This window comes from Psychrobacter namhaensis (assembly GCF_016107545.1).
Lineage (GTDB): Bacteria > Pseudomonadota > Gammaproteobacteria > Pseudomonadales > Moraxellaceae > Psychrobacter > Psychrobacter namhaensis.
In genome coordinates, this window is the sequence record NZ_JABASS010000005.1 from 1 (window position 1) to 115,343 (window position 115,343).

General features: G+C 45.0%; 98 protein-coding genes, 3 tRNA genes, 1 other RNA gene and 1 pseudogene. 49 read left to right on the top strand and 54 right to left on the bottom strand.

Going from position 1 to position 115,343, the window contains the following annotated elements; all coding sequences use genetic code 11:
• The first annotated feature begins 373 nt into the window (after nucleotides 1-373).
• Complete coding sequence (gene lolA, locus JFC06_RS05530) at nucleotides 374-1,072, top strand: outer membrane lipoprotein chaperone LolA (RefSeq protein WP_198334278.1); 699 nt, start codon at nucleotides 374-376, stop codon at nucleotides 1,070-1,072.
• 141 nt (nucleotides 1,073-1,213) lie between these two features.
• Here the strand turns inward: lolA and scpB are convergent, their stop codons facing one another.
• From scpB to mrdA, 8 genes are all read right to left on the bottom strand, one after another.
• Nucleotides 1,214-1,828, bottom strand: coding sequence for an SMC-Scp complex subunit ScpB (gene scpB / locus JFC06_RS05535; protein WP_198334279.1), 615 nt, complete (start codon nucleotides 1,826-1,828; stop codon nucleotides 1,214-1,216).
• 21 nt (nucleotides 1,829-1,849) lie between these two features.
• The gene (locus tag JFC06_RS05540) at nucleotides 1,850-2,671 is read right to left on the bottom strand and encodes a segregation and condensation protein A (RefSeq protein ID WP_198334373.1); all 822 of its coding nucleotides are present in this window, start codon (nucleotides 2,669-2,671) and stop codon (nucleotides 1,850-1,852) included.
• Between the two features lie 179 nt (nucleotides 2,672-2,850).
• Entirely contained in the window at nucleotides 2,851-3,933 is a 1,083-nt protein-coding gene (locus tag JFC06_RS05545; protein WP_193004879.1) for a tryptophan--tRNA ligase, read from the bottom strand.
• Between the two features lie 126 nt (nucleotides 3,934-4,059).
• Entirely contained in the window at nucleotides 4,060-5,148 is a 1,089-nt protein-coding gene (locus tag JFC06_RS05550; RefSeq protein WP_198334280.1) for an LpxL/LpxP family acyltransferase, read from the bottom strand.
• A 337-nt stretch (nucleotides 5,149-5,485) separates the two neighbouring features.
• Nucleotides 5,486-5,872 carry a 30S ribosomal protein S9 gene (gene rpsI / locus JFC06_RS05555; protein ID WP_021813618.1) on the bottom strand — a complete coding sequence of 129 codons (387 nt, stop codon included), beginning with the start codon at nucleotides 5,870-5,872 and terminating at the stop codon, nucleotides 5,486-5,488.
• A gap of 10 nt (nucleotides 5,873-5,882) precedes the next feature.
• Entirely contained in the window at nucleotides 5,883-6,311 is a 429-nt protein-coding gene (gene rplM / locus JFC06_RS05560; protein ID WP_062845079.1) for a 50S ribosomal protein L13, read from the bottom strand.
• 272 nt (nucleotides 6,312-6,583) lie between these two features.
• Entirely contained in the window at nucleotides 6,584-7,270 is a 687-nt protein-coding gene (gene rsmD / locus JFC06_RS05565) for a 16S rRNA (guanine(966)-N(2))-methyltransferase RsmD (RefSeq protein ID WP_198334281.1), read from the bottom strand.
• Nucleotides 7,271-7,292: 22 nt separating this feature from the next.
• Nucleotides 7,293-9,266, bottom strand: a complete 1,974-nt coding sequence (mrdA, locus tag JFC06_RS05570; RefSeq protein ID WP_198334282.1) for a penicillin-binding protein 2 — start codon at nucleotides 9,264-9,266, stop codon at nucleotides 7,293-7,295.
• A 491-nt stretch (nucleotides 9,267-9,757) separates the two neighbouring features.
• Between mrdA and JFC06_RS05575 the strand changes: the two genes are divergently transcribed.
• The 6 genes from JFC06_RS05575 to adk all read left to right on the top strand — a co-directional run bounded on the left by JFC06_RS05575 (nucleotide 9,758) and on the right by adk (nucleotide 16,724).
• The gene (locus JFC06_RS05575; protein WP_198334283.1) at nucleotides 9,758-11,092 is read left to right on the top strand and encodes a hypothetical protein; all 1,335 of its coding nucleotides are present in this window, start codon (nucleotides 9,758-9,760) and stop codon (nucleotides 11,090-11,092) included.
• Nucleotides 11,093-11,318: 226 nt separating this feature from the next.
• Nucleotides 11,319-13,349: a heme lyase CcmF/NrfE family subunit gene (locus JFC06_RS05580; RefSeq protein ID WP_198334284.1), complete on the top strand. Its 2,031-nt coding sequence runs from the start codon at nucleotides 11,319-11,321 to the stop codon at nucleotides 13,347-13,349.
• A gap of 1 nt (nucleotide 13,350) precedes the next feature.
• The gene (locus JFC06_RS05585) at nucleotides 13,351-14,010 is read left to right on the top strand and encodes a DsbE family thiol:disulfide interchange protein (protein WP_198334285.1); all 660 of its coding nucleotides are present in this window, start codon (nucleotides 13,351-13,353) and stop codon (nucleotides 14,008-14,010) included.
• Nucleotides 14,007-14,573, top strand: coding sequence for a cytochrome c-type biogenesis protein (locus JFC06_RS05590; RefSeq protein ID WP_198334286.1), 567 nt, complete (start codon nucleotides 14,007-14,009; stop codon nucleotides 14,571-14,573). The genes JFC06_RS05585 and JFC06_RS05590 overlap by 4 nt, the downstream gene beginning before the upstream one ends.
• Complete coding sequence (gene ccmI / locus JFC06_RS05595) at nucleotides 14,570-15,850, top strand: c-type cytochrome biogenesis protein CcmI (RefSeq protein ID WP_198334287.1); 1,281 nt, start codon at nucleotides 14,570-14,572, stop codon at nucleotides 15,848-15,850. The genes JFC06_RS05590 and ccmI overlap by 4 nt, the downstream gene beginning before the upstream one ends.
• A 220-nt stretch (nucleotides 15,851-16,070) precedes the next feature.
• The gene (adk, locus tag JFC06_RS05600; RefSeq protein ID WP_198334374.1) at nucleotides 16,071-16,724 is read left to right on the top strand and encodes an adenylate kinase; all 654 of its coding nucleotides are present in this window, start codon (nucleotides 16,071-16,073) and stop codon (nucleotides 16,722-16,724) included.
• A 203-nt stretch (nucleotides 16,725-16,927) separates the two neighbouring features.
• On the opposite strand, the gene secB is transcribed toward adk, so the two are convergent.
• The 4 genes from secB to rsgA form a co-directional block, all read right to left on the bottom strand.
• Entirely contained in the window at nucleotides 16,928-17,380 is a 453-nt protein-coding gene (gene secB / locus JFC06_RS05605) for a protein-export chaperone SecB (RefSeq protein ID WP_193004870.1), read from the bottom strand.
• A gap of 168 nt (nucleotides 17,381-17,548) precedes the next feature.
• On the bottom strand, nucleotides 17,549-17,812 hold the full coding sequence (gene grxC, locus JFC06_RS05610) for a glutaredoxin 3 (protein WP_021813631.1): 264 nt from the start codon (nucleotides 17,810-17,812) through the stop codon (nucleotides 17,549-17,551).
• Between the two features lie 284 nt (nucleotides 17,813-18,096).
• Nucleotides 18,097-18,552, bottom strand: a complete 456-nt coding sequence (locus tag JFC06_RS05615; RefSeq protein ID WP_193004869.1) for a rhodanese-like domain-containing protein — start codon at nucleotides 18,550-18,552, stop codon at nucleotides 18,097-18,099.
• A 127-nt stretch (nucleotides 18,553-18,679) separates the two neighbouring features.
• A complete protein-coding gene (gene rsgA, locus JFC06_RS05620) occupies nucleotides 18,680-19,783 on the bottom strand; it encodes a ribosome small subunit-dependent GTPase A (RefSeq protein WP_193004868.1) in 1,104 nt (367 codons plus the stop codon).
• Between the two features lie 229 nt (nucleotides 19,784-20,012).
• Between rsgA and orn the strand changes: the two genes are divergently transcribed.
• The gene (orn, locus tag JFC06_RS05625) at nucleotides 20,013-20,600 is read left to right on the top strand and encodes an oligoribonuclease (RefSeq protein WP_193004867.1); all 588 of its coding nucleotides are present in this window, start codon (nucleotides 20,013-20,015) and stop codon (nucleotides 20,598-20,600) included.
• A gap of 92 nt (nucleotides 20,601-20,692) precedes the next feature.
• On the opposite strand, the gene JFC06_RS05630 is transcribed toward orn, so the two are convergent.
• Together JFC06_RS05630 and JFC06_RS05635 are read right to left on the bottom strand one after the other, a co-directional pair.
• Nucleotides 20,693-21,535, bottom strand: coding sequence for a UDP-2,3-diacylglucosamine diphosphatase (locus JFC06_RS05630; protein ID WP_198334288.1), 843 nt, complete (start codon nucleotides 21,533-21,535; stop codon nucleotides 20,693-20,695).
• 46 nt (nucleotides 21,536-21,581) lie between these two features.
• A complete protein-coding gene (locus JFC06_RS05635; RefSeq protein ID WP_058025915.1) occupies nucleotides 21,582-22,097 on the bottom strand; it encodes a peptidylprolyl isomerase in 516 nt (171 codons plus the stop codon).
• Nucleotides 22,098-22,401: 304 nt separating this feature from the next.
• On the opposite strand from JFC06_RS05635, the gene JFC06_RS05640 reads away from it, so the two are divergent.
• From JFC06_RS05640 to JFC06_RS05660, 5 genes are all read left to right on the top strand, one after another.
• On the top strand, nucleotides 22,402-24,141 hold the full coding sequence (locus JFC06_RS05640) for a glutamine--tRNA ligase/YqeY domain fusion protein (RefSeq protein ID WP_198334289.1): 1,740 nt from the start codon (nucleotides 22,402-22,404) through the stop codon (nucleotides 24,139-24,141).
• A gap of 148 nt (nucleotides 24,142-24,289) precedes the next feature.
• Nucleotides 24,290-25,048 carry a phospholipase D family protein gene (locus JFC06_RS05645; protein WP_198334290.1) on the top strand — a complete coding sequence of 253 codons (759 nt, stop codon included), beginning with the start codon at nucleotides 24,290-24,292 and terminating at the stop codon, nucleotides 25,046-25,048.
• A gap of 235 nt (nucleotides 25,049-25,283) precedes the next feature.
• On the top strand, nucleotides 25,284-25,922 hold the full coding sequence (locus JFC06_RS05650) for a peroxiredoxin (protein ID WP_198334291.1): 639 nt from the start codon (nucleotides 25,284-25,286) through the stop codon (nucleotides 25,920-25,922).
• 303 nt (nucleotides 25,923-26,225) lie between these two features.
• A complete protein-coding gene (locus JFC06_RS05655; RefSeq protein ID WP_198334292.1) occupies nucleotides 26,226-26,888 on the top strand; it encodes a glutathione S-transferase family protein in 663 nt (220 codons plus the stop codon).
• 284 nt (nucleotides 26,889-27,172) lie between these two features.
• Complete coding sequence (locus JFC06_RS05660) at nucleotides 27,173-28,123, top strand: META domain-containing protein (protein WP_198334293.1); 951 nt, start codon at nucleotides 27,173-27,175, stop codon at nucleotides 28,121-28,123.
• A 170-nt stretch (nucleotides 28,124-28,293) separates the two neighbouring features.
• On the opposite strand, the gene ruvC is transcribed toward JFC06_RS05660, so the two are convergent.
• Nucleotides 28,294-28,878, bottom strand: coding sequence for a crossover junction endodeoxyribonuclease RuvC (ruvC, locus tag JFC06_RS05665; RefSeq protein ID WP_193004858.1), 585 nt, complete (start codon nucleotides 28,876-28,878; stop codon nucleotides 28,294-28,296).
• A gap of 153 nt (nucleotides 28,879-29,031) precedes the next feature.
• Here ruvC and JFC06_RS05670 point away from each other — a divergent pair, with 153 nt between their 5' ends.
• Nucleotides 29,032-29,658, top strand: coding sequence for an FxsA family protein (locus tag JFC06_RS05670; RefSeq protein WP_198334294.1), 627 nt, complete (start codon nucleotides 29,032-29,034; stop codon nucleotides 29,656-29,658).
• 110 nt (nucleotides 29,659-29,768) lie between these two features.
• Here JFC06_RS05670 and ssrS read toward each other — a convergent pair.
• Nucleotides 29,769-29,964, bottom strand: a non-coding RNA gene (gene ssrS, locus JFC06_RS05675) — 6S RNA.
• A 231-nt stretch (nucleotides 29,965-30,195) separates the two neighbouring features.
• Here ssrS and gpmI point away from each other — a divergent pair.
• Together gpmI and JFC06_RS05685 are read left to right on the top strand one after the other, a co-directional pair.
• Nucleotides 30,196-31,854 (top strand): 2,3-bisphosphoglycerate-independent phosphoglycerate mutase, encoded by a 1,659-nt coding sequence (gene gpmI / locus JFC06_RS05680; RefSeq protein ID WP_198334295.1) that lies wholly within the window; start codon nucleotides 30,196-30,198, stop codon nucleotides 31,852-31,854.
• Nucleotides 31,855-32,220: 366 nt separating this feature from the next.
• The gene (locus tag JFC06_RS05685; RefSeq protein WP_227670149.1) at nucleotides 32,221-33,669 is read left to right on the top strand and encodes a S41 family peptidase; all 1,449 of its coding nucleotides are present in this window, start codon (nucleotides 32,221-32,223) and stop codon (nucleotides 33,667-33,669) included.
• A gap of 48 nt (nucleotides 33,670-33,717) precedes the next feature.
• Here JFC06_RS05685 and JFC06_RS05690 read toward each other — a convergent pair whose 3' ends face one another.
• The 3 genes from JFC06_RS05690 to JFC06_RS05700 form a co-directional block, all read right to left on the bottom strand.
• A complete protein-coding gene (locus tag JFC06_RS05690; protein WP_198334297.1) occupies nucleotides 33,718-35,436 on the bottom strand; it encodes a sigma-54-dependent transcriptional regulator in 1,719 nt (572 codons plus the stop codon).
• Between the two features lie 90 nt (nucleotides 35,437-35,526).
• Nucleotides 35,527-37,308 carry a sensor histidine kinase gene (locus tag JFC06_RS05695; RefSeq protein ID WP_198334298.1) on the bottom strand — a complete coding sequence of 594 codons (1,782 nt, stop codon included), beginning with the start codon at nucleotides 37,306-37,308 and terminating at the stop codon, nucleotides 35,527-35,529.
• 40 nt (nucleotides 37,309-37,348) lie between these two features.
• Entirely contained in the window at nucleotides 37,349-37,984 is a 636-nt protein-coding gene (locus JFC06_RS05700) for a response regulator (RefSeq protein ID WP_193006557.1), read from the bottom strand.
• 414 nt (nucleotides 37,985-38,398) lie between these two features.
• Between JFC06_RS05700 and JFC06_RS05705 the strand changes: the two genes are divergently transcribed.
• A complete protein-coding gene (locus JFC06_RS05705) occupies nucleotides 38,399-39,487 on the top strand; it encodes a serine hydrolase (RefSeq protein ID WP_198334299.1) in 1,089 nt (362 codons plus the stop codon).
• 131 nt (nucleotides 39,488-39,618) lie between these two features.
• The gene (locus tag JFC06_RS05710) at nucleotides 39,619-40,287 is read left to right on the top strand and encodes a thiamine phosphate synthase (RefSeq protein WP_198334300.1); all 669 of its coding nucleotides are present in this window, start codon (nucleotides 39,619-39,621) and stop codon (nucleotides 40,285-40,287) included.
• A 28-nt stretch (nucleotides 40,288-40,315) separates the two neighbouring features.
• On the opposite strand, the gene JFC06_RS05715 is transcribed toward JFC06_RS05710, so the two are convergent.
• Nucleotides 40,316-40,645: a TraR/DksA family transcriptional regulator gene (locus JFC06_RS05715; protein WP_198334301.1), complete on the bottom strand. Its 330-nt coding sequence runs from the start codon at nucleotides 40,643-40,645 to the stop codon at nucleotides 40,316-40,318.
• A 468-nt stretch (nucleotides 40,646-41,113) separates the two neighbouring features.
• Between JFC06_RS05715 and JFC06_RS05720 the strand changes: the two genes are divergently transcribed.
• The 5 genes from JFC06_RS05720 to ruvB all read left to right on the top strand — a co-directional run bounded on the left by JFC06_RS05720 (nucleotide 41,114) and on the right by ruvB (nucleotide 46,235).
• A complete protein-coding gene (locus tag JFC06_RS05720) occupies nucleotides 41,114-42,316 on the top strand; it encodes a phosphoglycerate kinase (RefSeq protein ID WP_198334302.1) in 1,203 nt (400 codons plus the stop codon).
• Nucleotides 42,317-42,568: 252 nt separating this feature from the next.
• A complete protein-coding gene (locus tag JFC06_RS05725; protein WP_193006552.1) occupies nucleotides 42,569-42,955 on the top strand; it encodes a hypothetical protein in 387 nt (128 codons plus the stop codon).
• A 379-nt stretch (nucleotides 42,956-43,334) separates the two neighbouring features.
• On the top strand, nucleotides 43,335-44,372 hold the full coding sequence (gene fba / locus JFC06_RS05730) for a class II fructose-bisphosphate aldolase (RefSeq protein ID WP_198334303.1): 1,038 nt from the start codon (nucleotides 43,335-43,337) through the stop codon (nucleotides 44,370-44,372).
• 84 nt (nucleotides 44,373-44,456) lie between these two features.
• Nucleotides 44,457-45,077: a Holliday junction branch migration protein RuvA gene (gene ruvA / locus JFC06_RS05735; RefSeq protein WP_198334304.1), complete on the top strand. Its 621-nt coding sequence runs from the start codon at nucleotides 44,457-44,459 to the stop codon at nucleotides 45,075-45,077.
• A gap of 177 nt (nucleotides 45,078-45,254) precedes the next feature.
• The gene (ruvB, locus tag JFC06_RS05740) at nucleotides 45,255-46,235 is read left to right on the top strand and encodes a Holliday junction branch migration DNA helicase RuvB (protein WP_193006563.1); all 981 of its coding nucleotides are present in this window, start codon (nucleotides 45,255-45,257) and stop codon (nucleotides 46,233-46,235) included.
• 114 nt (nucleotides 46,236-46,349) lie between these two features.
• Here the strand turns inward: ruvB and JFC06_RS05745 are convergent, their stop codons facing one another.
• The 5 genes from JFC06_RS05745 to JFC06_RS05765 all read right to left on the bottom strand — a co-directional run bounded on the left by JFC06_RS05745 (nucleotide 46,350) and on the right by JFC06_RS05765 (nucleotide 52,329).
• Nucleotides 46,350-47,780 (bottom strand): FAD-binding oxidoreductase, encoded by a 1,431-nt coding sequence (locus tag JFC06_RS05745; RefSeq protein ID WP_198334305.1) that lies wholly within the window; start codon nucleotides 47,778-47,780, stop codon nucleotides 46,350-46,352.
• Between the two features lie 68 nt (nucleotides 47,781-47,848).
• Nucleotides 47,849-49,507: an ABC1 kinase family protein gene (locus JFC06_RS05750; RefSeq protein ID WP_198334306.1), complete on the bottom strand. Its 1,659-nt coding sequence runs from the start codon at nucleotides 49,505-49,507 to the stop codon at nucleotides 47,849-47,851.
• Nucleotides 49,508-49,588: 81 nt separating this feature from the next.
• The gene (locus JFC06_RS05755) at nucleotides 49,589-50,284 is read right to left on the bottom strand and encodes a ubiquinone biosynthesis accessory factor UbiJ (protein ID WP_198334307.1); all 696 of its coding nucleotides are present in this window, start codon (nucleotides 50,282-50,284) and stop codon (nucleotides 49,589-49,591) included.
• Nucleotides 50,285-50,396: 112 nt separating this feature from the next.
• Nucleotides 50,397-51,527, bottom strand: a complete 1,131-nt coding sequence (ubiE, locus tag JFC06_RS05760) for a bifunctional demethylmenaquinone methyltransferase/2-methoxy-6-polyprenyl-1,4-benzoquinol methylase UbiE (protein ID WP_227670150.1) — start codon at nucleotides 51,525-51,527, stop codon at nucleotides 50,397-50,399.
• A gap of 88 nt (nucleotides 51,528-51,615) precedes the next feature.
• Nucleotides 51,616-52,329: an FFLEELY motif protein gene (locus JFC06_RS05765; RefSeq protein ID WP_193006546.1), complete on the bottom strand. Its 714-nt coding sequence runs from the start codon at nucleotides 52,327-52,329 to the stop codon at nucleotides 51,616-51,618.
• Between the two features lie 242 nt (nucleotides 52,330-52,571).
• Here JFC06_RS05765 and JFC06_RS05770 point away from each other — a divergent pair, with 242 nt between their 5' ends.
• Together JFC06_RS05770 and JFC06_RS05775 are read left to right on the top strand one after the other, a co-directional pair.
• Nucleotides 52,572-54,275, top strand: coding sequence for an ATPase (locus JFC06_RS05770; RefSeq protein WP_198334308.1), 1,704 nt, complete (start codon nucleotides 52,572-52,574; stop codon nucleotides 54,273-54,275).
• Nucleotides 54,276-54,937: 662 nt separating this feature from the next.
• Nucleotides 54,938-56,545: an inorganic phosphate transporter gene (locus tag JFC06_RS05775; RefSeq protein ID WP_193006544.1), complete on the top strand. Its 1,608-nt coding sequence runs from the start codon at nucleotides 54,938-54,940 to the stop codon at nucleotides 56,543-56,545.
• A gap of 97 nt (nucleotides 56,546-56,642) precedes the next feature.
• Here the strand turns inward: JFC06_RS05775 and JFC06_RS05780 are convergent, their stop codons facing one another.
• Nucleotides 56,643-58,211, bottom strand: coding sequence for an aminotransferase class I/II-fold pyridoxal phosphate-dependent enzyme (locus JFC06_RS05780; RefSeq protein ID WP_198334309.1), 1,569 nt, complete (start codon nucleotides 58,209-58,211; stop codon nucleotides 56,643-56,645).
• A 395-nt stretch (nucleotides 58,212-58,606) separates the two neighbouring features.
• On the opposite strand from JFC06_RS05780, the gene msrB reads away from it, so the two are divergent.
• The 6 genes from msrB to JFC06_RS05810 all read left to right on the top strand — a co-directional run bounded on the left by msrB (nucleotide 58,607) and on the right by JFC06_RS05810 (nucleotide 61,437).
• Nucleotides 58,607-59,032, top strand: coding sequence for a peptide-methionine (R)-S-oxide reductase MsrB (gene msrB, locus JFC06_RS05785; protein ID WP_198334310.1), 426 nt, complete (start codon nucleotides 58,607-58,609; stop codon nucleotides 59,030-59,032).
• Between the two features lie 145 nt (nucleotides 59,033-59,177).
• Nucleotides 59,178-59,663, top strand: a complete 486-nt coding sequence (locus JFC06_RS05790) for a glutathione peroxidase (protein ID WP_198334311.1) — start codon at nucleotides 59,178-59,180, stop codon at nucleotides 59,661-59,663.
• 224 nt (nucleotides 59,664-59,887) lie between these two features.
• A tRNA-Val gene (locus JFC06_RS05795) sits at nucleotides 59,888-59,963 on the top strand.
• 38 nt (nucleotides 59,964-60,001) lie between these two features.
• A tRNA-Asp gene (locus JFC06_RS05800) sits at nucleotides 60,002-60,078 on the top strand.
• A 208-nt stretch (nucleotides 60,079-60,286) separates the two neighbouring features.
• Nucleotides 60,287-60,898: a DUF411 domain-containing protein gene (locus JFC06_RS05805; protein WP_198334312.1), complete on the top strand. Its 612-nt coding sequence runs from the start codon at nucleotides 60,287-60,289 to the stop codon at nucleotides 60,896-60,898.
• Between the two features lie 71 nt (nucleotides 60,899-60,969).
• Nucleotides 60,970-61,437 (top strand): DUF305 domain-containing protein, encoded by a 468-nt coding sequence (locus JFC06_RS05810; protein ID WP_226949494.1) that lies wholly within the window; start codon nucleotides 60,970-60,972, stop codon nucleotides 61,435-61,437.
• 129 nt (nucleotides 61,438-61,566) lie between these two features.
• Here JFC06_RS05810 and JFC06_RS05815 read toward each other — a convergent pair.
• Together JFC06_RS05815 and JFC06_RS05820 are read right to left on the bottom strand one after the other, a co-directional pair.
• A tRNA-Asn gene (locus JFC06_RS05815) sits at nucleotides 61,567-61,642 on the bottom strand.
• Between the two features lie 260 nt (nucleotides 61,643-61,902).
• Nucleotides 61,903-63,105, bottom strand: a complete 1,203-nt coding sequence (locus JFC06_RS05820) for a pyridoxal phosphate-dependent aminotransferase (RefSeq protein WP_198334313.1) — start codon at nucleotides 63,103-63,105, stop codon at nucleotides 61,903-61,905.
• A 624-nt stretch (nucleotides 63,106-63,729) separates the two neighbouring features.
• Here JFC06_RS05820 and JFC06_RS05825 point away from each other — a divergent pair.
• The 8 genes and pseudogenes from JFC06_RS05825 to JFC06_RS05860 all read left to right on the top strand — a co-directional run bounded on the left by JFC06_RS05825 (nucleotide 63,730) and on the right by JFC06_RS05860 (nucleotide 72,059).
• The gene (locus JFC06_RS05825; protein ID WP_198334314.1) at nucleotides 63,730-64,467 is read left to right on the top strand and encodes an SDR family NAD(P)-dependent oxidoreductase; all 738 of its coding nucleotides are present in this window, start codon (nucleotides 63,730-63,732) and stop codon (nucleotides 64,465-64,467) included.
• 64 nt (nucleotides 64,468-64,531) lie between these two features.
• Nucleotides 64,532-66,256, top strand: a complete 1,725-nt coding sequence (locus tag JFC06_RS05830; RefSeq protein ID WP_198334315.1) for an NAD(P)/FAD-dependent oxidoreductase — start codon at nucleotides 64,532-64,534, stop codon at nucleotides 66,254-66,256.
• Nucleotides 66,257-66,297: 41 nt separating this feature from the next.
• The gene (locus tag JFC06_RS05835) at nucleotides 66,298-67,296 is read left to right on the top strand and encodes a DUF1365 domain-containing protein (RefSeq protein WP_198334316.1); all 999 of its coding nucleotides are present in this window, start codon (nucleotides 66,298-66,300) and stop codon (nucleotides 67,294-67,296) included.
• Nucleotides 67,297-67,656: 360 nt separating this feature from the next.
• Nucleotides 67,657-68,841 (top strand): annotated as a pseudogene (locus JFC06_RS05840) (class I SAM-dependent methyltransferase).
• A gap of 37 nt (nucleotides 68,842-68,878) precedes the next feature.
• Nucleotides 68,879-69,289 (top strand): DUF2177 family protein, encoded by a 411-nt coding sequence (locus JFC06_RS05845; RefSeq protein ID WP_198334317.1) that lies wholly within the window; start codon nucleotides 68,879-68,881, stop codon nucleotides 69,287-69,289.
• A 137-nt stretch (nucleotides 69,290-69,426) separates the two neighbouring features.
• Nucleotides 69,427-69,966, top strand: a complete 540-nt coding sequence (locus tag JFC06_RS05850) for an acyl-CoA thioesterase (RefSeq protein WP_193006244.1) — start codon at nucleotides 69,427-69,429, stop codon at nucleotides 69,964-69,966.
• A 220-nt stretch (nucleotides 69,967-70,186) separates the two neighbouring features.
• Nucleotides 70,187-71,293, top strand: a complete 1,107-nt coding sequence (locus JFC06_RS05855; RefSeq protein ID WP_198334318.1) for a cation diffusion facilitator family transporter — start codon at nucleotides 70,187-70,189, stop codon at nucleotides 71,291-71,293.
• Nucleotides 71,294-71,342: 49 nt separating this feature from the next.
• On the top strand, nucleotides 71,343-72,059 hold the full coding sequence (locus JFC06_RS05860) for a DUF2059 domain-containing protein (RefSeq protein WP_198334319.1): 717 nt from the start codon (nucleotides 71,343-71,345) through the stop codon (nucleotides 72,057-72,059).
• Nucleotides 72,060-72,239: 180 nt separating this feature from the next.
• On the opposite strand, the gene dps is transcribed toward JFC06_RS05860, so the two are convergent.
• On the bottom strand, nucleotides 72,240-72,722 hold the full coding sequence (gene dps, locus JFC06_RS05865) for a DNA starvation/stationary phase protection protein Dps (RefSeq protein ID WP_193006241.1): 483 nt from the start codon (nucleotides 72,720-72,722) through the stop codon (nucleotides 72,240-72,242).
• Between the two features lie 447 nt (nucleotides 72,723-73,169).
• Here dps and uvrB point away from each other — a divergent pair, with 447 nt between their 5' ends.
• Nucleotides 73,170-75,281 (top strand): excinuclease ABC subunit UvrB, encoded by a 2,112-nt coding sequence (gene uvrB / locus JFC06_RS05870; protein ID WP_193006240.1) that lies wholly within the window; start codon nucleotides 73,170-73,172, stop codon nucleotides 75,279-75,281.
• A gap of 326 nt (nucleotides 75,282-75,607) precedes the next feature.
• Nucleotides 75,608-75,979, top strand: coding sequence for a hypothetical protein (locus JFC06_RS05875; RefSeq protein ID WP_193006239.1), 372 nt, complete (start codon nucleotides 75,608-75,610; stop codon nucleotides 75,977-75,979).
• A 79-nt stretch (nucleotides 75,980-76,058) separates the two neighbouring features.
• On the opposite strand, the gene JFC06_RS05880 is transcribed toward JFC06_RS05875, so the two are convergent.
• Nucleotides 76,059-76,448: a hypothetical protein gene (locus JFC06_RS05880; protein WP_193006238.1), complete on the bottom strand. Its 390-nt coding sequence runs from the start codon at nucleotides 76,446-76,448 to the stop codon at nucleotides 76,059-76,061.
• A gap of 235 nt (nucleotides 76,449-76,683) precedes the next feature.
• Complete coding sequence (locus JFC06_RS05885; protein ID WP_193006237.1) at nucleotides 76,684-77,199, bottom strand: hypothetical protein; 516 nt, start codon at nucleotides 77,197-77,199, stop codon at nucleotides 76,684-76,686.
• Nucleotides 77,200-77,415: 216 nt separating this feature from the next.
• Between JFC06_RS05885 and recJ the strand changes: the two genes are divergently transcribed.
• Complete coding sequence (gene recJ, locus JFC06_RS05890) at nucleotides 77,416-79,227, top strand: single-stranded-DNA-specific exonuclease RecJ (RefSeq protein ID WP_198334320.1); 1,812 nt, start codon at nucleotides 77,416-77,418, stop codon at nucleotides 79,225-79,227.
• A gap of 30 nt (nucleotides 79,228-79,257) precedes the next feature.
• On the opposite strand, the gene JFC06_RS05895 is transcribed toward recJ, so the two are convergent.
• The 6 genes from JFC06_RS05895 to JFC06_RS05920 all read right to left on the bottom strand — a co-directional run bounded on the left by JFC06_RS05895 (nucleotide 79,258) and on the right by JFC06_RS05920 (nucleotide 84,845).
• On the bottom strand, nucleotides 79,258-79,923 hold the full coding sequence (locus tag JFC06_RS05895) for a trimeric intracellular cation channel family protein (protein WP_193006235.1): 666 nt from the start codon (nucleotides 79,921-79,923) through the stop codon (nucleotides 79,258-79,260).
• 86 nt (nucleotides 79,924-80,009) lie between these two features.
• Nucleotides 80,010-80,645 (bottom strand): trimeric intracellular cation channel family protein, encoded by a 636-nt coding sequence (locus JFC06_RS05900; protein WP_193006234.1) that lies wholly within the window; start codon nucleotides 80,643-80,645, stop codon nucleotides 80,010-80,012.
• Between the two features lie 117 nt (nucleotides 80,646-80,762).
• Complete coding sequence (locus JFC06_RS05905; protein ID WP_198334321.1) at nucleotides 80,763-81,917, bottom strand: multidrug resistance efflux transporter family protein; 1,155 nt, start codon at nucleotides 81,915-81,917, stop codon at nucleotides 80,763-80,765.
• Between the two features lie 60 nt (nucleotides 81,918-81,977).
• Nucleotides 81,978-82,709, bottom strand: a complete 732-nt coding sequence (queE, locus tag JFC06_RS05910) for a 7-carboxy-7-deazaguanine synthase QueE (RefSeq protein WP_198334322.1) — start codon at nucleotides 82,707-82,709, stop codon at nucleotides 81,978-81,980.
• 215 nt (nucleotides 82,710-82,924) lie between these two features.
• On the bottom strand, nucleotides 82,925-83,746 hold the full coding sequence (gene dapD, locus JFC06_RS05915; RefSeq protein WP_071001928.1) for a 2,3,4,5-tetrahydropyridine-2,6-dicarboxylate N-succinyltransferase: 822 nt from the start codon (nucleotides 83,744-83,746) through the stop codon (nucleotides 82,925-82,927).
• A gap of 148 nt (nucleotides 83,747-83,894) precedes the next feature.
• The gene (locus tag JFC06_RS05920) at nucleotides 83,895-84,845 is read right to left on the bottom strand and encodes an alpha/beta fold hydrolase (RefSeq protein ID WP_198334323.1); all 951 of its coding nucleotides are present in this window, start codon (nucleotides 84,843-84,845) and stop codon (nucleotides 83,895-83,897) included.
• 736 nt (nucleotides 84,846-85,581) lie between these two features.
• On the opposite strand from JFC06_RS05920, the gene JFC06_RS05925 reads away from it, so the two are divergent.
• From JFC06_RS05925 to JFC06_RS05935, 3 genes are read left to right on the top strand one after another with little or no spacing between them, the layout of a single operon-like run.
• Nucleotides 85,582-86,604 carry a TAXI family TRAP transporter solute-binding subunit gene (locus JFC06_RS05925; RefSeq protein ID WP_193006230.1) on the top strand — a complete coding sequence of 341 codons (1,023 nt, stop codon included), beginning with the start codon at nucleotides 85,582-85,584 and terminating at the stop codon, nucleotides 86,602-86,604.
• A complete protein-coding gene (locus JFC06_RS05930) occupies nucleotides 86,582-87,124 on the top strand; it encodes a DUF1850 domain-containing protein (protein ID WP_198334324.1) in 543 nt (180 codons plus the stop codon). The genes JFC06_RS05925 and JFC06_RS05930 overlap by 23 nt, the downstream gene beginning before the upstream one ends.
• On the top strand, nucleotides 87,099-89,156 hold the full coding sequence (locus tag JFC06_RS05935) for a TRAP transporter permease (protein ID WP_198334325.1): 2,058 nt from the start codon (nucleotides 87,099-87,101) through the stop codon (nucleotides 89,154-89,156). Before JFC06_RS05930 ends, JFC06_RS05935 begins: the two co-directional genes overlap by 26 nt.
• Before the next feature lie 100 nt (nucleotides 89,157-89,256).
• Here the strand turns inward: JFC06_RS05935 and lipA are convergent, their stop codons facing one another.
• Together lipA and JFC06_RS05945 are read right to left on the bottom strand one after the other, a co-directional pair.
• On the bottom strand, nucleotides 89,257-90,300 hold the full coding sequence (lipA, locus tag JFC06_RS05940) for a lipoyl synthase (RefSeq protein WP_198334326.1): 1,044 nt from the start codon (nucleotides 90,298-90,300) through the stop codon (nucleotides 89,257-89,259).
• Between the two features lie 148 nt (nucleotides 90,301-90,448).
• Nucleotides 90,449-90,844 carry a carboxymuconolactone decarboxylase family protein gene (locus JFC06_RS05945; protein WP_198334327.1) on the bottom strand — a complete coding sequence of 132 codons (396 nt, stop codon included), beginning with the start codon at nucleotides 90,842-90,844 and terminating at the stop codon, nucleotides 90,449-90,451.
• Nucleotides 90,845-91,233: 389 nt separating this feature from the next.
• On the opposite strand from JFC06_RS05945, the gene acnB reads away from it, so the two are divergent.
• On the top strand, nucleotides 91,234-93,837 hold the full coding sequence (gene acnB, locus JFC06_RS05950) for a bifunctional aconitate hydratase 2/2-methylisocitrate dehydratase (protein WP_198334328.1): 2,604 nt from the start codon (nucleotides 91,234-91,236) through the stop codon (nucleotides 93,835-93,837).
• A 121-nt stretch (nucleotides 93,838-93,958) separates the two neighbouring features.
• Here acnB and JFC06_RS05955 read toward each other — a convergent pair whose 3' ends face one another.
• A complete protein-coding gene (locus JFC06_RS05955) occupies nucleotides 93,959-94,756 on the bottom strand; it encodes an enoyl-CoA hydratase/isomerase family protein (protein WP_198334329.1) in 798 nt (265 codons plus the stop codon).
• 288 nt (nucleotides 94,757-95,044) lie between these two features.
• Here JFC06_RS05955 and JFC06_RS05960 point away from each other — a divergent pair, with 288 nt between their 5' ends.
• A complete protein-coding gene (locus JFC06_RS05960; RefSeq protein ID WP_198334330.1) occupies nucleotides 95,045-95,857 on the top strand; it encodes an alpha/beta fold hydrolase in 813 nt (270 codons plus the stop codon).
• Between the two features lie 121 nt (nucleotides 95,858-95,978).
• On the opposite strand, the gene JFC06_RS05965 is transcribed toward JFC06_RS05960, so the two are convergent.
• The 5 genes from JFC06_RS05965 to JFC06_RS05985 all read right to left on the bottom strand — a co-directional run bounded on the left by JFC06_RS05965 (nucleotide 95,979) and on the right by JFC06_RS05985 (nucleotide 101,916).
• Nucleotides 95,979-97,055 (bottom strand): HpcH/HpaI aldolase/citrate lyase family protein, encoded by a 1,077-nt coding sequence (locus tag JFC06_RS05965; protein WP_227670151.1) that lies wholly within the window; start codon nucleotides 97,053-97,055, stop codon nucleotides 95,979-95,981.
• A 100-nt stretch (nucleotides 97,056-97,155) separates the two neighbouring features.
• Nucleotides 97,156-98,355, bottom strand: a complete 1,200-nt coding sequence (locus tag JFC06_RS05970) for a cysteine protease StiP domain-containing protein (RefSeq protein ID WP_198334331.1) — start codon at nucleotides 98,353-98,355, stop codon at nucleotides 97,156-97,158.
• A gap of 58 nt (nucleotides 98,356-98,413) precedes the next feature.
• Complete coding sequence (locus JFC06_RS05975; protein ID WP_198334332.1) at nucleotides 98,414-99,256, bottom strand: HAD hydrolase family protein; 843 nt, start codon at nucleotides 99,254-99,256, stop codon at nucleotides 98,414-98,416.
• A gap of 42 nt (nucleotides 99,257-99,298) precedes the next feature.
• Entirely contained in the window at nucleotides 99,299-100,615 is a 1,317-nt protein-coding gene (locus JFC06_RS05980; protein ID WP_198334333.1) for a phosphoribosyltransferase domain-containing protein, read from the bottom strand.
• A 158-nt stretch (nucleotides 100,616-100,773) separates the two neighbouring features.
• Complete coding sequence (locus tag JFC06_RS05985) at nucleotides 100,774-101,916, bottom strand: ATP-grasp domain-containing protein (RefSeq protein WP_198334334.1); 1,143 nt, start codon at nucleotides 101,914-101,916, stop codon at nucleotides 100,774-100,776.
• A 336-nt stretch (nucleotides 101,917-102,252) separates the two neighbouring features.
• On the opposite strand from JFC06_RS05985, the gene JFC06_RS05990 reads away from it, so the two are divergent.
• Nucleotides 102,253-103,545, top strand: coding sequence for a TerD family protein (locus tag JFC06_RS05990; RefSeq protein ID WP_198334335.1), 1,293 nt, complete (start codon nucleotides 102,253-102,255; stop codon nucleotides 103,543-103,545).
• 110 nt (nucleotides 103,546-103,655) lie between these two features.
• Here the strand turns inward: JFC06_RS05990 and JFC06_RS05995 are convergent, their stop codons facing one another.
• The 3 genes from JFC06_RS05995 to JFC06_RS06005 all read right to left on the bottom strand — a co-directional run bounded on the left by JFC06_RS05995 (nucleotide 103,656) and on the right by JFC06_RS06005 (nucleotide 105,884).
• Nucleotides 103,656-104,264 carry a TerD family protein gene (locus JFC06_RS05995; protein ID WP_198334336.1) on the bottom strand — a complete coding sequence of 203 codons (609 nt, stop codon included), beginning with the start codon at nucleotides 104,262-104,264 and terminating at the stop codon, nucleotides 103,656-103,658.
• A 62-nt stretch (nucleotides 104,265-104,326) separates the two neighbouring features.
• The gene (locus JFC06_RS06000; protein ID WP_193005138.1) at nucleotides 104,327-105,079 is read right to left on the bottom strand and encodes a TIGR00266 family protein; all 753 of its coding nucleotides are present in this window, start codon (nucleotides 105,077-105,079) and stop codon (nucleotides 104,327-104,329) included.
• A gap of 229 nt (nucleotides 105,080-105,308) precedes the next feature.
• A complete protein-coding gene (locus JFC06_RS06005) occupies nucleotides 105,309-105,884 on the bottom strand; it encodes a TerD family protein (RefSeq protein WP_193005137.1) in 576 nt (191 codons plus the stop codon).
• A gap of 327 nt (nucleotides 105,885-106,211) precedes the next feature.
• Here JFC06_RS06005 and JFC06_RS06010 point away from each other — a divergent pair, with 327 nt between their 5' ends.
• Nucleotides 106,212-106,871: a 7-cyano-7-deazaguanine/7-aminomethyl-7-deazaguanine transporter gene (locus tag JFC06_RS06010; RefSeq protein ID WP_198334337.1), complete on the top strand. Its 660-nt coding sequence runs from the start codon at nucleotides 106,212-106,214 to the stop codon at nucleotides 106,869-106,871.
• A gap of 447 nt (nucleotides 106,872-107,318) precedes the next feature.
• Here JFC06_RS06010 and JFC06_RS06015 read toward each other — a convergent pair whose 3' ends face one another.
• The 6 genes from JFC06_RS06015 to JFC06_RS06040 form a co-directional block, all read right to left on the bottom strand.
• Nucleotides 107,319-108,383, bottom strand: coding sequence for a DUF475 domain-containing protein (locus JFC06_RS06015; RefSeq protein ID WP_193005135.1), 1,065 nt, complete (start codon nucleotides 108,381-108,383; stop codon nucleotides 107,319-107,321).
• A gap of 227 nt (nucleotides 108,384-108,610) precedes the next feature.
• Nucleotides 108,611-109,186, bottom strand: coding sequence for a TerD family protein (locus JFC06_RS06020; RefSeq protein WP_193005134.1), 576 nt, complete (start codon nucleotides 109,184-109,186; stop codon nucleotides 108,611-108,613).
• 231 nt (nucleotides 109,187-109,417) lie between these two features.
• Nucleotides 109,418-111,712 carry a bifunctional 23S rRNA (guanine(2069)-N(7))-methyltransferase RlmK/23S rRNA (guanine(2445)-N(2))-methyltransferase RlmL gene (rlmKL, locus tag JFC06_RS06025; protein WP_198334338.1) on the bottom strand — a complete coding sequence of 765 codons (2,295 nt, stop codon included), beginning with the start codon at nucleotides 111,710-111,712 and terminating at the stop codon, nucleotides 109,418-109,420.
• 114 nt (nucleotides 111,713-111,826) lie between these two features.
• On the bottom strand, nucleotides 111,827-113,023 hold the full coding sequence (locus JFC06_RS06030) for a mechanosensitive ion channel family protein (protein ID WP_198334339.1): 1,197 nt from the start codon (nucleotides 113,021-113,023) through the stop codon (nucleotides 111,827-111,829).
• Between the two features lie 80 nt (nucleotides 113,024-113,103).
• Entirely contained in the window at nucleotides 113,104-114,600 is a 1,497-nt protein-coding gene (locus JFC06_RS06035; RefSeq protein ID WP_198334340.1) for a dihydrolipoyl dehydrogenase, read from the bottom strand.
• Between the two features lie 96 nt (nucleotides 114,601-114,696).
• On the bottom strand, nucleotides 114,697-115,194 hold the full coding sequence (locus JFC06_RS06040) for a peroxiredoxin (RefSeq protein ID WP_198334341.1): 498 nt from the start codon (nucleotides 115,192-115,194) through the stop codon (nucleotides 114,697-114,699).
• Nucleotides 115,195-115,343 lie beyond the last annotated feature (149 nt).

Below are 115,343 nucleotides of genomic sequence, written 5' to 3' on the forward strand. Positions count from 1 at the left end.
ACAGAACTCAGTCCTTGGGTTAAACTAAACCGTCCAAGTTTTGGGGGTCAGTTCATTGCCTTATGGTAGTAGGGGCTTTTTTTATCTGTGGGTTAGTACGGCGGTTTATTTGGCTTCTGTAAAGACATAAAAACGTTAAAAAGCGTTTTGAGTCCCTCAGATAATTTTTGTAACTGTACGGGTTACAAGCGTGTATGGGCGGCGTAGCAATGATTGCAAATCATGACTAGGCGCGTAATGAAAAAACTGGCACACTGTTCTCCTTGCTTATGAACACCAATTTTATGTTGGTGAGCTAAGCCGTTATAGAAAACAAAAATTTTAATAAGATGTTTTCTTTTAAGCTATGATGCACTTTGAGAGAGGATTAATGATGACTTTATTTGCTAAACAATCGATTAAGCAGACCACCCTAAAACAGAAAGTCATGAGCGGCGCGTTGGCGGGGGTGCTAATGACATCCCTTGGCGTAGCGGCGCCTATGATAGCGTTGACACAGTCTGCGACGGCAGCACCTGCTGACAATCTAACAGCAGCCAAGCGCTTAAACAAGCTGTTAACCAATACCAAAAGTATGACTGCAAACTTCAGTCAAACAACCAAAGGCGCAAGCAGCGGTACGTTTACAGGAACCATGAGTGTAGAACGTCCAAACAATTTCCGCTGGGAAACCAAGTCACCCTCAGAGCAGCTGATCGTTGCTAATGGTAACTCTATGTGGGTTTACGACAAGGACTTAGAACAAGCGACTAAACAAAACGTCGACAGTCAAGTCGGTAACACTCCAGCGCTCTTGTTGTCAGGTGATCCGAGTAAAATTGATCAAAATTTCAAAATTACTCAGCCGTACAGTAACAAAAATTACTACGTGCTATATCCAAAATCGGACAGTGCCACCTTTAAAAGCTTATCTATGAGCTTTAGTGGCGGCAAACCTGTGATGATGGTACTAAATGATAGTCTGGGTCAGACCACGTCCATTAAATTTAGTAATATTAAACTGAATCCAAGTATTAATAGCAGTCAGTTTAAATTCAACCCACCAAAAGGTGTGGATGTTATCAATCAGTAAAAAAGTGTTGGTGCAAAGGCGTCAGTAAAAAAGGACAGCTCCTAAGAGGGGCTGTCCTTTTTTTTGAAAGTAAGATTGCTACATTCAAAGAGCTTTTCTGACATCGGTACTTATTTTAACTGACACAAAGTCTTGGATACGCTATGACATGGTTTGGATGGCGTCCATGTCTGGCATCGGCGGTAATTCGTTTAGATGTGTGAGCCCAAAGGCATCTAAAAACTGCGCTGTGGTGTGTAGTAACGCAGGGCGACCGAGAGTGTCTTTATGACCGTTTTCTATTATCCAGCCTTTATCAAACAATTGCCGTAATATGTTGCTTGAGAGCGTCACGCCGCGCACATGCTCTATATCGCTACGTGTTACTGGTTGTTTGTAAGCGATAACACTCAGTGTCTCAAGTAAGGCTTGGCTAAGACGTTCTTGACGCTGCGGAAAGACACGCTGGATAAACGCGCTATAACGGTCTGCGATTTGTAAGCGATAACCGCTGGCAGTTTCATGCAAACTTAGGACGCCAGTATCCAAGCGTACTTGCAGTAATTTTAAGGCTTGTTTGAGCTCTTTGGTAGACACAGATAAATGCTTTTTAAGGACGTTTGCAGTGAGCGGCGCTTCTGAGGCATGCAGCAGTACTTCAATCTGTTTGCTGATATCTTCAATGTATTGCTGCTGTTCATCAGTGGAGGCGGGTGCGACTGTGGATATTGGTATCTGTGTTTGACCATTTTGCTTTGAATCATCAATATCTACCATGGGATAGGTACTCTTTTCTTATTAAACTAACCACTGTAAGGTGAGCTGCTCAAGTTGACTGCCTGTAGCGAGTTGATTACCATCCGTGGTGGTTGCTGGGCTAACGTTGCTGTCTGTATCGGTCATTACCACGCCAATCAGCTGTCTTTTTATTAACTCAAGCACCGCAACGAAGCTGACCACCACCCCTATTTTACCTTGCGATTTGTCTAGTAGCTCATAAAAAGAGCGTGCGCCATCAGTACTTAGCTGCCGACTGATACTCGCGATGCGATCCGCAAGTGGGACGGCATCAACCTTTATGGTATGCATCTGATAGTCTGGTTGCAGCTGCATTTTAAATAAACTATCAATGAGTAGCGTCGGCGAATAGCTTGGTAACTCAGCCTGCATAACGTCTTGGCTTGGCATGCTGACCATGGCTAAAAACACATCGCGCTCTAGACGTACCAAGTTGTCTAAGCGCTGACTGGCCGCTTTGATTTGTGCATACTCTTCCAGACGTTCAATTAACTCAGCCTTTGGGTCACGCTCATCGGTAGGTTTTTCTGGTTTAGGCAGTAACAACTCCGTTTTGATGGCAATCAACGTCGATGCCATCAGCAGATAATCCCCTGCCAACTCAAAATGCTCGGTATTCAATTCACTGATATAAGCCAAATACTGCTCAGTGATTGGTAATATTGGCATTTGTGTCAAATCGACGTTGTTTTTTTTGACCAAATACAATAAAAAGTCTAACGGTCCAGCAAACTGCTCTAACCAAATAGCAAATGCTTGCGGCGGCACATAGAGGTCTTCTGGTAGGTGCTGTACCGGCGTCTGATAAATACGCAAAGACACATTATCAGTCTCTAAGCTATGGCGGTTGCTTTTAGCGCCACTATTATTGAACGTGTCAGACACTGGATAAGCCCCTATAGGCAAGGCAGCCTGTGATAAGGCCGCTTGTGCTTGTGCTTGTGCAGACAGTGGGGTTGTAGCCACGTTTAATACTCGTCTCGGTTGCAATAACCAAATGATTATTTCAGTTTGGCAAGTGGACGAATACCAATAGCACGGCGAGTCTTGTCTAACTGCTTACGACTATGGCGACGGGCTTTTTCTGCCCCCATTTGTAAGATTTCTTCCAGCTCTTTTGGATTGGCCATCAACTCTTCATAACGCGCACGGAAGGGGGCAATCTCCTCATTGATTTTATCGAACAAGGCTTGTTTGGCATCGCCCCAGCCAATGCCTGCAGCATATTGCGCACGCATCGCAGCAATTTCTTCAGGGGTCGCAAAGGCTTTATAAATCTCAAAGATAGCCGAGTCATCAGGATCTTTTGGCTCTTCAGGCAACTGTGAGTTGGTCACAATTTTCATAATGGCTTTATGCATCTGTTTTTCAGAGCTTATTTGCGGATTATGCTCACCAAATAGAGGAATGGTGTTGTTGTAACTCTTACTCATTTTGCGCCCATCAAGCCCTGTCAGTAGCGGTATGTCGTTATCCACCACAGCTGACGGTAGCGTAAAGAGTGTTTTATAGCGATGGTTAAACGTACCGGCAATATCACGCGCCATCTCGATATGTTGTACTTGATCGCGACCAACAGGGACATGAGTGGCGTTAAACATTAAGATATCAGCTGCCATCAGCACCGGATAACCGAAAAGACCCATGGTGACGCCTTGATCGGGATCGACATCGCTTTTTTCCATATTGATATCGACTGATGCTTTATAGGCGTGAGCACGATTCATCAGACCTTTGGCACATGAGCAATTCAAAATCCAAGCCAGCTCGGGAATTTCAGGGACGTCTGACTGACGGTAAAAAGTCACGCGCTCAGGATCTAAACCACACGCAATCCAAGTGGCGGCAATCGCCTTGGTCGATTCATGAATGATGGCTGGGTCATAACAACCAATAATGCCATGATAATCTGCCAAAAAGAAAAACGCTTCATGATCGCTATTTTGGATAGATTCAATCGCTGGGCGAATGGCGCCGACGTAATTACCCAGATGCGGGATACCAGTTGGTTTGATACCCGTTAGGATGCGCTTGTTTTGTGTTGAATCGTCAGAGGTGAGGCTATCAAAGGTGTTGTTACTCATGGGACATCCATTACTGTGTTTATCGAATTATTATAAATGCGTAGATATTTATGTGCTGTTAATGACGCAAAATATTGGCTACAAAGTATAGCAAATTTTCTAAGCCATTTTTTGGGGAATAAAGGTCTACTTATAGATATCGGTACGTCCGTTCGGCCCGTGTTTAAAACGGCGATGAAACCACATCCACTGAGTAGGATCAATACGAATCAGTCCTTCTAACACTTCATTGACGCGGGTAGCATCAGCGACTTCACTATTGCTTGGATAGTTATCCAGCTCAGGGGTAATCGTTAAGTGGTAGTGTGGGCGCTTACCACGCGGCAGATTGTCTGGAGTTTGCCGATAGGTATGTAGTGCCATAACAGCAGGCGGATGCGTTTTGCTACCTAGCTTTGCCATGCGCCGTGATGCCGTAATCGTGGCGGCAGGCACACCAAAGAATGGCGCCATGACGCCTTGCTTGAGACCATAGTCCTGATCAGGTGAGTACCAAATGACGTGTCCAGCTTTGATGGAGCTGACTAAGCTACGCATATCACGGCTAGAGATCTGCTTGCCAAAAATGTTGGTACGGCCATTATAAATAAACCAGTCGAGCAGTGGGTTGTTTTGCGTGCGATACATACAGTCTAGGGGGAAGAATTGGGCGCAAAACAAGCCACCCAAATCAAGCATCGTATAATGCGCGCCTAATAAAATGACCGGACGATTGTCATTTTGGGCGTTAATGAGATGCTGTAACCCTGATATCGAAACGGTACGAGTAAAGACATTGGGGCGAAACCAAGCGCATAAGGTTTCAAACACACCGATACCTTGATTGACAAAGACCTGTTTTGCCATCAATTCACGCTCGGCTTCTGGTTTTTCTGGAAAGGCCAGCTTGAGGTTAATCAATGTATCACGGCGCCGCGAGCCAGCAGCTTTATAAATGAATGTACCAAGCTGACGACCTAGCCAAAACTGCCAACGTAGCGGTAGATATATCATCGGCAAAAACATCACAAATAGTAGCCAAACTCCCCAGTATTTCGGTAATAAAAACGCCCAGTGAAAGGGTTTTTTGTCTGCTTGCGCTGTGCGCTTACGGGTTTGGGTAATCGTTGGCGTACCTGCAGGTATGGCGGGGGATTTAACGGTATTGCCACGCGGCGTCGGCACGCTACTCTTTGCGGAAGCTTTGCTGGGATCGTATTGTTCGGGCGCTTTCATAATATCCTTTTGCAGCACTATTTATGGCATCGGATTATAGCTATCTGATAGCACTGTCTTAGAGTGCTGAGGCTAATGATAAAAAGTTACTCTTATGATGGGGTAGCACGAGCCTGTTTGCAAGCCAGTTTTTGACAAAGCCAGCTTATTAAGACGCTGTGGATTTAATGTATTTATGCTACTCACTAACGGCTAACCACTTAACGAATGGCCATAAAAAAACCTTACAAGCTGTGACCAGCTTATAAGGTTTTGCAAATCTACACGCTTATCTAATGTGGTTACTGTCGCTCTGAGAAAAAGACAACCGCAACCAAAAAATAAGAGAGAGCTTTGATTAACGTTTTGAGAACTGTGGACGTTTACGTGCTTTACGTAGACCCAGTTTCTTACGTTCAACTTGACGTGAATCACGAGTAACGAAGCCAGCTGCTTTTAGAGCAGGTTTTAGCGTTTCGTCAGCTTCGATCAACGCACGTGTAATGCCGTGGCGAATTGCGCCCGCTTGACCACTGATACCACCGCCTGCAACAGTCACATACAAATCATATGCGTTAGCAGAGTCAAGTAGTTCTAGAGGCTGACGAACAACCATGCGTGAGGTTTCGCGGCTGAAGTACTCGTCAAGTGGCTTACCGTTAACAACGATACTACCAGTACCTTTTGATAAAAAGACACGAGCGGTAGACGTCTTGCGGCGACCAGTTCCGTAATTGCGTTCCATAAGTATATCCTTAGATGTCTAGTTCTTTAGGTTGCTGTGCAGTATGTGGATGTTCAGTACCCGCATATAGCTTTAGCTTCTTGATCATTGCATAGCCAAGAGGGCCCTTTGGAAGCATACCCTTAACTGCTTTGTGTAGAACATCTTCAGGCTTATGTGCAATCAGCTTAGTGAAGTTGGTTTCTTTAATGCCGCCTGGGTAACCAGTGTGACGATAGTACTTTTTATCTTGCGCTTTTTTACCCGTTACCGCGATTTTTTCTGCATTGATGACAACAATAAAATCACCAGTATCTACGTGTGGAGTATAAGAAGTCTTATGCTTGCCACGTAAGCGACTAGCGATTTGAGTGGCTAAGCGACCAAGGGTTTTGCCGTCAGCATCTACGACATACCAGTCATGGGTCACTTCAGCTGGTTTTGCACTAAGTGTTTTCATGATAAAACCTTAAAATTAGAATTCGTTGAGAGTTTAGCTGGGAACGGGGCTCTCAAAAAACAGACTGCACATTATAAGCAGTAGCGCCTACGCTTGCAAGCTGCATTGGGGTTTATTTTCGCCTTATATACATTAAACTGCAGCGTTGGGCCAGTTTTTAGCGGTTTTAGATGTTTTTTAGCAGGTATTCCATGATTTTACTAAATGCGGCGCGTTAAATGGTTATACTGACTAAACCATAGCGACGGTTGCTCTTAGCAATCACTACACAATTATGACGATGATAGCTGATAAAGTCCAGCAACAACTTGTCCGACTTTGGTTTGTTTTAGACAGTCAAAACCGATTGTCGCTTGATTGGATGGTTGTTGAGTGCTCAACTTCTCGTTCAGCGCGTTTGCCAGTTCTGTCAATTGGCCGTCAAGATCTTTATCCGCTTCCAAATAAATCAGTGTGTCTGTATTGATGAGTGACTGTGTAATCAGTGCTGTTAAAATGGGTTGCCACAAATCTTGGGCGTAAGGCGGATCAATAAATACCACACCAAAATGGCGCTGGGTCAGCTGGTTTTGCGTCAGTACTTGCTCGGCTGTGCCCTGAATAATTTGATAAGCCGTCGTATCAAGCTGTAATTGCTCAGCGCTTTGGCGTAGCATGTCACTTTGTGCCGGATTGACCTCGATAAAAGTCGCGTGGGCCGCGCCGCGAGATAACGCTTCAAATCCTAGTACGCCGCTGCCTGCGCAGCTATCTAGTACGCAAGCGCCATGAATATCAGCCAATAACCAATTAAATAAGGTCTCACGCAAGCGATCTGGTGTGGGGCGTAAACCGTCTGCATCGATAAAGCGCACAACACGGCGTTTGAATTGACCGCCAATGATACGTACGTCGCCTGCCGCAGCACTTTTGGTTTTACCGTTTCTTTTAGGCTGGCGGCCATTTGAGGATTTCTTCATAACATGTCTCGTTTGCAGTCGCTTACTCAGAGGTGGCGGTCGTCGTGGCTTCTTGTTCTTCTAGCGCTTTTGCTTCTTCTTCTCGCAAAGCGTCATTTCTCAATTTTTCCAAGGCTTTTTGACTTTTGATGATTTTTAGCTCATCGGCAGTGGGTGGCAAAATGGGGTCGTTTTTGCGCTGTAGTACCCAATAGTCAAATAAAGCGCGGCCGATAGGTGCGGCAACGGCACTACCACCACCACCGTTTTCAACCAAGACGGCAAGCGCGATTTGTGGGTCTTCCACGGGCGCAAAACCATTGAACCAAGCGTGATCCCAGTGCCGTTTGTCTATGGCAGACTTATCATAGCGTTTGCCTTGTGCAATAGACTTTACCTGCGCGGTCCCTGTTTTGCCAGCGATGCGATAGCGCGGGGTGTAGATACCGCGTCCAGTGCCGTTTTCTACCACACTTTCCATGGCATCGTGCATGCGTGTCCAGTCAGCAGGCTTTCCGTTATAGTCTATTTTACCATCAGGCTTGGTGATGACTTTCACGTCTGCTGCGCCATCACTGCTTTTTAGCAGGTGAGGGGTGATGTGATAGCCCTTATTGGCCGTCATGGCAGTGGCATTGGCAATTTGTAGCGGTGTGGCTAAGAAATAGCCTTGACCGATACTGACCGAGATGGTTTCACCTGGCAGCCAGTCTCTACCATAGGTGTCTTTTTTCCATTTTGGGGAGGGCATAATCCCTGATTTTTCGTTGGGTAAATCGATACCTGTGTCTTTACCAAAGCCAAAGCGTACCATCCAATCATGCAGCCGCTGGATACCCATCTCGTAGGCCAATTTATAATAATAAGTATCAACCGACATCACGATAGATTTCTTTAAGTCCACGGTACCATGACCGCCACGCTTCCAGTCACGAAAACGATGTGAGTCTCCAGGTAAGCTAAAATAGCCAGGATCATAAATGGTGGTTTCCCAATCACGCAAACCGTAATGGATAGCACCTAAGCCTTCAAATGGTTTGATCGTAGAGCCAGGTGGATACGTCCCTTGTAGCGCACGATTGTACAGGGGCTGATCAAGATCGTCTCGTAGCGCATCATAATCTTTAAAAGAGATCCCTGAAATAAACGGGTTGGGATCGTAGCTTGGGTTGCTAACAAACGCCAGTACATCACCATTTTTGGGGTCAATGGCGACAATTGCACCGCGGCGCCCATCAAGTTGCTGCTGCGCTATCTTTTGTAAGCCGTAGTCTAAGCTCAACGTGATGTCATTACCAGATACGGGAGGCTTAGTGTCTAGCTGCCGCAAAATATTGCCATGAGCATCTGTTTCTACCGATTGATAACCGGGTTGACCCAACAATATGTCTTCATAATAGTCTTCGATGCCGATCTTACCGATCAGGTCGGTACCAGCATAGCGATCTTTATCAATGCGTTTGGTCTCTTTGTCATTAATGCGGCCAACGTAGCCGATGACATGAGCAAATAATTCGTCATATGGGTAGGAGCGTGTCAACTTGCTTTGAATGGTCACGCCGCGAAAGAAGGGTTTACGCTCACTAAACTGCGCCAATTGCGCCTCAGTTAAGTCAATTTTGACGGTCACAGGGTCGTTTTTACTTTTACTGAGCCGCGCCAAAATGTCAGTGATATCTGTGTCCGTCAGCTCAAAAATAGGCGCAAGCAAACGCAAGGTACGTTCTGGATTTTCAACTTCGGCAGAACTTAACATCGCCGTAAAGACAGGCTGATTGTCTGCCAATATAATGCCATTGCGATCATAAATGTAGCCGCGGCTGGGCGGAGCAGATATCAGCTTAATACGGTTATTGTCTGCCTGTGTCGTATATTTATCATGGGCGTAGACTTGCAAATAACCATAACGCACGATGAGGCCACCTAAGCCCACAAATATTAAAATCCCAAGGATCACAATGCGATTGGTAAAAATTTTATTGACTTGTTCAGTATTGGGAGTTAGCGGTTTATTCATATAAAGTCAGAGCCCAAACGGTCAGTGAGTCAATAAAAGAGGGGGAGATGAGCAAGATGGTCAATCAAAGCGCGGTGAGCATAAAGGATAATGCAAAGGATTTCAATCACATAGGCAGATATTGGTTAAAATCACAACGCATCTCCCTATGTGCAAATATTTGCTGGAATTGAATGATAAATTATAACAGAACAAATGCGATATCGCAGTATTCAGCCGTTTATTTTATCGCTGTCATCAACTAAAGCGCTGGTAGGTTATGGTAATGCGTTTGCCAGAAAAGATAAGGGCTAAAACGTGTCATCTCTAGTCACAACTTGCCTAGGGTCTACCTGTGCTAATGCATAGCAAGTGTGCTAAAATCAGGCGATTTATTTTATAGTTATTGTTTTATAAAAACAGTTATGGGCCGAGCGTGTTTTTAAGCGTTCTCATTTGCTAAGCATCTTTGATTAGCAACGACAATCAACCTGTCAGGGATAAGGTAAGTTATGGATGCAACTTCATTGTGGCAGACGATAGCTGAGCACCCAGAATTTTTTGCCATGCTAACCATTCCACCAGTGACAGCGTTTGTCACGTGGATACATGTGTGGATGGCGCTTAAAATGCTGTTTTATCCGATTAAGTTTTGGGGTGTGCGTATTCCAAACTTCCCGTTTTTTGGGTTGCCGGGTATTGGCTGGCAAGGAATCGTTCCACGCAAAGCGGGTAAAATATCAGGCGTTATCGTTGATCAGACATTATCCAAACTCGGTTCGCTGGATGAGTTTTTTCAGGCCATGGAGCCTGAGCAGATGGCGATATTCATCACTGATACGGTTGATAAAAACCTTGAATTGTTGATTGATGAGATCATGTTGGACCATTCGCCAGCGCTGTGGGGTAATTTGCCTTATGCCGTAAAACGTCGTGTTTATGCCCAAGCGCATCAAGAGTTGCCCAATATTATGCAATCTTTGGTGACTGATCTGACCTATCATGTCGAAGATTTGGTTGATATGCGTAAGATGATTGTTAACACGATGGAAAATGATCGTCGTCTGATGGTCAATATGTTTTTAAAAGTCGGTCAAAAAGAGATCAATTTTATTTGGCACATTAGCGCCCTAATTGGTTTGGTCTTCGGTATCATCCAGATGTTTATATTTTTGCTGGTGCCGCAGCATTGGACAGTGCCGTTTTTTGCCGCGATTTGGGGATTTCTCACCAATTGGATCGCTATTTGGATGGTGTTTAACCCCGTAGAGCCACGCTTTATTCCTTATGTGAAGTTTTTTACCATACTGAGGTGTTTTCCCTTTATCAAACCGCAGATGCCTCATATCGCGCAGTACCGTCTACAAGGCGGCTTTATGAAACGTCAAGAGGAGGTTTCTGAGGTTTTCGCTGAGATTGTTGTGAAGGACTTGGTGACGCTTGAAAACATCATGAATGAGATGATGTATGGTGAGCGTGCAACGCAAACGCGTGAGTTGATGAAATCACATTTATATAAAGTACTAGAGTCACCGGTGATTAGTACGACGTTGCGCGTAGGATTGGGTCGCCGTGAGTACGGGCAGCTAAAAAACACCATTATTGACAAGTCTATCGTCGCAACGATGGTGCCCTTGCGTGATCCTGAGCTGAATGAAAGTCGTGCCAGCAAAATATTTGGTCTGTTTCGTGATCGGATACGGGCGCTGACGCCAACTGAGTTTCAAAACTTGTTACGTCCCGCTTTTCGAGAAGATGAAATGACCTTGATTGTTTTGGGCGGTTTGACGGGCTTTTTAGCAGGTTGGTTGCATCTGGTTTTGGTGTTTTTTCCAGCCATTCAATAATCGCTAGGCTTTTATGTTCTTTATACACATCGCATACAGAGTGGATACAAAAACGTGACAAGTTGACGCTAATGTACTGTGCTGTAAGCGCCCCACGCTGCAATGGCGGATAGTGGTATCTATACAACAAATATCAGTAGTAATAAATAGGACGCTTTTGAGTGTCCTAAAATTCCAATCTATATCATAAACAATGACCATATTAAGGTAAACAAGGTTAGAACGTATGTTAATCACAGAATTGGGTTATTTTGCCTTGCTAGCCGCCTTTATACTGGCGATTTTGCAGGTGGTGTTACCAACCGTTGGCGTCATGCGTGACCACGTTGCTTGGCAGCGTCTAGCGCCAAGTCTAGCGTGGGCGCAGTTTGCTGCGATGATCCTATCATTTGCCGCGCTGATGGCAGGCTTTTATTACAATGACTTTAGCCTGGTCTATGTCACTCAGCACTCCAATACGTTGTTGCCTTGGTACTATAAACTATCGGCGACTTGGGGTGGTCATGAGGGGTCATTGCTGCTTTGGATGACCATTATGGCCACTTGGTGTGCGCTGGTCTCTTATTTTAGCCGTGGTCTACCATTGTCTATGCGTGCACGCGTGTTGGTGATTTTGGCAGGCGTACAGATGATGATGTTAGCGATGCTTATTTTTACCTCATCGCCATTTGATCGTACATTGCCCAATTTACCAGTTGATGGCGCGGATCTTAACCCTGTGCTGCAAGATTTTGGTTTGATTATCCATCCGCCTATGCTGTACATGGGTTATGTAGGGATGGTTGTGCCATTTGCTTTTTGTATGGCCGCTTTGTGGGAAGGCCGCTTGGATGCGGTATGGACGCGCTGGTCGCGCCCGTGGGCGCTGGCGGCTTGGGGCTTTTTAACGGTTGGTATCGCGCTTGGCTCGTGGTGGGCCTATTATGAGCTTGGCTGGGGCGGTTGGTGGTTTTGGGATCCAGTAGAGAATGCTTCGTTGATGCCATGGCTGGCGGGTACAGCGTTGCTACATTCGCTTGCGGTCACTGAAAAGCGCGGTGTATTCAAAGCGTGGACGATCATGCTGGCGATTTTTGCTTTTGCACTCAGTCTGTTGGGTACGTTCCTTGTCCGTTCAGGTGTTATTACGTCGGTGCATTCGTTTGCCGCTGACCCAACGCGTGGCCTTGTTATTCTAATGATTCTTGGTGTGGTCATTGGTGGTGGTTTGTTGATGTTTGCTGTGCGCGGCTGGCGATTGACGGTTGAGAGTCAATATCAGCTGATCTCACGTGAGTCGTTTTTAGTCATCAATAATGTCATCATTCTGATTTCGACGTTAGTTGTGTTACTCGGTACGCTTTATCCTATTATCGCCGATTCTTTTAATTTAGGACAGGTGTCTGTTGGCCCTCCTTACTTTAATGCCCTTTTTGTGCCACTGACATGGCTGCTATTGGTAGCGATGGGGATGGGCTCTAATATTCGCTGGAAGAAAGACAGTCGACCGCTATTGGGCGCTGGTATGGTTATTGCGGTCAGTAGCCTCGTGTTAGCAGCGATTATCACGTATTTTGTCAGCCCATCTGCGATGCTCAATATTGGTGTGACGTTAGCGGTCAGCTTTTGGGTGCTATTGTGGATGGCTGTTGATTTTAAAGACAAAACCAAAAACGCACCTAGCCGACTCAAAGGCCTACGCCAATTGCGTCTTAGCTATTGGGGGCAGCAGACTGCTCATATCGGTGTGATCATTGCGGTTATCGGCGTGGCGTTTACCACGACTTTGAGCATTGAGCGTGATGTGGCGCTGGCACCGAATGATAGCGTTCATGTTCAGGGTTATGATTTTGTCGTTAAAGGCTTTCGTGAAGTCAAAGGCAGTAACTTTGATGCCACCCAAGCTGAAGTAGAAATTAGCAAAGAGGGACAAGTGGTGACGACTTTGTACCCTGAAAAACGTAACTATATTATTAGCATGATGCCGATGACAGAAGCGGCCATCGACGCCAGTCTGATGCGTGATGTGTACGTAGCGCTTGGCGAACCTATCGCCGAAAATAGCAATGAATGGGCGTTCCGTATTTATGTCAAACCGCTGATTCGTTGGGTATGGCTGGGCGCGCTTATTATGGCCTTCGGTGCACTGTTGAGTATGCTTGACAATCGTTACCGTATGAAAAAAACTAAAGCGCCTGTGCAGATTGCTCCGAAGGAGTCAGGTGTTGGTAACACTGCTGATTTGGGCACGCCAGCCACAAAGACAGGGGGCAATTAATATGAGCACAGCAAATAATTCCTCTGATAAAAAGGCTCAGCAAGCTAAAGTAAATCACCCTAAAACCGTCAACAAAAAACAGATGAGATTATGGTTCTTAATCCCGCTGATTGTGTTTACCGGTTTTATGATCATGCTATACATGCGTTTGGGTAAGCCGACGGACATCGTAACCAATACCGCGCTTGAGCGTCCTGTACCTGCGTTTGAGTTACCCCTGCTGTCAGATACCAGTCGTATCATGACCAATGAGAATTTACCCGATGAGCCGTTTTTGATGAACATTTGGGGCTCTTGGTGTCCCACTTGTATCATTGAGCATCCGTTTTTAATGCAGTTAGAGGAGCGCGGTGTCAATTTGGTGGGTGTCAATTACAAAGATGAGATTGGCGATGCGTTAGGGTATTTGAACCGAGGTGGAGATCCGTTCTCGATGTCGATTCAGGATCTCTCGGGACAATTTGCTTTAGACTTGGGTTTGACAGGCGCGCCTGAAACTTTCATCGTCGATGGTGAGGGCATCATTCGTCAGCACATTATCGGTGAGATTAATGAGAGCAATTGGCAAAGTCGTATTGCACCTTGCTTAATGGTACTCAATGAGGCCAATAACAATGGCGTCAGTCCAGATCCGAGTCAGGTTGCGGAGGCGTGTAAATGATAAGTAATCAAATAAAGGCCGTTATGATCAAGGTTGCGGGCCTATTGATCGCTTGTCTACTGAGTGTGGCAAGCTACGCTGCAATTGAGGTTTATGATTTTGACTCTGTGCAGCAAGAAGCCCAGTATCGCGGTCTCATTGAAGAGCTACGCTGCCCAAAATGCCAAAACCAAAATCTTGCAGGGTCTGACGCGCCGATCGCGCAAGATCTCAAGCAAAAAACCTATAACATGGTAAAAGACGGCCGTAGTGATGGCGAGATTCGCGCTTATATGCAGGAGCGTTATGGTGATTTTATCAGTTATAAGCCGCCCGTTCGCCCCTCTACGTGGATTTTATGGTTTTTTCCACCATTACTACTCATCATATTGCTGATTGGTTGGTTTTGGCAAAGTAAACGACGTCAGCTTGTTGCAAGTGGCGAGAGTGGAGTAAAGGTAGACAGTACCACAGCGGCGGCACTGTCTGTTGCTGAAAAAGCCGAACTTGATCGCCTATTATCACGTGCTGATAACCATGGAAAAAGCGATCATGACAACACAAGTTTTGAGGACAAAAAATGACCCTATTTTCTACTGTTGGCTTATTTATTGCCCTAAGCTTACTCATCGCCTTAGTACTTGCCGTCATTACCATCATGCCGTGGTTAAGAGCCTCGCGTACGCAACATAAACCTGTGGACAATCAGCTGTTAGATATTAACGTTGCTGTGTTCCGCGAGCGTCTGGCAGAACTGAAAACAGATAAAGACAGTGGGGTTATTGATGACAGCCACTATCAAAATCAAAAACTTGAGCTGGAGCGTCAGCTGTTAGATGCACAGCGCGACGTCACGCCCATGGTTACCCCTGGGATTAAGAGTCGACTGATTATCATGGTTTGGGTGCCTGTACTGGCTGCCATGGCTTATCTGATGGTGGGTGATCGTACCCCGGTGTTTGAGCTGTGGGCCGCCGAGGACAAAGTGGGTCAAGTGGCTGATGATCTACTGACTGGCAAAATCGATCAGCCACCAGCGTGGGCAATCGAAGATGGTCAACAGCTTATTAGTGCCATGCAGACCAATGTCTATCGTCATGCCGATGATCCTAATCGCTGGATGCGTTTATCGGAGCTGTTCTTATCGTTAGAAGCGACAGATTCGGCACTAGAAGCCTTGTCACGTGCGTATCGTTTGTCACCTGACAACGAAGAAATCGCAACCACCTACGCCCAGATTAGCTTCTTTGCTAATAAAGGTCAGTTAGATGCCAATAGCCGCCGCGTGCTGCAAGACGTATTGGCCAAAAATCCAGAGCATGAGGGCGCGCAAATGCTGATGGCAATGGGTGAGGCGCGTAGCAGTAACTTTGATCAAGCACAAGGCTGGATTAAGCGCTTACGTGACAGCATTGCAGCCAAGCCGGGTGACCATACTCAAGCGCTGGCAAGTTTAGATGAGTTAAGTGCCAATGTGGCAGCTCAGCAGCAACAAGCGTCTGAAGGCGTTGAGGTGACCGTAAAAATTAACGCCAGCCTCCTGCCTTTGGTCAAGGCTGATGATGTGTTATTTGTAGCGATACGTGATGTTAACGGTGGTCCACCATTTGCAGCCAAACGTTTGCCGATTAGCGTTATTAAGCAAGGCGAAGCGGTGGTTAGCCTCAGTGATCTTGATGCTATGATGCCATCGCGTACGCTGCAGTCTGCTCGTGCCGATAAAATTCAGTTGGCAGTTGTTGCTCGCATCAGTCACAGCGGCACTGCCAGTGCCGAGTCAGGCGATCTATCAGGCAATCCTGTGGTGATTAGCGCTGACCAAGATCAGGCTAATGTAGAAATCAATCAGCAAATACCATAGTATATTTGCTTGGCTTTATCCATCCTACCATGTAATGCCATTGCCCAAAAAAACAGCGCGCAATGGCGTTATATGAACAGATAAGTCATGGCAACTTATCACAGCAATAATGAAAATACTTGAGGTTTGCAAAGCCACAAGGTAAGGTAGCTTAGCAAACAACCAATCCCTAAGTTTTATTAGTCCCCAAATCCTATCTATTAAGGAGAGTCGTGTAATGATGCGTATTATTTTGCTAGGTCCACCAGGCGCCGGTAAAGGTACTCAAGCCCAGTTCATTTCTAAAGAATATGATATCCCGCAGATCTCAACTGGCGATATGCTGCGTGCAGCAATCAAAGAAGGCAGCGAGCTTGGCAAAAAAGCCAAAGACATCATGAATGCTGGTGGTTTGGTTTCTGACGACCTCATTATTAACCTAGTGAAAGAACGTATCGCTAAGCCTGATTGCGCTAATGGTTGTATTTTTGATGGTTTTCCACGTACTATTCCGCAAGCGCAAGCACTGGCAGATGCTGACGTTGCCATTGATCATGTGATTGAAATTAGCGTCCCAGATGATGAAATCGTTAAGCGTCTATCTGGTCGTCGCCAGCATCCAGGCTCAGGTCGCGTGTATCACATTGACCATAACCCATCTAAGGTCGATGGTATCGATGATGTGACTGGTGAACCGCTGATCCAGCGTGAAGATGACAAAGAATCTACGATCCGTGAGCGTTTGGCCACTTATCATGAGCAGACCTCAGCGTTGGTTGGTTTTTATCAAGATAAAGCCAAAGAAGACGATGATGCCCCTACTTATAATAAGTTTGATGGCACACAAGGAATAGAGGACGTTAAGCAGCAAATTCTGTCCGCGTTAAAAGGCTAATTGTCGATCATTCAAGTTGAATAATCGATAGAGCTGTTGAAGACCCTGCTAATTGGCAGGGTTTTTTAATGGCTAATAACAAGTAAGACTAGCTGTAAAGGAAGAGACAATAAACGCCGCGTATAAAAAAGCCGCCTACTGATGATCAGTAAGCGGCTTTCAAATACAGACGCGTTAGCGTTAACGCTTAATTAAGACAACCCTTATGCGTTACCTTGAGCATCAACTTGCGCTTGCTGTTGGCTTTGTGCGTAAGCTTGATCAAAGTTCACGGGCGCTAACAATAGCTGCGGGAAGCTACCACGCGTCACGATGTCGCTGATGACTTCACGAGCATAGGGGAATAATACGTTAGGGCAATATGCGCCTAAGATTTGACCAATTTGATCTTCAGGAATATCTTTTAGCAAAAAAATACCTGCCTGATGAACTTCGGCGATAAACGCGGCTTCATCAGCGTTTTTAGCACTCACGCTCACAGTCAAAATGATTTGATAATGATCATCGTCAAGTTTTTCAGCATTGCTAGACAGATTGATATCAAGCTCTGGATTCCACTCTTTGGTGAATACGCCAGCGCCTGGGACTTCAAGTGACATATCTTTTACATAAATGCGCTCTAACGCCAACTGTGGTTGTGCTTGTTCTTCAGCCATGATAATTCCTTTAAAATTAGATCAAATGATTGGACAAACTGTCATTATATAAAACAGCATTGTAATACAAATCGAGAGGGTATCTCGACGATTTTTATCGGTAACTCTTATCTTTGCCTCTGTCTTTTATGAAAAAAGTAAAGACAGACAGCGCAGAAAAACGGTTACTTAACCTGCTAACAGCTCGTCAAGTTTGCCTTGTTGGTTCATTTGATTGAGCTCATCAAAACCACCGACGAAGGTCTCGCCGACGAAGATTTGTGGCACAGTGCGATAGTTATTGGTTTTTTTCATCAACGCTTGGCGCTCTTCGCTGCTCATGTCATGCATACCAATTTCTTCATAATCAACGCCTTTGGTTTTTAGCAGTTGTTTGGCATTTGAGCAGTATGGGCAGATAGGGGTGGTATAGACTTTAACAGATACAGTCATGATAAATCCTTATTATAAGTGTAGGCGGTAACCGTTTTATTATAAAAAGTATTATAAATAATTATTCGATAAAAACTCTTATAATCCGTTACCAACCAATGAATTGAAAAGATATTTGGTGACGCTCATTATTAAAGTGGGGATGAGCGCTATAAATTCAAGCTGCCTCAAGATAAAAGGCTGGACAGTATCACAAATGCTACATAAAAAAAGACACCTGTGAAGAGGTGTCTTTTTGGGCGCTTATATGAATCGGATATCAATTAAGGCTGAGTATTTATTAACTATTTATGTAGGCTTGGCTTCGCTTTGCCTTTTTTCTTAGGCGCAGTATCTTTTAACCCAACCAATGGCATGCCAGCGCCTTGCCAGCCGCCAATACCGCCCTCTAATCGATAGACACTGTCTTTACCGATCATCTGAATGGCAGCGCCTGCTTGGACACCCATGTCGCAGATAATAATCACTGGCTGTTCAATCGCGCGGATTTCTTCGATGCGGTCTTTTAGCTCAGTGAAAGGTATGTTGCGGCTGCCTTGGATATACCCTGATTCAAACTTCTTTTTGGCGCGAATATCGATTAGCTGCGCATTTTGCGAGTTAACCATCATACCAAGGGTGTTGGGCGATATTTTTCTGCCACTACGTTTGTTTTCAATGGTAAAAAACAGCACGGCAAGTACGGCCAATATACCAAATAAAAACGGGTGGTTGCCCACAAATTCCAGCGCACGATCCAAACCATACCTCCAAAAAAATAAGTGTTCTACTAGGCTGAGAAGACAGCCTAAGGATATTGAACAAGGCGCTATTATACCGATTAGACTGCCTATAGTAAATGTGCGATGGTCAACCTATATTGAACGATTAATAAGGCTTGGTATCAGCCTCTTCTCTTAACGTGACAAGGTTTTCAACACGGCGTTGTAACACCTCGCCATCAGCCACCGCTTGCCATAACGCGCAGCCTTTGCTGTTGTGAGTGTGGCGACAGTCGCGGAACTGGCAATCGCCCGCCAGTGGCGCAAGCTCAACAAAGCCTGAGATGATGTCATCAGGGGACAAATGCCAAATGCCGTATTCCCGAATGCCGGGTGTATCGACAATGCCGCCTTGCGTTAAGTCAGCTGGATTGAATGGCAGCAATCGGCTGGTCGTCGTGGTGTGCTGCCCAAGCTGAGAGTTTTCTGAGATAACATTCACGCTTTGACCAGATTCTGGCAACAGCGCATTGATTAAGCTGCTTTTACCAACGCCCGATTGTCCAGCAAAGATCACCAGTTTCTTATCTATGTAACGTTTTAGCTCATCAAGCCCTTCTTGTTCATTGCTATTAGCGATGTTTTCAGGACAGTCAACTGAGGTTAGGACACTCTCATAACCAAGTGCCGCATATTGTGCCAATAACTCACTGGTATCGACGCCGTTTTCTTGTGCTAGTAAATCGGCTTTATTGAGTACCAACAGTGGCTTTACGCCCGCATGATGACACACGACTAAGTAGCGATCTATGAGCGTGGGAGCTGCTGCTGGCAATGGTGCAAACACAATGGCGAGAATATCGACATTGGCGGCGACAGGTTTGAGCTTGTGATAACGATCGGGACGTGAAACAAGAGAGGTGCGCGGTTTGACGGATTCAATACGTCCAAACCCCGTATTAGAGTCGGCGCTCCAGCGCACTTGATCGCCAGCGGCCAGCATCGGCAAATTGGTACGCACATGACAGCGCCAAATATCGCCAAGCTCGAGTGTCTGCCAAAATGGCTCAGGATCATCGGGCGCAACCTCCGGTTGTTTTGGTATTACGGCGGGCAAACTGGTGACTTGTACCTCTAATTGTTTGCCATAGTGCGCCATGACCACGCCATCCATCAAACTGTCATCGATGCTGTCTTGACTTGCCAGCTGTTGTTTATCAATGCGACGAATCTGTTGTTTAGTCAGTTTGCGTTGCCGAATTAATGCCATGGGTTTTTGACCTATTAGAAAAATATTGCTAAGTGTAGCGTGAAAATTTGCTAACATACAGCCTAAAGCGCCTGTGCCAGACAGTGGTTTTGTAATCATTTGGTTTTTTCACATAATGCCAACAGGCAGGCGCTCAGCAATGTTGACTGAATATTGCCTTCTATATCTAACTTATATAACGAAAACTATTTCAAAGTTGTTTTAAACTTTATTGCACATAGGATATTTTATGACTACCGGTGACCACCCCAACAAGATTAAAATTAAAAATCAAGGTAAAAAAGGGCTGGTCTGGATTGATCTAGAAATGACCGGCCTTGATACTTTACATGATGAGATTATCGAGATTGCGACCGTTGTCACTGACGAGGATTTAAACGTGCTTGCTGAAGGGCCAGTATTTGCGATAAAAGTATCGGATCAAGTCTTAAATAAAATGGATGATTGGAACACCAAGCAGCATGGACAGTCAGGGTTGGTGGATCGCGTGCGCCGTAGTACCGTGACATTGGCAGAAGCGGAAGCTGAGACGATTAAATTTTTAAACAAGTGGGTCGATAGTGGCAAGTCGCCTATGTGTGGTAACTCCATTTGTCAAGATCGTCGATTTATGGCGCGGCAAATGCCTGAACTGGAAAAATTCTTCCATTATCGCAACCTTGATGTCTCATCGATTAAGGAGCTTTGTTTCCGCTGGCGCCCTGATATCTTGAGAAATTTTGAAAAAGGGGGCAGTCATTTAGCCTTAGATGACATTCGTGATTCTATCCGTGAGCTCAAGCACTATCGTCAGCATTTCTTTCAATTAATGCCTTAAAGCAAGCCGATTCAAAAATATAAAATAATTAAAAAAGGGTCTGTTCACGTCAACAGACCCTTTTTGTTTTTAAGCTAGATTCAACGATAAAATCAAACAAGCATTGTAAATTCAAATAAGCCAAAATCAGTATGGTTCTGGCTTGAGCCTGCCTCTACTGTGACTGCACCAATCACTGCACTAACGTTCGGCTGACGTTTGTCTTCATCTAACAGTCGCCAATCGCCAAGCACGTAGCGTTTTTTATCACTCGTGGCTTGATGGACATTCGGACGATGGGTGTGCCCGTGTAATAAGGCATCGCTAGCAGTGAGTGCTTGATGCACGGCCTCATCATTCACATCCATGATGTAAGCGGCTTTATTGGCATTGTTCTGTTGGCTTTTTTGCCGCATGTTCTCCGCGATAGCCAAACGTTTTTCTAGCGGTTTGTTGAGTAGATACCACTGAGTCAGTCGATGACGCATGATTTTACGAAAAAACTGATACTTTTTATCATCAGTACATAATGCGTCACCGTGCTCTAGACGATAGCGCTGCTGACCGATAGTCAAGGCGTAAGGCTCTTCGATAAGTTCGCCGCCGAACAGATTACAAAATGGTTGTCCCAACAAAAAGTCACGGTTGCCATGCATCACTAAAATCTCGCAGCCATTGATACGTAGCTGTTTGAGTTTGGAGATTAAGGGCGTTAGCCAATGTAGCGCTTGCTCATTTTCTGATAACGATAGGTAAACATCATCACCCAGCCATACCTCAAACCAATCGCCTAAAATAAATAGGCACTTGAGAGCTGGCAGGGCAAGGCAGTCATCAAGCAGCGCCAAAAAAGCCTGCACTAAGGCAGGCTCCTGAGGCGATAAATGCAAATCGCTAATCAATACTTGCCGCACTTGATGAGGGCGGGTCGTGATTAAATGATTAAAACGTTGCATTTATCTGTATCCTTGTCGATTAGGCCGCACGATTACTTAGCCGCCATTATTGAGTGATAATGGTTGCTGAGTTGATGACGACAGGCTCTTTTGGCACATCAGCATGCATACCAAAACGACCCGTTGGGACGCCTTTCATTTTTTCGATCACATCCATACCGCTTGTGACTTTACCAAATACCGTATAACCCCAACCTTGCATATTTTTTCCAGAGTGGTTTAGGAAATCGTTGTCTTTGACGTTAATGAAAAACTGGCTAGTCGCTGAATGCGGATCTTGCGTACGCGCCATTGCGATGGTGCCTTTATCATTTTTTAGACCATTGTCCGCTTCGTTCTCAATTGGCGCATTGGTTGGTTTTTCATTCATCTCAGCATCCATTCCGCCGCCTTGAATCATGAAGCCATCAATGATGCGATGGAAAATTGTACCGTCATACTGACCAGATTTTACGTAGTTCAAAAAGTTTTCTACGGTTTTTGGTGCTTTTTCTTCGTTGAGTTCGATAACGATCGCACCCATATTGGTGTCAAGTTCTACTACTGGTGGCATGTCTACCATGTCATATTCCTTTTTGGTTGCAGCGCCTCAAATGACGCTGTCAAGTGGTGGTTAAAAGTTGGGGGTTAAAAAGTTACGAGTAGTCTAACGGCTTTTTTATCCCGTGTCATGTATCAGGCTGTTAATGCGTTTGCGAAACCTGATAGAATAACGCAACTTTACCCATTTTTGACAAATTTTGATAATGCGGTCGCACTATCTGAGTTTTTATATCCCAATTTATTTTAATACTTTAGTTTGAATGTTTTATGATGCGTGATGGTACGCACCATGGACTGACAATTTGCGTTAGGAGCAATGCCCGATGAGTGAGCACTCAAGCAACAATGCACAAAAAGACGAACAAAAAAACGATTTTATTCGTAATATCATTCGTGACGATGTCAATGCGCAAAAGTATCAGCAAATTGTGACACGCTTTCCACCTGAACCAAATGGCTACTTGCACTTAGGTCACGTAAAGTCTATCTGCCTAAACTTTGGTGTGGCAGAAGAGTTTGGCGGTGTGTGCAACCTGCGTTTTGATGACACCAACCCAACCGCAGAAAAGCAAGATTACATCGATAACATCAAAAATGATGTAGAGTGGCTGGGTTTTGAGTGGGCCGGAGAAGCGCAGCATGCCTCAGGCTATTTTGATCAGTTGTACGCATGGTCAGTACAACTCATTGAGCAAGGCGACGCTTATGTTGATCTGCAAACGCCTGAGCAGATCCGCGATAATCGTGGTTCTTTCAATGAAGTAGGTACGCCTTCACCATATCGTGATGCCAGTATCGCAGAAAACCTGCAGCGTTATAATGACATGAAAGCGGGTCAATACGCAGAAGGCACGGCGGTTTTACGTGCCAAGATCGATATGGCAAGCCCTAATATGAACTTGCGTGATCCTGTGATCTACCGCGTCATGCATCAAGCGCATCATCAAACGGGTGATAAATGGTGTATCTACCCAATGTATGACTTTGCTCATCCGCTCTCTGATGCAATCGAAGGGATTACCCATTCATTGTGTACGCTAGAGTTTGCAGACCATCGTCCGTTTTATGATTGGATTGTTGAAAAAATCGGCTTTGACGTAGCGCCGCATCAGTACGAGTTTAGCCGCTTAAACGTCGATCATACGTTGACCAGTAAGCGTAAGCTTAAGCAATTGGTCGATGAAGGTATCGTCAGCGGTTGGGATGATCCACGTATGCCGACCATCGCTGGCATGCGCCGCCGTGGTTATACGGCCGAAGGACTGCGCGACTTTTGTGATCGCGTTGGTGTAACCAAAGCGGATAGTGTGGTTGACTTTCGCTTATTAGAATTTAGCGTTCGTCAGTCGTTAGAGACCACTACGGCGCGTGGCATGGCGGTGTTAAAACCACTTAAAGTAACGATTACTAACTTTAGCGATGCAGTAAGTAGTTGGGAGTCGCAAAAAGCCGACAGCGTCAATGCGCGCTTTGATGAGGCGACGCAAACCTTATGGTTAACCCAGCCCAATCATCCGAATGTCGATATGGGCGAGCGTGAAATTCCGTTCACCGAAACGCTATATATCGATCAAGGCGATTATGAGATAGAGCCACCCGCTGGTTATAAGCGTCTGTCACCAGAAAAACCAGAAATTCGTCTGCGCAATACTTATGTATTGGCAGTGACCGAGCATGTTATTGATGAGAGCGGCAATGTTGTTGAGTTGAAGGCAACGATTGATTTGGCTACTTTGGGTAATAATCCTGAGGGACGTAAGGTCAAAGGCGTGATCCATTGGGTATCAGCCAGTCAAGGTATACCAGCAACCGTACGCATGTATGAACAGCTATTTAGTGTCGAAGACCCAAGTAGCGTGAGCGACGTACATCAAGCATTAAATTCCAATTCGTTAACCGAGCTAAACGCGGTGGTTGAGCCATCCTTAGCCAATGCGGATGCTGGCACGCGTTTTCAGTTTGAGCGTGAAGGTTACTTCATCTCTGATAGCGAAGATCACACAAGCGAAAAGCCCGTGTTCAATCAAATCGTCAGCTTACGCGACAGCTATAAACCTGCTTAGTAGATCAGTAACCACGCGGCTTACGTTTATTTTTACGTCAATACTGAACAATAGTAGTTTGCAATCTGGCCCATTTCTAGTACGCTAGGGATGGGCTTTTTTATGAAAGATTGTAAAGTTGTTGAGAGTAAGACGTGAGGAAATGACAATGGCAAAATTTTTAAACAGCAGTGGGACGACTTATCATTTAGAGGAGTTGATTAAAAATGCTTCTGACAGGTTGATTATTATTAGCCCATATTTAAAGCTCAATGAGCGTATTAAAGAGTTACTAGAAGACCGTAATCGTCTAAAAATTGATATTCGAATCGTCTATGGTAAGAATGATCTACACCCTGAAGAAATAAACTGGCTGAAAAATTTAACCTTTATTCGCACCAGCTTTTGCAAAAACTTGCATGCTAAATGCTATCTAAATGAAAATGAATGCATCATTACCAGTTTGAACCTTTATGAATTTAGTCAGGTTAATAATAACGAGATGGGCGTACTGATTTACCGTAACGAAGACGCCAAACTTTATGCCGATACCTATGAGGAAGCGCAACGCATTATTCGTATCAGTGATGAAGTGCGAATGTCTCTTGAAAAAGTGACCGAGTCCGATAGCACGACTGAGCACCAAACGGACTCTAGTCGTAAAACAGTGAATACTAACTCCAGTGCGACCATCACGCCCAGTACAGAAGCGGTAACTCCCAATTATTCTAAACTGACGACTGCTAAACTTGCTAAAGAGCGAGGCTTTAAGACGCAAGAGTTAAACGATAAGCTGCTTGCGGCGGGTTACTTAGAAACACAAGAAGGTGAATTGGTGTTAACCGATGCTGGACGTGCGGCTGGTGGTACAAGTAAGCGCGGTAAGTTCGGTGAGTTTTGCTTGTGGGATTCTGGTATGGTGATTTAGCACGACTACTGAAGATACTACTGAGTTTTTCACGCACAATTTACTTAGTGGTTTATGGAATAATCGCATTACAATCCGTCACAAGACATTCATAATCAGTTTGTTAATATAAAATCAGTTTTTGATGATGTGTCTTGAGTTATCTTGGATAACTGAGCACGTCAATGATACTAATAGAGCGCATGTATACCTTTGGATATCAGTGCTCATCACTAACCTAGCTAAGGAGTTAAGCATGGCACATTTACGTTTAGGTGATACCGCACCAAATTTTGACGCTGCAACCACTGAGGGTGATATTAACTTCCACGATTGGGCAGGTGATCATTGGGTGGTTTTTTTCTCCCATCCAGCAGATTTTACCCCAGTCTGTACCACTGAGCTTGGCCGTGCTGCGGCGCTCAATGGCGAGTTCCAAAAGCGTAATGTTAAGCCAATCTGTATTTCTGTCGATAGCTTAGAAGACCACAAAGCGTGGGCGAGCGATATCGGTGAGACGCAAGGGACAGCCATGAACTTCCCAATCATTGCAGATCCCAATAAAGAAGTCGCTGAGCTGTATGATATGATGCATCCGAACGCAGACAGCACTCATACAGTGCGCAGTGTCTTTATTATTGATCCAAACAAGAAAATTCGTCTAACGCTGACGTATCCTGCTAGCTGTGGTCGTAACTTTGATGAAATCATCCGCGTTATTGATGCGCTACAGCTGTCTGACGAATATAATGTCGCCACGCCAGTGGACTGGAAAGATGGCGATGACGTTATCATTCCACCAAGTGTCAAAAACGAAGAAATCGCTGCCAAATACCCTAAGGGTCACAAAGAAGTCAAGCCTTACCTGCGTACGACACCTGCCCCTAATAAGTAAACTGGCTACGCTTGATTATCAATCAGAATGTAAAGCCCTATAACGGAAGGTTATGGGGCTTTTTACTATTCATATAACAAGTATCGTTAAGGTTTTGCTATGATGAGGAAAGCAGAGGATTTCATCTAAAGAGATGTCTACAGAAATGTTGTTCACTGGCTTTAAGTTTAAGAATATTGCAGGACCAGGTTTAGAGTAGACACTGCTTTTTGGTCAAAAATTACAAACAACATTTACCCATTAAAAGACTTCAATTTCAACAGCGCTGAGTCGCTTTTTAACCCATCTTACAAGGAGTTTGCCATGAAAAAACTATATGTAACTCGTACGGCACCCAATCCCCGCAAAGCACTTATTTTATTGGCCTCAAAAGGCATTGATGTTGATAATATGGACGATGTTGATGTGGTGGATATTGATTTTGCTGCGAATGAGCAAATGTCTGATGAATTTACTAACATGAATCCTATGCAGACTGTGCCAGTACTGAAGTTAGATGATGGCACCATACTCAATGATTCGCAGGCAGTGTGCGAATATCTAGATCGCGTTTATGGTGAGCGCTCAGTGATGGGTAACGATGTGGTACAACGTGCCCAAGTTTGTTCAATGCGCCGTATTGCAGAGTTTGAAGTTTTGTACAATTTTATGCTGGCGTTTCAGCACAGTCACCCATCTAAAGCGCAACGGGTTGAGCAAGTCCCAGAGTTTGTCGCGCCGTCTATCGCGCGCTCTGCTAAAGCGCTGGCTTATTTTGAGACCATCTTAGAAGGCCGGGATTACTTGGTAGGAGAGCAACTAAGTTTTGCTGACATTGTGCTCTATTTAGGCTTAGATTTTGGCAAAATACTTCAGGTAAATCCTAATGAACAAGGCGAGAACCTAGCCTGTTTTTATCAAATGATGCATGAGCGCTTTAGTATTCAAAATATGGCGAAGGCTAAATCGGCTAGTGAAGATAAATAAGTGTTAGGCAAGCCAATCTTTGGAAAATGCTATAACCTATAGTCTTTGGTGGTTGAGTTATCGTTCGACTGCCTAAGATGGTGGATAGTAAATTGCAGATGTCATAAAATGGCACAAGGGGACGTTACTACGAAACCATGAAATTAAACACTTTGTTACAATAGTAACAAACATCAACGCTATAGTGGTCAAATTATTATGTCCTATAAAGGCAAATATAAACACTTTTTGGACGATGAAAAAAGCGGTACTGTAAAAAGAAGCAACCACAAGGCGTGACTGTTATGACATTATCTTTTAGAGCGTGGTCTTTTAAACTGGGCGTACTACCATTTATGCTGACAGCGAGTGTGGCGTTAGGCGCTTGCCAAGACTCTTCTTTGTCAAATGAGCAGAAGGCACAAGAGGGTGCGAATGCCGTTAATAGTGACGTAAGTAACAGTGATCCAGTGGCCAAAAGTGAGGTCAGTGTGGCTCAGGCGACAGCAGAGGAGGTAAGTGCGGAAGAATCGATGATCAACAACCTGTCGCGCTATCGTTGGACATTGTTATCTGCAACGGATAATAACGCTCAACCATTAAGTACGCTAATGGACGTTAAAGATCAGGTGAGGTTGTCATTTGCTCAGTACCAAGGCCAAAATACCTTAAACTATAGTGTGGGCTGTAATACGATGAGCGCTGTCTATCAGTTGCAAGATCTGACTTTGACTATTGAAGACAGCATGAGTACGAAAATGTCATGTGGAAATCTTGATGCCGCTGAAAACAGTTTGAGCAAATTGATGCAAGGGGAGAGCCAGTTAGTCTTATCGAGAAATGTTGCCTCTGAAGAGGATCAGCCAGTATTGACGCAAATCACTAGTGCGGCTACTTTAGTTTGGGGTGGTAAGCTCACCCCGCAAGCTAAATACAATAGCAAAGGTGAGACGGTGTTTTGGGCGGTCAACGATAAAATGATCCCTTGCAGCGACAATAACTCAAAGATGTGCCTACAAGTGAAGCCCGTTACTTATGATGACCAAGGCATTAAAACCAGCGAAGGTGAATGGACATCATTCAATGGTGTTATCGACGGCTATGAACATGATGGCAAGCATGACGAAGTATTACGTTTACAGCGTTACCAGTTAGATACTAGTGAGACGGAAGAGGCCAGTAGTGACTCAAATGTGTCCGAGGACGCGTATGCCTACGTGTTAGATGCGGTGATCGAAAGCTCGGTGGTAGAATAAAAAGCTCGGTAGTAGAAGAAGCAGATACTAAGTGATCTCCTTCCTAAAAATTAGAGTTGTAAGAAAAATTGATACCAGCCGTGCATAATGTATCGATGTTAGTTTTCATTGACTACATATCATTCAAGATAAGCGCGCCATTAGGCGCGTTTTTTTGTGGTGTGCTTATGTCAACGCAAGTTACCCAGATCTTCTTCGGTCAAACGCCAACGGCCTTTTTTCTTAGAGGCGCCGCGACCACGCATGGCGCTATTAAGTAGCAATTTATTCATAGAATGGCTTGAATGCGCATGGCAAATTGCGCAAGCAAGTCCATCTGCGGCGTCTGCCTGTGGTACGACATCTAAAGACAGTATCCGACAAACCATTTCTTGAACTTGCTCTTTGGCGGCGGCTCCGTATCCACACACGGCTTGTTTGATTTGGCGGGCAGTGTATTCTGACACTTCTAGATCCAATGCTACCATGGCGGCAATAGCGGCGCCTCGCGCTTGCCCAAGCTTCAGCGCAGAGTCAGGGTTTTCTGCCATAAACACCTGCTCAATAGCCGTATAGATAGGCTCATCCGCGTATTTGAGGTGATGTTGAGTGATCCGCGTCAAGCCATTAAAAATACGCTTTAATCGTTCAGGCATCTCTTTGGTGTCCGTGCGTATGGTGCCTGCATCAATGTAGGTCAGTTTATCGCCCGTTTGTTGGACGATACCATAACCCGTCATGCGCGAACCTGGGTCAATCCCGATAATAATTGCCATAGTTTTCCGTCTTACTTACATTGTGTTTTATGGCTTAAAAATGCGCCGTAAGTTTGATAGTATAGCAATCAATCCCCATATACATCATATGTTAGCCATTTTAATTTGCATGGCACTCAATTTATTAGTTTTTATTTTATAGGACGACACTTTATGGGTCAGATAGTTGGTATTGCCATTGTTTGGTTTATTATCGAGATGCTACTGTGGTATTTACTTGCTCAGTTTATGAGTGGCTGGTGGGTCTTTATGTGGTTTATTGTTGCTGCTGTTATTGGGATTGCTCTTATACGTAAAGGTATGGCGGCGCTCAATCCAATGGCACAGCAGATGAAAGCGGGTGGCATGATGAACCCTGCGATGCGTCCACAAGAGTCAACCATGATTAAAAGTGTTGCGATGGCGGCAGCAGGTATTTTACTGCTTATCCCTGGGGTGCTTAGTGACTTAATCGCGCTATTGGTCGTACTACCACCCGTGCAAAAGAAACTGAAAGACATTGCCAATAACTACGTCATGAATAATCAGCAAAAGATGATGGAGATGATGGCTAAGCAGATGGGTGGACAAATGGGTGCTGGTCAAAATCCGTTTGGCGGTGGCATGGGCGGTCAAAACCCATTTGGTGGAGCCGGGGGTATGAATGGCCAAAATCCATTTGGTCAACAACAACAAAACCCGTTTGGTGACGTGTTTAAACAACATACGACCGTTGATGGCACAGCCAAAAACGTCCCTAAGGATGTGAAGAAGATCACCAAGTCTGCTAACGATGAATAACTGTTTAGTTAACCGTTAGTGATAGAAAAAGCCCCTTTTGCCATTAGCAAAAGGGGCTTTTTAGTGGTAATAAATACACTGATAATAGAGAGTATATTTACAAACCGAATATAACAACCGAAGTGCCGCCGTAAGATGGTGACCCATGAACCGTGAAGTTCAGGGCGGATGCGTCACTACCTCGGCAGGTTTCCTGATACACCGCAAGCGGTGCAGGCATACACAATGAGGTAATAGGTACCACATCCTAGTAAAGCATTATCGGCTCAGGGAATAAACATCTACTAGCCAACACTTCAGAATATAAATATCTTAACCAATGAAGTTGGTGATTGCAAGTACGATTTACAGAATGATACGCGGCTTTAACCGTGAGTAGGATGAACTGTCAGTGAATAAATATGTTTATAAGAAACAAATGTTTAATGGCTTAATAGGTCAATTTTTCAGCTATTTCAAGATGTGTGTTAATATAGAGAGCTTTCAACATCCTAACACAGCATTATAGGCGTTCATTCACTTGAGGAGCGGGAATCCATGTCCAACAACCAACAACAGTCAGAGTTTATCGATGATAGTCAGGCCCATCTCAATAATAAGCAAGATAGTGAGAAAAATAAAAAAGTGCCGCATGTCTTAATGATATTAGATGGTTTTGGACATCGTGAAGACGATAAGGATAATGCCATTGCAGCGGCTAATATGCCAAATCTGGATAAAATTTACCAACAGTATGCGCATGGGTTGATATCTGCTTCAGGAGAAGACGTTGGATTGCCTGATGGACAGTTTGGTAATTCAGAAGTGGGCCATATGAACTTGGGTGCGGGCCGTGTGCTTTACCAAGACTCAACTCGTATATCTAATGAGCTGGCTAATCGTGATTTTTATAAAAACGACGCATTGGTTAATGCTGTAAAAGCGGCAAACGAGCTTGGCGGCAACGTACATATTATGGGGCTGCTATCAGACGGTGGCGTGCATTCACATCAAGATCATATCGAAGCCATGTGCCATTCAGCATTGGTACACGGCGCCAAAAACGTCTTTGTACATTGCTTTTTAGATGGTCGCGACACCCCGCCAAAATCCGCTGATAAGTATATCAATCGCCTACGTACGCATATTAACAAGTTGAATGCGCATTATGAAAATGGTCACGTGCAGATTGCCAGTATTATTGGACGCTATTATGCAATGGATCGTGACAATCGTTGGGATCGGGTACAAAAAGCGTATGAGCTCATCACTGAAGGAAAGGCTGATCGTCTATCAACCCGAGCTGATGGGGCGGTACAAGCAGCATACAAAGCGCGCGAAACTGATGAGTTTATCAATCCTACGACCGTGATTGGTCGTGATGAGGTGCCATATACCGTTGATGATAATGACGCTCTAATTTTTATGAACTTTCGTGCAGATCGCGCCCGTGAGCTGGCTCAAGCTTTCGTATTACCAGATCATGAATTTTCTGGGTTTGCCCGCCATAAGCAGCCCAAACTTGCTGCTTTTGTGATGCTAACGAAATATTCTGATGTTTTGGCTAATAATCCTAAAACCAGCATCGCTTATTATCCAACGTCGTTATCCAATACGCTTGGCGAGTACTTGCAAGATCAGGGTAAAACCCAGCTGCGTATCGCTGAAACAGAAAAGTACGCCCACGTGACGTTTTTCTTTAGTGGCGGCCGTGAAGAAGAGTACAAAGGTGAAACACGCATCCTAGTGCCCTCGCCAGACGTCGCTACTTATGATTTGCAGCCTGAAATGAGCGCACCTGAAGTGACCGATAAGCTAGTTGCGGCTATTGAGTCGGGCAAGTATGATGTGCTGGTCGTGAACTACGCCAATGGTGACATGGTCGGGCATACCGGTGTATTTGACGCTGCTGTGCAAGCGGTAGAGGCGTTAGACGTTTGTATTGGTCGCGTAGAGGCAGCAGTACGTGCAGCGGGAGGTGATATGCTTATTACAGCAGATCATGGTAACTGTGAGCAGATGCAAGACTATGAAAGTGGACAGGTTCATACTCAGCACACTACTGAACACGTCCCACTGATTTATATTGGTGAAAAAGCGTTACAAGTGCGGAGTGGTGGTAAGCTGAGCGATGTCGCACCGACTATTTTGTCGTTGATGGATGTCGAAATCCCATCTGAAATGACAGGTGAGAGTCTGTTGTTACCGGCATCGTAGGTCAAGCACGCTCGTGTTTTTGCGGTGGCTACGCGATGATTGTGTGATTATTATGCGATAACTATCTGTGAACGCTTAGCTGTGAACGCTACTAGAAATTATAAAAAAGGGAAGGGTACTGGTTACCCTTCCTTTTTTTGCGACGTTTTTTACTTGATGTTTTTTGCTTCATTTATAGCAAACCCAACATCTTAAGTAGCAAAAAAACAAAGGGAGAGCCATATCTAGTCGCCTAAACCAGTTTGACAAAGTCGAACAGACTTTGGCGACTCATATTGATACCCTTGATGCTATCTTATAAGGTAATATTCATAAACGTATCGATAATAACAATTTTACGTATTCTACTATTAAATGAGTTCTCTTATGCATCCTCACTATTTTATTCGCTCATCAAGATCTAAGCGAGCATTAATGATAGGGTTGTTCGGGTTGGCTGCTGCTAACATGCACGCCCAAGCAGCAGAATCACCTGCCAACACGACCAGTCCCACGGCAAGCCTACAACTGATTAGCCTAAACGCTGATGAGACAGCCGTTAAAGACGACATGGATAACTTGTCGGATATCGCTGATATGTTAGATGCGGCAGATGAGTCTGACGATTCGATAGACAGTGTGGCAGATGAGAGCGCTTTAACGGATGAAACGGGTGATATCGATACAGCCATTCCCCCTGATGTTGGCCAAGTATCATTAAATGCTATTTCACCAGAGACGCTCAAGACATTTGTCGCAGTGGTGGATTTGGTCCGCCGTGAATACGTGGATGCGGTCAATGATGAAGAGTTGTTCAACAACGCAATGAGTGGCATGCTCACAAAGCTCGACAGTCATGCGGAGTTTTTGGATGCTGAGGCGTATGACAACCTGCGGGCTTTTACAGAAGGGGATGTGGGCGACATTGGTATCAAGGTCGCTTATCAGCCAGCAGCTGGCTATTGGGTCATTACAGAGGTTATCAATGACTCACCTGCGGATAAAAAAGGCATCGCGGTTGGCGACTATCTGCATCAAGTGGCTGAGTTTAAACTGGATGAAGATAAAGAAAGCAATGATATTGAACAACTTTTAACAGGGATTGCTGGCACGCAGGTGGACATCGTGACTTCTAAGGCTGGTCGCCGTAAACATACCACCACTTTACAGCGAAACAACAGCCATCCTCAAATCGTTGAGGCAACGCTGGTGGATGGCATTGCCGTGATCAAGTTACCTGCGTTTCAAAACAACAGCCGTGAAAAACTACTGGAAAGCTTAATTAATCTAGAAGCCCCTGTCTCAGGTATCTTGTTGGACATGCGTGATAATCCAGGCGGTGTACTGACATCAGCGGTGAACGTTGCCAGTTTGTTTATGAGCGATACCGATGTGGTACAAGTAAAAAGTCGGCAAAGTAAATCACGCACGCTATCGACTCAAGGCAAGGCGCTACTCGAGTCATTGCCAGTAGTTGTCTTACAAAATCGTTATTCGGCATCAGCAGCAGAGGTTTTGGCCAGCAGCTTACAAGCACAAAAGCGCGCCACTATCGTGGGTGAGGTCAGCTATGGCAAAGGGTCTGTACAGTCAGTCATACCGTTGAATGACGAGCAAGCCGTCAAGCTAACCGTCGCCAACTACATGACCGCCTCAGGTGGCAGAATAGATGGAATCGGGGTAGCGCCTGATATGATGTTACAAGGCAGTGAGAGTACATGGGAGCAGCAAGCGCTCGACTTACTAAAAGAGCGAGCACTTGAGTCGGGCGTACGTTTTGTCCGAAAGCCTGTTGAAAAAAGTCAGGCGATAGCAGACAACGTGACTAAACTGTGACTAAGTAGCCGTCATTTAACCGTACGTCATGAAGTGACATGTTTTAACTTACTCTTCAGACTGATCTTCAGCGATTTCCAACTTTTTCATGCGATAGCGTAAAGAGCGAAAAGTCGTTCCCAGTAGTTTGGCCGCTTGGGTTTTGTTCCAGTCAGTTTTTTTAAGCGCGGTAATAATCAGCTGTTTTTCCTGTTCTTGTAGGTGATGCTCGAGTCCGCGCAGGGGTAATTGATCGTCAACCTTTTTGCTTGGGACTACTTTTTCTTCCCCTTCTGTCTGAGTAAGGTGAGGCGTGGTGGCCGCTTGAACACTGTGCCCGGTTGCGTTATTTGGCGCTTCTACTTGGCTACTGGTTGGCCGCTGTATCATGGAAGGATAGTGCTGAGTATTCGTGCGATAAGGGTGTAAGTTAGTCGTTACTGGCTTAGGGTTTATCCCTGTTACACGCTCTGTAGACTGAACGGTTGTTTCTTGGTTTTCTGTCGATTGAGTAGCAATCAGGTCGGCGGCTTTAGGATCAGAGCATTGCATCTTATTAAGGCTGTTCTCTTCACTTTGGCCTTGGGACTCGGCAAGTTGATGGCTTATGTCTGTTTCAAGATCGGGAAGGCCCAAATGGCTCACCTCAATGAGTGACGTTTCTGCTAAGGTCACTGCACGCTCCAGCACATTACGCAGCTCACGGACATTGCCCGCAAAGTTATGGTGTTGCAAGCGCTCGCGGGCGGAGACCGTCAATGCTGGCGGGGTGTCTAACTGCCATTCGTGAGTGATCATTGACAAAAAATGCTCGGCCAAAACAGGAATGTCGTCTCGACGTGCATTAAGCGTGGGCAGCTTCAGTTCGATTACATTGATACGATAGTACAAATCCTGCCTAAACGTACCATCCTGCACCAACTGGTTCAGATTTTTATGGGTTGCAGATAAGATACGCACATCGACTGGTGTCTCTTTGGTATCTCCAATGGCTCTCACTGTCTTTTCTTGGATAGCGCGTAAGAGCTTGACTTGCATTGCCAAAGGTAAGTCGGCCACCTCGTCCAAAAATAGCGTCCCACCATTGGCCTGCTGAAACAGTCCTTGCTTGTCAGCGACAGCACCAGTAAAGCTACCTTTTTTGTGACCAAAAAATTCTGACTCCATCAGCTCCGAGGGGATGGCCCCGCAGTTCACCGGAACAAAGCTTCCATCTCTGCGCGGGCTTAAATCGTGAATCAGACTGGCAACGACTTCCTTGCCTGTACCTGAAGCCCCAGATAAAAACACAGGTGCCTGAGAGCGGGCGAGTTTGAGAATGGTATTTTTGATAGGAAGCATCACGGCTGAATCGCCGATCAGCCGACTGTCTAATATTTTTTGCTCAGGTGAGCATTCTGGCGTGGATTTCGCGACGTTGTCTTGCTGTATGACTTTTAGGGCATTTTCTACCAACTGACGTAGGCGTGGTAGCTCAAGTGGCTTATTAACGAAGTCAAAAGCCCCAAGTTTTAGCGCTTCAATGGCCAGATCCATACTGCCATAGGCAGTGATAACGGCTATAGGCGTACTAGAGCTATTGCTGATTTCTTTGACCAACTCCAGTCCTGATCCATCAGGTAGCTTTAAATCGGTTAGGCAAAAATCGTAACTGTTTTCGTGCCAGTACGACCTTGCCTGCGCCAATGTATAAGCCACATCACTTTTGATGCCCATTTTGGTCAAGGTGATTTGCATTAATCGGCACAAATCCACTTCGTCATCAACGACTAGCGCGGTTGTTGTCATACATTATCTCATCGTATTCATTAGCTATAAAATAGTAAAAGACCACTGTGCCCTAACGACAAAGTACTCGATATAGAGCGGATTTAATACTTAAAAAACACCTTTACTAGCATTATTTTCAACATTATTTGTATGCTTATCAGAGTGAACAACAGGAGCTATCAAGCGAAAGCAGGTTTTTTCATGTTCTGGAATGTAGAGCAAACGCGCTTGATTGGCTTCACAAAATGCTTGTGATAAGTAGAGTCCTAACCCTGTACCTGCTTGATCTGTAGTAAAAAACGGATTAAATAAATGGGGTAAATCCTCGAGGCGCACGCCAGTACCACTGTCCAATATGTCAATTATAACATCGTTATCAGCACAATAAATTTCGATTTCCACATAAGCATGAGGGTGGGCGTAGCTACTATAACGTAAGCCATTATTGATTAAATTGATTAAAACTTGTTCCAATTGGTGCGTATCGAATGAGATGGTTGGGTTTGTTTTTAGTCGTAAAAAAACATCATGTCCTTGAAAGTAGTTTTCTAAAAATATTGGCATCCATTCAGTCAGTACAATCGACTGCTGGTTTGCTGTTTGCTGGCGGGACAGTTTTAAAACATCTTCAATGATACGGTTTACGCGCTTTGTTTGCGAAAAGATCATTTGATAAAGCTCATGATTACCTGTCGCATCACTATTTGCGGTGTGCGTCATAACATGACTGTCTGCTTCACTTTCTGTAACCTCCTCCATCAACAGCTGGCTGGCTTGCGATATAGCAGCCAAAGGGTTTCTAATTTCATGGGCGATACTGGCCGTTAGTTGTCCCAAAGAAGCCAGTTTTAACTGCTGGGCACTGGCTTGTTCGCGGCGTAAATCTTCTAGTATTAGTAATTTACTGTCATCTTTTAACGGAATGATTTGTACCCGTAGTTTATCGAGCACAGAGGCGTTTGTCCCTGCGGGCAAGTCATAAGTAAAGGTGCGGGACTGACCAGCTGCTACTGATAAGCAGGCTTTGAACAGCTGCGCATGTTGTTTGTTGAGTTGTTGTTGAAAGTTAAATAGACGCGCATTGCGGTGGTTGTTCTGCGCATTTTTTGTGTCAAAAGGGGAGACGTGAGGCAACGATACTGATGGATTATGTGAGATGCTGAGTAATTGATGAGCCGCAAGGTTTGCTAAGACGATCTGCTGTTTGTCGATGACAATGACGCCATTGACCATTTGTGTGATGACTTCTTGATTGATGACATGTAGGCGCTCGACTTCTTTCGCGCTCTTCGCTGCTACTTTTTCAAGTTGGACTAAACGCTGAGAAAGAGACCAGCTCAAACCGCCTACTGCTAAAAAACTGGCTGACATGAGCAAAGCATCACCCAAATTGGCCAAGTTCATACTATTGGCAATGGCATAAAAAAATTGCTGATAAATGACAAAAATAATAGCGAGTAGCGTGATAACCAAAGCTTGAGAGCCATGGAGCAACATAAAGCTCGCTGCGACCACCACCATATAAAGCATGGTCAGTTGTAAATCAGGCGCTCCCGCCGTATACAGCAATAGGCTTAGAATGATGACATCTAAAGCCAATCCAAAAGCCAATTGCCGCCGCATCTGTTGATTAACGACATAAAACAACCCCAGTAAAATGAGGCTAAGCAGGACATAAAAGCTAAGGGCAGTTTGTTGCAAGAAACTTGGTAGAGAAAGGCTGTCATCAGCGTGAGCCGTGATATACACCATCAGCAGAGAGAACAGGCTAACGATGAAGCGGTAACTGCTGTAAATAAGCCCTAATCTGCGTAGTTGTGACAAAGATAGCGTATCATCGCGATGCAAATAATGAGTAATGGCAGAGACGAGGCGAGTGGCAGACTTCATAAAGTGACCGTAAGAAAAGAAGGGTGGCTAACTAAATAGTTTACGGTTGAATCAGACCATGACGGATCGCCAGATGCGTCAACTTAACATCACTATCCACCCCGACTTTCTCGTAAATACGATAGCGATAGGTATTGATGGTTTTGACACTGACAAACAGCTGATCTGCTATTTGCTGCGGACTTTGACAGTTGACGACCATCATTGCCACCTGCTTTTCGCGATCACTTAATAAGTCAAAAGGTGAGCTGGCATTATCTGACAGTAAAACATCAGCCAACTGTTCAGCGACATCTTGACTAAAATAACGACTCCCTTGATAGACTTTTTTGACCGCTCTTATCATCTCATCAAGTGGCGTGCCCTTGGTGATATAACCATTGACCCCCGCTTTTATGAGCATGGAAGGATAAGGCTGCGCTGACATACTGCTGACGGCCAATATTTTGATACCCAGATCAAGCTGGATTAAACGTTTGGTTGCTTCAAGCCCACCAATATTAGGCATGTTGACGTCAAGTAAAATCACATCAGGACGCAGTTGTTTGGCCATCTTAATAGCCATATCACCGCTGTCTGCTTCGCCGACCACTTCTATGTCAGCGCTATCTGACAACATACGACTGATACCCATTCGAACCAAATCATGATCATCTACTACTAGTACTTTAATCATAACGATACTCTTTACTATTTGTCAGAATGAAGGTTTTTTATTCACGTTAAACGACAACCAAACCTAAAGCATCTGCTGATTTTTTTATTGTTTGAAAACGTAAAATACGGCTAAGATCTTATATAGACATTTCTATCTAATATAGCAAAAGACGGATGATTAGCCATCTAAAGTTAATTTATATTGCTGAAATGTGAATAGATGTTTCTATAATATAAAGTGGTTGTAGCAAAATTTGAATTAGGCCAAAATAAAACCTTAAATCTGCTGGATAAATTAAACTTAAATTCAAACCATGATACACTAAAAATACAAAAACTCTATACGAGTACTTACAAACACATCCATAGACGCTATGTACGTTTTTGGCGCCAAACAACCCTAAATGGCGTGATAACGGAAGCAGGAGGCATAATGAAGCACCTACCATTAACCAAACAGCAATTAGTCGTTGCTATGATTTCATTGAGTTTGGGCAGTGTTGCACAAGCCGCACTTACTATTAATGGTAGCACTGATAGTGGCTCTAGTGCTCGTGTGAGTTGGGGCGGGGCAGATAGCTTGTCTGAAGCGCGCAACATCATGTACAAGTCGACTGGCTCTACTATTAAGCAAGTCGATAGCGGCTATGGTACGACCAGTATCACCAATACCAATAGCTTCGGTAGTAGCAATAATAGTTACAATAGTAGCAATCGCTATAATACGACTTATCGCGGTGCATTTGGTAGTAGCGATATGATTCCGATCAGCACGGACTCGCGTAGTGTGGCGGTAATCGATGCGGAAACGGGCGAATCTATTTATGAAAAAGACGCTGATATTGCGCGTCCGATGGCCAGTATTAGTAAATTAATGACCGCCATGGTGGTATTAGATGCAGGTCTTGATATGCGCGAAGAGATTACGCTTGATCCAGAAGATTTTGTCGGTCCAAAGCGCGCAAGCTCACGGTTAAAAGCAGGCGATCGTTTAAATCGAGCTGAAATGCTATTGATGGCGTTAATGAAGTCGGAGAACCCAGCAGCCAAGAGCTTAGCGCGTAACTATCCAGGTGGTTATAGCGCCTTTATACGGGCGATGAATCGCAAAGCTCAAGACTTAGGCATGACCACGGCTTTCTTTGGTGATCCCACGGGTCTTGATAAGCGCAATGTTGCTTCATCAAATGACCTTGTAAAAATGGTACGTGCGGCTGGTAATTATGACGTGATTCGTCGTTTTTCTACGACGAAGAGCTATGACTTTTTTGTATCAAATTACTCCAGTGGCAACCGGACGTATAAAGCCAATAACACGAGTAGCTTAGTGCGTGCTGGCGACTATCCAATTGGCATCTCAAAAACAGGTTTTATTAATGAAGCGGGCCGTTGCGTCGTCATGGAAACGCGCGTCAATAATCGTCCAGCCATCATTGTCATCTTAGGGGCAAACAGCTCAGCCACGCGTTGGGGCGATGCTAAAAACATTCTGAACAGTTTAGCGACTCGCCGCACAGTGTAAACTTGCTGGCTAAGTATTTATAAAACCCAAGCACTTATAAACAAAGACTTATAAAAAAGTAAGCATTAATAAAAAAGGCTGTTATATCCTATAACGGCCTTTTTATTGTCTTGAGACTAGGGGTACATGACATGATTCAAGCATCGAATTTTTCTATGCCGCAGCTATACTTACTGACCAATGACGATGAGTTTGGACTTTTATATCAAAAGTTAGAGGCGGCACTGGCTACAGGGTTGATTGCGCTATTACAAATTCGTCGTAAGCAGACATTGGCGTGCCCTGACGGTGAGTTAAAACTTTACGAAGAAGCCTCCAAGATCGTGGCTTTGGCCAAAGCTCATCACGTGGCAGTTGTTATCAATGATGATATTGGTTTGGCGGCAAAGCTTGGCGTTGGGGTACATCTTGGTCAAGGTGATGGCACGATTAGTGAGGCCAAGCAGCGGTTAGCGCCAAATCAGATTATTGGTCGTACGTGTCATGGTCAGGTAAGTTTGGTCAAAGAAGCGCAAGACGCCGGCGCAAGTTACGCCGCAATGGGGGCAATCTTTGCTTCTACGACCAAACTAACTGCTGACATTATTGCTCGTCAGCAGCTGATCGATGGCTGTGAGCAAAACATAGATATCTGTGTGATAGGCGGTTTAACTGCAGAGAATGTCTCAGAGCTGGCAGGTTTGCCCATTCGTTATGTGGCAGTAGTTGGCGATATTATGGACTTGCCAGTCGCACAAGTTGCAGAGCGTTGTCAGCAATGGCAGCAGGCATTTTCTCGCTGGAAAACACCTGATTTATAATTGGCGCTCTTAAAACAATAATAAGCAATTACGCAGCGTGTTCCATACATAAGGTAGCATAAGGCAAGGCTTCTAGGCGTTGCTCTTCGATCTGCTCACCGCACACCTCACATTCACCATACGTACCATTTTCAATACGGCTTAAGGCGTTTTCGACGTAGATTAAGCTTTGACGCGCTTCGGCCATGAGGTTTTTGCGCATGTCGTTTTGACGATAAGAGATGGCTTGGTCTTCCCAGTGTTCATTGAGATCATCTTGGGGGTTTTGAATGTGTTCTTCGATTTTGTCGATGCGCGTTTCGTACTCTTCTTTTAATTTTAATAGATTCTGTTTAGCGCTCTCTAGATCAATACTCATTATATTCTCCTAAGGGTTATTTTTATTGTTTACTCCGCTATCATAAATCGCCTAACTAGTGAGTACCACCACGAAATGTTACTGATGTTTATGTGGACTTTGCGCCAATCATGAACGTTTTGGTTTGCAGCCTGGTCCTAAGTTGTGAGGGTCACAATCCATTCTCGTCAAATTTATGGCAGGTTCGTTATGAGCGGCGGCCAGAAAACTGGTAGAATACACCGCCGCTAAATCTTGCTTGTTAAAGCCAATGGTTAAAAGACCTCAATCAGCAAAAAGCAAGTTGGCCAAACGTAAAAACCAGTAAGAGCATTCGACACGGCTCATGTGACAGCAAGTCATTGGTCACACTCTTTTATAGATACCTTTGTATAAAAATGCTTCAGTAATGATAGCAATTTTAATGATAGCAACTTTAGTTTTTTAATAGACAGATTAACCAACAGATTGATGTATAGGAGCAGGTAAATGAATTTTTTGCGTATGAGTGAGCTGAATTTAACGGATAAAGTAGTACTGATTCGTGAGGATCTCAACGTACCTATCAAAAACGGTAAAGTCACAAGTGATGCGCGCTTACAAGCCAGTCTGCCAACCATCAAATTGGCACTAGAAAAAGGGGCTGCCGTTATCGTTTGCTCACACTTAGGGCGTCCTACCGAAGGTAACCCTGAAGCAGTATACTCGTTGGCACCAGTGGCTGATTATTTGACGGATAAGCTATCTACCCCCGTCAGTCTTAATCGTGACTATTTGACTCAAGGTGTGTCTATCAAAGCAGGTGAGGTTGTCCTGTTAGAAAATGTGCGCTTCAATGAAGGTGAAAAGAAAAACGATGCCACTTTGGCAAAAAAATATGCAGATTTATGCGATGTGTTCGTCATGGACGCTTTTGGTACCGCCCATCGTGCCCAAGCATCCACTGAAGGCGTCACGCAAGCGATGCGTCAAGTAGATAAGACCGTATGTGCAGGCCCTTTGTTGGCCGCTGAATTGGACGCGCTAAGTCTCGCGCTTGAAACCCCAGCCCAGCCCATGTTAGCCATTGTTGGTGGATCGAAAGTATCTACGAAGTTAGAAGTGCTACACAGCTTGGCAGAAGTGTGTTCACAGATTATCGTTGGGGGCGGCATTGCCAATACTTTCTTAGCGGCGCAAGGTCATAGTGTTGGCGCCTCGCTATATGAAGCAGATTTGGTTGATACGGCCCGTGAGATTATGGATAAAACTGAGATTTTATTGCCTGAGCAGGTCGTCGTTGCAGACAAAAATGACATCAATTTTGATGACTTTATTGGCTCACTACAGCAAGCCACTGCCACCGTTAAGTCTGTGGATGCGATTGGCGATAATGACATGATATTAGACATCGCCCCAAAAAGCGCAAAGCAGCTTGCAGATGCCATTAGCAAAGCCAAAACCATCTTGTGGAATGGGCCAGTAGGCGTTTTCGAAGTAGAAGCTTTTGGCAGTGGTACGCAAATACTGGCTGACGCTGTAAAAAATAGCGAAGGTTTTTCGATCGCTGGTGGCGGTGATACCTTAGCTGCCATTGATAAATATCAAGTTGCAGGCGGTGTGAGTTACATGTCAACAGGTGGCGGCGCGTTTTTGGAGTTTGTAGAAGGTAAGGCGCTACCAGCGGTCGCAGCGCTACAAACTGACGTTTAAGCATTTAACGAGTTTAGTAACATTAGCGGTACAACCAAATAGACGTATTTGGGTTAGGCTATAAAAATAAGGTAATGACCCGTTTGTGCTCAGACACCCACAGACGGTGATTTGAGAGGGATTGGTCATTGATTATTATTAACTGGTAATTATTTGTTTCTATACTGAACATTGTTATTGCATGTCTTATTTGCACTCTATAAAATAGCGCAACCATGTATTTTGACATGTTTTATTTACGAGAGGTTTATTATGTTAAAACGTCATTTGTTACTTGCTAGCTTACTTGCTGGTACTTTTGCAGTTACTGCGTGTAGCCAACAAACAGAAGAGCAAACTGAAGCTGCTGTTGAATCTGCAGGCGATGATGCCGCTGCTAACACAGAAGCTGCTGCTGCCGAAACTGAAGAAGCGGCTGCTGAAGCTGAAGTGGCGGCACAAAATGCTGGCACTGAAGTTGCAGAAGGCGCTGAAACCGCGGGCGAGGCTGCAACAAATGCTCTAGAAAACACTGGTGATGCTATCGCCGAAGGTACCAATGAAGCGGTCGAAGGTACAGCTTCAGCTGTTGCTGATGGTGCTAACGCTGTCGCTGATGGTGCAAATGACCTCGCTGTTGATGCAGAACAACAGTACTAAGCCGTTTCATTACTGATTTATGGAGTCGTGGTTGTTTGATAGATGACTCATAAGTTCGGTCGCTAAAATGATTCGTTGTTTTATAAGCCCTCAAAATACTAGAAAAGCCTTGGTGACCACCAAGGCTTTTTGCGTTGTCTGTCTTTCTTTAGTTAGAGTAATAAATAGTCAGGCAACTGCTACGAAGACAGCGCATTTTTTGCTATAATCACGGCGTATTAATTATCTCCAAAACGCTGAATCCTGTGAATGACTGGTGGTGCTTTAACTACTAAGGCTTTAACCGTTATTAAGCAAAAGTTTTGGGCTAATTACTCTAAAGTTCTACTGCAAGAGCTGTTTTTAAAATACTATTCAAAATTTAATCAGAGAGCGTTTTATGGCCTTAATATCGTTACGTCAACTTCTAGATCACGCCGCTGAGCATAGCTACGGTGTTCCTGCCTTTAACGTCAATAATTTAGAGCAGATGCGTGCAATCATGATGGCGGCGGATGCTTGTGACTCACCTGTCATCGTCCAAGCCAGTGCTGGCGCACGTAATTATGCAGGGTCGGCGTTTTTACGTCATCTGATCATCGCTGCTATCGAAGAGTGGCCGCATATTCCAGTGGTTATGCATCAAGATCATGGCATGTCACCCGCTATCTGCCAGCGCTCAATCCAGCTTGGTTTTTCGTCAGTCATGATGGATGGCTCGCTGGGTGAAGACGGCAAAACGCCAATGGATTATGATTACAATGCTAGCGTTACTCGCGAAGTGGTTAAGATGGCACACGCTTGCGGCGTTTCTGTAGAAGGCGAGATTGGTTGCTTGGGCAGCCTTGAAACCGGCATGGCAGGCGAAGAAGATGGCTCTGGTGCAGAAGGTGTACTGGGTCATGAGCAGCTCTTGACCAGTGCTGATGAAGCCGAGCAATTCGTAAAAGACACGAATGTCGATGCGTTAGCGATTGCTATTGGTACGAGCCACGGCGCTTATAAGTTCACGCGTCCACCGACAGGCGATATCTTGTCGATTGAGCGAGTAAAAGAGATTCATGCGCGCATTCCTAACACCCACCTTGTCATGCATGGCTCGTCATCCGTACCGCAAGAATGGTTAAAAGTCATCAATGAAAATGGCGGTGACATTGGTGAAACTTATGGTGTGCCGGTTGAGCAGATCGTTGAAGCGATCAAGCATGGGGTACGTAAAGTAAATATCGATACTGATTTGCGTCTAGCCTCAACAGGCGCTATCCGTGAATTCCTTGCTAACAACCCAAGTGAGTTTGATCCACGTAAATACTTCAAAGCCTCTATGGTCGCGATGTCAGATATCTGTACCAATCGTTTTGAGGCGTTTGGTTCTGCTGGTCAAGCGCATAAGATTCGCCCAATCAGTCTTGAAGGTATGGTGGATTTTTATCAGTAAATTACACTGGTAAAAGGTGGTCATGGCCCATGTGACGACAGTGTATTTCATTTTTATAATAGCCCTTATAAGAGGTAGTACGTGATGATAGGATTGATTACCGGACAGGTGCAGTATTTAATGGCACCCACGGCCTGTATCATGACAACCTCGGGTGTGGGTTATGATATCGAGCTGCCACTGCCGTCATTTTGCCAATTGCATCTCAATGAGCAAGCCAGTATTTGGACGCATTTTCATGTTCGTGAAGATGCGCAGCTGCTATATGGTTTTATCGACCGCAAAGAGCGCGATGTTTTTCGCCAGTTAATCAAAATCAACGGCGTGGGCGCAAAAATGGCGCTAGCGATGCTGTCGGCGATGTCAGGTGCTGAGCTGAAGATGCATGTTGAACAAGAGTCAGAAACTGCGTTGACTCGTATCCCAGGTATTGGTAAAAAAACAGCTCAGCGTTTGCTTATTGAGCTAAAAGACAAGCTTAAAAACATCGAGGTTGATAGCAGCGCTTTGGAGTTGACCCCGCAGAGGGCAACGGTTTCTCACGAAGGCAGTATCATCGCTGAAGTCGAGGGCGCCTTGATGAGTTTGGGTTATAAAGAAAAAGAGGCGCAGCAAGCGATTAAAGCCGCTAAGAGTAAAGGGGATACGTTTGCTGATACTCAAGGCTTATTAAAAGCCACGTTACAGCAGCTGTCTGGTTTTTAAATCGTTTTTCTTAGCTGTCTACGATGGTAATCACATAATATATTGAACAGATAAGCGACATTCAGTGTCGCTTATTTTCGTTTTGGTATCCACTGAGTGATGTTTTGCATGACTTATGCGCAGCGTTTGGTTATGCTATTTGTTACCTAATTTTTTAATATAATGATAAGTTCTATGATGCAAGATCGATTGATTAATCCGCTAGAAGGAGCAAGCGATGCGCCTGATGCCAATATTCGTCCGGCATTACTGGCTGAATATATTGGGCAGCCGGTGGTACGTGAGCAGATGGAAGTTTTCATTGGTGCCGCAAGAGGACGAGATGAGGCGCTGGATCACACCCTAATATTTGGTCCACCAGGCTTAGGTAAGACGACGCTCGCCAATATCATCGCTCGTGAAATGGGTGGTAACCTGCGGTCAACGTCAGGCCCTGTGCTTGAGCGTCCAGGCGATTTGGCCGCCATGCTGACCAACTTAGAAGCAGGTGACGTCCTATTTATTGATGAAATACATCGTTTGAGTTCGGTTATTGAAGAGATACTTTATCCGGCAATGGAGGATTTTCAGCTGGATATTATGATCGGTGAAGGGCCTGCTGCGCGTTCTATTAAGCTTGATTTGCCGCCCTTTACATTGGTGGCGGCAACCACCAGAGCAGGGCTGCTGACCTCACCATTACGCGATCGTTTTGGTATCGTACAGCGGCTTGAATTTTACAATATTGCTGATCTGACCACGATTGTGAGCCGTGCTGCCCGCTTGATGCGCGTGCCAATGAGTGAGGACGGCGCGGTTGAGATTGCCCGCCGTGCTCGTGGTACCCCAAGGATTGCCAATCGCTTATTACGCCGTGTGCGTGATTATGCCGAAGTCAAAGGTGACGGTAGTATCAATGGCGCGATTGCTGGCAGTGCTTTAGATATGCTGGCAGTCGATAGACGCGGTCTGGATCATTTAGACAGACGCTACATCGAGATATTGCACGAGCGGTTTGATGGTGGTCCTGCTGGAGTCGAAGCGGTGGCCGCCGCCATGGCGGAAGACCGTGGCACGCTTGAAGATGTGATAGAGCCTTATCTTATTCAACAAGGCTACGTACTGCGTACCGCACGTGGACGCGTGCTGACCCAAATGGCAATTGATCAGATGTTATAGAACCAACTTTTATAGTATCAAACTTAAAAAATGCGCCCAATTTTAATCATGAACATGAAAATTGGGCGCATTTTTTTGTTTCAGTGTTGGCTTTCGTATTTGATTGTTGTGGAGTTATTGGAGCGTAGTCAAAGCATCAGGCCATATTTTACCTGGGTTAAGAATATTATTAGGGTCAAGGGCAGTTTTAATGGCTTGCATGAGTGCCAAGGCATTGCCGTGTTCCTGTTGCATATATTTTTGTTTGCCTTGCCCTATACCGTGCTCACCCGTACAGGTACCATCCATCTCTATAGCGCGCTTGGCTAGGCGGCCGATAATACCGTCAGCGGTTGCTATTTCTTCAGGGTTATTGGTATCGACCAACAAGAGAACATGAAAATTGCCGTCACCAACGTGGCCGACGATAGGCCCAATCATGCCAGATACTTCGATATCTTTGGCTGTCTCACTGACGCATTCTGCTAAGCGTGAGATAGGCACGCAGGCATCGGTTGATAAAGCACTGGCTTCAGGTCGCAGAGCAGAGCTGGCATGATAAGCGTTATGCCGTGCTTGCCAAAGACGTTTGCGCTCAGCTTCACTGGTGTCCCAAGCGAAGTCGTGACCACCAAACTCTTCGATGATACCGGTAAAGATTTGTACCTGTTCACGAACGCTCACTTCTGTACCGTGAAATTCGACAAATAACGTTGGCGTTTCGGCTAATTCAAGATTGGCATACTGATTACAAGCTTTTATTTGCATGGCATCGAGTAGCTCAATACGGGCGATGGGCAGACACATCTGAATGGTTAACATCACTGCCTGACAAGCGTCTTCAATGGTTGGAAAATGACAAATCCCGCTACCAATACATTCACTGATACCAAACAGTTTAAGCGTTACTTCTGTGACGATACCCAGTGTTCCTTCTGAGCCTATCATTAGCCGTGTTAAGTCATAACCCGCCGCCGATTTTTTGGCTCGTGTGCCTGTTCGAACTATCTCGCCACTGGCAGTGACAACCTCAAGTGCCAGTACCACGTCTTTCATGGTGCCATAGCGTACGGCATTGGTCCCTGATGCGCGGGTAGCAACCATGCCGCCGATACTTGCATTAGCGCCTGGATCTATCGGAAAAAACAATCCTGTGTCACGCAAGTAATGATTTAACTGCTCCCGTGTCACCCCAGGTTGCACGGTCACTGTCAGGTCTTCATTATTGACTTGCAAAATCGCATCCATGGCATGCATGTCGATACACAGTCCGCCGTAAGGTGCGTTTAATTGTCCTTCCAAAGAGGAGCCAATACCGAAGGCAATCACGGGCATCTGATACTGATTGCAAATCTCTACAGCAGTGGCGACTTGGTTTTTGTCTTGTACGGTTAACACGGCATCAGGTGGCTGGTTAGCGAGCCAAGTCATGGTGTGACCATGCTGCTCGCGTACCGTTGTGTTAGTACTTAACTGTTTGCCAAAACGGGATTTTAGAGCAGCAATAGCAGCACTGTGGTCTGGCTTCACGGTGTCACTAAGGGGTGAAACAGGCAGAGATGACATGGTTAACTCCTACATATAAGAGGTGTGCTTAAATGAGCAAGCACTATGGCTATGACACGTATCAGGGGCTACGCCAAGATACGCCAAACAACAACGATAACAGCCAATAGATAAAAGATAGGGGCAAGCCAGCCAACTTGTGTCGCAATGGCAATAAACACCGCAAATCCTGCAAGTGCTATCCAATCACGGCGTCGATCATTGAGCAGATCAGCTCGTATTTGCTGTATTTCTCGCAACTGACTGTCTTGTCTTGATCCTTGCATAGCCAGACTTTGTAACCCTTGGTCTAGTAGTTTGGGGATATCAGTGGTGGATAATAAAATCTCTGGTAACTGCTGGCGTAACTGCTGCAAATTACGCATCGGGTCCAGTTGTTCTTTGATCCAACTGCTTAAAATGGGTTTGGCAAGTGACCAGATATCGAGGTCAGGATACAAGTCGCGTCCGAGGCCCTCAACATGCACTAAGGTCTTAAGCAATAGCATAAGCTGCGGAGGAATACTCATATGATGGCGACGTGCGATGTCTAAAATTTGCATCAACACACCGGCAAAATCGATGTCATTAATAGATTTTTGCAGCATTGGACCGACAGTGCGCTTCATATCGCGCATCAAGGCATGTTTGTCAGTATTTGGTGGTATCCAGCCGGCACGACTCACAATATCAACCATCGCAGTGAAGTTATTATTCATCACGGCCAGTAGCATACGGGCGACGATGAGTTGATCGTCTTTTGATAAAGTACCCATGATGGCGCAGTCAAGACCGATATAGCGTGGTTCGTGCCCTAAGTCAACCGCTGGCATATCTGCAGGGAGCGTTTTGACTGGCGGCGTTTCTACGAAGACATTGCCCGGATGCATGTCGGCATGAAAAAAGTTGTCGCGAAACACTTGCGTAAAAAATATGGTCAAGCCTTTTTTTGCCAGTGTGGCGCGATCGTAGCCGAGTTTGTCAAACACCTCCACTTGCGAGATAGGGACGCCTTGAATGCGTTCCATAATCATCACATTTTTGGCGGCATCATAGACTTCAGGCACATACATCAATGCAGAGCCTAAGAAGTTATTGCGCATTTGCGTGGTGTTGTCTGCCTCAAGGGTTAAATCTAGCTCATTTAACATCACTTGGCGATAGTCTTCCACAATATCAATGATATGTACGGCGCGTGCTGCTTCAATACGCGCAGACGCCCAATTGGCAAGCTCTCGTAACAGCTCGAAGTCAGCGACTATGGTGGTGCGAATATCGGGACGCACTACTTTTACCACCACTTCACGGCCATCATGCAGGGCGGCTGTGTGTACTTGGGCGATAGACGCTGCGGCTAGCGGCTTGACATCAAAACGCGCAAACAGCGTGTCAATAGAGTGGCCGAGACCGTGTTTGGGGTCTTGGATTTGCGCGATAGCAGTATCAGCGTCAAAAGGTTTGACCTTGTCTTGTAGTTGTACCAGTTGCTCAATAATTTCAGGTGGTACCAAATCACGGCGAGTAGAAAGCAGCTGGCCGAGTTTCAAAAACAGCGTGCCCATGTCTTCAAGCGCGTATTTAATGGCATTTGGCTGGTGCTTTTTGCCCCAAGCTGCCGGATGCAAACGGATCAACCGTACTAAAGGTTGCAGTTGCGGGGCTTCTTCAACAGAAAAATGAGTATCAATGCGATAGGTTGCGGCGATACGCCAAAGCTCAAGTAAACGGGCGCGATGAGATAATAGCATGAGGTATAGGTACTCTAAAGAAAGTCAAAAATTGGACAAGGCTGCGCTTATGCATAGATCATGATTAACCGATGACAGCGCTTAACGATTATTGATTAATTGCGCTTGCTCATCTTTGATAGCAGCAAGTCTGGCTTCTTCACGTTCGACATCAGCACGCAGCTTTAACAATTGCTGCTTGAGGTCGTTTACTTCTGTCATCTCAGCCGGATCGGTAGGGCTATTGCCTGCCACATCATTGGCCCAATCGCTTACATCATCAAAAGCTTGTTTGGCGCTATGACGCCAGCTGCCTTTAAGCTGCGATATGAGCAGGTGCAACTGGCTGGCCATCGGTTTGCCAATAAAAGGCTCAAGCTGACCTGCGACATCGGGGTCAAACCCTGCCACCAACTGCTTAAGCTGCATCAATACTTTGTAATCACCAGAGATAGGTAAGTTACCTTCAGTGCCGCACATCAGGTTGAGCAGTTGGGCGGGATTGTCGACGGTGATGCTACAGTCTGGGCGACTGTGACCCATACGTGCGCGCTCCATACTGGCTTTTTGACGCTCATCCATCTGGCCACTAGGTTCAAACACACTATCTATCGTCACAGGCTCAAAACGCAGACGCTCATCAGTAAATAGGATATCCAAGTTAATGTCAGGCGCACCCATATTGAGTCGTAGCACTTTGCCAGCGAGCGGTGCAAGCCCAGCTTTGGTAATCTCATCACTTGCAATAGCAAAGTTAATCAGCTTTTCGGCACCCGCCAAAAGTAAGACAGTCAGCATAAAGGCTCTCGCATCTTTAATTGAGCGCCTTTAGACAGGCGCAGCGTTTATAGGATCAGTGGTTACGATTATTTGGTGTCGTCATTGATAGGCTATCGTGACACTTTTTTCGTTAAGCTTTAAAGCCACGATGGACGGCAACGATACCAGCCGTTAGGTTGTGATAATCACAGTTTTCAAAACCCGCTTGTTGCATCATCTGTTTTAGCGTCTGCTGATCAGGGTGCATACGAATCGATTCAGCCAAGTACTGATAGCTCTCAGAGTCATTGGCAATCAGCTTACCCATAATCGGTAATGCGGTAAAAGAGTATAAATCATAAGCTTTAGATAATGGCTCAAATACAGGTTTTGAGAATTCTAAAATCAACAGACGACCGCCTGGTTTGAGAACGCGATACATGGCTTTTAGGGCAGCGTCTTTGTCGGTGACATTGCGCAGACCAAAGCTAATGGTGATCAAATCAAAGCTTTCGTCGTCAAAGGGCGCTAAGGTTTCAGCGTTTGCTAAGACAAAATCAACGTTATTACAGCCTGCATTGATCAAACGCTCACGACCGACTTCTAGCATTGCAGCATTGATGTCTGACAGTACAACGTGACCGTTTCTACCGACTTCGCGGCTAAAGACTTTGGCCAAATCACCTGTGCCGCCAGCGATATCGAGTACATGTTGACCCGAACGCACCCCTGATAAGCTGATGGCATAACGCTTCCACAGACGATGAATACCAAAAGACATCAAGTCATTCATGATGTCATATTTTTTGGCGACTGAAGTAAAAACATCAGCCACCCGTGCTTGTTTCTCAGCCTTATTGACCGTTTTATAACCAAAATGCGTTTCTTCATTCCCATCAGTATCAGGCGTGTGCGGATTGTTGATGTCATCACGCTGATTGAAGCGCGTTTGTTTGGTGCTCTGTGTGTCAGATTGTGCCGCGTCATTATCGGTGCTGCTATTGACGTTGTGACTGGTATTGTTATTTGGCATAGTGGTTTGTTGGCCTTGTGGCGTTCCAGTTGGTAGGTCTTGGACGTGCGTAAAATCATTAGCATGGCTGTTTTTTGTCACAGCCTTGGCGTTCACTGTATGAGGTGCTGGGCTTTGGCGGGCTTGGGCTTGCGCGCTAATGCTTTGGTTGTGAGTAATACTGTCTTGTACCAATTTATCTTGTAAGTGGCCGTTGCTCGTAGCGCTTTGGCTTAGGTCAGCGTTGTTATTATTTGTGTTATCGGTCATAACATTGTCCTATTATTCGTTTTTGTGGCAGTCTTTTTATGGTTATCTTTTTGAAAGGTGTCAGCGTGCGCCAAACACCTCATGGATCCTATGATACACCAAACGCCACTAGCTTACCGCCATTATCCTTGTCATGAACTTGGTCAATAATCATCAGTTCACGCTCACAAAACGGCTCAATAAAACTGCTCACACTTTTTAGAGGCTTCATGGCTTTAAAGCCGGTATCAATGAAGTCATAAAGTGGTTGGAAGTTATAACGGTAGGCGGTGCCCTTCGCTAAGGCAAACGCTTTTTTGAGCATAAAGGAGTTCAAATGTTTGTCAGTGCGGTAGCAGACTTCTTTGAGGTTAGCAATCTGTACGCGGCGTTCATCTGCTTCATCGACCGCGAGGTAGGCGGCCAGCATGTTGTCTTCGTTGACAGGTAAGTCTTGAGCAGACAACCACTGGGCCAAATGCAAGTCTAGCTCAATGGCTAAAATTGCCGCTTGGATGCCCATGCTACCAGCTTCTAACGCTGATTCTTTAGCAAGCCGTTCAAGTTTTTTAGCCTTGGGAAGGATGCGTTCTAGCTGCTGCGCCAGTAGTTTAAACTCATCTCCACCATATAATTGGGTCAGGAAATAGTCTGCCATGAGTTGGTTTTTGGGTTGTTCAAACAGGTCGCTATGAGTACGCTTAAGTCTTGATTGCTGCCATTTTTGTACGTCATTGAGCTTGGTGTTTAATTCAGCGTCTTGATGGTGGGGTAGCGCCCAAAAACGTACTAAATGTTGTTGTAAATCAGCTAGAGCAGACATGAAAAAATCCTCTATAAAAGTAAAGATCTTGATGAGATCGAGAGCAAGGTGGGCAGTACTGAGTGCTAGGTTTTTTTATACTGAATGGTATCTATTAAAGCATGTGTCTAAAATTGTGTTCACCTTAAAAGAAAATAAAGCAGAATACAAATGTCAAACTGTTACATAGCAGCGTTATTTACTGCATGAGCCGAATGCTATGATTGAGCTGACGAGTTTTCAATCATAAGAGGAGTCCAGTTATGAGTAAAAAGAATCATACGACTGAACCGGTAGCACCACAAGCGGTAAGTGCACAATTTAGCGATGAGGTGATCAAACAGCGCTTAACCCCCAATCCTCTCAGTCAGTTTTCTATGGATAAAGACTCGCTTAGATTGGCACTGGTCACGGCCCAATACGCTCTGCGCGCCACGCGGCAACAAACGCCGTCCACCACCAATAAACCCACCGGACTACTGGTGCTGGTCAACGGCATGGAGCAGGCGGGTAAGGGGACAGCCGTCAAACAACTACGGCAGTGGGTAGATCCACGGCTTTTAAAAGTTGAGGCGACCATTGGCTATTGTCCCTTAAACTATCAGCCTATTTGGCAAGCCCATACCAAAGTGATGCCGCGGCACGGTGATGTAACGGTGTATTTTGGCAACTGGTATGCTGACTTGCTTTACAACGTCATGCGTATGGCAATGTCAGACAGCGAAAGTGGAGATCAGCCCGCAAAAGACAAAAGTTATAAAAACATAAATGATCTTCCCACTACGACATGGCAGGACTATTTACAACAGCAACTCATTGAACTACAAGCGTTTGAAGATGACCTTATAGCCAATCATACCAGAGTGTTAAAATGTTGGTTTCATGTCGATGTTGATACCTTACAAAATCGGCTAAATGACGCTGAGGCTGACCCACAGTTTTTGTATCAAGTGGATTGGCACAGTAAAAAAGTTGTCGAAAAATTTAATGAAGTGGCCACGATTCTGCTGCGACAACAGGATGACTGGATTGTTATAGATGGGGAGGATAAGTCGCAAGCCGCCGATCATTTCTGTCATGAAGCACTGCATGCGATGCAAACCGCGCTAGTAAGTAGCAAAACAAGCGCTGACACGACGGAAAACCAGACTGCGTCTATTAAAGAGGCTCTATCTGAGACACCAGATGCTGGATGGCAAGCTGAGCCATCACCTGCACCAGAAAAATTTGAACCTGTAAACATACCTGATTGCTTAAAAGATATCGATGATACCAAAGTAGATAAGGCTGACTATCGTACCGCATTGGCAGAAAAGCAGGCTCGTCTCGCTGAATTACTGCGCGCGCGCAATGGTCGTCACATCGTTTTTGCCTTTGAGGGGATGGATGCGGCTGGCAAAGGCGGGGCGATCAAAAGATTGGTGGCGCCGCTCGACCCACGCGAATATCAAGTTTATAATATCGGGGCGCCAATGCTATATGAAGCACAGCATCCTTATCTGTGGCGATTTTGGACAAGATTGCCCAATGAGCAGACAGATCGCATCAGTCGCATCGCCATCTTTGATCGTACTTGGTATGGGCGCGTGTTGGTTGAGCGTATCGAAAGCTTTGCAAGTAGTGCGGAGTGGCAGCGAGCGTATGATGAAATCAATCGTTTTGAGGCGGACTTAACCAAAGCTGGTACAATAGTCATTAAATATTGGCTGGCCATCGACAAACAAGAACAGCTTAAACGTTTTAAAGCGCGTCAAAACACACCGCATAAGCAATTTAAGTTAACGGATGATGATTGGCGTAATCGTGATAAGTGGTCAGAGTATGTGCAATCAGCAGCTGACATGCTGGCACGTACCGATACAAAAAATGCCCCTTGGTGCGTCATAGCAACCAATGAAAAACGTCAGGCACGTTTAGAGGTTTTAGATCATGCGATTAAGCAGCTATCAGCAGCGCATGAAAGCTAACGCACCATGGATGAATAAATGCTTGTAGTGGTTTATACAATTTCATAAACGAAAAATTTCATAAACGAAACGAGCAGTTCGTGCCCCAAGAGTCTATGCAAAAACTCTACCCCATGAGCATGTCATGGAGAGTGGAGCCACGGTATTATCTGGGTCACACACGGGCAGTTACAAATATCGCAATATCATCATGCATTATGTGTTTATATTTAATATAATAGGCGCGTTATTGGCTTCTACTAAGTACTAAACTCACTTAGCAAGCAGAGTATGCTTGTCGTTAAACACGCATGTCTTAACAACTTGAACAAAGCTTGTTACAGTGCCAGTTATCAATACCAAAATTATCACTATAAAAAATCTAAGCCGCAAGATGCTGTAATCAGATGATTTGGCAATAGCACTTGCGGCTTTGTGACATGTTGAATGATGTTTTTTTACGCTATCTGCTGCCTATCAGTAAAATCAAATGTTAAAGAGTAGCTAAGAGCGCACGGGTAGGACATCAAAACAGTCGTGAGAAAAGACACTATTTAAAAAGCACGTTGCGCGTTTGCTATACGCCCTCTTAATGTCACATGCCATAATCAGCAGTATCAATAGCAACGCCATGTCATCAACCGCATATAATTTCAATCAGCTTACGCAGGACGTATCAACGTATGGGTATTAGCAGCAGTTCTACAGAGTCGACCAAATCAATCGGCTCTATGAGAGTAAATCTATTTTTTGCCATTTTACTGATTGCGATGACCGCCTACTTTTTGTGGTGGGGTCTAGATTACACAATGCGTCAACAGACGACGCTATTTATTGTAGCAACCGCTTTTGGTGTCTTTATGGCATTCAATATTGGTGGTAACGATGTCGCCAACTCTTTTGGTACGTCAGTCGGTGCAGGCACATTAACCATTCCTCAAGCATTAGGGGTGGCAGCGATATTTGAGGTATCGGGGGCCGTATTGGCAGGTGGTGAGGTGACCGACACGATTCGTAAAGGTATCGTTGATTTAGATGGTTTGTCAGTCACACCCAATCAGTTTATTTATGTCATGCTTTCAGCGCTTATTGCGGCCGCGTTTTGGCTGCTGTTTGCTACGCGCAAGGGGTTGCCGGTATCGACCACCCACTCTATTATCGGCGGGGTCGTTGGTAGTTCTATCGTTCTAGGGTTTGATTTGGGCGGGAGCGCTACAGCGTTTTCTACCGTTGATTGGGGCACCATTGGCACCATCGCTATTTCTTGGGTATTGTCGCCACTATTGGGTGGTGTATTGGCCTATGTGCTGTACGGACAAATTAAGAAAAACATCATTGAGTATAATGATAGAACAGAGGCGCATATTGGTGAGCTAAAAGCCAATAAAAAAGTCTTAAAACAAAATCATAAAGAGTTTTTGGATGGGTTGACAGAGTCAGAACAACTGGCCTATACGTCCGCCATGTTACGCGATCAAGAGATTTATAAAGACGATGACTGCGTCGTTGAAGACCTAGAAACTGACTATTATAAAAAGCTTTATGAAATCGAGAACGAGCGCACTAACCTTGATACCCTAAAAGCCCTGAAGCAATGGGTGCCTATCATTGCAGCATTGGGCGGGGCGGTCATGACTTCTCTAGTCGTGTTTAAAGGGCTCAAAAACGTCAATAACAATCTGACGACGTTGCAGGGTTTTTTGATCATGGGGATGATTGCTGCGCTGGTTTGGCTGGCTACCTTTATCTACACCAAGACTATCCGTGGTAAACATAAAGAAGACCTTACTAAGGCGACTTTTATTATGTTTAGCTGGATGCAGGTCTTTACCGCCTCAGCCTTTGCGTTTAGTCATGGGTCGAATGACATTGCCAATGCCGTTGGTCCTTTTGCAGCCATTATGGACGTTATTCGTACCAATGAGATCGCTTCACAAGCTGCCGTTCCTCCCGCTGTCATGTTGACCTTTGGTGTGGCACTGATCGTCGGTCTTTGGTTCATCGGTAAAGAAGTGATTCAGACGGTGGGTACCAATCTAGCGAAGATGCACCCAGCTTCCGGCTTCTCAGCTGAACTGGCTGCTGCTGCTGTCGTTATGGGAGCGTCGACGATGGGTCTGCCAGTGTCGAGTACTCACACATTAGTTGGTGCAGTACTTGGCATCGGTATTGTTAATAGAGATACCAACTGGGCACTAATGAAGCCAATCGGCTTAGCTTGGGTGATTACGCTTCCTGCAGCCGCTACCATGTCTGCAATCAGTTATGTCGTACTCAAGCAGATCTTTTAAAAATGCAGCATCCCATAGATTTACGGGCTAACTGAATACCAGAAAAAACGCTTATTGGCATCATACCGATAAGCGTTTTTTTATGTTAGTTGTACGTTTAATCGGTACCAAATTGTTGGCGTTTTTTGGCAAAGAAGCGGTCTAAACGATCCATTGCATCTTCTAAGTCATGAAGGTTTGGTAAGAAGACCAAGCGGAAATGATCGGGCTTGTCCCAGTTAAATCCTGTGCCTTGTACCATTAAGACGTTTTCTTCAATCAGCAAATCCATCATAAAGTCCATGTCGTCTTCAATAGGGTAAACCTCAGGGTCCATCTTGGGAAAACAGTAAAACGCGCCTTGCGGCATGGTGCAAGAAATACCTTTGATGGCATTAAGTCGTGATACTGCCATTTCGCGCTGCTTATACAGGCGACCTTTTTGAGACGTTAAATCCTTCATACTTTGGTAGCCGCCCATCGCTGTTTGGATGGCATATTGACCTTGGACGTTGGAACACAGACGCATAGAGGCCAGCATATCTAAGCCCTCAATAAAGTCAGCCGCGTGTTGCTTGCGACCTGATACCATCATCCAGCCTGCGCGAAACCCAGCGATACGGTGCGATTTTGACAAACCATTGTAGGAGAGGACAAGCACATCGTCGGTTAAGGTACTCATTGGCGTGTGGGCCATATCATCATAAAGAATGCGATCGTAAATCTCATCGGCCATGATGATTAAGTCATGCTCTTTAGCGACTTCAATAATCTGTCGGAGTACGTCATCGCTATAAAGGGCACCCGTTGGATTATTGGGATTAATGACCACAATCCCCTTGGTTTTATCGGTGATTTTAGATTTGATATCTTCGATATCAGGGTGCCAGTTGTCGTCTTCATTACAGCGATAATGCACCGCTGTACCACCCGATAGATTGGCCGCTGCTGTCCAAAGCGGGTAGTCTGGCATCGGAATCAACACTTCATCACCATCGTTCATCAAAGCCTGCATGGTCATCACAATCAGCTCAGAGACCCCATTACCCAAATAAACATCACGGACATCGACCGCTGACAACAACCCCTTTGATTGGTAATACTGCAATACCGCCTTACGTGCTGAAAAAATTCCTTGCGAGTCAGAATATCCTGTGGCTTCAGACAAATTCATGGTCACATCACGCAAAATCTCATGAGGCGCTTCTAGTCCAAAGGGGGCGGGGTTACCGACGTTAAGTTTTAATATACGTTTACCTTCTGCCTCCATTCTATTAGCGGTCTGTAATAGAGGGCCGCGAATGTCATAGCAAACGTTTTGTAGTTTATCGGACTTTTTTATTGTACTCATAGAGTGACCACTCATCGGGTTGTTTTGTGAATGTTTGCGAGTATCAGAGGCTGTGTGTGCGACATTTAAATGAGGCGGGTTTTTATCATTAGATTGGTTTTGCCGCTCACCGCGTAATAGATATCCTTCGCTACAGCCCAAGATACGCGCTAGGGTTGGTAGCTTAGAGGACACAATGCCATTTGTTCCACGCTCCCAATTAGAAATCGCGCCGCGACTCACCTTGGCACCGGCTGCTGTCATCGCTTGGGCTAATTGCTCAGCCGTGAGTCCTTTTTCACGGCGCAACCGCACCAGTCGTTCCGCTTGCGTACTGTTACTATTGTCATCAGACATAGCGATCTAAGCCTTTATAATCAGTGAGTTTGTAATAGATAAGCTAAAGTACAAAATGTGCATCGTTTTATTTGAACACCAATGCAAGATATTATTGCATAATGAAGGCGATTGCAAGGCGTTATTCATTCAAAATTACTCATGAAATGCAAGTATAACTTGCATTTATAATTAGTTCATTACTGTCTCTGTCACGAGATACTGATAAAAACACAAGCTTAACGTAGCCAATCTCGCTTAAAATAGGGAAACCAAACAATATTGGCAGCACTCTTTGTGCATGTGACTTGAATAGTGAGTCGATAACCAGCAGATATACAGCATCGTTCTTATAATAAAATGACGATAAAACGGTTACAGAGATGAGATCATAAATACTCGAATAAGGATACATTATGCAAGACAATCAACTAAGCAAAGAAGAAATCAGCCAGTTAACCGAAGCTGACTGGAAAGAGCGTCTGAGCGCTGATGAGTATCATGTGATGCGCGAAAAAGGCACAGAACGTCCGTTTACAGGTGTCTATAACGATGCGACTGATGATGGTATTTACCGCTGTAAAGGCTGCGGGGCCAGTTTGTTCGACTCATCTAGTAAATTTGATGCCAGCTGCGGTTGGCCAAGTTTCGATCAAGGCATCGATAACAACGCGATTGAAGAGCATGTCGATAACTCGCTAGGTATGACTCGTACAGAAGTAACGTGTAGCAACTGCGGTGCCCATTTGGGTCACGTTTTCCCTGATGGACCGCGTGAGACCACAGGGATGCGCTACTGCATCAACTCTGTTTCTATTGATTTGGATAAGTCTGAGAAGTAGTATCGACTCTTGCAGTCAGTGACATAATGTTAGAGGGATAAAAGGGAAGCGCGTGAGGCTTCCTTTTTAGTATTATTTATACGGTGAATGAGGTATAAATGCTTAATAGACACCCCCAACAAATCAGTCAATTTAAGGATAAATGATGAGCCCTATTTATGAATTTACTGCTGAGCGCATGGATGGCACCTCACAAGCGTTTTCTGACTATCAAGGTCAGGTGTTACTCATCGTCAATACCGCGAGCAAATGTGGATTTACGCCGCAATTCGAAGGACTAGAAGCGCTGTATCAACAGTATAAAGAGCAAGGGTTGGTCATCATCGGCTTTCCTTGTAATCAGTTCGGTAACCAAGATCCCGGTAGTAATGATGAGATTGGCGCGTTTTGTCAAAAGAACTACGGTGTCAGCTTCCCAATGATGGCAAAGGTCGATGTCAATGGCGATGAGGCGCATCCACTCTTTAAATGGCTTAAAAGTCAAAAGGGCGGTGTGCTCACCGATGGTATTAAATGGAATTTCACCAAGTTTTTGATTGGTAACGATGGGCAAGTTATCGAACGTTATGCCCCAACCACCAAGCCAGACGCGATCAAAAACGATATCGAGCAAGCACTCACCAATAAATAAGTATTGAACCTAAAAAAATATGGGTTTTTTATAAAAATATAAAATCAATAAAAACATATGCTTGCTAGAATTTTTAATAAAAATGCGTAAAATATCGCAAAAACTGGAAAATAGCGTTTGACAGCCAACTGTAAATCTATATAATACACACCCACAGCAACGGAGCTTAGTGACAAACTTAGGGCTCAGTTGATGTTGAATAAATTGCCTAGCAATTGTTCGAAGGGTGATTAGCTCAGTTGGTAGAGCGTCTGCCTTACACGCAGAATGTCGGCGGTTCGAATCCGTCATCACCCACCACTTCTTAGCGAGTGGATAAATAAGCTAAGACGACCTAAGCAGCGGTAGTTCAGTTGGTTAGAATACCGGCCTGTCACGCCGGGGGTCGCGGGTTCGAGTCCCGTCCGCTGCGCCATATTTAAAACGAATTTAGACTATTAAGTTTAAGCAAGTTTCGCCTCAAACATTAGATTGTTTGAGGTTTTTTTGTGTCTGTAGATTTTATTAAGTGTTTGATTTATAATTATTTATTGTTTTTAGGCTGCTTTTGAGCTAGAAAGGAGCTTATCTCCACGTACTTTTTCTAAGGCTGTATTCCCCATTCAATGAAATGAGAAGTGTCTATGACTATTTTTACTACTATGTCTAATAGGAAGTCTTATCGCTATTTACCTACGTTTATTCAAGGGTCGGCTGTTTTTTTAGTAGCTGCTGTGTTATCAGCTTGTGGGCAGTCTGACATCGATAATTCTAATGGCAGCCCTGTTGAGGCAGAGACTACCCAAGTGGCGCAAGTGGTTGTAGAAAATCCAGCAGACAACACAGACCTGCTCAAAAATGTGTCAGCAACCATTTACAAAGATGCCAATTGCGGTTGTTGCAAAGAGTGGATAGAGCACACACAGTCGTATGGCTTACACTCGACTGTCGAGCATCCAGCAGATCTATCACTGATTAAAGATCGTTATGGCGTGCCTGCTGAGACACGCTCTTGTCACACCGCTATCACCACTGATGGCTATGTCTTTGAAGGTCATGTTCCAGCGAAGTACGTCGCTGAATTTTTGCAGAATCCACCGGCGCAAGCCATTGGACTGGCTGTACCGGGGATGCCTGTCGGTAGTCCGGGTATGGAGTATCAGGGTCAGTTTGCACCGTATCAGATCATGCAAATAAACAAAGATGGTACAAAGCAAGTATATGTTGAAGTGGAGTCGGCAGAGCAGCAGTTATAAGCTGATGTCTTCAAACCAAAAACACTTAATTGAAACTTCAATAAATTGGTAACATTGATGGAGACTGACCGATGAATCATGACGAGAAAAACCAGATGAACCCTTATGTGAAATTTACCCTCATGATTCTTACGTCTACTGTGCTGATGTATATCATGATGTATTTCAACACTTATGAATGGGATCATGTGTATTTCAGTGAGACTCGAGTTTACATGGCGCTATACATGGGGGCGGGCATGGCAGTGGTTATGCTGGCGTTTATGGCCAACATGTATAAGAAAACCAAGATTAATTTAATGATTTATGGGTTGAGTATCGTACTGTTTGCGGTAGGTATATGGGGCGTTAGATCACAGCAAACCGTCGATCAGGTCGATTGGATGCAAGCCATGATCCCCCATCACTCGATTGCTATTTTGACCAGTGAGAGAGCGGATATAGAAGATCCTAGAGTAAGACAGCTCGCTGATCAAATCATCGAAACACAAAAACGTGAAATAAGCGAGATGCAGGCACTCATTGAAGATTTAAAATAGATGAGGTGTCAGGTATAAGAGATTTCTCACAACAAACCACCCATAAAAAAACCCCCATCAAAGTGATGAGGGTTTTGGCAAATGCCATAATTGAATCAGAGATGACTCAAGAAATTTACTACTAAAATGTGGCTCTCCAACCTGGGCTCGAACCAGGGACACACGGATTAACAGTCCGTTGCTCTACCAACTGAGCTATTGGAGAATAGGCTGTAAGACTTTAATTTCCTACAACGAGCCTTAGAAGTCTCTAATGAGTTCTTGCTAAGTGGGGCGTATTCTAGCAAAGATAAAAAATACGTCAAGCGTTTTTTTGCATAATTAGTAAAAATTGTCATTTTAATGATGAGTTAGCAGATTTTTACTAAAAAATGGCTAAAACGTCTACAAAAAAAGACACCTTATAGAATATATAGGGTGTCTTTTTCTATAAAAAAACTTATAAGACTAAGTGCCCTTTATGACTTATTCGGCAACGTCTAAGTCAGCCACTGCTTTTTCGATACGTGATAAGGCATCTTTTAAGGTGGCTTCATCGGTTGCGTAAGAGATACGCATGTAACCGCCAAGGCCAAATGCATCACCAGGGACCACGGCCACACCGACTTTGTCTAATAACCATTCTGAAAACTCCGTACATGATGAGAGACCAGCGGCTTTAATGAGTGGTTTGATTTCTGGGTACACGTAAAACGCGCCATCAGGGCGCAGGCAAGTGATGCCTTTAATAGCATTCAAACCGTTAACTACAAGGTCACAGCGCTGCTCAAATGCGGCTACCATCGGCGTGAGGACACTTTGGTCACCACTGATTGCGGCTTCTGCCGCCACTTGGCTAATCGAGGTTGGGCATGAGGTGGATTGTGATTGTACCTTTTTCATGGCACCGATTAGCTTAGCAGGGCCACCAGCATAACCGATACGCCAGCCTGTCATTGCGTACGCTTTAGACACACCATTTAGAATGATCGCGCGGTCTTTTAGCTCAGGTGCTGCATTTAAGATATTGTAGAACTGATCACCCGTCCAGCGGATATGCTCGTACATGTCGTCTGAGGCTACATAGACTTGTGGATGCTTTTTCAGTACTTCAGCGATGGCTTTTAGCTCATCTAACGTATAAATCATACCCGTTGGGTTAGAGGGGCTATTCAATACCAACAGTTTGGTCTTGTCAGTAATGGTAGCTTCCAACTGCTCAGCGGTAATCTTAAAGTTTTGCTCAGCAGGGCATTTAACGATGACTGGCACGCCTTCTGCAATGATGACCATGTCAGGATAGCTGACCCAGTATGGCGCTGGGATGATGACTTCATCGCCTGGGTTGATAAAGGCTTGGGCAAGGTTAAAGAACGACTGTTTACCACCGACCGATACTAGGATTTCGTTTGGCTCATAGCTGATGTCGTTGTCGCGCTTGAATTTCTCTATGATGGCGGTCTTTAGCTCTGGCGTACCATCGACAGCCGTGTATTTAGTAAAGCCGTCATTGATCGCATCGATGGCTGCTTTTTTGATGTGTTCAGGGGTATCAAAATCAGGTTCACCAGCGCCCAAACCGATAATATCTTTGCCCGCTGCTTTGAGCTCTTTGGCTTTATTGGTAATCGCTAGCGTAGGTGATGGTTTGATGTTGTTGACGCGGTCAGACAGTTGCAACTCGCTCATGAGAGATCCTTTTTACATTGGAGTGGGTTAGTGAAGACGTGTTATTGATTATATAAACTGTTAAGGGTTATTAAAACATGACGCCAGACAGCTTCACGCCTTGTCTTTTTAAGCAGTTATCCGTTCAAAGTAATATCTTGACGCAAAAAAGTGCTTGGTTGGGGTAAGGTATCCTCGCTTATTGTGCTATTGCAGAATAGGCGTCGACATATTCCTCCCAGCCGCACTATTTTTCTTTTTAAAAGGGACGTTTTAAAAGGGACGTATTGTGATGGTAGTTAACGCTCAATAATCAGTGAGCATTCAGACCTCTACGCACTTTTGATCTTGGCATTGTAGCATGTGGTTATTGTACTGTCTTATAGGGGTCGTAACAGAAAATGACGAATTTCTTAGCAGGTTTGCCAGCGTGATGACGGACAGATTTAATAGGATGAGGGGCGAAGTGATTGCGAAACCACAACAATAAAATGGTTATTTTACGCTATTATTATTTAGATATATTACATAAAACGGAATTTATTTTAATAAAAATTAACCTGATATTCTAAGTAGAAGCACGAGTCATTAAAGCTTGGGTAAACGGTGATTTTTCCTATAAGTGTGACCAAAAGGAGGTTGATCATGACAGACTCTTCTAAAAAACTGCATATCCTTATTACTGGAGCGACCTCGGGCATTGGTAAGCAGTTAACAAAAGACTATCTCTTAGAAAACCATCACGTGTATGCCGTTGGCCGTGACGATGAGGCGTTGGCTGAACTGAAGTCGCTAGGGGCAGATACCATCGATTTAGATTTAATGAATCGAGAGAAAGTGCTCGCAGCTTTTGACAAAATCAGTGAGGTAGATTTGGCGATTTGTGGGGCGGGTATGTGTGAGTATTTGGACATGCCAAATTTTGACAGTGCGGCGTTTATGAGAGTCATGTCAGTGAATATGGGCACATTATCACATGCTGTTGAGGGCGTGTTGCCAAAGCTGATTGCCTCAAAAGGCCGCTTGGTTGGCATTGGGTCCGCATCTGCTTATGTGCCTTTTGCGCGGGCTGAAGCGTATGGCAGTTCAAAGGCCGCCATCCATTACTTGATGAAAACCCTGCAGATTAGTCTCGCTCCGTACGATGTGGCGGTCAGCTTAGTGGTGCCGGGTTTTGTCGAAACCCCTATGACCAAACAAAATGACTTTCCTATGCCGTTTATTCAGACTCCAGAGCAGGCAAGCCAAGCCATACGCGATGGTATCGAGAGTGGCCATGAGGTTATTGAGTTTCCGAAAAAACTGACTTTACCGTTAAAGGCATTGGGTACGTTGCCGGACTTGGTCTGGCAGCAAGTTAGTGAAAAGCTCAATAAAAAGTGAGGCTCTACAGTAATTTAAAGGACGACTCACCAAGACATAGCTACCCATATAGGAAGGACACTTTATGCCGTTTATTCGTTTTAAGCGTGCAAATAATCAAAAGACCGCGCAAAAACATACGCATACTGCTGAAAATTGTGATGATATCGAAACGGAAAAGCGTGTTGCTATTATCGGCTCAGGTGTGTCAGGGCTGACTTGTGCCCATTATCTTGTGGCGCAGCATGATATCACGGTGTTTGAAGCCAATGATTATATCGGCGGGCATGTCAACACCATCGATGTCGCGCTACAAGATGGCAAAAAGGCAAAGAGCAGCAAGGTAGAGAGCAGTGTGATAGATACAGGATTTATTGTTTTTAATGAGCGTACGTATCCCAATTTCTTTCGTTTGCTTCATGAGTTACAAGTGCCGTTTCAGGCAACGGATATGAGCTTTTCGGTAAAGAATACGGCACGTGCCTTTGAATATAACGGTCATACACTCAACACATTATTGTCGCAGCGAAAGAATGTACTGAATCCAAAATTTTGGCAGTTTATAAAAGAGGTCTTACAGTTCAATAAACACATCAAGCAGCTGCGTCAAGCTTATGAAGCTGCTCGCGCGCACGGGCAAGAGGTGAGTCGTTTCACTGAACAAACTCTCGGTAGTTATCTGGTAAAAAAACGCTATGGTCATCTGTTTACGGATAACTATCTACTGCCCATGGTCTCGGCTATTTGGTCGACCAGTCTGGATGAAGTCCAAGATTTTCCACTGGTATTTTTTGCGCAGTTCTTTGACAACCATGGTTTGCTTGATGTGGTCAATCGGCCGCAGTGGTTTACGATCAAAGGCGGCTCAAAGCAATATGTCAATAAACTGATTCCACGTTTTATCAAAGCGGGTGGCAAGGTGCGAGTCAATAGCCCAGTACAATCCGTAGTACGTGATGGCGAGCAAGTGATTTTGACGGTGCAAAGTAAAGGTAATGCTAATAATCGTAGCGAAAATCTTGTGTTCGATGAAGTCGTCTTTGCTTGTCATGCAGACACCGCCCTCAATATTTTAAAAGATGCCAGTACGGATGAATCTAAAGTATTAAGTCACTTCCGCTTTACCAAAAATACCGCGGTACTGCACACCGATACCAGTGTCCTACCCAAAAAACCACTAGCATGGGCAAGCTGGAACTATTTAATCGATGAAAAATCGTCAGGCCACGTGACAGAAGAGAGGCAAGCTTCTAAAGTCACCGGAAACGTGCAAATATCGAGTAAGCCCGTACTGACCTATCATATGAATATCTTGCAACGCCTGACCAAAAAGCATAATTATTTGGTCACTTTGAATCACCAAATTGATGAGAGACAGGTAGTCAAGCGTATCGACTATAGTCATCCAGTGTTTGATCTAGCGATGATTGAAGCTCAAACCAAATGGTTAAGTATCTCTGGCAACGGTTTGCATACACATTTTTGCGGTGCATACTGGTTCAATGGCTTTCATGAAGATGGCGTACGCAGTGGATTACGTGTCTGTCAGGCGCTCGGTCTTGATATTGATATAAAAGATGAAGCCGATCCATCTCATCTGCCGGATGCTGATAGCGCCCATACGCCATTTCGCTATAAGGACTTACCCGTGAAAGCAGATACAAAGCCACGCAAACTTCATAAACGTCAGGTCACGACGGCGACTACCAATCAAGAGCTGATTGAGTATGTGGCGCATTTACAGTCCGCGACCATTGATAGCGTTCAAACGAGAAGCCGAGGGTTATTTGGCCGTCGTAAAGGGCGGTAATTTTGGGGTTAAAATCAAGTATTACTAACGAAGAGAGCGTTATGTCTAGTAAAGTCCACTCGTCTAACACCTCCGTGCCCCATCAGTTGTTCCACGGCACAACATGGCACAGCAGGCTGCTGCCAAACGTACATAAGTTTAGTTACCCTTATCGTTATTGGGGGATCAATATTAGCGCCTTAGCGGCAGGACAGGCGCTCCCTGACATCAGTACGGCAGCCATTGGTGAAAGTAAAATCCTGAAAAAATTAGGACTAACCTTAATTCTGCCAAAGAGACTATTAGCAATACAATGGCCGTTATTTTCAGTAAAGAAAAAGGCTTTGCAGCAGTTTTGTCCTGATGACTATTTGCAGGGAATAAATAGCCTAAGCAGTAATAATAATACTAATATCAATAGCCAGTTGGATCAGGTTCAAGCACTTAAGCATCGTTTACAACAAGCATTTATCGCTCAAATGGGCAGTGCGCCGTTAGGCGAGACGGTCGGACTTGTGGTTTGTCGCAATGCTGGCCTCTATTTTAGCCCAGTCAATTTTTATTTGGGTTTTGATAAGCAGCAGGTACCCACCCATTTGTTGGCTGAGGTTTCTAACACGCCATGGAATAAGCGTCATTATTATGGGTTTTTGTTAGAAGGTGAGCGTACTGAGTTTTGCCACGATAAAAACTTCCATGTGTCCCCCTTTAACCCTATCGATCAGCTCTATCGTTGGCAGGTGACCATAAAGAGTACAACAAAAGACGAGGCAAAAGGGCAGCCAAACAATGGTTTGCAGGTTCGTATTGCTATTGATATCAGTGATGAGCGCGGTGACGTGTTAAAAACGGGGATAAAGATGTCAGGCACAGCTTTGACTGATGCCTCTGTCCGTCAAAGCTTGCGACAAAACCCCCTCATGAATATAACGTCTTTAACGCGTGTCTATTGGCACGCTTTTAAACTTTATGCGATCAAAAAAGTGCCGTATGTAAACTATGATGAAAAACTGGTCAATAGCCAACAGCACCCAGCAAACACTCAAAAAGCTGACTCTTAACGATGGAGAGCTCAAAGAGTATCAGAAATAAAATACGAGACTACAGAAGGCCTATACAAGGATGAACACACAATGCCAGCACGACCAACCGACCGCGCACCCAGCTCAGCATTAGAGAAACTGTCCGTACGGCTGAACAAAATAGCCAACGAGAGCGCTGTTTTGCGACCCATGAATGAGGGAATAAATCAATTGGCAAGAAAACTCATATTTCGAGCCCTAAAGCACATTCAGTTCGGCCGACTTACCTTAATCGAAGCATTTGGTGAACAGGCACCTACTACAAGCAGCTTTGGTAGCGTGTCATCTAGCGTTGCTAGCAGTTCAGCGGTTGGTCGTCATCCATTACATGTCACCTTGATGATTCATGACAGCGCTGTGTATCGTCAACTGTTACTGGGTGGCTCTATAGCGCTGGCAGACAGCTATATTAATGGTGAATGGGATACGGATGATTTAACGGGACTGATTCGCTTGGCAGCGCGTAACTTGGCATTACTCAATAAACTAGAGAGTCGCTTTGCTGGCGTGAGTAAGGCATTTGAGAAAGCGAAGCATCAACTGCGTAGTAATGATAAATCTGGCGCCAAATCTAATATCCTAGCGCATTATGACTTGGGTAATGATATGTATCAGCGCTTTTTGGACGATACGATGATGTATTCTTCAGCCGTGTATCGTACGCCTGAGATGACACTTAGCGATGCGCAGCAGTAAAAATTGGCGCTTATATGTCAGCGTCTACAACTTACCCCTGATGATCACGTTATCGAAATTGGGACGGGTTGGGGTGGTTTTGCTATTTATGCCGCCCAGCATTATGGTTGTCACATAACAACAACGACCATCTCTGATGCGCAGTATTGTGAGGCGAAGCGCCGAGTCAAAGCCGCTGGACTGTCTGATAAAATCACACTACTTAAGCAAGACTATCGTGAGCTGACAGGGCAGTACGACAAACTGGTCAGTATTGAGATGATTGAAGCGGTCGGGCATGAATATTTACCGACTTTCTTTGCCAAGTGCAATAGCTTGCTCAAACCCACGGGACTAATGGTATTGCAAGCGATTACCTTCAATGACCAAAATTACCAAGACTACATAAAATCGGTCGATTTTATTCAGACACACATTTTTCCTGGTGGCTGTCTGTTATCCAATCAAGAGCTAAACACACAGTTTACTGAGCAGACCGACATGGTCATCAAACAGCTACACGACTATGGCTTTGACTACGCGCACACGCTGAGGGATTGGCGTACCGCATTTATGGCGCAGCGTACAGAAATCAAAGCGCTTGGTTATGATGACGCCTTTATTCGTTTATGGAACTTTTACTTTTGCTACTGTGAAGGGGGATTTTTAGAACGGACCATTGGCGTGGTACAAGTGACTGCAGTGAAGCCTAACAACATTGACACGATGCACTTCTCTGATGGGTCTTTCGATGACAGGGTGAGTGAGGAGCAAAGCTGTCGCTTTATGGATCAACTTATGAACGATAATGACCAAGAGGCGTTCAACCAACATGCGCTACCTTTATAAGTGGTGCCGACAATAATCTTAATACAAGGATGTGGTTATGGGATACGTATTTGTCTATCTTGCTGCTGTGGTCATATTTTTGGGCGTTGATGCGGTTTGGTTAACGACCATGAAAGGGGCTTTTTATGAGGCACGTATCGGTCACTTATTGGCTGATGAGCCAAATATGGTCGCCGCAGGTGTGTTTTATATGTTTTACATATTGGCGCTTTGTATATTGGTTCTGTACCCACAAATCAAAGCGGGCACTTCAATCGGTCATATTTTCTTACTCGGTGGCTTAATTGGGCTGATGGCTTATGGGACGTATGACTTTACCAGTTTGGCCCTGTATAAAGGCTTTACCTTAGACACAGCGTTAGTTGACTTTGCTTGGGGTGGTATTTTAACAGGCTCAGTTAGTGCGATGGTTGCTTGGCTTGCTTACCGCTTTCATTGGTTGACCTAAAGTGCTGCCACCACGATCAAGATGACAGTTTACATAACTTAGACCGTTAGTCGACAGATGACTGTTTGAGCTGTGTCGCACGCTACTGTATAACTGATACTCATAATAAATAAGTTTTAGACAATTTGAGGATTGTTATGCCGCAATATAATACCAGCTCGACTGCCAAAAAAGCCCCTTTAAACCATGAGCTGTATATGTCGATACTCATGACACCAGATATGGCGAACTTCATCGGTAACGTCCATGGTGGGGATTTGCTAAAGATGCTTGATCAGGTCGCTTATGCCTGTGCCAGTCGCTATAGCGGTAACTATGTAGTGACCTTGTCTGTGGATCAGGTTATGTTCCGTGAGCCTATCTACGTTGGTGAGTTGGTGACTTTTGCCGCAAGTGTCAATTATGTAGGAAATACCTCAATGGAGATTGGGATTCGAGTCGAAGCAGAAGACGTCCGAGCCCGCACAGTGCGCCATACCAACAGTTGTTATTTTACGATGGTGGCTATTGATGACAATGGCAAGCCGACACCTGCGCCACCGCTTAATATTAAAAATGAGATGCAGCAGTGCCGCGCTGATGCCGCGCTGGAACGTAAAAACTTGCGTATGGAAAGCTCACATCGTCCAAGCTGCGATTTTGGAGAGGGAGATATGATCGGAGAGCGGGATCAATAAAAGCCAGTTTGCATAGAACGGCAAACAACGGCTTAACAGACAGTTTGTCCACCGCGAATCATCTAAAATTACTCCCCACACCCTAAAAATCTACTGACGCTTTATCTAAGAATACGCGAACTTTTATGTCAGTCATTGGGACAGCTAAAGTCAGTCCTACGACATAGTCAGTCTGTTTTGAAGACAGTGGTTAAACAGATGTTATTTTACTGAGGCTATTATGAGTTTGAAGCCATCAAAAGACAATTTACCTAGTCCTGCTACTCATCAATCCACGCCGCACACGAGGCGTTCTCGTGGTATAAGCCAGATCAACATTGACCGCACTTCTACTGCTCTGACTCATTCGGACTCTAATGGTTCTTCTGAAACCGTACCAAACAAAGATAAGCAACACTCTGGCTCATTGGTGACGGTGTTGATTGCCGTTGGGGCAAACCTTATCATTGCGATTGCAAAAACCATAGCAGCATTCATGACTGGTTCTGCTTCTATGATAGCGGAGTCCGCTCACTCTTGGGCCGATGCAGGCAATGGCACATTATTAATTGTCGCTGAAAAAAAAGCCGTCAAACCGGCGGACGCAAACCATCCGCTAGGCTACGGTAAAGAATCCTACGTTTGGTCAATGATTGCCGCTTTTGGCGTTTTTATGGCAGGCTCTATTGTGTCTATTTATACGGGCATCACTGAGTGGAACGCACCAGAGAGTGAGACCAATTATACGATTGGTTTTATTATATTGGCCGTAGCTTTTGTCCTTGAAGGATTTTCTTTAGTACAAGCTTACCTCCAAAGTAAAAAGCACGGTGAAGCAATTAATATCAGCGCCATCGGTTATGTGGTCGATACGTCAAACCCAACACTACGCGGCGTATTTTTTGAAGATTTGGCTGCTGTGATTGGTTTGGTTATTGCTGCGGCAGCGATGGGCATGCATGCTTATACAGGTCAGCCGTTTTGGGATGCATTAGGTTCTATTATCGTGGGGCTACTACTAGGCGTGGTGGCTATCTTTCTGATCAGTCGTAATCGGGATTTCTTGGTGGGTTATAAAGTATCAGATAGAATACATACCTACGTATTGAGTGAGCTGCTCAATCATCCAGACATTGATAGCGTCTCGTACCTACATTTAGAATGGGTAGGTCCCAAAAAAATATTTATGGTGGCGGCAGTAGACATCGCGGGTAATCAAAAAGAAAAAGAGATCGCGCAAAAATTTGAAGACATTGAGAACCAGTTCCGTGCCAATCCCCTGTTTCAAGAGGCTATTTTAACACTCTCGGCACCCAGTGCTGACGTACTGAATTTATCTAGCCGCTAAATCACTAAAGTAAAAGCACGACTGACATGCTTAATAGCGAGAGTGTTCTATGAGATACCGTCTACAGGCAGTTATTAAAAACACGAGTATGTGTCTGCCCATCACGCAAGTATTGAGCAGGGCACTATGGATGGCGCTGATAGTAGGTAGCCTGACACAAGCGAATGCTGAACTGATTATTCATAGTGAGCCTACTCAGCAGCAAGTAATAGCTTCTAAGCAGACAGAGGCGTTTAATAGTGATGTCTTTACAAGGCGGGTGGTTAATCGGAGTCATAACATGACTGCACCGACGGATGCGTCTGTCATTAAGTTGATGCAAGTGATGCACATCGATGAGCAAATAAAATCTATCGTCAAAGGGCAAAAAGCCACTATCGAAGCCATTCACGAACAAGCCCAAAATAGAAAACATTTACCAGAAAATAAAGCGTCAAGTACGCGCCAGCGTGAGCTGCAAGAACAAATACAAAATGTTTTGGGTCAATACAGCAAAATAATGACCGAGAGTATTGGTGAAGCAGCTAATGAGCAAACATTGACCCAAGCTTACGTCAATGCGGCGAAGACTTATTACACGCAGGCAGAAGTCGATGCCCAGATCGGGTTTTACGATACGGTAATCGGTCAAAGTGTTTTAGCCAAGCAGCCACAAATCACGGCAGATTTTTTAAAGCAATCACTACCGGACGATACTAGCGAAGCTGAAAGGCAGTTAGAAGCATTACTGCCGCAGATGAAACAAATTATCAAAGGTATCTTTTAGTTAGTGGAAGTCTGAAAGGTTTATACGTGATTTTCCGGAATTCGGCTAGTATCAGGCGTTAAAAGTCAGACGTTAAAAAAAAGCTCAGACGCATCTAAAAAAGGTCGCCTATTTTAGGCGACCTTTTTTGTGTTTTATCTTTTATCACGCTCATCTTTCAATAATTTAGATTATGAAAGCTTATTTTTTTGGCGCATTGGCACCAATGAACCACGCATCTTTATCGATGATACGGCTTACTTCTGTCAGTACGTCAGCGGTATCTTCGTCTCCGGCTTCGCCTGCAGTATCGATCGCTTCGCGTAGTGAGGCGGCGATTGTTTTATAGCGGTTGGTAAGCTCACGGACATGTTGATCGACTTCGGTAATATCAGTAGGATAAGTTTCCAAAATAGAATCTTCAACCACACGCTTTGAGATCCCATTTGCTTTGCCGCCCAAGATAACAATACGTTCAGCCACAGTGTCATAGCCCTCTGTCAAACGCTCATAAGTATCGTCTAATAGCTGATGCACACCGATAAAGCCTGTGCCTTGTAGGTTCCAGTGGCACTGCTTACTGTCCATGCTTAAGTCAATTAGATTTGCTAAATTAGCGTTTAGCAGATCAACCATTTTTTTGGCAGTTTCATCATTAATACCACTTGCGTAACGTTCTCTCATATTTTACTCCGTTATATCGTTATTTTATTGAATGGAATGTCTAACTTGTTTTTATTGATATTTTACGTCGGTACTGCTTGTTGATTCGTTATAAATCATACCAGCTTAAATAGGGTATGAAACCCTTAAGCGTTATGCTTTGTTAGGTGGTCGTGTAATGAGTTTGTTAACCATGAAAAGCTTTGTAAATGGAGTGGATGCTATGGGCGTTTTATATAACTATCTTAGGCACACTTAGCAGTAATGCTTTTATGGATAGTGCTGTTATAAAGGGTACGCTTATAAAGGGTGTGCTTATAATTAAGAGTCACTTTATACGCTTAGATACGGGTTCGTATTTCCCACGGCAAGTCATAGACAAAGCCTATAACCATCCTTTTAACCATCCTTTAAAAATCCATATTCAGACCCCATATTGTTATAAACTTTTAAAAGAAGTAAGCCATTATGCGAATGCCTGAACCGCGCTCGTCGCGTCAGTTAAACCAATTGGCCACTCAGCTCCAAGGCGAGGCTGAAATTAGTGGTGTTAATGCGTCAGGGACGCAAATATCGAGTCGTGCCTTTGAGATGGTGACGGATTTTGAACCAGCAGGCGATCAGCCCCAAGCGATTGAAAAGCTCGTTGGCGGTATCAATTCTGGAATGGATGAGCAGTTGCTACTGGGTGTGACTGGTTCTGGTAAAACCTATACGATGGCAAAGGTTATCTCTGAGTGTCAACGGCCGACCATTATCATGGCGCACAACAAGACGCTCGCCGCGCAGTTATATGGCGAGTTTAAGTCATTTTTCCCCAATAACGCGGTTGAATATTTCGTCAGTTATTATGACTACTATCAGCCTGAAGCTTATGTCGCCGCTAGTGATACCTTTATCGAAAAAGACAGCGCCATCAACGATCACATTGACCAGATGCGCTTGTCAGCCACGCGTGCCTTGTTAGAGCGCCGTGATGCGATTATTGTCGCCTCGGTATCGTGTATCTATGGTTTGGGTGATCCAGAAAGTTATCTAAAAATGCTGCTACATGTGGTCGTTGGTGATCAGATAGATCGTACGGCGACGATTAAACGTCTGGTCGAAATGCAATACACGCGTAACGAGCTGGACTTTGGCCGTGGTACGTATCGCTTGCGCGGTGAGCTACTCGATATCTATCCTGCTGAATCTGAACAACTGGCTGTACGTGTGCACTTATTTGACAATGAAGTGGAAAAAATCACATGGTTTGATCCGTTGACAGGAAAAACCGTGCGTAGCGTGCCACGCATTACGATTTATCCCAAGTCACATTATGTGACACCGCGTAATAAGCTAGAAGCGGCGAGCCACACCATTCGTGAAGAGTTAGAGCCACGTTTGGAGTATTTCCGTGATAATAATAAGCTGGTTGAAGCGCAGCGTCTTAAAGAGCGGACGCAATATGATCTAGAGATGATTCAGCAGCTTGGCTACTGTAACGGTATCGAAAACTACTCGCAGCATCTGTCTGGTCGTCCATCAGGAGAAGCGCCGCCGACGTTGTTTGATTATATTCCAGAGGATGCGCTGCTATTCCTTGATGAGTCGCATGTGACTGTCTCGCAGATTGGCGCGATGTATAAAGGCGATAGATCCCGTAAAGAGAACTTAGTCAATTATGGGTTTCGTCTACCAAGTGCGATGAATAACCGTCCCATGAAGTTTGAAGAATGGGAGCGTATCAAACCCAAGACCATTTATGTGAGTGCGACGCCTGCGTTGTATGAGTTAGAGCATAGCGAACAAGTCGTCGAGCAGGTGGTACGTCCCACGGGCCTGATCGATCCTGAGATTGAGATACGTCCTGTGTTGACGCAGGTCGATGATGTGCTATCCGAGATTACCAAGCGCCGCGAAAAAGATGAGCGCGTACTGATTACCACTTTGACCAAACGCATGTCAGAGGACTTGACCAGTTATCTAAAAGAATATGACGTCAAAGTGGCGTATTTGCATTCAGATATCGATACGGTTGAGCGTATGCAGATTATTCATGAGCTGCGCACTGGCGTCCATGATGTCTTGGTGGGTATTAACCTGTTGCGTGAAGGCTTGGATATGCCAGAGGTGTCATTGGTTGCTATATTTGATGCAGATAAAGAGGGATTTTTGCGCTCTGAGCGCTCACTCATTCAGACCATTGGCCGTGCTGCGCGTCACTTAAATGGTAAGGCCATTCTCTATGCCGATCGCATCACACCAAGTATGCAAAAAGCGATAGATGAGACTGACCGTCGCCGTGACAAGCAGATTGCTTTTAACCTTGAGCATAATATCACGCCAAAAGGCGCGCGCCGTAGTATCACCGATAAGATTGATACGGGTGAAAGCTTGGATGCCAATGACAATCAAGCCATTCCAGTTAAGAGTAACCTGCCTGATGTCGATATTAATATCTTGCGTAGTCCGGATTTATTGGCCAAAGAGATTAAGCGTCTGGAAAAACAGATGCAGCAAATGTCTCGTGACTTAAAGTTTGAAGAGGCGGCAAAAACGCGTGATAAGGTGCTTGAGCTTAAAGCGCATTTAATCTAGCCGTTTAGTTTGGATGGTATTTAGAAGTAAAAGAGGTGAGTTGCCCAGTTTGTGACTCACTTTTTTGTGTCAATGTTTTGTGTGGCTTAAAAGCTGGCTAGTATCTGAAACAGCACCCGATATCTACGAAGAGAACGGACATTGACAGTACATTTTTACTAACATCAAACGCAGTTTTACATATCCCACCTTAAAAAATGCCTACGTATCTTATAGGCTAAATACATAAGGCACGAGCGACAAAGCATACAGATAAATGCTAGACGTGGATTACAAAGTCAGGCGTGCTAACGTATTTTATAAATTTTTAAGTGAAGGAACGGTCTATGTTTGATATCAAATCGTTTTTTAAACGAGAAGTAGAAAAGAAGCTCATTGATGTAGATGATTATATTTTTATGCCTGAGCGCGTCGAGATGGAGCTTGAAGGCGGTCTACTAAACTGCGTGTTAAATAGTGATGGTCGTGTCGATATTTTTTATAGCAAAGAAGGGGTGACAGAAGTAAGCTCAGCATCACGTAAACATCCTTTTACCTCATTTGAGACTGAGCTGAATCATGGTGTTTATGATGATGTCATCGATGATCTGATCAAAGAAGTGAGCAAAATTATCGATGGCTCTTCCAAGTATTTTCGTCGAAATAAGGTATTGCCTTCTACCGCCGCTTTACCCTCTAAGCCACCTACTGACCTATGATATGAGCGGTACTAAAAATTGTAGAAACAAAAGGGAGCGTTACATTTCACGTCTCCCTTTTTTTGTATTTTATAGCGACTTATTTAGTAAAACTTGCGTAGCAGCTTTGTAGGGACTTTGCGACGACTCTCGCTACCAGCTGCGTGCGATATTGCGAGTCTATAGCAGCATTTCCAAGTTCCACAATGGTGACTTGCTGCGGTGCTTGCTCACTGACACAGCCGCAAACATTACTCTTTACCGCTTCTTCTTGTGTTTCAGTCATGGCCACACTCGCAATACGCCATGCGTTTTGTTTCTCAATTTGGCTACGGCACTGATTGTCAATGGCTGCTTTAAAGACGTTCATACCAATCTCGTTTGCTGTACCGATAGCGTTACCTGTACTGTTATTAACACCACCTGTCGTGGTACAGCCAGTTAAGGCAAAAGTGGCGAGTAAGAGAGTAGAAGCAACGTATTTTTTCATAGGAAAGTCCTTTAAGTTTTTTGAGTGGAAATCAAAAGCGCGCTGTTTGAAAACGTTTGTGATTATTGCATATTTTTAACCGCGTTATTCATAACTTACACAGGAAAAACAATAGGATTTATGATGTCATCCTAATTAAGCGTCAGTCTTAGCAGTTCTAGCGTTAGGCAATAAAAAACCAGTTAAGACTTAAAGTCTTAACTGGTGAACATGATGCAGCATTGACTAACTGTGGTTAGACATTTTTACCGTGTTGCTTTTTTTGGATGTCTTTGGCCAATTTATAGCAGTCATTGATGTGGTCGTTGGCGATTTTCTTAAAGATGGTGTAACCCATCGTTGCGGCAACCAGTTGTCCGCCTAGTGGAACAAACTTCGTTACTTGTTTGGCTGCGATACGACCACCGAAAGTTTGAATGGTTTTTTTGACGAGGCCACGTGTCGCCATGAGACCCGCAAAGTCTACCGTACGATCCTTAACCGCACGCCAGTGGACTTCTTTTGATTGTAAGTCAATCGCTGATTTGCGATCTTCAATCAAACCAAAACGTTCACTGATCTCAGGGACAAGCTGGGTGAGCATGCCCGCATCAACTGCGACATCAAAAAATGGCACCGGTACAATAGCCACACCAGCTGACACTCTAGCACGCTTCTTTACTAACTTTTGGCATTCTTTTTTGACTTTATCAAGGTCTAGATTTGGATCAATGGTGTCTGGTAGTTTTTCAGCGAGTGGTGTCGTTTTCATAGGATTTCCTTATAAAAAATTGATTAAAATAGAGAACAAATACTTCAGATGACTCCTATTCTATGGATTTATAAGCGGCATACAATCATAGCTTTGTAGCAAAATGCAGAAAATTACGTCACTATGCACCGTTTTTGTAAGTACGAGGTGATCTTATGGACTGAGACGTTAAAAATTGTCGTTGTGAGCCTCTCGTAAAGCCAGTAGAATACGTCCATGCTAAATTTAACTCCCCGCTATACCCATACTCGCATTGACGAGTTGCCTGTCGCGTTGCAACCACTTGCTGCCCAATCATTAACGCTTGCTCGTCTGTACGCAGGCCGCGGTATCACTGAACTTACCGAGCTTGATACGGGACTATCTGGTCTGTTGCCCGCTGAGATGCTGCACGGTGTCACAGAAGCGGTACGTCTACTAGATGAGGCGATTGATGCCCAACAGCGCATCTTAATCGTTGGTGACTTTGACTGTGATGGCGCGACCAGCACGGCGCTGATGATGCGCGCGCTCACAAAAATGGGCGCGGTGGTTGATTTCTTAGTACCGGATCGCTTCAAATACGGCTATGGTTTGACACCAGAGATTGTTGAGTTGGGTATCGAAACTTATCAGCCGGACATGATAGTGACGGTAGACAACGGCATTTCTAGTCATGAGGGCGTGGCGCGCGCGCAGGCAGATGGTATAACGGTCATTATTACTGACCATCATCTAACGACGAAAGAAACACCGCCTGCAGAGGCCGTGGTCAATCCCAATCAGCTTGATTGCAGCTTTACCAGTAAGGCGCTGGTTGGGGTAGGCGTGGCCTTTTATGTGCTCGGGCGACTGGCCAAACTGCGCCGTACAGCTGGCAAGTCTACGGTACAAGTCAGTCAGTACTTAGACTTAGTGGCGCTTGGTACGATTGCTGATGTTGGTGTGCTGGATAAAAACAACCGTATCTTAGTGCATCATGGACTTGCTGCTATTCGCCAAGGACGTTGCTGCTTAGGCATCTTAGCCTTATTAGAACAAGCCGGACGTGACCCCAAGCAATTACACGCACAGGATTTTGGTTTTGTCTTAGGTCCGCGTATCAACGCTGCTGGACGTATGGATAACATGCGTATCGGGATTGAGTGTTTATTGACTGAAGATTGGGGCACTGCGCAGCGTCTAGCACAGGAGCTTGAGCAGCTAAATCGTACCCGTCGTCAAGTAGAAGGCGAGATGCGCACACAAGCTGACAGTATTGTTCAAACATTGGCTGATGGTGTTGATACTGACACTGATGAAAGTCGCGATGTTATCGTTCAGAGTAAGCCTGAGAAAAAAGCCGTCAACGATCATAAGCGTAGTATTGTTTTGTACCAAGATGACTGGCATCAAGGCGTGATTGGCATTGTCGCTGGTCGTTTAAAAGAAAGTCATTATCTACCCAGCATTGTTTTTGCGCCAGCAGACACACAGCGTACGGGCGATGACGATGCCATCAAAGGCTCAGCGCGTTCTATCGCTGGCGTGCATATTCGTGATGCGATTGAACAAGTCGCTGAGCGTTACCCCGATCTTATCAGTCACTTTGGTGGACACGCGATGGCCGCAGGCTTGACCCTTAAGCGCGGGAATTTTGAGGCATTTGTAGCAGCTTTTGATGAAGTCATGTCGCAGATGAATGATGACGTGTTTGCAGAGCAGAAATTCACCGATGGCCCATTACAAGCGAGTGACTTTAGCTTGTGGTTTGCAGAGCAGTTAGCTGATGCCAATATTTGGGGGCATGGTTTTGCGCCGCCGATATTTGATGGCGTGTTTGAAGTGTTGAGTTTTAAGGTGTTAAAAGACAAGCATCTCAAGCTATCGCTGCGTTATCCTGATGTACAGTATCCGATTGAGGCGATTTATTTTAATTTTGATAGCAGCGTTTGGGATTACCGCGCCAAACAAGTGCATGTGTTATTTCAGTTGGACATCAATGAATGGAATGGCAAACAAAGCTTGCAGCTGATGGTCAAAGACTTGGCGGTGGTAGAAAAGACCTAAGAGCTTCATTATTTTTAAAGTGAAGTGCTTTTAATACTTCCATTCCAATGTCGGAAACTGCCAATCATAGCGTATCGCGAGCATGCGTAAGGTAAAGATCGTACTCATAGTCGCGATATCCGTAACCCAAGCGGTCACACCAAGATGGTGTAGGACAAAATAGAGAATGCCGCCAGTCAATGCAGCGGTAATATAAATCTCTTGCTGTAACACCAGCGGAATCTCGTTGCAAATCATATCGCGAATGATGCCGCCCACCACAATGGTAATGACACCTAGCAGTAAGGCCACCGGAACATTTGCCCCCATGCCAACGGCAACCTTGATACCAATTAACGTAAAAGCGGACAGGCCAATGGTATCTGAGAGTTTGAGGAATTTATCGACGCGGCGAGAGTTAGGGTGAAAAAATATTTGCATCACTAAAGAAGATATAGTGATGACGGTAAGGTAGCTCATGTCTACCATCCAAAATAATGGATGACGATTTAAAATGACGTCTCGCACTGTGCCGCCACCGATAGCGGTCACAATGGACACCAGTAAGCAGCCGAACACATCAAAGTTTTTGTGCTTGGCCAGTATTGTGCCCGACACACTACAAGCGACAATGCCGATCATGTCAAACAAGTAAATCAAAGAGCGCGGGTCAAAGGTGGTGATCAGTGCTGCAGGGTCCAATGCGATAGCCAACATGCGCAAATCTCACTCATTGTGAATATTATCAAGCGGTAGGGGGAGCACTAAGCGTAAACCCATTCTACAGTGGTGTTAAACGCCTTTTATGCCACCAAGCGAATAGAGGGCAGATGCCAATCAAATCTAAGCGCTAGCATCCGCACTGCAAAGATAACAAATAGCATAATGAACTCATTGATACCAGCGTTGACACCGAAGGATTGTAAAAGTAAATATGTGACAGATCCTGCAATGCTGGCAGTGATATAAATCTCACGCTGTAGTACCAGCGGTATCTCATTACAGATAATGTCGCGTAGCAGACCACCGACAATGGCCGTCCAAACACCCATCATAATAGCGATGATAGGGGACATGTCCTGCGTCAATGCCACCTTAAAGCCAATCACACTAAAAGCTGCCAGTCCAATGGCGTCAAAGAGTTTAAGGGCATTATCAATTTTATGATACAGGTGAAAGAACATCTGTAGTATCAGTGATGTCACTGTAATGACGATCACATAATTGAGATCCGTCATCCAAAATAGTGGATGACGATCAAGCGCCATATCACGCAGCGTACCACCACCGATGGCATTGACCATAGAAACCAAGATGCAGCCTGAGATATCCAAACCTTTGTGTTGAGCCAGTAGCGTCCCTGCTATCGCGCAAGCAATCACGCCCACCATGTCTAACAAATATAATAGAATATCAGGAAAAATCAAATCATTAACCATGGTTATGTTGCCAAGTAGCGCCCATCAAAGTGGCTTGAGTATGTGTTTTAAACGGAACGTATATTGAGAGGTTATACCGATAGTGTAAAAAGAAGTGGCTCAGTATCAGGCCACTGTTTATCCATCTTTTGCAAACAGTATGAGTCCTACGATAATCAGTCCGATCCCAATCAAGCCCATGGCCGATGGTATGGTGTTGTTGAGCAATAACATGCCCCCAATTAAGGCGAATATCACCTCACTGGCTTGTGTTGCATCAACGCCAGCCACTTCACTTGACGTTTCTGCTTTTTCGCGAGCATACAAAAAAATACTGGTTGCTGCTACTCCGGCCAATAAAGCGACAAGTAACGTGTTGAATAGTTGGGAAGTGTCTGGCAAATCAGGGCGCACTATAATGCCTAAAACCAGCCAAAATGGCAAACTCCCAAGCGTCATTAACCACACTTTGTTAAAAGCGTTTTGCAGTAAAGTGGTTTCAATCGCTGGTATGCGCGCGATAAGACGTTGTAAAAATGAGTTAGGCAAGGCTTGATTAGAGGAGGTGATGCGTACGGGGCCGGCTACGTCTGGCATATGATCTATGTCAGTCGATAAAACAGGGGCTTCGGTGATCAGTGCGCTGGTGTGCTCGCCGATATCACTTTGCTGAATAGGCGCTTCTTTGGTAGACAGCAGCTCAGCGCTACGATGACGTGCATTATAAGAGACTTGCCAAACCAGCTGATTGCCAATGGGGTAGCTAAAGGCTGCCACTAGCGCCGGTATGGCACCGTACAGTAGCATGTCCGTCATGGGCGCTGCCTGACTGTCCAATAACGAGGCAGCGTGCAGTCCTTCACTAACATTCACCAGCACGACACCGACAAACACTAACAGCGCATAGACAATGAATTTTTTATCAAAACGCTGCCCAAACGCCAGTAATACGAGTAGGCTTGCGACCACTGTAAACATAAAAGTCGCGGCAACAACCCAGCCAGCAACATGGTCAGCAGCATAGCAAATACCCGTATAAAATATACCAAAGCCAATACTGCCAGTAATGCACCAAAAACCCCAATGTTGACGAAAAATAGCCATCAGCGCCTTGATACGACCCGCGCCATGCTGCATCCCAATAAGGGCTGTGAGAATCAACCACATAAAAGCGTAACGTAGGCTTGCAGACCAAAACCAGTGCCCACCAGCTGCACTCATAAGCTCGTTTAGGACAAACGTTGAACTAAAGAACGCACCCGCCAATAAGCCCAATAAAATGAGTTTGATCATACCTACGCCCTTATCCTTGGCTTATTATTGATTAATAGTGGCTGTTTAACGGTTAGTGTGCTATTTACCTTTGGCGTCTGCCCAAATGATTTTGTGCAGTTGCAACTGAAAGCGTACAGGCAGGGCATCAGCCAATATCCATTCTGCAAGGTCGCGCGCCAATACGGGCACATCGGGGCCAGTGTCTTCATTGACATCATCTGCGATATTGAACATTGGAGAAAACCACACCGTGCCCACCAATTCATTGAGCTTGTGTTCAGACAGTTTGGTTTTCGCCCAGTTATAATCCTCACGATTCATGATGACAAACTTAATCTGGTCATGCTGTGTGAGGTAGTCGAGGTTTGACCATAAGTTTTTATCGGCTTCGCCTGAGCTTGGTGTTTTGAGATCCATCACTTTACTCACGGCCGTTGGTACATTTTCTACCGTGAGGGCGCCAGCTGTTTCAAGGGAGATCTCATAGCCATCGCTCAGCAAGCGTTTGATCAAGGCAATGGCGTTCGGCTGAGCCAATGGTTCGCCGCCCGTCAGACAGATACGTTTACAAGGATAGCGTTTGATCGTCGTTATAATGGTGTCCAATGATTGACGCTCGCCGCCTATAAAGGCGTATTCGGTATCGCAATAGACACAGCGCAGCGGACAGCCAGTGAGGCGCACAAATATCGTTGGTAAGCCTGACGTTAGCGCTTCACCTTGTAATGAGTAAAAGATTTCTGTTAAACGTAGACCCGCTTCAGGGTCAGTGACAGGAATGGTAGATGTGCGTAGTAGTGACTCACTCATAATATTTTCAAATACAGTTAATGTTGACAACGCGATTAAGCATTCATCACTCTTAATAAAAGACAGTTTATAGATTGTACCGTGCTAGGTTTTAATAAAACCAAAATAAAAAGCGGATTATAACGTAATGCCTTATATTAAGCTGCAAAAAAGATGCGGGAGTCATTCTCCAGCATCTTTTTTTGTTAAAAATAAAGATCGTACTTGGGAGGGGTTTAGTCCAAACGCAACAACTCATTTACAGCGGTTTTTGCGCGGGTCTGTGCATCCACTTTTTTCACGATGATAGCGGCGTATAAGCTGTGCGTGCCATCTTCTGAAGGTAAGCTACCTGGTACCACAACTGAGCCTGCTGGTACGCGGCCACGATGAATCTCACCCGTTTCGCGGTCATAGATGCGCGTAGATTGACCGATATAGACGCCCATAGAGATAACAGCGCCTTCTTCTACGATCACGCCTTCAACGATCTCAGAGCGTGCACCGATGAAGCAGTTGTCTTCGATTATAGTTGGATTGGCTTGTAATGGCTCTAATACACCACCGATACCAACGCCACCTGATAAATGCACGTTTTTACCGATTTGAGCACATGAGCCCACCGTTGCCCACGTATCTACCATCGCCCCTTGATCAACGTAAGCGCCAATATTGACATAAGATGGCATGAGTACAGCGCCTGCTGCAATGTATGAGCCTTTACGAGCTACCGCTGGCGGGACAACACGTACGCCTGCTTCTTTAAATTGGGCTTCAGTCCAGTTGGCAAACTTAGTTGGTACTTTGTCATAAAACTGTACGTGCTCACCAGCTGCTTGAACGTAGTTGTCGTTGAGACGGAACGAGAGTAAGACAGCCTTTTTTGCCCACTGATTGACGACCCATTCGCCGTCCTTTTTTTCTGCAACCCGTAAGCTGCCGTTGTCTAGTTGCTCAAGCACTTGCTCGATGGCATCACGCACGTCTTGTGGCATATTGCTTGGGCTATACTCATTGCGGTTTTCAAAGGCTTGTTCGATGGTTTGCTGTAATGACATAAAGGTTCCTAAGATAAATGGAAGGTAAGTGACAGTAAATATTATAGTTACAGGATGAGTGTGACTTGGACTAAAAACTTGCTTGCCGTATTGTCGCTAATTTGGCGACTTTTAGCAAACGCGTTACACGCAAACGTTGTTGCTAATCTCAACTATCTGACGCATGGCTGTCTAACCACGCCAAGACATCTTGATAGACGATTTGGTTGTCTTTTTCATGTAATGGCTCATGGCGCATGTTTGGATAGAGCTGAATATCGATGCGGCTAAAGTTTTGCTTGTTTAGACGGGTGACAATTTTACGGACCCCTTTGCCCATGTTACCAATTGGATCTTCTGCACCGCTGATAAATAGCATAGGGAAACTTTTAGGAATTGTCACCGCCCAGCCTTTATTCAAACTGGCTTCCATTAAAGCAAACAAGGTCATAAAACCGTTATTGGTAAAATCAAAACCAGTCATAGGGTCGGCTTCATAGGCCTCAATATTCGCCGTATTTGCACTTAACCAAGCAAACTGTGAGGAAGAGGTGCGGTTTTCAAGTTTGCTGTTGAGTACCTTATTCATTGTACTGGCAAACACAGTGTTTGGCTGTCTGGGCGCTACTTTTGCCAGTATTTTATTGACCGGCAGGAGCACTTTGGTTAATGGGTTGGCATCGGCTGTACCCATTAAGATAGCCCCTGTGAAATTGTGGGCGTGATGTTTGAGGACGTTGCGGACAATAAAGGAGCCCATAGAGTGCCCCATGACAAAATGGGGGACGTTAGGATGACGCGCCTTTAAGCTATCGGCCATGACTATGACGTCTTTTAATAGCGATTGTACAGGATGTTCCTCACCGAAAAAGCCTAAATCTGCTTCTGTTTTAATGGTTTGGCCGTGGCCTAGATGATCATAAGTTGCCACTGCGACACCATTGTCTGCTAAAAATTGCGCAAAATTTGCATAGCGGCCGCTGTGTTCTGCCATACCATGCACGATCAGTAACGTGGCTTTTACCGCGGTGTCTTTATGGCTTGGTTCAAAAAAATCATGATGCAAGTAGTGAATGTTATCAGAGGAGAGGATGTGGTCGTTACTTGTATCGGTGTTCATAGCGGTTTCCTTGAAAGGTTTTAAAGGCTTATCATTTTAATTGGTTGTAGGTATTGTGCTTTTAAACAGCTAAACAGTGTTTAAAAAGTCAGCGTATTATACGACGCTTATAATAAATGTTGGTATTGGGCGCTGGTCATTCATTTTACCTTGTTTGAGCGTTTTTCGTCGTGTGCGCACAAATACTGTTTTTGGGGCCACACGTTTTTAGCGCCATAAAGGTGATAAACAATGTAGCGACAAAGCGTTATTGGGTCAATGCTATTTAAGACAATTGTGCTTGCGCCATTGTTTGTATGGCATCTATTTAACTTGTGTGCCACTTATCGCCACGCTTTTAAAGCGGCGCTCGCTTAATACCCATAGAGTCAAGCAAGCGTCAATTGAACCATAAAATTGATTTATTCTAAATACGCCATGTGTGGTGACGTGCTGTGAAAAACTAGTCTTGTTGCTGCTTACCTCGTGATAAAGGTTTACAACCTACCTGAATTTTGCTTAAATAGTTTAACTAATGAAACGTAGTTCCGCTTAGCAGAACAATACGATTGGTGATGAGTAAATAATTGGTTTTTTGGCTCAAATCTTCCTGAATATGAGGGATAAGAGTAAAACAAAATAGACTACGGTTTGTTTACGATAAAAATTGCTATATTATTACTCGTCTGTAACGTATTAATAGTGACATATTAAGGCGGCTGGCAGGACTAAATCGACTACTTCAAGGATGAATTCAATGCTCAATTCTTTAAAATCTTCCCTACTTTTATCAGCGATGCTAAGTGCTACGTTAGGACTTACTGCATGCTCATCTCCAAGTTCAGAAAGCAGTGACAGTGCGGCGACAGATAGCTCGGCCACGGACGCTGCCGCCACTGATCAGCTGGATACTAAGTTTCTCACCATCGCTACAGGCGGGGCATCTGGCCCTTACAATATCATCGGTACGTCGTTATCAGAAGTCTACGTCAAAACCTTTGGGGTGAACTCAAAGACGCAAACCACAGGCGCTTCGGTAGAAAACGTCAATCTACTGACCCAAGGTAAAGTCGACATGGTATTGGCGCTGAGTGATGTGGTCACAGACGCGGTCGAAGGCAAAAACAACTTTGATCAGCCGATCAACAATATCCAACAGCTGGCTGTTCTTTACCCTAATGTGGTGCAGATCGTTACAACTAAAGATTCTGGCATCAAAAATATTGAAGACTTGAGAGGCAAGCGCATTGCGGTAGGCGATCAAGGCTCTGGCACAGAAGTGAATGCACGAACCTTGTTAGAAGGATTTGGTATTACTTATGATGATGTCACGGTTGACTATTTAGGGTTTTCTGAAGCTGCTGATGGCATGAAAGCAGGGAAAATTGAGGCGGCCTTCTTTAGTAGTGGTCTGCCAAACTCGTCGCTCATGGAGCTAGAGCAAGGCTTAGACTTACAGCTGATCACCATTGACCAAGACAAGCTAAAAGAGATCATCGCGACCAAACCGTACTTTAAAACTTTTGAGATTCCTGCGGGCACTTATGGTAATGAAACCGCGATTCCAACCGCTGCCATCATGAATGCGTTGTTGGTCAGCTCTGATTTGTCTGAAGATGATGGCTATAAGCTGACCAAAGCGTTGTTTGATAATTTAGAAGGGCTAAAAACGGCTCACCAAGCGGCCAATGACATCAGCTTAGAAACCGCTCGTGACGGCATGGTTGCTCCTATCCATCCTGGCGCGAAAAAGTACTATGATGAACAAGCCGGCAAGTAAACAGTTAAGGTGGTTAACTGGCGCAGCATTCATTGCGGCGTTGGTTTTTCTTATACTGTGGATGGGCTTGGCAGGTCAGCCTGTGACTGAAGTGCGAGTGGCAGGCACTGAGGGAGAGAATGACAAAGTTTGTTATTTTACTGAGCCTGATTTTCAACTGCGCTGGATTCATTCTGTAGAAAAACAGTGGTGGGAGGAGCAGTACCAACGTCAGAGCGATGGTCTGCTGCTGACCACCACTTATTTTGAAGCTTTTGGTGCCGGGACACCTTCTACCGAAATGCTTGCGCCCATACAAAAACCTGGCTATCTGGGTTATCAAATCAACGAAAAATTGCCACGCCTTAATTGGGTCGTATCGCGACTGACCAAAGGTGAGATTGACTATGGCAACCACCGTGTTTTGATTCATGAGTGGGTGCCAGACTATTCTGAAGTCGTGATCATGCCTCAATCGTATGGTTTAATTGATAGATTTAAAAAGGACTTGTGTCATGAACTCCCAAGTGACGGATCATAACAATGATTTACCCATACACTCCAACACCGACTCTGAAACTAATGTTGACGCTGAACTTGAGGTGCAAGCCCATAATAAAGCCATATTAGAAAAGTATGATCGAGAGTCGATCACGCGGCACATCACTCAAGGACCCGTAAAATACTTTATCGCTGGTATTTGTATACTCTATTCACTTTTTCACTTATATATCACCTTTAACCCAATGCCCGCACTGCTACAGCGCTCGGTACACGTGGGCGTTGGTTTTGCGCTGATTTTTTTGATTTTTCCAGCCAGTAAAAAAAGCAGTCGCAAGCGGGTGGCATGGTATGACTGGATTTGGTTTGCGTTGTCCTTGTCTGGCATGGCTTACTTGATTTATGAATACCAAGATATTGTCACCTCACGTGGGGGCATGGCAAATTCGACTGATGTGATATTTTCGCTGATTACCGTGATTTGCGTGTTAGAAGGCAGTCGCCGTATCACCGGTTGGATTTTGCCGATATTGGCAGGGATATTTTTGGCTTATCCGTTTGTCAGTCATTTAGAATTTATGCCGGATAGACTGTTGACTCGTCCTTATGATATGGGCGATATTTTTGGTCAATTGTTTCTAAAAACGGAAGGGCTGTACTCTGTCGCGATTGGCGCATCGGTGACCTTTATCTTTTTGTTCATACTCTTTGGTGCGTTCTTAGCGCGCTCAGGCATGGGGCAGCTGTTTAATGATTTAGCCCTAGCCATCGCGGGTCATAAAAAAGGTGGCCCAGCAAAAGTAGCTGTTATTTCTAGCGGCTTTATGGGCAGTATTAATGGCTCAGCCTTGTCAAACGTGGTGAGTACGGGTGCCTTTACCATTCCTTTGATGAAAAAAGTTGGTTATCACAAAGACTTTGCGGGTGCCGTTGAGGCAAGTGCGTCTGTTGGTGGACAAATATTGCCACCAATCATGGGTGCTAGTGCGTTCATTATGGCTGAGACGACAGGCTTGCCCTATAGCACGATTGCGCTTGCGGCCCTACTGCCAGCCATATTGTACTATCTGGGCGTGATTGCACAGGTGCATTTTCGCGCTGGACGTCGTGATTTAAAAGGCATTGCTAAAGAAAACTTGCCTGCGGTAAAAGAGGTGTTAAAAGCGCGTGGGCATATGTTACTGCCAATCGTCTTTTTGATTTTCTTGTTAATTAGAAATGTGCCCGTGGGTTATGCGGCCGCTTATACCATTGGTTTTACCGTGGTGATTAGTATGCTGCGTGCCGAAACTCGTATGAGCTTTTCTGACATCTTAGGCGCTTTAGAAGACGGCGCTCGCCAATCGCTTGCGGTAATGGCTGCTTGTGCGGTCGTTGGTATTATCATTGGGGTGGTGAGTTTGACCAGCTTTGGTACAGTGATGACGTCATCTATTGTGACGCTTGGGGCAGGGTCGCTGTTCTTCACGTTGATCTTAACCATGTTAGCGTCTATGGTCTTGGGCATGGGGCTGCCATCGATTCCGGCTTATATTATTACTGCAACCATGGCAGCACCCGCACTGGCAGGCTTTGATATCCCGATTTTATCAGCGCACATGTTCGTCTTTTACTTTGGTATTTTTGCCAATATTACCCCGCCTGTGTGTTTGGCAGCGTTTGCTGGCGCGGGTATCTCTGGCGGTGATCCGATGAAGACAGGGTTTTTATCACTCAAGCTCGCCCTAGCAGGATTTATCGTGCCGTTTATGTTTATCTATAACCCAACGATGCTGATGATAGATCCAACGGATCTGGCAGTAACGGCCAAAGATTTCCCACTGCCGCCTATTATCGATATTATCACAGTGGTGGTGACTTCGATTACTGGCGTGATTGCGCTCAGCTCAGCGCTTGAAGGGTACTTTAAAGGAAGTATGAACACAGTAACTCGCGTTATTTTAACGATTGGCGCGCTGTTACTGATTTATCCGGAGATTACCACGGGTATCGCAGGTGGTGTCATCGTCGTTGCTGTTGCGTTGTTTAATATAAAGACGAGTAAGGCAGCAACACCGACGGTGAGTGTTTGATTTTTAGATGTTGATCAAGTCAAAAAAAAGGGTGAATAACAATGAGCTGTTATTCACCCTTTTTACGTTTGTCAGCAATGTTTTACGGTCAAGCTATTCATTAACAGCCAAGTTTACCTTCGGCTTCTAGTGCCTTTTTGCTACGAATAGGCGCTGGGCAGTCTTCACCGTAGTACTGGCGATCAGCGAAGTAGCTTGAGCGTACCATTGGGCCCGCCCAAATGCTAAAGAAGCCAATCTTTTTGCCGTAATCCATATACCGCTGGAACTCATCAGGATGCACGTAACGATCAACTGGTGCGTGGTTCTTACTAGGTTGTAAATACTGACCAATGGTAATCATGTCAACGTCATGTGCTTTTAGATCATCGAGTAGGGCATAAATCTCTTCTTCAGTCTCACCCAGACCCACCATAAAGCCGCACTTGGTGGCGATATCCGGACGACGCGCTTTATAAATCTTGAGCAAATCGAGTGAATGCTGATAGTCAGAACCCGGACGGAAGGCTTTGTACAAACGTGGCACCGTTTCGATGTTATGGTTAAAGACATCTGGCGCGGTTTCGGTCAATAAGTCTAGCGCGATGTCCATACGACCACGGAAATCTGGCACGAGTATTTCAATCAAGCAGTTTGGACTCAATGCTCTTGACTCGTTCAGTACTTCTACGAAATGGGCTGCACCGCCATCTTTGAGATCATCACGATCGACAGAAGTAATCACGGCATACTTGAGCTGTAGGCCTTGAATGGTCTCAGCCGTATGACGCGGCTCATCGGCATCTAGTGCATTGGGGCGGCCATGTCCGACATCACAAAACGGGCAGCGACGGGTACAGATATCACCCATAATCATAAAGGTGGCTGTACCATCAGCGAAGCACTGCGGCAGGTTAGGGCAGGCCGCTTCTTCACAGACGGTGTAGAGCTTTTGCTCACGCAACGTGGCTTTGATACGGGCAACCTCAGCAGGTGACGACATTTTTACCCGAATCCAATCTGGCTTTTTCTTCGCTTCAACGGTCGGAATCACTTTAATTGGGATACGCGCAACTTTATCGTAGCCACGTAGCTTTTCGCCTTGGATGGCTTTTTTGGGTTTGACCTTAGCGGCAGGTACATGTGTTTGTACGGCAGTTGTCATAATAGAATTATCTCTTAACCCTTTATGGTATAAGGGTTTATGGAATTATCAGAATGTGTTATGAGTGGAGGTATTATAGCAGAAATTTAGGCGTCAATTTTTAATCAATCGTGTTAAGACTACTACGATTAAACTGACGACCATAGTTTTAAATATCTATGTCAATATCTAACTCATTCAGTACATCTATGGCTGCGCGAAACGCTTCTTGGGTGGCAGGTGCGCCGCAGTACGGCAAGCTGTGCATTAATACTTCTCGAATCTCAGCGACGCTAGCCCCATTATTGATGGCACCGCGAATATGGCCTTTTAGCTCATTTGGGCTTTTTTGTGCCACCAAAAAAGCGATGGTGATTAAGGAGCGATATTTGCGCGGCAATACCGAGTCATCTTGCCACGTGCTGCCCCAAGCATGTTCAATGATCCAGTCTTGTAACGGCTGGGTAAAGCCAGTTGCGGCATCAAGTGAGCGTTTGACATGCTGCTCTCCCATGACTTCAGTGCGAACTTGTAAACCATTGTCATAATTGGTGTTATTGTCCATATCATTGTCCCTAATATTTGCTTATAAAATCGATGTTACTACAATATTGCTATGATTTTGCTAAGCCACTTTATCAAAACGATATCTTAAAAAAGAGTATAGCAGTCATACGGTGTTTGTTTAACCACAAACCACGCTTTACCTAGTGTAACGGGCAACGCGGCGTATTGGTCACCAAAGCATACTCAATCACATTATTGATGGCACTATTTTTATAATAAATGTCCAATATGGCCCTATTATGCGCCTTTTCAAGGTTCAACCATTAACATTTAGAGCGTTTTAAGCTATGATTGCACAGATAATTATTCCATATAGTATATAGACGCAGGCTGTCATGCTGACTACCCACGTAATGTGCTAAATCCCAACTGACGAGGACGACTATTGTGTTAGAAGCTTATCGTAAACATGTCGAAGAACGTGCTGAGCTAGGAACTGTACCGCTACCACTGAACGAAAAACAAGTAGCAGAATTGGTTGAACTGATAAAGAACCCACCAGCAGGCGAAGACGCGTTCTTAATGAATCTGCTAGAAAACCGTATTCCTGCTGGTGTTGACCAAGCAGCATACGTTAAAGCGGCATTCTTAGCGGCTATCTTAAAGGGTGAGGCCTCATCACCACTTATCAGCAAGAAAAAAGCGGTTGAAATCCTAGGTACCATGCAAGGTGGTTACAACGTTCAGCCATTGGTTGCTGCACTAGACGACAGCGAAGTCGCACAAGACGCTGCTGAAGCGTTGAAAAAGACTTTACTGGTATTTGACGCGTTCAATGACGTGACGGAAAAAGCCGAAGCCGGTAACGACATTGCCAAAGAAGTGATTCAGTCTTGGGCTGACGCGGAATGGTTCTTAAACCGTGCTGAAGTACCGAAAAAGACCACTTATACGACGTTTAAAGTGACAGGCGAGACCAACACGGATGACTTGTCACCTGCGCAAGATGCGTGGAGCCGTCCTGATATCCCATTGCATTCACTAGCCATGCACAAAAACTCTCGCGACGGCATCACTGCTGACGAAGAGGGCGTTGTCGGCCCAATGAAGCAGATCGAAGCACTTAAAGAAAAAGGCCATCCATTGGCGTATGTTGGTGATGTTGTTGGTACGGGTTCTAGCCGTAAGTCTGCAACCAACTCAGTATTGTGGCTCATGGGTGAAGACATCCCTAACGTGCCAAACAAACGTGGCGGCGGTCTGGTACTGGGTAACAACATTGCGCCTATCTTCTTTAACACGATGGAAGATTCTGGCGCGTTGCCAATCGAAAAAGTCGCGGTTGATAACCTAAACATGGGTGATGTGTTTGACATCTATCCATACGAAGGCAAAATCACTAAGCATGACTCTGACGAAGTATTGTCAACGTTTACACTAAACTCGCCAACATTACTTGATGAAGTACGTGCTGGTGGCCGTATTCCATTGATCGTTGGTCGTGGTTTGACCAATCGTGCGCGTGAGTACATGGGTCTAGGTCATTCAGACGTTTTTGCTAAGCCAGAAGAGCCAGCTGATACGGGCAAAGGCTTCACCCTAGCCCAAAAAATGGTTGGTAAAGCGTGTGGCCTAGAAGGCGTACGTCCTGGTATGTACTGTGAGCCTAAAATGACAACAGTCGGCTCTCAGGATACAACAGGTCCAATGACGCGTGACGAGCTAAAAGACTTGGCATGTTTGGGCTTCCAAGCAGACCTAGTCATGCAGTCGTTCTGTCATACTGCCGCTTATCCAAAGCCAGTTGACGTTGAGACTCAGCACACACTACCTGACTTTATCATGAACCGTGGCGGCGTAAGCTTACGTCCAGGTGACGGCATCATTCACTCATGGTTGAACCGTATGCTACTTCCAGATACCGTTGGTACTGGTGGTGACTCGCATACTCGTTTCCCAATGGGTATCTCGTTCCCAGCGGGTTCTGGCTTGGTTGCATTTGCTGCTGCGACTGGAGTGATGCCACTTGATATGCCTGAATCTGTCCGTGTTCGTTTTGTTGGTGAGCGTCAAGCGGGTATTACCCTACGTGACCTAGTACATGCGATTCCTTATCAAGCGATCAAAGAAGGTTACTTAACGGTTGATAAGAAAGGTAAAATCAACGAGTTTAACGGCCGTATTCTTGAGATCGAAGGTCTAGAAGACTTAACGGCTGAGCAAGCGTTTGAGCTGTCTGATGCCTCAGCTGAGCGTAGTGCTGCTGGTTGTACCATTACCTTGTCTGAAGAGTCAGTAACTGAGTACTTAAACTCAAACATCACGCTGCTTAAGTGGATGATCTCAGAAGGTTATGGCGATGCACGTACCATCAGCCGCCGTATCGAAGCCATGCAAGAGTGGCTTGCTAACCCAAGCCTCATGCGTGCTGATGATGATGCTGAATATGCAATCGACATCACTATCGATATGAGTGAGATCAAAGAGCCTATCCTTTGCTGCCCGAACGATCCAGATGACGCAAAAACCCTAGCTGACGTGGCTGGCGATACCATTGATGAAGTGTTCATTGGTTCATGTATGACCAACATCGGTCATTTCCGTGCCGCTGGTAAATTGCTACAAGACGTACCAGCAGGCAGCCTCAAGACTCGTCTATGGATTGCACCGCCGACTAAGATGGATGCACGCCAGTTGATGGAAGAAGGTTACTACAACATCTATGCACAAGCCGGCGCTCGTACTGAAATGCCAGGTTGTTCACTATGTATGGGTAATCAAGCACGTATCGCACCGAAATCTACTGCGGTATCGACCTCAACCCGTAACTTCCCGAACCGTTTGGGTCAAGGTGCTAACGTATACCTAGCTTCTGCAGAGCTTGCCGCAGTCGCAGCCGTACTTGGTAAACTGCCAACGAACGACGAATATCAGCAGTATGCTGGCATGCTAAATAGCATGGGCGATGAAGTGTATCAATACATGAACTTCGACCGTATGGAAGACTATACTGAAGAAGCAGACAAGATCAACGTGGCTCAGTTGACCTAATATCTAGTCTGAAAACGTTTTTAAGTTTTACCGTTCTTATTTAAATAGAAACCCCGTATCGTGATGATGCGGGGTTTTTTGATAAGTAGTTTGAAGTGAGGTGTAGTCTTTAGTGGTTAAATCACTTCCCCTGATAAACTGGCTTACGTTTCTCTATAAACGCCGTAACTCCTTCTTTAAAGTCATCGGTTTTTGCCAGCATGGCTTGTTGATCGACTTCCATATCTAGGGCTTCATTCAGGCCCATATAAGCATGGGTATTAATCATGTGCTTCATCGACGCTAGGGCTCTGCCAGGCAGATTGCTTAAACGCGTTGCCAGTGCATGTACGCTCGTATCTAAGTCCTCTGCACTCACGACTTCATTCACCAAGTTTAAGCGTGCCATGTCTTCCGCTTTGAGTTTATCACCTAGCATCACAAGCTCAGTAGTTTTTGCCACGCCGATCAATTGATTCAGCAGATAGATACCACCAGCATCTGGAATCAGTCCAATATTGATAAAAGCTTGGACGAATTTTGAATTGTCAGCGGCGATACGAAAATCACAAGTGAGCGCAAGATTCATACCAGCCCCAGCGACTGCGCCTTCGAGTTTAGCAATAATGGGCTTATGAATATTACGCAGTTTTAAGCTGACTTCTCCAGCACCTTCTACCATGCCTTTTAGTTTATTTGAAATGACGTCCTTGTCTAGACCCTCAGACAGCATCTCTTTAATGTCACCACCGCTTGAAAAGTTGCCGCCAGCACCTTGCAAAATAATAACGCGAACGTGGTCATCGGCCTCGGCTTCATTGAGCGCTTTTAACACGCCAGCTTTTAGGGGGGTGCTAAAAGCATTTAGGCTTTTTGGATCATTTAACGTGATGGTGGCAATGTGGTTTTCGCTTTTGTACTCAACGAGAGGGTGTGACATCTGATATTTCCTTATTTTAAATAATGATTTGTTGAAGTTGTGATGTAAAGATTAACGGTAACAAGTAACGCAGTGCTGATTACTATAGCAGCTTGCTACGATTATAAAAGCAGGTTTTGTGGGCGCTTAAGACACATCAAAACGCTGGTTTAGTGCGATAAATGACACTAAAAGTCTAATGTCTGAGGGCATACAGGTAGCAGAGGCATAAAAAAGGCTATTACCAAAAGCGTTATTGGATTATGCTAAAATGTTGACATCTTTACTCTCTCAAACAAGGAAGTGGTTATGCCGACTATCAAGATTAATAACGCGGATATTTATTTTGAGGACAGTGCGCCAAATGACGCGCAAAAGCCAGTGATGGTGTTCGCTCACGGTCTTTTATGGAACTCGCGGATGTATGACAAACAAGTCGAGCATTTTCAAAAAGACTATCGCTGTATCGCTTTTGACTTTCGGGGTCAAGGCCAGTCGCAGATCACCAAGTCCGGCTATGATATGGACACACTAACGGAGGATGCGCTTGGGTTACTTGCGGCGCTTGATATTGATAAATGTCACTTTGTTGGGTTATCAATGGGCGGCTTTGTCGCCCAGCGTATCGCGCTTAAGCGGCCTGAGCTGCTGCAATCGCTTATCCTTTTAGAAACCTCTGCTGACCCTGAAGATCCCAAAAACGTACCGCAGTATCGTAAGCTGGTAAAAGCCATTCGCTGGTTAGGTATCAAGCGCGTGAGTAACAAGGTCATGCCTATTATGTTTGGTAGTACTTTTTTGGCAGACAAGTTGCGTAAATCTGATCGTAAACAGTGGCTAGCGATGCTACAGGGTAATCGCAAAGGCGGCGTGATTAAGGCGACGATGGGCGTCATTGAACGGACAGGCACCTATGAGCAGCTTGGTGACATCACGACGCCGACACTCATTATCGTTGGGGATGAAGATGCTGCCACGCCTTATTCGAAGTCTGAGCGTATGCACTTTGCAATTGCAGGCTCAAAGCTTGCGGTTATCAAAGGCGCGGGTCATACATCGACGGTAGAAGAGCCGGATCAGGTAAATCGAGTGATCGGTCAGTTTTTAGAAAATTGTGTGTAAAGTACTTAGTAATACTCTTTAGCTTTTAGCACCCAATGCTGAATAAAAAAGCCGCTATCAAAGAGTGATAGCGGCTTTTTTGCGCCATTTTTTATACATATTATTAGTAACTGTTTGATTACTACAGTCGTGAGCTGTACTCGCTATTGCCGTCATCAATAGTGCCAAACACCTCGGCTCGGTTCACCACTTCCGTTGCCCAAGCGCGGTGCGTGGCGGGCTCTAGCATGGTATTGTTGTATTTAAACACCGCCTTGGCCTCGCTATGGAGTATCGCTTGCGCTTCATCCAAGGTGCTAAGTGGTACACAATAAGCTTGCTGTACCAACGCGATTTGGCTTGGGTGAATGACAGTTTTTCCGACCAACCCCAAGCTGACATCACGGGTCAACTCTTGCATAAACAGCGTGGGCTGGTCCAAATATTCAAAGACTGGCGCAGTCAAATAAAAACCATGCGGGACAAAGCAGCCAAGCAGTTGGTAGGCAAGCGTACCAATCGGGGTGTCATAGACGATGCTGTTCTTAGGACGTCGCAGGCGCAGGGTGGCAAACAAGTCGTTGCCACCAATCCGCAGAGCAAAGATTGGCTGACTAAAGGCTTCTTTAAAGCCAATGGCAAGCTCTTGGTTGTGATGCGGGTTAAATAATGCGGCGGTCTCAAGTGTGGGCATTAACAATTGATCCGCACTCAGGTTTTGGCACGCCATTCGCCAATTGGATAAGCTGAACATATCGACTTTTGGCATGACGAAGCCGTCGATCAGATCGATATGGGCGTAGTCCGCCAGCTGCTGTAGCATCATCGGATTGCGTGGACGTATAAACACTAATGGACGGGTCGGGTGCTGGGCTTGCGGCTTTGATTGCAGACCAGCTTGTCTTGCTGGATTGCTGATGCTATCCACGTGCGCCGCCCACGTATGGAGCAGCGTTTGCAAGCGCTCAAGTGCTAACTCAACGTCACTATGACTGACCGCATCTTCTAGACAAATAATAATACTATTAATCGCTGGTAATTTATCACGCTTAATGACTTGCCAAATATCTTGGCGAGTCGCCGGCATGTATAGACTGGCACCAAGCTGATAAGGATGATGGGTGTGCAACTTAACCATCGCATGACGCTCAGTAATCAGATGAGCGTAAGACTGAGTATGGTTATAAAGGTTTGATTCGTGGGTTAGCATGTCTGACATAATTGGCATCGTAAATAGTGATAAATGAGTGGCTATAAAAGGTAGGATGTATGGTCTAAGAGACATGACTCAGTGGTGCTATTAAGTCACTTACACACCCCTATAAGCGTACTGTCGATTCATTATTTTTGGTACGTTGTTTGATGAGAGTAATGGCTTGATAAGGGAGTATTTTATCACCTAACACACTCATAGTGATGTTTCGCTGTGTACATAAATGTCTTAGCAGCACCGTATCGGGGTGATTGGCGGTTGCCAGTAAGATACGTTCAGGGTCACGGCGTAATATGGCTCGTGTTGCCTCGGCAATGGTCGGCTTAATACGGTTGCGATTGCTGATATTGTACTCTAACGCCAGCTTATCTATTAAGTCAGCGGTTTGGTAGCGCGGTTGCGGAAACATTGGCAAGTATTGGCATGTGTTAGATAATTCTCGCCGTGCTGCATCAATATGATCGACAAAGGCTAAGCTATGATCTGACTCAACTAAGTTATCATAAAAGACACTGCGATGTAGCCCCATTTTTGGGTCGGTATACAAGCTGCGTGAAATCAATCCGGACACCGTACTATTTAACAAACCCGATGGAATCAACCAGTCCTCCTCGCTAGCGGCCAGCCAAGCGACGCCCGCCGGATCAGCAAGGGTTAATAGGGGAGTCACATCGACACCTTGATGAAAAATATTGGCAAAATTGGGATGAGTAGGATCTCGAAATGCTTCTAAACTATGGGTCAATTCTTGATAAATGGCCCCTTTACCTGTCCAGCCATCGACGAAGACAATAGGACTGTCTGGATAGTCTTCTAACAATGTTTGTAAGGCTGTTGGGTCAAGACCACGGTCACGAATGATACTAATCCCATAATGCACACTTGGTAGAGAGTAGCCACTAGCTGTGTCGGCAAGTGCTCTTTGTAATAATACGCCAATCGGCAAGCCTGCTCGCACTAAGCTGATTAAAACTAACGGTTGCTCATCAGTTATGTGTCGCTGAAAAACATGATGTAGGGTATAGGCTAAATTTGCGATATCAGTGGCTGTTCTCGTCGCCCCTTGCTCTAGTGCCTGTATGTAGAGCTGCTCATGCATCGCACTTGGTGCCTGCTCTAAGGTCAACATGTCTGAATAGTGACGTTGTCCACTTTGAATCAGTGCCTCTTTTTGACTGACGGGCACATTAGCAACCGCATCTTTATTGACAATATCGAGCAGGACGGTCACATCGCTGGCAAGATAGCTGCCTGAGCCGTAATTTTTTAGAGGGGCGCTTTTTGTGTTTGTGTTATTTAAAGTCATAGTAAGATATCAGTACTCATTGGAGAACGGTAAGGTTGCGCGGTTGATGTTAAACAAACTACTCAGCATGACGCTGCTCATGCAACTGACCACGACTGGGCATACCGTACCAGTCAAGCAGTTGCAAAAACGGTAGGTCAGCTAGACTGTCCCCAAAACCAAAGCTCGGACGTTGATTGTCTAAATGGTTGGTTAATAAAAACTGTACGGCATGACGCTTATGAACCGCATGTGGCAATATCGCCAGATTATTTGCGTTCACATGCACATAAAAGTGCGCATCAAAATATGGTATTAACGTTGGCAGTTTCTGAGCCAAATCTGCCAGTATTTGATGGTTTTTTTGCGCATGTTTAATCGCCAAATAAATGGTCAGAGGGTCATGGTTAGCGCCGCTATCAGAGCCGTCATTAAAGCTGTCAACGTGCGGTGTCAGTACCAAGTCATTAAAAGGATCACTGGCATTTTTAGAGTGCTTACCAATCAACTCAGTAAGCTCGGCTAACTTGCCTTGGATCGGAGCAAGGACGTCATACATATGCTGCTGCCACTCGTTTAGCATTTGCCCGTTAGACGTTAAAATAACCGCGCCGTGGGTCAATACTTGCCAACTGGCAAAGGGCAGCTTAACACGTTTGATTTCACTACGGTCACGGGCGGTGACGACGATTAAGTCAGTACTAGCAAGTAGCCAATTAAAGAAAGTGGCTTGACGCTGACTCATGAAGCTTAATGGCTCACCTTTTTTATTAACAGTGGCGCAAACCAAGTTTTCAGATTCAGCCGTTGGTAATTTCCACGCGTCAATTTTACGCTGGGTTTGGAATAGGGTGTCGTCCAAGTCCATAAGCGCGTAAGGTTTGGTGATGTTTGGATTGGATTCGAAAAATGGGGTGGTCATAAAAGTGTCCATAGATAATAGGGTGGAAAATCAGAGCGGGTGTTACATGGAAGGACCCACCACCAATACGTTATTCAAGCGTTTCCACATATCGTCGACACTATCTGCTGCTGTCTCCACACACAGTACAATCAAATCCCATTCATTTGGTTCAACATTGTAAGCAAAATTGGTCATGCCAAGACCGTAATTATCGCTAAAGCTTAACATTGTCGTAATCGCGCCGCCAAGGGCAATCGGCGAGCGGGTCAATGCGCTAAATTTCACCATAGGGGTGGTTGCAGAGTCTTGCTGTTGAGCTTGTGTCTCAAGCCATTCTGCTAATAAAAAAGGTAACCAAACGAACTCATTACTTCCCAGTATCAGGACTCTCTTTGGTAACTGAGCGGCATCAAAGCGTTCTTGATGACTAAATTTTGTAAACGCGGTTTGAAACCTCAAAAGATACTCAGCAAAACCATCTGTACTATTTAGCGTTGGAAAACGTCCCCAATTGCCTGTATCACCTAACGCCTGACTACCAGCCTCGGTCGTATCAACCGCTGGCATCGTAATGGGTTCAGGGTTAGGGGCATCCGTCCATTGCCAAGCGCCAGACAATAGGTGATGACGATGAAAGTCAACACCCGCTAAGCGAGCAGCCATGCGCTCAGGCAACGCGCCCTCCAGCGTTGTGTCCGTCGTTGTGTCTGGCATTGTGTCAGTGCTTTTTTGATCTAATGACCAATCAACCAAAGTGGTTAGGTGTACTTGCTCTAACTGCGTGAGTCCAGCGTTACGTAGCGCAGTGACGACATTCACGCAAGTATTGCCGGTCGACGCTTCGTCGTCCACCATAATTAGGGTTTTGCTAGCGAGTAATTGCTCTTGAGTATGGGTATCTGTACTTTGATAAATCAAGTGCTGGCTGGCATGACTGTGGTCTTCGTTAAATGTGGTCAGTAACGTATCGGTGCTACGGTCGTCATGTTGGGCATGACGCGTAGAGTTCAATAATAAAGCGTTGGGATAGCGCGTTTGTAGTGCTTGATGGACACCAGCGGATAAGCCAACAGCCGTCTCTGCCATACCAATGACTAAAATGGGCTCAGGTAAATCATTAGGAACTAGATTTGCCAAATTGGTGAAAGCATGACGCATCGCGCGAGGTGCGACTGGAATATGACGACCTAAGACTTTTGAGACGAATAAAAACGCCCGCTTCGGGTTAATACGCTGAGCAAACCCAAGCAAGTCTTCTAGTTGATAGCTGTCTTTTTTATCCGAGTCATTTTTAGCCGTTGCTTCGTTGGTCTGATAGGTCAAATCAAGGGTGCCGCGAGGTAAGGTAATGGTTGTACTCTGTTGCTTAGCTGACATTCGTACTCCTTGCGCTTTTAATTTTATATTGTTATCAGTTTTTAAGGTTGATAATCCACCAACCATAGCCCAGCGCCGCTTTTTTATTTAATGGCGGCGTGGTCAAAGTGAGCGTTTTGGTGAGAGCGTACTCTGATAACGTTCTTTAAGTCATTTGCTTAATAGGGGTTATTTTCTTCAATTTTGACACTCGTCATAATTGAGCGTACTTGGCAGGGCGTTATTTGCTGCCTGATATCAACCAGCTTCGGTTTATCGGTCAGTCCTAACCAATAAGAAAAACCGACTTGTGTTAAATCCACACCGCTGTGAATCGTATAACCAATGCCGCCGGAAGGACGGCTATTAATCTCCAGCACACGATGTTGACCATCATCATCGGCTTTGGTTTGTACACTCACGATGCCATCACAGCCAAAGGCTTTAATCAATGGAATGACGACATCCATGACGGATTGCTCGTAGCTGATATGCTGAATTTTCCCGGTTTTATAGCGTGTGATCGCGGCTAAAACGTCACCATATTCGCAGACCACATCGATAGAGTACTCTTGTCCAGATAAATAAGGCATGAGTAGCATAGGGATAGGGCGTTCATGCACCATCAGACTGTTTGCATAGGCATTTTTAAACTGAGCCGTATTGATTTTTTTCTCTTCGGTGAAGTATAAGTGCTCAAAGCTGTCATATTGCTCAGCCGCCTCTTTATCTGAATCAAGTCGCCAAAACCCTTGTGCGAAAATACCAGTGACGGGTTTGACACATAACGGCTGATGACCGTGTTCGGCAAGTAAAGCCTCAAGCTCTACCATATTATCAAAGCGCCAAGCATCAGCGACGGGGATGCCGTGCTGGTGACAGTGTTGCATAAAGGCAAACTTGTCATCGATCGACTCCAGTGCCGATACGCTGGTTGCGCCCGTCAATAGACGAATACCTGCTGCGGCAAATGTTTCGCGGTGCGCTTCATAATCAATACCATTGCGACCAGTCAGCAACACCTTAACCTTGCTCTGCTGGGCTTGCTCCAATACGAACTGCCAGCGAGGTACAGCAGACTCACTGGTCGGCAGTGTATCGTCGTCTATAGCCGCTTTATGTGGCTCACGATAAGTGCGATCAGCGAACTCAAAAATCTCAGGTCTATCATGACGGTGTGAGGCGATAATGGTAAACGGGGTATCAGAGTAGGCTTTTAACGTTTGTAGGCTGGCCAACATATCGCGCTGGCTTGACTGACCTTCAGCCAACCAAGCGGCTGTTGACGTTATATGATTGCTATCGTTAGCAGGGTTATCCATAGTGCTCTCTTGTCATCAGTTTTAGATATCGTTGGATAACTCAGTGTCGTCATCGCAAAACCATTAGCAATATAAGTAAGACCCCAATTTGGCTTAGCAAAGTGGAAAAACCAAGCCTTAATACTGCTGATAGCAGGGACTATTATATACAAATGCTACGCGTTATAAACACTCCTAACAAAATAGCCTTAAGTATTTATACGGCGATTTCTTGACGGTTTTTAACAGCTCGTTGAATGGATAGGTAGATTAAAACAAAAACGCATCCGTGCTACTATGTGATGATAACGGGCAGCATAAACACAGCAATATAATAAACCACTGAAAGGACATATCATGAGCCAAACCGAACCTCAAAAATTAATCGCAGGGGCCAATGCGCCACTACCGACGGATAGTATTAGCATTCGTATTTTAAGCCAAAGCGCCGTTGATTGCGCTGCTTATCGCCTGACTACTGACGGTAAGGTACGTGGTGATGGCGACATGATTTTTTATGGGCAAACCCGTAGCGATGACGGTAGTGTTAGCTTTCGAGGCCATGATAGCGATGGATTTTTTGATATTAACTTACCAGCGCAGCCTACGAGTATTGAAAAGATAGCACTCGCTTTTTCTAGTGCACAAACGCTAGCGCAAGTCGGTGATGTAGATATTCAGGTGTTACAGGGCAGCCAAGTGCTGATGACTTGTCAATTAATCGCTACTGGGCGTAACGAAAAAGCGATTATCTTAGCTGAGTGTTATCGTCGGCAGGGCGGCTGGAAGTTTCGTTTTATTGCTCAAGGTTTTGAGGGCGGGCTAAAACCGTTGTCTGAGCACTTCGGTGTTGACATTGCCGACGAAGCGCCAGCTCAGCCTCAAGCTCAAAACCAATCACAGAGCCAATCACAGAATCAGTCTCAACCTATCAACACACAGCGTCCAATCAATACCCAAAAAGCGGGTAGTGCCTCTCCATCTAACACGCCACCGCCGATCCCAGCCAGTCCCTCAATCAATTTAAGTAAAATCACTTTAACCAAAAATCAATCTAGCATCAATCTTAAAAAGCGCGATGATTTTGGTAAAATCTCTGTCAACCTAAACTGGAACCAGCGGCCAGAGACGGATAAGCAAGCGCCTAAAAAAGGGCTATTAGGCGATTTGTTTAAGTCGCATAAAGCAGGGGGTATCGATCTTGATGTCGGCGCGATGATTCATCTGAAAAACGGTGAAAAGACGCTCATTCAAGCGCTAGGCAATCGTTTTGGCAGTTTGCAATCCGCCCCTTATGTTTGCTTGCGCGCTGATGACAGAACGGGGCAGATAAGCGGCGGTGAGTGGCTCGATATCAACGGTCAGCAGTGGTCGCAGATTGAGGAAGTCTTTATCTTTGCTTTTATTTATGATGGTGCGCCAAATTGGGCGCAAACAGATGGGGTAGTGACCATTCATGTGCCAGAGCAGCCACCGATTGAAACGCGTCTAACAGAAGGGACAGGCAATTTGCCGATGTGTGCCATTGCGCGTTTGGTCAATCAGCAAGGCAGTATTAATGTTGAGCGTATCAATCAGTACTTTCAGGGACATCAAGAGATGGATAAAGCCTTTAATTGGGGGTTTAGCTGGAAGCGTGGACGTAAATAGCTTTTAATAGTGTTTTTTCATATAAACAATCAGCCCGTCTATTACTAGACGGGCTGATTGTTTATAGATCTATAAATGATAGCTCTACGAGCTGTCTTCAGACAAGCGGCTTAAGCGTGCGGTGTGATAGCCGGCATTAAGTCATGGAAGGTACGACCAGAAGCCGTCTCACCAATTGCGTGCATTTTCCATTCATTATTGTGGCGATACACTTTTGCCATAATCATCGCCGTGTGCCCGCCTTGCGCTGACAAGTTATAGCGTGCGACCTCAGCGTTATTATTGGCGTTAATAATACGACAGAATGCATTTTCTACCGTTTCAAATGTCTGACCAGTAAAGCTATTAACAGTAAATACGAGCGATATAACGTTAGCAGGTACTTTTGAGAGGTCAACGTTGATGACTTCATCATCACCATCACCGGCACCAGTGCGGTTGTCACCTGTATGAACGATGCTGCCGTCTTTTGATTTGAGCTGACTGAACCAAATGGCATCGATGGCTTGTTTGTTACTATCGAACATGATGCAAGAAGCATCCAAGTCGATAGAATCGCCGCCGCTACCACCACCAAATAACTTGCCTAAGAATCCCCCTTTTTTGTCTTGTGGGCCTTGTGCAACATCCCAGCCTAGACCCAGTTTTACTTGGGTAAGCTCGCCGCCAGCTTCTTTGTTTAGGGAGATTTTTTGTCCCTTTTGTAAACTAACTGCCATGTGATACTCCTTATAATAATTGTGAATTGAGAGCTGAGTAAATCTACGGTTACGAAATACAGTTATAAAATATTATCTAAAAAACCACCACCGCCGCCGCGTCCGCCTGAGCTAGTGCCTAAGATACTTTGTAGCCAGCCTTGATAACTGTCACGATTGCGCGAACAAATAATGACCTTACCTGTACCTGAGAAGTTCAGTACCATCCCTTCGCCACTGGTGACCGAATTGATAATATTGCTCATGATGCCTTTTTTCTTACTGGTCGATACGGACAGCTTATAATCGAGGTTTGAGTCCCAACATACCACATGACCATTGTCGATAATCACATCTTTATCAGGGGTCACCTCAATCTCAAACAGCGAGCCAAAACCTGACACGACTACTTGACCTTGACCTTGTGTCTGCATGACCATAAAGCCGCCCGTATCCCCAAACACGGCTCCGCCTAAGTTACGCTGAATATTGGCTCTGATATCGACGCCTGTCTGGGCGGCAACAAAGGCGCCATCACTCAACGTATATTGCTGTTTTCCGACATCGATGATTTGCATGTCGCCGTCCAGTGTCGGCGCAAGCAAACAGTCGCCTTCACCATGCACAGCTTCGATCTGCTGCTGAAACAATGACTCGTCGTTAGCAAAGCGGCGCATCAATGACTGCATAAGGCCACCTTGCAGCTTACCTTTTAGCTCAAGATTAGACTCCATCATGACCATCGCATTGGCTTCACAATAGATTGAATCGCCTTTTTGTAGATTGCAGTGCAAAAAAGGTTCAATGGTACCGATTAAGCTAAACGTTGCGGTCATGAGTAGCCAGTCCTTATTCTAATGTGTGTAATATGGGTGCTTGATAGATAGGGTGTTAAATAATGGATTCTTTTAACGTTTTTTCTCTGCTTGCTGAAATTTGCGTGAACCAATTACATTGAAAGCCATCAAACGCTTCAGTAAGGCGCACTTGATGGCTTATCTACAGTGCAATCAGACGTCTGATTGCACTCACTAATTTATGAAACGATAAAGGGTGATCTTAGCGTTAAACGTTGACGCCATAAGAGGCCGCTAATGGACCAAGACCGCCACTGAAGCCTTGACCGACCGCGCGGAACTTCCAGTCACCACTGTGACGATATAATTCGCCAAAAATCATCGCAGTTTCGGTACTGCCATCTTCTGACAAGTCATAACGAGCGATTTCAGCGTTACCAGTGTCGTTTATAACGCGGATGTAAGCGTCACCAACTTGACCAAAGTTTTGGTTACGGCCTTGACCTTCATAAATGATGGCGCAGATCGCTACTTTACTGACATCAGCTGGGATGTTAGCAAGGTTGATTTTGATTTTTTCGTCATCGCCATCACCTTCGCCAGTACGGTTATCACCAGTATGTTCAACGGCACCGTTGTCTGATTTTAAGTTGTTAAAGAAAATGAAGTCTTGGTCATTACGAACTTTACCAGCTTCATTGACCAAAAAACCAATCGCATCCAAATCAAATTCTTGGCCATCAGTGGCACGTGGATCCCAGCCAAGACCGACTGTAATATTGGTTAAACCTGGCGCTTCTTTTGATAAGTTTACGTTGCCGCCTTTTGTTAAGCTAATAGCCATAGAAATATCCTTTGGATTAATAATTGAGTGGATTGGATTATAAGAAAAACGAACTAAAAATAGGTCAGTAAGTAGCGTATGAACCTCAGTGTTTAAATGAATATACCCGTACGCCGTGCCCTGTCTATCGTTACGTTTTACTATACTAAGCGTTTGCTTAGTAAGCAAGTCGTATTTTGTGTGACTATATGACATCTATCTTTCTGTTTATAACAAAGTGATATTGATGTTATTGATATAACAGACGTAGTTTAGTTATTTATCTGAATATGATTTATAATAGCGCGCTCAGGTTCCCTCTACCCTGATGTAAAAAAAGGCCACTTTATGACTATTAGTACTGTTTTGACAACCCCCATTGAACCCATTCGCTATAGCCGCGCTCTATTTTGGCTGGTCAGCCTGCATATCTTTATCATCGCTAGTAGTAACTACTTGGTGCAGATACCTGTGGAGCTGTTTGGCTTTATCACCACATGGGGCGCCGTCACCTTTCCTTTTATCTTTTTGATTACTGATTTGACCGTGCGTGTCTTTGGTCAGCATTTAGCAAGACGCATTATCTTTTTTGCGATGCTGCCTGCGCTGGTGATTTCTTATTATTTTTCAGTGGTGTTTTTAAATGGTCAATTTATTGGTCATGAGCACCTGTTAGATTTTAATCTGTTTGTCTTTCGCATTGTGCTTGCAAGCTTTAGTGCTTATGTCGTCGGTCAGCTGTTAGATATCCAAGTGTTCAATAGATTGCGCCGTCTTAGCGTCTGGTGGATTGCGCCCTTAGCATCGACGTTTATTGGTAATCTGGTCGATAGCTTTTGCTTTTTTGCCATCGCTTTTTATAAAAGCCCAGACCCTTTTATGGCGTCGCACTGGGTTGAGATTGGCGCGATGGACTACTTGTTTAAGATAGTGATGGGCGTGTGTATCTTTTTACCGCTATATGGTGTGGTATTGGCAAAGTTGCAAAAAATGCTGGGAGGGAAGTAAAGATAATAAGGTGAATATAAGTAAATGGCTAATATAGTCAATCCTAAATAAAAATAGCACACACTATGCCCCATGCTACGGGTATTGATTACGCGCAGCCTCTGTCGGCTGTAGGCACAGAACGCAAGGGAAATTAATACCCGTAGCACTGTACCTATTTTAAAGTGTGTTAACTATACTGTTTTGTATCGTCAGAAAGGACTGTGTTCCCGGTTTTAAAAAATCATCTTAAAGCAGCGTTTTTAATAAGTGCTAGAGAGTTGTCAGAAGTAATAGATACGATAAAAAACACTTAGTGTGCAAACGCTATATTTATCCCGATACCGATGGACTTCAAAAATGTATATAAAAACAGGTCATACCAATTGCTTGATATGACCTGTTATGAATAACGCTTTAAGTTTAAGGAAAAAAGTGGTCACTTCAGTACTTCAGATTATCTAAACACTAGGTAATCGACTTTGCTTCTTGCTTACGGTGTCTAAGTGACGCCCATAACGCTAAACCAATAAAGGCAATACCGATAAGACCGGTGATCAGCTCAGGTACGTGGAACTTCACAGATAGGAGCATGATGATTGCCAAGGCACCGATGGCATAATGCGCGCCATGCTCAAGATAGATAAACTCATCAAGCGTTCCTTTATCTACCAAAAAGATAGTCATAGAACGTACGAACATTGCACCAATGGCGAGACCCAGCATAATAACGATAACGTCATTGGTAATGGCAAACGCCCCAATCACACCATCGAAACTAAAAGAGGCGTCAAGCACTTCTAAGTATAAGAAACCAATAATACCGCCTTTCATAATGGCGCTAGTTGCCGCACCAGTACTATTGCCCTGCGCATCCAATTCTTCTTCAAGATCGCCCTCAAGCATACCAGAAACTACTTGTACACCTAAATAAACCAAGATACCCCAAACGCCCGCGATCAACACGGCAGAAGCTTGTTCAGCGGTTGCCCAAGACACTGAGATCATCAAGACGATAAGCGCAACGAAGACGCTCATAGCATCCACTTTGCCCAGCTTGGCTAAACGGCTCTCTAGCCACTCAAACCAATGCACGTCTTTGTCATCGAACACAAAGTTTAAGAAGACAAGTAGTAAGAAAATACCACCAAAGGCTGAAATTTCCGCATGGTGCGCCATTAATCTTGCTGAATACTCTTCAGGATTGTTCAATGCCAAATCGATAACCTGCATCATGCCAAGATCTGCCGTGACGGCGACGATGACAATGGGGAATACCAAGCGCATACCGAATACAGCGATCAAAATACCAACAGTTAAAAATATTTTTTTCCAAAATTCGTCCCAGCCTTTAAGGACTGAAGCATTGACCACCGCATTATCAAACGATAATGAAATCTCCATGACGGCCAAAATAGCGGTAATAGATAAGGTGGCTAACATGCCGCCAATACCGCCATGTGAATATCCCCACCATGCCGCTACCGCTAAGGCAATGGCCGTGAAGATAAAGTCTAAATAAAAATGTCTCATGACACATCCTGTCTGGTTGCGTAAAGCTAAGGTCGGTCTAGTATAGACACACACCACAAAAAAGCGGCTATTGCTAACCACTTTTTATACATAAATTCAAATGAAACATAGCGCATTATTGGTCATTTGGCTACCAATAATTGTGGCTATTTTGCAACTATAAATGTCGTAAAATTTGGACAAGTTAACTGTGCCAATAGTCGCTTAGACATCAGTAGTTAAGTGATCTAGATGTCAACACCATACTGCTGACACATGGCTTGTAAGCCGCCTGAATAGCCTTGACCAACAGCACGGAATTTCCACTCTCCGTTATGGCGATACACTTCGCCGAACACCATTGCGGTTTCAACAGAATAGTCTTCTGCCAAGTCAAAACGCACAACTTCCGTACCCGTATCTTCGTTCACGACGCGAATAAAAGCGTTGGCTACTTGACCAAAGTTTTGATTACGAGCAGCAGCCTCATGGATGGTCACGGTGACAACAATTTTATCGACATCAGCAGGTACTTGGGTAAGGTTTACTTTGATGAGCTCATCATCGCCATCCCCTTCACCAGTACGGTTGTCTCCAGTGTGCTCAACCGCGCCATTATCAGATTTTAGCTGGTTATAGAAGATAAAGTCGTGATCGCCACGCACTTTGCCAGCCGTGTTTAATAAAAAAACACTCGCATCAAGATCAAATTCAGCACCAGAGGTCGCGCGTTCATCCCAGCCAAGACCGATCAGCAGCTTGGTTAAATTTGGGTCGGTTTTCGTTAGCGATAAGTTACCGCCTTTATTCAATGATAAAGCCATGGTGTTGTCCTTGTTGTTAGCGTCAGTGAGTTGTTTTATAAAATATTCGACATAAAAATAATGAGAACAAAAGCAATGAGCTATCATAACAACAAAAAGTGACCCAATCAAAGCTGATTAGGTCACTGTTATGTTTCATATAAGTTGAGTATTCACGCTAAGGTGAAGACGCCAAGGCAGCGGTCATTGGTATTTGCAATCCGCTAGAAGCGCTCATTCACCAATGCACACTTACAAACTCTGGCGATGACGAATCTCAAAACTTTGATGGATGGGTTTTTTGATATTAAAGTCAAAACCTATCGTTTTTGGGGTGATATCAGTGATGTCATAGCGTTCGATCAGCTGCTCATCTAACTCAAAACGCGTAAAGTTATTAGAGAAATACAAGACACCATCAGAGGTCAAACGGTTCATTGCACGATTGATAAGGGCAGCATGGTCGCGTTGTACGTCAAAGGTGCCTTGGAACTTTTTGGAATTAGAAAAGGTCGGTGGATCAATAAAGATAACATCGAATTGCTCGGTATTGTCTTTAATCCACTCAAAAATATCGGCGGCAACGAATTGGTACTTATTGCGGCTGACATCCAAGCCATTTAACACAAAGTTTTGTTTGCCCCAATCCAGATAGTTTTGTGACAAATCCACACTGGTGACTTTTTTAGCGCCTGCCAGTGCCGCATGCACACTCGCTGTACAAGTATAAGCAAATAAGTTCAATACTGCTTTACCGCGGCTGTTGTCTTTAATGCGGGCGCGCATATTGCGATGGTCAATGAACAATCCTGTGTCGAGATAGTCGGTAAAGTTGACATAGAAATAGGCGCCGTCTTCACGAGCGACATAAAACTTGCCACGCTTTTCTGTGCTGCCTTGTTTGCTGTATTGATCATTTCCAGATTGACGCGCCCGTGTTTTGATAAAGATTTGCTCGCGGTTGATATCGAACACTTCACGAATGCCCATTAACGCTAAATTGAAGCGTTTCTTTGCGGTCTCTGGCGGAATGGTTTTGGGCGGTGCATATTCTTGTACATGGGCATAGTCGCCATAAAGATCGATGGCTACCTTAAAGTCAGGCAAATCAGCATCGTATACACGAATATTGCTTACATTGTCTTTTTTCGCCAATTTTTTTAGTTTCGCAAGATTTTTTTGCAAGCGGTTAATGAAGTCTTGGCCGTCTTCCACTGCAATCTCACGCTTCTCAAAGCGACTGACAAGGTTGCCAGTCTGTCCCGCTATCAACGCCCCATAACGGAAATACACAGTGATGGCACCATTGTGACAGCGCAAGGTTTTTGGGTCTTTAATAGGTAAGATATCGACTTGTTCGACGTTGGACGCCAATATGCCAAGCATCGGATCGATTCCGCTACCTGCAAAACTGTCTTGTAATATAAGCCCCAGCGCATGGTATAACGGTTTAATCATCTCTTCATCACCCAAACGCTCACCATAAGGCGGGTTGGTGATAATAAGAGGATTAGTCAATCGGCCATCATCGACCAGTGGCTTTAGAACTGTACTGAGTTGATCCAAGGCACGGGTCTCAATGTCGAGTAGCGGTAGCAAATCTTGCAACCCTGCAGCGATGAGGTTTTTTTCTGTCGCGATGATGGCGCCGCTGTCGGCATCGAAGCCCAAGATCAGCGGTAAGGTATCGGGTTGTTCATTGGCAATCTCTAATGCTTCACGAAAACGTGTCTGGGCGTCATCGATCATCTCTTGCCACAGCGCCTCATCATGATGTTGCCATTGGTAAAAACCAAATTGATTGGCCGCTTTATCGATACCGACTGCATAATCGCAATGCATGAGTAGCGCTTCAATAATAAAGGTCCCAGAGCCACACATCGGATCGACTAAAGCATTATAAAAAGGCGCATTGCCTGCTTCATTTTTCTTATGCCAGCCGGCGCTATAAAGTAGGGCGGCCGCCAAGTTTTCTTTTAACGGCGCTTCGGTCATCGCGACGCGATAGCCTCGGCGATGCAAACTGGTGCCTGACAAATCAAGATACAGCTCCGCTTGCTTGTCATTTACGGTCGCAAAGACAGAAAAGTCAGGGTTTTTGCTGTCGACGTTAGGACGGCTGTCGTAAACTTCATTAAACGTATCAGCAATCGCGTCTTTAACACGCAGCATTGCAAACTGTTGACTGACAGCGACGCGCTTATCGACGGACAAACGAATCGCAAAGGTTTGCTCCAAACTAAACTGCTCAGTCCAATTGACTGATTTTGCCAAACCATAAAGCTGCTCGGCCACATCGTATTCCATATTGATGTTTTTGCGTTTAATGAGCATTAGTACCCGCGAGGCCACACGTGACCACAGGCAGATAGTATATAGATCGCGTAAGTCGCCCGTTACTGAGAGACGGCCCGTACTTTTGATTTCGCTTGTAATACCAAAACTTGTCAGTTCAGTCTGTAGCGGTGCCTCAAGCCCATCGGCACAGGTGATGATAAGATCAAGCGATAACGCTGATGAAGAGGCGGGGGCGGTTGCTAGGGTCATACGGATACCTGTGGGCTAAATGGACAAAATGCAAAAAATAAAATAGACGGTTTAACCCGTAATTTTACCATAATTCAGGGTAGGATGGTTCAAAATGAGGATACGCCCTACGCTCTACTGTTTTGACGCATCACTCTTGGTCAGTGGCAGTGAGTCTGATACCACTTGAGTGGTGGTCGCAAAAGGTTTGGTGGCGATAGGGTACTCAACGTCTTTTGGCATGAGCAAACGCATATGCGGGTAGGGAGTAGAGATGTTAGCGGCATCAAGGGCACGCTTAATATCTTCTGTTAGACTTTCTTTGATCTTGGGCATACGCGCAACGGCGGCAGGCTTTACCCAAAAACGTACAATAAAGAACACCCCATACTCACCAATCTCCGCTACGGTGACCGAGGTCTCAGGGCGACTGAGCACCACCTCGGTGTCAGTAAGTACCTGCAAAATCTCTTTACGCGCAGTGTCAATATCGTCTTCAAAAGCAATACGTACCCGAATGTCAAAGCGTATAAAGTTTTTGGAGGTCAGATTGGTCACCTCGGAGGAGGCAACGTTGGAGTTTGGGATAATAACGGTGATGTTGTCTCGAGTCAAAATATGGGTAGTGCGTAAGGCGATCAGTACGACGCGACCCTCATTTTCATTGATGTGAATCCAGTCACCCACTTGAAAGGATTGCTCCAGCAAAATAGTGATACCAGCGATAAAGTTAGCAAGGGTCGACTGAGCGGCAAAACCCACGGCCAAACCTACGATCCCCAAACCGGCCACTAGTGAAACAATATCGAAGCCAAATTGTGCCATAACGCTGGCAAGACCAAGTACTAGCAGTAGCACTGATAAGATGTTTTGCAGGAGCTGCTCTATGGAAGCGTTGAGTCCATAGTGCTGCAAAACCCTATGAATAATCTGGCCCGATGAGGTCCAAAGCACGTAGTAAATACCAGCCCAAGTACTGGCTTTAGCGGTGGCTTTAACCGTTTCGGGTTCAAAGTTAATTTGACTCATGATGGCGATCAGGCTGGCCACAATCCAAATGTAGCGTAGCACCGAGCGGATAATTTTGGTGCGTCGTTCATTCAAGCGAATTTTCGTTCTACTTTGCTTAACGATGTAAATAGCGAGCCAATAAAAAAACCCCAATACTGCCAGCAGTATGAGGATTTTTATACCAGTACTCACCAGCTCTACCGCTTTAGAAGACCAATCAAGTTTCTCCTCCTCTATGGAGCCACCCAGGGCAAGATATAGGCTAGTATGGAGGTCACGAATGATCTCTTTAAAAAAATCAGTAACACTAGCGATTGGCATTTTTTAGTCCATGCAAAGTTTTCTAAATTGTCTCAAACTGTTAAGGCGTACTGAACATTCAACCATAGCACTGCCGATGTTTAAAAGCTTGCTTCTTGTGTGTCATGGTATTGATAAGGGATTTCCATTTTATGTTGAACGTCACGTAGCGCAGTCCGTAGTCCTTCTAATATCGTAGGATGATAAAAAGGCGTGTCAAGCATGGCTTTGATGTTTAAATCATTAGTGATGGCGGTGGCCAATATGTGACCGATATACTCAGCATCAGGCCCCACCATACTGGCGCCTAGTATTCTATCGGTTTTTTTGCAGCCATAAATATGTAGCAGACCACAGTTAACGCCCATGACGCGACTACGGCCTTGATTGTCAAAGCTAACCCTGCCGATGACATATTCTAAAGTTGGATCTTGTTGAATTTCTGGTAAAGACAGGCCGACATTGACGATTTGGGGAGCGCAAAATACGATAGAGAACGGCGTGGCTGGTGGGCGAATGTAGGCGGCTTTTTTATTGTCACAGACCATGCTACCAGCACTATAGCCTTCATCACTGGCGACGTGTAGCAGTGGGAGATGAACATTGGCATCACCAACGATATAGACATTTAAATCGCCAATCTGCCCCGTTTTTTCACTGAGGTGTTTTGGGCGGTTTTTATCATCAAGCTCCACGCCTAAGTGTTCAACACCCAGCTGTTTTATGTTGTTGCGGCGACCGGTCGCGACTAGTACGTATTCACCTTGCCACTGCTGAAACTCACCAGCACTGTCTTCATAGTCAATGAATGCGGCTGAGCCGTTATTGCTGTCGTTTGCTTGGGTGCCCACATTACTGATTTTACTGCCCAAATGCATGGTCAGCTCACGATTTAAGCAATCGATAGCCTTATTGTTAATATCGTCATCTTTCAGGCCTGCAACGCGCTTTTCACGATTAAACAAAGTGACATCCACGCCCAAGCGGGTGAACGCTTGCGCAAGCTCCAGCCCAACGGAGCCTGCACCCACCACTGCCATTGATGTTGGTAAATCGGTTAGCTCAAAGACGGTATCAGAGGTCAGCAGGGTATGGCCGAGCTTCTCAGCCCAACCCTCTGGGATAAATGGTGAGCTACCTGTAGCGACAATAACTTTACTGGCTTCAATCACCTCATCGTTAACTTCAATCAATCCGTGCTCATTGATACAAGCACGTCCTGCGATTTTTTTATGATCGGGCCAGCTGTCTACTTGCTCTTTGATATAGCTTGCAAAATGGCTGCGCTCATCACGTACGCGCTGCATGACTTGTTTGCCATCTATCTGAGCGGTGGCATGCACGCCAAACTCAGCAGAATGATTGGCTTCATGCGCCCGATCAGCTGCCGCGATCAACAGCTTACTTGGCATACAACCTACAGCGATGCAGGTGGTTGTCCAAAATCCTTCATTAATAATAACGATATTATCAAAGATTTTGCTGGCTTGACGAAAGGCGTTTTGGCCAGCAGTACCTGCGCCAATAACAGCAACAGTGACTTTGCGAGTAACTTTACGTTTACTGTCATCAGCAGAAGTGCCAGATTTTTTATTCATGTCGCTCTCAAATAGTGAAGGCTTAGTGGGTGTTAACGGTTACTTTTAGCATTTGGCATCAGGTTTTTGTCATACCTGTTTTGTAGTTGGTGCAGATTAAGACGCTAATGTCTCAAGCAAGCGCTCGGTATAGCCTTTGGCGCGTAGGTTTCGTTGGGCGTGTGTCATTTTGCCCTCTGCATTAAACACAAATGCTGAACGCACCAGACCTAACGTTATTTTGCCATACATGTTCTTTTCTTTGATGACGTCGAAGTACTGGCACAGTTTTTCGTCGCTATCACTGACAAGCGCAATATGTAAATCGTGCTTGGTGATGAATTTTTCGTGCGACTCAATGCTATCACGTGAGACCCCAATAATGTCATAGCCCAAATCATCAAACTCATTAAGACGAGCAGTAAATTCTGTTGCTTGTGTGGTACAGCCTGGCGTATTGTCTTTTGGATAAAAGTAAAGAATAAGCCCTTTATCGGTATTGGCTAGCATGTCTTTGAGGCTGATCTCATCGTGAACCACATGTCCATCTAGCGCTCGTACTAGGGTGACGGGGAAGTCAGGTAAGGTCGTGTTTTCTGTGGTTGGCTTTGCCATTATAAAATCCTTATTGGTTGCGATTACCGGCGCGGGTTATATTTATCATGTTGTTATTATAAGCAGATTCGTAGAAATACCTCATCAGTTTTACACTTTGCTGCTGCATTGGCAACAAAAAAGACTGGCAATGACCAGTCTTTTGTATG

Excerpts from the sequence above, each read along its gene's own strand:
- JFC06_RS05960 (WP_198334330.1), top strand. The coding sequence starts at position 95,045 with ATGCCGACTATCAAGATTAATAACGCGGATATTTATTTTGAGGACAGT.
- JFC06_RS05975 (WP_198334332.1), bottom strand. The coding sequence starts at position 99,256 with ATGACCACCCCATTTTTCGAATCCAATCCAAACATCACCAAACCTTAC.
- dps (WP_193006241.1), bottom strand. The coding sequence starts at position 72,722 with ATGAGAGAACGTTACGCAAGTGGTATTAATGATGAAACTGCCAAAAAA.
- JFC06_RS06040 (WP_198334341.1), bottom strand. The coding sequence starts at position 115,194 with ATGGCAAAGCCAACCACAGAAAACACGACCTTACCTGACTTCCCCGTC.
- scpB (WP_198334279.1), bottom strand. The coding sequence starts at position 1,828 with ATGGTAGATATTGATGATTCAAAGCAAAATGGTCAAACACAGATACCA.
- JFC06_RS05885 (WP_193006237.1), bottom strand. The coding sequence starts at position 77,199 with ATGAAAACGACACCACTCGCTGAAAAACTACCAGACACCATTGATCCA.
- lolA (WP_198334278.1), top strand. The coding sequence starts at position 374 with ATGACTTTATTTGCTAAACAATCGATTAAGCAGACCACCCTAAAACAG.
- JFC06_RS05860 (WP_198334319.1), top strand. The coding sequence starts at position 71,343 with ATGAGATACCGTCTACAGGCAGTTATTAAAAACACGAGTATGTGTCTG.
- queE (WP_198334322.1), bottom strand. The coding sequence starts at position 82,709 with ATGAGTGAGTCACTACTACGCACATCTACCATTCCTGTCACTGACCCT.
- JFC06_RS05985 (WP_198334334.1), bottom strand. The coding sequence starts at position 101,916 with ATGGATAACCCTGCTAACGATAGCAATCATATAACGTCAACAGCCGCT.
- lipA (WP_198334326.1), bottom strand. The coding sequence starts at position 90,300 with ATGACAACTGCCGTACAAACACATGTACCTGCCGCTAAGGTCAAACCC.
- rsgA (WP_193004868.1), bottom strand. The coding sequence starts at position 19,783 with ATGGCATTAATTCGGCAACGCAAACTGACTAAACAACAGATTCGTCGC.
- JFC06_RS06010 (WP_198334337.1), top strand. The coding sequence starts at position 106,212 with ATGACTATTAGTACTGTTTTGACAACCCCCATTGAACCCATTCGCTAT.
- JFC06_RS05695 (WP_198334298.1), bottom strand. The coding sequence starts at position 37,308 with ATGAAGTCTGCCACTCGCCTCGTCTCTGCCATTACTCATTATTTGCAT.
- JFC06_RS05895 (WP_193006235.1), bottom strand. The coding sequence starts at position 79,923 with ATGTTGGCTATCGCATTGGACCCTGCAGCACTGATCACCACCTTTGAC.
- JFC06_RS05855 (WP_198334318.1), top strand. The coding sequence starts at position 70,187 with ATGAGTTTGAAGCCATCAAAAGACAATTTACCTAGTCCTGCTACTCAT.
- JFC06_RS05575 (WP_198334283.1), top strand. The coding sequence starts at position 9,758 with ATGGATGCAACTTCATTGTGGCAGACGATAGCTGAGCACCCAGAATTT.
- JFC06_RS05810 (WP_226949494.1), top strand. The coding sequence starts at position 60,970 with ATGAATCATGACGAGAAAAACCAGATGAACCCTTATGTGAAATTTACC.
- JFC06_RS05775 (WP_193006544.1), top strand. The coding sequence starts at position 54,938 with ATGGGTATTAGCAGCAGTTCTACAGAGTCGACCAAATCAATCGGCTCT.
- JFC06_RS05780 (WP_198334309.1), bottom strand. The coding sequence starts at position 58,211 with ATGTCTGATGACAATAGTAACAGTACGCAAGCGGAACGACTGGTGCGG.
- JFC06_RS05710 (WP_198334300.1), top strand. The coding sequence starts at position 39,619 with ATGATTCAAGCATCGAATTTTTCTATGCCGCAGCTATACTTACTGACC.
- JFC06_RS05925 (WP_193006230.1), top strand. The coding sequence starts at position 85,582 with ATGCTCAATTCTTTAAAATCTTCCCTACTTTTATCAGCGATGCTAAGT.
- JFC06_RS05715 (WP_198334301.1), bottom strand. The coding sequence starts at position 40,645 with ATGAGTATTGATCTAGAGAGCGCTAAACAGAATCTATTAAAATTAAAA.
- JFC06_RS06000 (WP_193005138.1), bottom strand. The coding sequence starts at position 105,079 with ATGACCGCAACGTTTAGCTTAATCGGTACCATTGAACCTTTTTTGCAC.
- JFC06_RS06015 (WP_193005135.1), bottom strand. The coding sequence starts at position 108,383 with ATGAGACATTTTTATTTAGACTTTATCTTCACGGCCATTGCCTTAGCG.
- gpmI (WP_198334295.1), top strand. The coding sequence starts at position 30,196 with ATGTCCAACAACCAACAACAGTCAGAGTTTATCGATGATAGTCAGGCC.
- JFC06_RS05765 (WP_193006546.1), bottom strand. The coding sequence starts at position 52,329 with ATGTCTGCTCTAGCTGATTTACAACAACATTTAGTACGTTTTTGGGCG.
- ubiE (WP_227670150.1), bottom strand. The coding sequence starts at position 51,527 with ATGACCGATAACACAAATAATAACAACGCTGACCTAAGCCAAAGCGCT.
- JFC06_RS05750 (WP_198334306.1), bottom strand. The coding sequence starts at position 49,507 with ATGCTATTATCTCATCGCGCCCGTTTACTTGAGCTTTGGCGTATCGCC.
- JFC06_RS06005 (WP_193005137.1), bottom strand. The coding sequence starts at position 105,884 with ATGGCTATTAGCTTAACAAAAGGCGGCAACGTAAACTTATCAAAAGAA.
- ruvB (WP_193006563.1), top strand. The coding sequence starts at position 45,255 with ATGCAAGATCGATTGATTAATCCGCTAGAAGGAGCAAGCGATGCGCCT.
- JFC06_RS05645 (WP_198334290.1), top strand. The coding sequence starts at position 24,290 with ATGGCAAAATTTTTAAACAGCAGTGGGACGACTTATCATTTAGAGGAG.
- JFC06_RS05590 (WP_198334286.1), top strand. The coding sequence starts at position 14,007 with ATGATAAGTAATCAAATAAAGGCCGTTATGATCAAGGTTGCGGGCCTA.
- JFC06_RS05970 (WP_198334331.1), bottom strand. The coding sequence starts at position 98,355 with ATGACTTTAAATAACACAAACACAAAAAGCGCCCCTCTAAAAAATTAC.
- JFC06_RS05980 (WP_198334333.1), bottom strand. The coding sequence starts at position 100,615 with ATGTCAGCTAAGCAACAGAGTACAACCATTACCTTACCTCGCGGCACC.
- JFC06_RS05720 (WP_198334302.1), top strand. The coding sequence starts at position 41,114 with ATGAATTTTTTGCGTATGAGTGAGCTGAATTTAACGGATAAAGTAGTA.
- JFC06_RS05550 (WP_198334280.1), bottom strand. The coding sequence starts at position 5,148 with ATGAAAGCGCCCGAACAATACGATCCCAGCAAAGCTTCCGCAAAGAGT.
- JFC06_RS05585 (WP_198334285.1), top strand. The coding sequence starts at position 13,351 with ATGAGCACAGCAAATAATTCCTCTGATAAAAAGGCTCAGCAAGCTAAA.
- grxC (WP_021813631.1), bottom strand. The coding sequence starts at position 17,812 with ATGACTGTATCTGTTAAAGTCTATACCACCCCTATCTGCCCATACTGC.
- JFC06_RS05880 (WP_193006238.1), bottom strand. The coding sequence starts at position 76,448 with ATGAAAAAATACGTTGCTTCTACTCTCTTACTCGCCACTTTTGCCTTA.
- JFC06_RS05905 (WP_198334321.1), bottom strand. The coding sequence starts at position 81,917 with ATGATCAAACTCATTTTATTGGGCTTATTGGCGGGTGCGTTCTTTAGT.
- JFC06_RS05945 (WP_198334327.1), bottom strand. The coding sequence starts at position 90,844 with ATGGACAATAACACCAATTATGACAATGGTTTACAAGTTCGCACTGAA.
- rplM (WP_062845079.1), bottom strand. The coding sequence starts at position 6,311 with ATGAAAACACTTAGTGCAAAACCAGCTGAAGTGACCCATGACTGGTAT.
- JFC06_RS06030 (WP_198334339.1), bottom strand. The coding sequence starts at position 113,023 with ATGCCAATCGCTAGTGTTACTGATTTTTTTAAAGAGATCATTCGTGAC.
- adk (WP_198334374.1), top strand. The coding sequence starts at position 16,071 with ATGCGTATTATTTTGCTAGGTCCACCAGGCGCCGGTAAAGGTACTCAA.
- msrB (WP_198334310.1), top strand. The coding sequence starts at position 58,607 with ATGCAAGACAATCAACTAAGCAAAGAAGAAATCAGCCAGTTAACCGAA.
- JFC06_RS05745 (WP_198334305.1), bottom strand. The coding sequence starts at position 47,780 with ATGTCATCTCTGCCTGTTTCACCCCTTAGTGACACCGTGAAGCCAGAC.
- JFC06_RS05935 (WP_198334325.1), top strand. The coding sequence starts at position 87,099 with ATGAACTCCCAAGTGACGGATCATAACAATGATTTACCCATACACTCC.
- JFC06_RS05690 (WP_198334297.1), bottom strand. The coding sequence starts at position 35,436 with ATGACAACAACCGCGCTAGTCGTTGATGACGAAGTGGATTTGTGCCGA.
- rlmKL (WP_198334338.1), bottom strand. The coding sequence starts at position 111,712 with ATGACCCTAGCAACCGCCCCCGCCTCTTCATCAGCGTTATCGCTTGAT.
- JFC06_RS05755 (WP_198334307.1), bottom strand. The coding sequence starts at position 50,284 with ATGCTGACTGTCTTACTTTTGGCGGGTGCCGAAAAGCTGATTAACTTT.
- JFC06_RS05835 (WP_198334316.1), top strand. The coding sequence starts at position 66,298 with ATGTCTAGTAAAGTCCACTCGTCTAACACCTCCGTGCCCCATCAGTTG.
- JFC06_RS05845 (WP_198334317.1), top strand. The coding sequence starts at position 68,879 with ATGGGATACGTATTTGTCTATCTTGCTGCTGTGGTCATATTTTTGGGC.
- JFC06_RS05660 (WP_198334293.1), top strand. The coding sequence starts at position 27,173 with ATGACATTATCTTTTAGAGCGTGGTCTTTTAAACTGGGCGTACTACCA.
- JFC06_RS05900 (WP_193006234.1), bottom strand. The coding sequence starts at position 80,645 with ATGGTTAATGATTTGATTTTTCCTGATATTCTATTATATTTGTTAGAC.
- JFC06_RS05875 (WP_193006239.1), top strand. The coding sequence starts at position 75,608 with ATGTTTGATATCAAATCGTTTTTTAAACGAGAAGTAGAAAAGAAGCTC.
- JFC06_RS05655 (WP_198334292.1), top strand. The coding sequence starts at position 26,226 with ATGAAAAAACTATATGTAACTCGTACGGCACCCAATCCCCGCAAAGCA.
- ruvA (WP_198334304.1), top strand. The coding sequence starts at position 44,457 with ATGATAGGATTGATTACCGGACAGGTGCAGTATTTAATGGCACCCACG.
- JFC06_RS05825 (WP_198334314.1), top strand. The coding sequence starts at position 63,730 with ATGACAGACTCTTCTAAAAAACTGCATATCCTTATTACTGGAGCGACC.
- JFC06_RS06020 (WP_193005134.1), bottom strand. The coding sequence starts at position 109,186 with ATGGCTTTATCATTGAATAAAGGCGGTAACTTATCGCTAACGAAAACC.
- JFC06_RS05670 (WP_198334294.1), top strand. The coding sequence starts at position 29,032 with ATGGGTCAGATAGTTGGTATTGCCATTGTTTGGTTTATTATCGAGATG.
- rsmD (WP_198334281.1), bottom strand. The coding sequence starts at position 7,270 with ATGAAGAAATCCTCAAATGGCCGCCAGCCTAAAAGAAACGGTAAAACC.
- JFC06_RS05920 (WP_198334323.1), bottom strand. The coding sequence starts at position 84,845 with ATGAACACCGATACAAGTAACGACCACATCCTCTCCTCTGATAACATT.
- JFC06_RS05630 (WP_198334288.1), bottom strand. The coding sequence starts at position 21,535 with ATGCAACGTTTTAATCATTTAATCACGACCCGCCCTCATCAAGTGCGG.
- JFC06_RS05685 (WP_227670149.1), top strand. The coding sequence starts at position 32,221 with ATGCATCCTCACTATTTTATTCGCTCATCAAGATCTAAGCGAGCATTA.
- JFC06_RS05995 (WP_198334336.1), bottom strand. The coding sequence starts at position 104,264 with ATGGCAGTTAGTTTACAAAAGGGACAAAAAATCTCCCTAAACAAAGAA.
- rpsI (WP_021813618.1), bottom strand. The coding sequence starts at position 5,872 with ATGGAACGCAATTACGGAACTGGTCGCCGCAAGACGTCTACCGCTCGT.
- JFC06_RS05820 (WP_198334313.1), bottom strand. The coding sequence starts at position 63,105 with ATGAGCGAGTTGCAACTGTCTGACCGCGTCAACAACATCAAACCATCA.
- ruvC (WP_193004858.1), bottom strand. The coding sequence starts at position 28,878 with ATGGCAATTATTATCGGGATTGACCCAGGTTCGCGCATGACGGGTTAT.
- JFC06_RS05640 (WP_198334289.1), top strand. The coding sequence starts at position 22,402 with ATGAGTGAGCACTCAAGCAACAATGCACAAAAAGACGAACAAAAAAAC.
- fba (WP_198334303.1), top strand. The coding sequence starts at position 43,335 with ATGGCCTTAATATCGTTACGTCAACTTCTAGATCACGCCGCTGAGCAT.
- JFC06_RS06035 (WP_198334340.1), bottom strand. The coding sequence starts at position 114,600 with ATGAATAAAAAATCTGGCACTTCTGCTGATGACAGTAAACGTAAAGTT.
- orn (WP_193004867.1), top strand. The coding sequence starts at position 20,013 with ATGACTACCGGTGACCACCCCAACAAGATTAAAATTAAAAATCAAGGT.
- JFC06_RS05965 (WP_227670151.1), bottom strand. The coding sequence starts at position 97,055 with ATGTCAGACATGCTAACCCACGAATCAAACCTTTATAACCATACTCAG.
- mrdA (WP_198334282.1), bottom strand. The coding sequence starts at position 9,266 with ATGAATAAACCGCTAACTCCCAATACTGAACAAGTCAATAAAATTTTT.
- JFC06_RS05850 (WP_193006244.1), top strand. The coding sequence starts at position 69,427 with ATGCCGCAATATAATACCAGCTCGACTGCCAAAAAAGCCCCTTTAAAC.
- JFC06_RS05930 (WP_198334324.1), top strand. The coding sequence starts at position 86,582 with ATGATGAACAAGCCGGCAAGTAAACAGTTAAGGTGGTTAACTGGCGCA.
- JFC06_RS05635 (WP_058025915.1), bottom strand. The coding sequence starts at position 22,097 with ATGGTAGACATGCCACCAGTAGTAGAACTTGACACCAATATGGGTGCG.
- JFC06_RS05650 (WP_198334291.1), top strand. The coding sequence starts at position 25,284 with ATGGCACATTTACGTTTAGGTGATACCGCACCAAATTTTGACGCTGCA.
- JFC06_RS05580 (WP_198334284.1), top strand. The coding sequence starts at position 11,319 with ATGTTAATCACAGAATTGGGTTATTTTGCCTTGCTAGCCGCCTTTATA.
- JFC06_RS05990 (WP_198334335.1), top strand. The coding sequence starts at position 102,253 with ATGAGCCAAACCGAACCTCAAAAATTAATCGCAGGGGCCAATGCGCCA.
- ccmI (WP_198334287.1), top strand. The coding sequence starts at position 14,570 with ATGACCCTATTTTCTACTGTTGGCTTATTTATTGCCCTAAGCTTACTC.
- JFC06_RS05805 (WP_198334312.1), top strand. The coding sequence starts at position 60,287 with ATGACTATTTTTACTACTATGTCTAATAGGAAGTCTTATCGCTATTTA.
- dapD (WP_071001928.1), bottom strand. The coding sequence starts at position 83,746 with ATGTCATTACAGCAAACCATCGAACAAGCCTTTGAAAACCGCAATGAG.
- recJ (WP_198334320.1), top strand. The coding sequence starts at position 77,416 with ATGCTAAATTTAACTCCCCGCTATACCCATACTCGCATTGACGAGTTG.
- JFC06_RS05770 (WP_198334308.1), top strand. The coding sequence starts at position 52,572 with ATGAGTAAAAAGAATCATACGACTGAACCGGTAGCACCACAAGCGGTA.
- JFC06_RS05545 (WP_193004879.1), bottom strand. The coding sequence starts at position 3,933 with ATGAGTAACAACACCTTTGATAGCCTCACCTCTGACGATTCAACACAA.
- JFC06_RS05700 (WP_193006557.1), bottom strand. The coding sequence starts at position 37,984 with ATGATTAAAGTACTAGTAGTAGATGATCATGATTTGGTTCGAATGGGT.
- JFC06_RS05705 (WP_198334299.1), top strand. The coding sequence starts at position 38,399 with ATGAAGCACCTACCATTAACCAAACAGCAATTAGTCGTTGCTATGATT.
- JFC06_RS05955 (WP_198334329.1), bottom strand. The coding sequence starts at position 94,756 with ATGTCACACCCTCTCGTTGAGTACAAAAGCGAAAACCACATTGCCACC.
- secB (WP_193004870.1), bottom strand. The coding sequence starts at position 17,380 with ATGGCTGAAGAACAAGCACAACCACAGTTGGCGTTAGAGCGCATTTAT.
- JFC06_RS05830 (WP_198334315.1), top strand. The coding sequence starts at position 64,532 with ATGCCGTTTATTCGTTTTAAGCGTGCAAATAATCAAAAGACCGCGCAA.
- JFC06_RS05725 (WP_193006552.1), top strand. The coding sequence starts at position 42,569 with ATGTTAAAACGTCATTTGTTACTTGCTAGCTTACTTGCTGGTACTTTT.
- JFC06_RS05790 (WP_198334311.1), top strand. The coding sequence starts at position 59,178 with ATGAGCCCTATTTATGAATTTACTGCTGAGCGCATGGATGGCACCTCA.
- uvrB (WP_193006240.1), top strand. The coding sequence starts at position 73,170 with ATGCGAATGCCTGAACCGCGCTCGTCGCGTCAGTTAAACCAATTGGCC.